The sequence below is a fragment of the Nitrospirillum karajorum genome (genome assembly GCF_036348415.1).
GTDB classification, from domain to species: Bacteria; Pseudomonadota; Alphaproteobacteria; order Azospirillales; family Azospirillaceae; genus Nitrospirillum; species Nitrospirillum amazonense_B.
In genome coordinates this window covers 876,569-991,911 of record NZ_JAZBQB010000002.1, presented here as the reverse complement: position 1 = coordinate 991,911, position 115,343 = coordinate 876,569, and the positions used below count along the sequence as shown (strand labels likewise).

97 protein-coding genes and 2 pseudogenes (1 of these 99 cut by a window edge) are annotated in these 115,343 nt (G+C 67.5%); 59 read left to right on the top strand and 40 right to left on the bottom strand.

Features of this window, described 5'->3' with window-relative positions; all coding sequences use genetic code 11:
• Nucleotides 1-14 precede the first annotated feature (14 nt).
• From UCD39_RS11965 to UCD39_RS11950, 4 genes are all read right to left on the bottom strand, one after another.
• Nucleotides 15-728: an RES family NAD+ phosphorylase gene (locus UCD39_RS11965; RefSeq protein ID WP_330496241.1), complete on the bottom strand. Its 714-nt coding sequence runs from the start codon at nucleotides 726-728 to the stop codon at nucleotides 15-17.
• Nucleotides 722-1,135 (bottom strand): MbcA/ParS/Xre antitoxin family protein, encoded by a 414-nt coding sequence (locus UCD39_RS11960; RefSeq protein WP_330496240.1) that lies wholly within the window; start codon nucleotides 1,133-1,135, stop codon nucleotides 722-724. The genes UCD39_RS11965 and UCD39_RS11960 overlap by 7 nt, the downstream gene beginning before the upstream one ends.
• An 83-nt stretch (nucleotides 1,136-1,218) precedes the next feature.
• Nucleotides 1,219-2,394 (bottom strand): formate-dependent phosphoribosylglycinamide formyltransferase, encoded by a 1,176-nt coding sequence (gene purT, locus UCD39_RS11955; protein WP_330496239.1) that lies wholly within the window; start codon nucleotides 2,392-2,394, stop codon nucleotides 1,219-1,221.
• An 18-nt stretch (nucleotides 2,395-2,412) separates the two neighbouring features.
• A complete protein-coding gene (locus UCD39_RS11950; RefSeq protein ID WP_330496238.1) occupies nucleotides 2,413-3,384 on the bottom strand; it encodes a phosphoribosylaminoimidazolesuccinocarboxamide synthase in 972 nt (323 codons plus the stop codon).
• A gap of 240 nt (nucleotides 3,385-3,624) precedes the next feature.
• Between UCD39_RS11950 and UCD39_RS11945 the strand changes: the two genes are divergently transcribed.
• The 3 genes from UCD39_RS11945 to UCD39_RS11935 all read left to right on the top strand — a co-directional run bounded on the left by UCD39_RS11945 (nucleotide 3,625) and on the right by UCD39_RS11935 (nucleotide 10,649).
• Nucleotides 3,625-6,510, top strand: coding sequence for a hybrid sensor histidine kinase/response regulator (locus tag UCD39_RS11945; RefSeq protein ID WP_330496237.1), 2,886 nt, complete (start codon nucleotides 3,625-3,627; stop codon nucleotides 6,508-6,510).
• Between the two features lie 268 nt (nucleotides 6,511-6,778).
• Nucleotides 6,779-8,941: a TonB-dependent receptor gene (locus UCD39_RS11940; protein ID WP_330496236.1), complete on the top strand. Its 2,163-nt coding sequence runs from the start codon at nucleotides 6,779-6,781 to the stop codon at nucleotides 8,939-8,941.
• Between the two features lie 316 nt (nucleotides 8,942-9,257).
• On the top strand, nucleotides 9,258-10,649 hold the full coding sequence (locus tag UCD39_RS11935; protein ID WP_330496235.1) for an L-serine ammonia-lyase: 1,392 nt from the start codon (nucleotides 9,258-9,260) through the stop codon (nucleotides 10,647-10,649).
• A 76-nt stretch (nucleotides 10,650-10,725) separates the two neighbouring features.
• Here UCD39_RS11935 and UCD39_RS11930 read toward each other — a convergent pair whose 3' ends face one another.
• Nucleotides 10,726-11,781: a bile acid:sodium symporter family protein gene (locus UCD39_RS11930; protein ID WP_442943623.1), complete on the bottom strand. Its 1,056-nt coding sequence runs from the start codon at nucleotides 11,779-11,781 to the stop codon at nucleotides 10,726-10,728.
• A gap of 154 nt (nucleotides 11,782-11,935) precedes the next feature.
• Here UCD39_RS11930 and UCD39_RS11925 point away from each other — a divergent pair, with 154 nt between their 5' ends.
• Entirely contained in the window at nucleotides 11,936-12,787 is an 852-nt protein-coding gene (locus UCD39_RS11925) for a LysR family transcriptional regulator (RefSeq protein WP_145731673.1), read from the top strand.
• Here UCD39_RS11925 and UCD39_RS11920 read toward each other — a convergent pair whose 3' ends face one another.
• Nucleotides 12,788-14,512 (bottom strand): saccharopine dehydrogenase family protein, encoded by a 1,725-nt coding sequence (locus tag UCD39_RS11920; protein ID WP_330496234.1) that lies wholly within the window; start codon nucleotides 14,510-14,512, stop codon nucleotides 12,788-12,790.
• Nucleotides 14,513-15,148: 636 nt separating this feature from the next.
• On the opposite strand from UCD39_RS11920, the gene UCD39_RS11915 reads away from it, so the two are divergent.
• From UCD39_RS11915 to UCD39_RS11895, 5 genes are all read left to right on the top strand, one after another.
• Entirely contained in the window at nucleotides 15,149-17,308 is a 2,160-nt protein-coding gene (locus tag UCD39_RS11915; RefSeq protein WP_330496233.1) for a peptidase domain-containing ABC transporter, read from the top strand.
• Entirely contained in the window at nucleotides 17,305-18,549 is a 1,245-nt protein-coding gene (locus UCD39_RS11910) for an HlyD family secretion protein (RefSeq protein ID WP_330496232.1), read from the top strand. Before UCD39_RS11915 ends, UCD39_RS11910 begins: the two co-directional genes overlap by 4 nt.
• Nucleotides 18,550-19,066: 517 nt before the next feature.
• Nucleotides 19,067-20,050: a hypothetical protein gene (locus UCD39_RS11905; protein WP_330496231.1), complete on the top strand. Its 984-nt coding sequence runs from the start codon at nucleotides 19,067-19,069 to the stop codon at nucleotides 20,048-20,050.
• 788 nt (nucleotides 20,051-20,838) lie between these two features.
• The gene (locus UCD39_RS11900) at nucleotides 20,839-22,785 is read left to right on the top strand and encodes a DUF3857 domain-containing transglutaminase family protein (RefSeq protein WP_330496230.1); all 1,947 of its coding nucleotides are present in this window, start codon (nucleotides 20,839-20,841) and stop codon (nucleotides 22,783-22,785) included.
• A gap of 89 nt (nucleotides 22,786-22,874) precedes the next feature.
• The gene (locus tag UCD39_RS11895; RefSeq protein ID WP_145731665.1) at nucleotides 22,875-23,594 is read left to right on the top strand and encodes a glutathione binding-like protein; all 720 of its coding nucleotides are present in this window, start codon (nucleotides 22,875-22,877) and stop codon (nucleotides 23,592-23,594) included.
• A gap of 4 nt (nucleotides 23,595-23,598) precedes the next feature.
• Here the strand turns inward: UCD39_RS11895 and UCD39_RS11890 are convergent, their stop codons facing one another.
• From UCD39_RS11890 to UCD39_RS11875, 4 genes are all read right to left on the bottom strand, one after another.
• Nucleotides 23,599-25,197 carry an ATP-binding protein gene (locus UCD39_RS11890; protein WP_330496229.1) on the bottom strand — a complete coding sequence of 533 codons (1,599 nt, stop codon included), beginning with the start codon at nucleotides 25,195-25,197 and terminating at the stop codon, nucleotides 23,599-23,601.
• Complete coding sequence (locus UCD39_RS11885) at nucleotides 25,194-25,916, bottom strand: response regulator (RefSeq protein ID WP_330496228.1); 723 nt, start codon at nucleotides 25,914-25,916, stop codon at nucleotides 25,194-25,196. Before UCD39_RS11885 ends, UCD39_RS11890 begins: the two co-directional genes overlap by 4 nt.
• Nucleotides 25,916-27,418 carry a DUF4153 domain-containing protein gene (locus tag UCD39_RS11880; protein WP_330496227.1) on the bottom strand — a complete coding sequence of 501 codons (1,503 nt, stop codon included), beginning with the start codon at nucleotides 27,416-27,418 and terminating at the stop codon, nucleotides 25,916-25,918. The genes UCD39_RS11885 and UCD39_RS11880 overlap by 1 nt, the downstream gene beginning before the upstream one ends.
• Before the next feature lie 268 nt (nucleotides 27,419-27,686).
• Entirely contained in the window at nucleotides 27,687-28,145 is a 459-nt protein-coding gene (locus UCD39_RS11875; protein ID WP_330496226.1) for a spore coat protein U domain-containing protein, read from the bottom strand.
• Nucleotides 28,146-28,391: 246 nt separating this feature from the next.
• Here UCD39_RS11875 and msrQ point away from each other — a divergent pair, with 246 nt between their 5' ends.
• Nucleotides 28,392-29,252, top strand: coding sequence for a protein-methionine-sulfoxide reductase heme-binding subunit MsrQ (gene msrQ, locus UCD39_RS11870; RefSeq protein WP_330496225.1), 861 nt, complete (start codon nucleotides 28,392-28,394; stop codon nucleotides 29,250-29,252).
• 18 nt (nucleotides 29,253-29,270) lie between these two features.
• On the opposite strand, the gene UCD39_RS11865 is transcribed toward msrQ, so the two are convergent.
• Complete coding sequence (locus tag UCD39_RS11865; RefSeq protein WP_330496224.1) at nucleotides 29,271-30,230, bottom strand: nucleoside hydrolase; 960 nt, start codon at nucleotides 30,228-30,230, stop codon at nucleotides 29,271-29,273.
• A 23-nt stretch (nucleotides 30,231-30,253) separates the two neighbouring features.
• Nucleotides 30,254-31,945: an adenosine deaminase family protein gene (locus UCD39_RS11860; RefSeq protein WP_330496223.1), complete on the bottom strand. Its 1,692-nt coding sequence runs from the start codon at nucleotides 31,943-31,945 to the stop codon at nucleotides 30,254-30,256.
• 320 nt (nucleotides 31,946-32,265) lie between these two features.
• On the opposite strand from UCD39_RS11860, the gene UCD39_RS11855 reads away from it, so the two are divergent.
• Nucleotides 32,266-32,553 (top strand): hypothetical protein, encoded by a 288-nt coding sequence (locus UCD39_RS11855; protein WP_330496222.1) that lies wholly within the window; start codon nucleotides 32,266-32,268, stop codon nucleotides 32,551-32,553.
• Nucleotides 32,554-32,615: 62 nt separating this feature from the next.
• Here the strand turns inward: UCD39_RS11855 and UCD39_RS11850 are convergent, their stop codons facing one another.
• Entirely contained in the window at nucleotides 32,616-35,120 is a 2,505-nt protein-coding gene (locus UCD39_RS11850; protein WP_330496221.1) for a TonB-dependent receptor plug domain-containing protein, read from the bottom strand.
• 435 nt (nucleotides 35,121-35,555) lie between these two features.
• Here UCD39_RS11850 and UCD39_RS11845 point away from each other — a divergent pair, with 435 nt between their 5' ends.
• Nucleotides 35,556-36,983, top strand: coding sequence for an FAD/NAD(P)-binding protein (locus UCD39_RS11845; protein WP_330496220.1), 1,428 nt, complete (start codon nucleotides 35,556-35,558; stop codon nucleotides 36,981-36,983).
• 162 nt (nucleotides 36,984-37,145) lie between these two features.
• Nucleotides 37,146-37,835, top strand: a complete 690-nt coding sequence (locus tag UCD39_RS11840) for an EAL domain-containing protein (protein WP_211101975.1) — start codon at nucleotides 37,146-37,148, stop codon at nucleotides 37,833-37,835.
• A gap of 4 nt (nucleotides 37,836-37,839) precedes the next feature.
• On the opposite strand, the gene UCD39_RS11835 is transcribed toward UCD39_RS11840, so the two are convergent.
• Together UCD39_RS11835 and UCD39_RS11830 are read right to left on the bottom strand one after the other, a co-directional pair.
• Nucleotides 37,840-38,325, bottom strand: a complete 486-nt coding sequence (locus UCD39_RS11835) for an SRPBCC family protein (RefSeq protein ID WP_330496219.1) — start codon at nucleotides 38,323-38,325, stop codon at nucleotides 37,840-37,842.
• Between the two features lie 18 nt (nucleotides 38,326-38,343).
• Entirely contained in the window at nucleotides 38,344-38,655 is a 312-nt protein-coding gene (locus UCD39_RS11830; protein ID WP_330496218.1) for an ArsR/SmtB family transcription factor, read from the bottom strand.
• Nucleotides 38,656-38,817: 162 nt separating this feature from the next.
• Between UCD39_RS11830 and UCD39_RS11825 the strand changes: the two genes are divergently transcribed.
• On the top strand, nucleotides 38,818-39,102 hold the full coding sequence (locus tag UCD39_RS11825; RefSeq protein WP_330496217.1) for a hypothetical protein: 285 nt from the start codon (nucleotides 38,818-38,820) through the stop codon (nucleotides 39,100-39,102).
• A 16-nt stretch (nucleotides 39,103-39,118) separates the two neighbouring features.
• Here the strand turns inward: UCD39_RS11825 and UCD39_RS11820 are convergent, their stop codons facing one another.
• From UCD39_RS11820 to puuE, 4 genes and pseudogenes are all read right to left on the bottom strand, one after another.
• Entirely contained in the window at nucleotides 39,119-40,375 is a 1,257-nt protein-coding gene (locus UCD39_RS11820; protein ID WP_330496216.1) for a M20/M25/M40 family metallo-hydrolase, read from the bottom strand.
• Nucleotides 40,372-41,619, bottom strand: coding sequence for an allantoate amidohydrolase (locus UCD39_RS11815; protein WP_330496215.1), 1,248 nt, complete (start codon nucleotides 41,617-41,619; stop codon nucleotides 40,372-40,374). Before UCD39_RS11815 ends, UCD39_RS11820 begins: the two co-directional genes overlap by 4 nt.
• Nucleotides 41,616-42,118 (bottom strand): annotated as a pseudogene (gene uraD, locus UCD39_RS11810) (2-oxo-4-hydroxy-4-carboxy-5-ureidoimidazoline decarboxylase). Before uraD ends, UCD39_RS11815 begins: the two are co-directional and overlap by 4 nt.
• Nucleotides 42,115-43,038: an allantoinase PuuE gene (gene puuE / locus UCD39_RS11805; RefSeq protein WP_442943622.1), complete on the bottom strand. Its 924-nt coding sequence runs from the start codon at nucleotides 43,036-43,038 to the stop codon at nucleotides 42,115-42,117. The pseudogene uraD and the gene puuE overlap by 4 nt, the downstream one beginning before the upstream one ends.
• Nucleotides 43,039-43,286: 248 nt before the next feature.
• Here puuE and uraH point away from each other — a divergent pair, with 248 nt between their 5' ends.
• From uraH to UCD39_RS11705, 20 genes and pseudogenes are all read left to right on the top strand, one after another.
• Nucleotides 43,287-43,661, top strand: coding sequence for a hydroxyisourate hydrolase (uraH, locus tag UCD39_RS11800; protein ID WP_330496214.1), 375 nt, complete (start codon nucleotides 43,287-43,289; stop codon nucleotides 43,659-43,661).
• 1 nt (nucleotide 43,662) lies between these two features.
• Complete coding sequence (gene xdhA / locus UCD39_RS11795) at nucleotides 43,663-45,174, top strand: xanthine dehydrogenase small subunit (protein ID WP_330496213.1); 1,512 nt, start codon at nucleotides 43,663-43,665, stop codon at nucleotides 45,172-45,174.
• A complete protein-coding gene (gene xdhB, locus UCD39_RS11790; protein ID WP_330496212.1) occupies nucleotides 45,167-47,530 on the top strand; it encodes a xanthine dehydrogenase molybdopterin binding subunit in 2,364 nt (787 codons plus the stop codon). Before xdhA ends, xdhB begins: the two co-directional genes overlap by 8 nt.
• A complete protein-coding gene (locus UCD39_RS11785) occupies nucleotides 47,527-48,114 on the top strand; it encodes an XdhC family protein (RefSeq protein WP_330496211.1) in 588 nt (195 codons plus the stop codon). The genes xdhB and UCD39_RS11785 overlap by 4 nt, the downstream gene beginning before the upstream one ends.
• A complete protein-coding gene (locus UCD39_RS11780; protein WP_330496210.1) occupies nucleotides 48,057-48,419 on the top strand; it encodes an XdhC family protein in 363 nt (120 codons plus the stop codon). The genes UCD39_RS11785 and UCD39_RS11780 overlap by 58 nt, the downstream gene beginning before the upstream one ends.
• The gene (locus UCD39_RS11775) at nucleotides 48,419-49,558 is read left to right on the top strand and encodes a cysteine desulfurase family protein (RefSeq protein WP_330496209.1); all 1,140 of its coding nucleotides are present in this window, start codon (nucleotides 48,419-48,421) and stop codon (nucleotides 49,556-49,558) included. The genes UCD39_RS11780 and UCD39_RS11775 overlap by 1 nt, the downstream gene beginning before the upstream one ends.
• 29 nt (nucleotides 49,559-49,587) lie before the next feature.
• Nucleotides 49,588-50,577, top strand: coding sequence for a hypothetical protein (locus UCD39_RS11770; protein WP_330496208.1), 990 nt, complete (start codon nucleotides 49,588-49,590; stop codon nucleotides 50,575-50,577).
• A 126-nt stretch (nucleotides 50,578-50,703) separates the two neighbouring features.
• Nucleotides 50,704-51,930 carry a urate hydroxylase PuuD gene (locus UCD39_RS11765; protein ID WP_330496207.1) on the top strand — a complete coding sequence of 409 codons (1,227 nt, stop codon included), beginning with the start codon at nucleotides 50,704-50,706 and terminating at the stop codon, nucleotides 51,928-51,930.
• A gap of 14 nt (nucleotides 51,931-51,944) precedes the next feature.
• Complete coding sequence (gene guaD / locus UCD39_RS11760) at nucleotides 51,945-53,267, top strand: guanine deaminase (RefSeq protein WP_330496206.1); 1,323 nt, start codon at nucleotides 51,945-51,947, stop codon at nucleotides 53,265-53,267.
• Nucleotides 53,268-53,339: 72 nt separating this feature from the next.
• Nucleotides 53,340-53,600 (top strand): CopG family ribbon-helix-helix protein, encoded by a 261-nt coding sequence (locus tag UCD39_RS11755; RefSeq protein WP_145731623.1) that lies wholly within the window; start codon nucleotides 53,340-53,342, stop codon nucleotides 53,598-53,600.
• Nucleotides 53,597-53,911: a type II toxin-antitoxin system RelE/ParE family toxin gene (locus UCD39_RS11750; protein WP_330496205.1), complete on the top strand. Its 315-nt coding sequence runs from the start codon at nucleotides 53,597-53,599 to the stop codon at nucleotides 53,909-53,911. The genes UCD39_RS11755 and UCD39_RS11750 overlap by 4 nt, the downstream gene beginning before the upstream one ends.
• 95 nt (nucleotides 53,912-54,006) lie before the next feature.
• A complete protein-coding gene (locus tag UCD39_RS11745; protein ID WP_330496204.1) occupies nucleotides 54,007-54,969 on the top strand; it encodes a LysR family transcriptional regulator in 963 nt (320 codons plus the stop codon).
• A gap of 231 nt (nucleotides 54,970-55,200) precedes the next feature.
• Nucleotides 55,201-56,037, top strand: a complete 837-nt coding sequence (locus tag UCD39_RS11740) for an urease accessory protein UreD (protein WP_330496203.1) — start codon at nucleotides 55,201-55,203, stop codon at nucleotides 56,035-56,037.
• 15 nt (nucleotides 56,038-56,052) lie between these two features.
• On the top strand, nucleotides 56,053-56,355 hold the full coding sequence (locus UCD39_RS11735; RefSeq protein WP_145731615.1) for an urease subunit gamma: 303 nt from the start codon (nucleotides 56,053-56,055) through the stop codon (nucleotides 56,353-56,355).
• A 15-nt stretch (nucleotides 56,356-56,370) separates the two neighbouring features.
• Nucleotides 56,371-56,688 carry an urease subunit beta gene (locus tag UCD39_RS11730; RefSeq protein ID WP_330496542.1) on the top strand — a complete coding sequence of 106 codons (318 nt, stop codon included), beginning with the start codon at nucleotides 56,371-56,373 and terminating at the stop codon, nucleotides 56,686-56,688.
• Nucleotides 56,688-58,411 (top strand): annotated as a pseudogene (gene ureC, locus UCD39_RS11725) (urease subunit alpha). The gene UCD39_RS11730 and the pseudogene ureC overlap by 1 nt, the downstream one beginning before the upstream one ends.
• Nucleotides 58,412-58,422: 11 nt before the next feature.
• On the top strand, nucleotides 58,423-58,992 hold the full coding sequence (locus UCD39_RS11720; RefSeq protein WP_330496202.1) for an urease accessory protein UreE: 570 nt from the start codon (nucleotides 58,423-58,425) through the stop codon (nucleotides 58,990-58,992).
• Nucleotides 58,919-59,677, top strand: coding sequence for an urease accessory protein UreF (locus UCD39_RS11715; RefSeq protein ID WP_330496201.1), 759 nt, complete (start codon nucleotides 58,919-58,921; stop codon nucleotides 59,675-59,677). The genes UCD39_RS11720 and UCD39_RS11715 overlap by 74 nt, the downstream gene beginning before the upstream one ends.
• Nucleotides 59,674-60,303 carry an urease accessory protein UreG gene (gene ureG, locus UCD39_RS11710; protein WP_330496200.1) on the top strand — a complete coding sequence of 210 codons (630 nt, stop codon included), beginning with the start codon at nucleotides 59,674-59,676 and terminating at the stop codon, nucleotides 60,301-60,303. The genes UCD39_RS11715 and ureG overlap by 4 nt, the downstream gene beginning before the upstream one ends.
• 59 nt (nucleotides 60,304-60,362) lie before the next feature.
• On the top strand, nucleotides 60,363-60,965 hold the full coding sequence (locus UCD39_RS11705) for a HupE/UreJ family protein (RefSeq protein ID WP_330496199.1): 603 nt from the start codon (nucleotides 60,363-60,365) through the stop codon (nucleotides 60,963-60,965).
• Between the two features lie 3 nt (nucleotides 60,966-60,968).
• Here UCD39_RS11705 and UCD39_RS11700 read toward each other — a convergent pair whose 3' ends face one another.
• The 7 genes from UCD39_RS11700 to UCD39_RS11670 all read right to left on the bottom strand — a co-directional run bounded on the left by UCD39_RS11700 (nucleotide 60,969) and on the right by UCD39_RS11670 (nucleotide 68,185).
• A complete protein-coding gene (locus UCD39_RS11700; protein WP_330496198.1) occupies nucleotides 60,969-61,559 on the bottom strand; it encodes a hypothetical protein in 591 nt (196 codons plus the stop codon).
• Nucleotides 61,560-61,615: 56 nt separating this feature from the next.
• A complete protein-coding gene (locus UCD39_RS11695) occupies nucleotides 61,616-62,197 on the bottom strand; it encodes a hypothetical protein (protein ID WP_330496197.1) in 582 nt (193 codons plus the stop codon).
• A 1-nt stretch (nucleotide 62,198) separates the two neighbouring features.
• A complete protein-coding gene (locus tag UCD39_RS11690) occupies nucleotides 62,199-62,786 on the bottom strand; it encodes a hypothetical protein (RefSeq protein ID WP_330496196.1) in 588 nt (195 codons plus the stop codon).
• Nucleotides 62,787-62,904: 118 nt separating this feature from the next.
• The gene (locus tag UCD39_RS11685; protein WP_330496195.1) at nucleotides 62,905-63,954 is read right to left on the bottom strand and encodes a DUF3298 domain-containing protein; all 1,050 of its coding nucleotides are present in this window, start codon (nucleotides 63,952-63,954) and stop codon (nucleotides 62,905-62,907) included.
• Nucleotides 63,955-63,971: 17 nt separating this feature from the next.
• A complete protein-coding gene (locus tag UCD39_RS11680) occupies nucleotides 63,972-64,499 on the bottom strand; it encodes a GNAT family N-acetyltransferase (protein ID WP_330496194.1) in 528 nt (175 codons plus the stop codon).
• A complete protein-coding gene (locus UCD39_RS11675; protein WP_330496193.1) occupies nucleotides 64,496-66,004 on the bottom strand; it encodes an alpha/beta hydrolase family protein in 1,509 nt (502 codons plus the stop codon). The genes UCD39_RS11680 and UCD39_RS11675 overlap by 4 nt, the downstream gene beginning before the upstream one ends.
• Before the next feature lie 90 nt (nucleotides 66,005-66,094).
• Nucleotides 66,095-68,185, bottom strand: coding sequence for a methyl-accepting chemotaxis protein (locus tag UCD39_RS11670; RefSeq protein WP_330496192.1), 2,091 nt, complete (start codon nucleotides 68,183-68,185; stop codon nucleotides 66,095-66,097).
• 215 nt (nucleotides 68,186-68,400) lie between these two features.
• On the opposite strand from UCD39_RS11670, the gene UCD39_RS11665 reads away from it, so the two are divergent.
• Nucleotides 68,401-69,306, top strand: coding sequence for a LysR family transcriptional regulator (locus UCD39_RS11665; protein ID WP_330496191.1), 906 nt, complete (start codon nucleotides 68,401-68,403; stop codon nucleotides 69,304-69,306).
• A 61-nt stretch (nucleotides 69,307-69,367) separates the two neighbouring features.
• On the opposite strand, the gene UCD39_RS11660 is transcribed toward UCD39_RS11665, so the two are convergent.
• Nucleotides 69,368-70,096, bottom strand: coding sequence for a tetratricopeptide repeat protein (locus tag UCD39_RS11660; protein ID WP_330496190.1), 729 nt, complete (start codon nucleotides 70,094-70,096; stop codon nucleotides 69,368-69,370).
• 199 nt (nucleotides 70,097-70,295) lie between these two features.
• Here UCD39_RS11660 and UCD39_RS11655 point away from each other — a divergent pair, with 199 nt between their 5' ends.
• From UCD39_RS11655 to UCD39_RS11630, 6 genes are all read left to right on the top strand, one after another.
• Nucleotides 70,296-70,790 (top strand): formate dehydrogenase subunit gamma, encoded by a 495-nt coding sequence (locus UCD39_RS11655; RefSeq protein ID WP_145731956.1) that lies wholly within the window; start codon nucleotides 70,296-70,298, stop codon nucleotides 70,788-70,790.
• Nucleotides 70,787-72,382, top strand: coding sequence for a formate dehydrogenase beta subunit (locus UCD39_RS11650; protein ID WP_330496189.1), 1,596 nt, complete (start codon nucleotides 70,787-70,789; stop codon nucleotides 72,380-72,382). Before UCD39_RS11655 ends, UCD39_RS11650 begins: the two co-directional genes overlap by 4 nt.
• Nucleotides 72,383-72,396: 14 nt before the next feature.
• Nucleotides 72,397-75,258, top strand: coding sequence for a formate dehydrogenase subunit alpha (gene fdhF, locus UCD39_RS11645; protein ID WP_330496188.1), 2,862 nt, complete (start codon nucleotides 72,397-72,399; stop codon nucleotides 75,256-75,258).
• Complete coding sequence (gene fdhD, locus UCD39_RS11640) at nucleotides 75,255-76,163, top strand: formate dehydrogenase accessory sulfurtransferase FdhD (RefSeq protein ID WP_330496187.1); 909 nt, start codon at nucleotides 75,255-75,257, stop codon at nucleotides 76,161-76,163. Before fdhF ends, fdhD begins: the two co-directional genes overlap by 4 nt.
• The gene (locus UCD39_RS11635) at nucleotides 76,153-76,362 is read left to right on the top strand and encodes a formate dehydrogenase subunit delta (RefSeq protein WP_330496186.1); all 210 of its coding nucleotides are present in this window, start codon (nucleotides 76,153-76,155) and stop codon (nucleotides 76,360-76,362) included. Before fdhD ends, UCD39_RS11635 begins: the two co-directional genes overlap by 11 nt.
• A 110-nt stretch (nucleotides 76,363-76,472) precedes the next feature.
• Nucleotides 76,473-78,116 (top strand): OFA family MFS transporter, encoded by a 1,644-nt coding sequence (locus UCD39_RS11630; RefSeq protein ID WP_330496185.1) that lies wholly within the window; start codon nucleotides 76,473-76,475, stop codon nucleotides 78,114-78,116.
• A 190-nt stretch (nucleotides 78,117-78,306) separates the two neighbouring features.
• Here UCD39_RS11630 and UCD39_RS11625 read toward each other — a convergent pair whose 3' ends face one another.
• The gene (locus UCD39_RS11625) at nucleotides 78,307-79,089 is read right to left on the bottom strand and encodes a 3-hydroxybutyrate dehydrogenase (RefSeq protein ID WP_330496184.1); all 783 of its coding nucleotides are present in this window, start codon (nucleotides 79,087-79,089) and stop codon (nucleotides 78,307-78,309) included.
• A gap of 491 nt (nucleotides 79,090-79,580) precedes the next feature.
• Between UCD39_RS11625 and UCD39_RS11620 the strand changes: the two genes are divergently transcribed.
• The 4 genes from UCD39_RS11620 (at nucleotide 79,581) to UCD39_RS11605 (ending at nucleotide 83,977) form a co-directional block, all read left to right on the top strand.
• Complete coding sequence (locus tag UCD39_RS11620; protein WP_330496183.1) at nucleotides 79,581-80,027, top strand: EAL domain-containing protein; 447 nt, start codon at nucleotides 79,581-79,583, stop codon at nucleotides 80,025-80,027.
• On the top strand, nucleotides 80,024-81,256 hold the full coding sequence (locus tag UCD39_RS11615) for an EAL domain-containing protein (RefSeq protein ID WP_330496182.1): 1,233 nt from the start codon (nucleotides 80,024-80,026) through the stop codon (nucleotides 81,254-81,256). The genes UCD39_RS11620 and UCD39_RS11615 overlap by 4 nt, the downstream gene beginning before the upstream one ends.
• A gap of 80 nt (nucleotides 81,257-81,336) precedes the next feature.
• Nucleotides 81,337-83,517: a putative bifunctional diguanylate cyclase/phosphodiesterase gene (locus UCD39_RS11610; protein ID WP_330496181.1), complete on the top strand. Its 2,181-nt coding sequence runs from the start codon at nucleotides 81,337-81,339 to the stop codon at nucleotides 83,515-83,517.
• Between the two features lie 127 nt (nucleotides 83,518-83,644).
• Complete coding sequence (locus UCD39_RS11605) at nucleotides 83,645-83,977, top strand: EthD family reductase (protein ID WP_330496180.1); 333 nt, start codon at nucleotides 83,645-83,647, stop codon at nucleotides 83,975-83,977.
• 43 nt (nucleotides 83,978-84,020) lie between these two features.
• On the opposite strand, the gene UCD39_RS11600 is transcribed toward UCD39_RS11605, so the two are convergent.
• Nucleotides 84,021-85,988: a sensor histidine kinase gene (locus UCD39_RS11600; protein WP_330496179.1), complete on the bottom strand. Its 1,968-nt coding sequence runs from the start codon at nucleotides 85,986-85,988 to the stop codon at nucleotides 84,021-84,023.
• A gap of 229 nt (nucleotides 85,989-86,217) precedes the next feature.
• On the bottom strand, nucleotides 86,218-86,964 hold the full coding sequence (locus UCD39_RS11595) for a response regulator transcription factor (protein WP_330496178.1): 747 nt from the start codon (nucleotides 86,962-86,964) through the stop codon (nucleotides 86,218-86,220).
• 279 nt (nucleotides 86,965-87,243) lie between these two features.
• On the opposite strand from UCD39_RS11595, the gene UCD39_RS11590 reads away from it, so the two are divergent.
• The 5 genes from UCD39_RS11590 to UCD39_RS11570 all read left to right on the top strand — a co-directional run bounded on the left by UCD39_RS11590 (nucleotide 87,244) and on the right by UCD39_RS11570 (nucleotide 92,807).
• Complete coding sequence (locus tag UCD39_RS11590; protein WP_330496177.1) at nucleotides 87,244-87,582, top strand: hypothetical protein; 339 nt, start codon at nucleotides 87,244-87,246, stop codon at nucleotides 87,580-87,582.
• 156 nt (nucleotides 87,583-87,738) lie between these two features.
• The gene (locus tag UCD39_RS11585) at nucleotides 87,739-88,680 is read left to right on the top strand and encodes a polyprenyl synthetase family protein (protein ID WP_330496176.1); all 942 of its coding nucleotides are present in this window, start codon (nucleotides 87,739-87,741) and stop codon (nucleotides 88,678-88,680) included.
• 78 nt (nucleotides 88,681-88,758) lie between these two features.
• Complete coding sequence (gene dxs / locus UCD39_RS11580; RefSeq protein WP_330496175.1) at nucleotides 88,759-90,669, top strand: 1-deoxy-D-xylulose-5-phosphate synthase; 1,911 nt, start codon at nucleotides 88,759-88,761, stop codon at nucleotides 90,667-90,669.
• Entirely contained in the window at nucleotides 90,666-91,361 is a 696-nt protein-coding gene (locus UCD39_RS11575) for an ABC transporter substrate-binding protein (protein ID WP_330496174.1), read from the top strand. The genes dxs and UCD39_RS11575 overlap by 4 nt, the downstream gene beginning before the upstream one ends.
• Nucleotides 91,362-91,652: 291 nt before the next feature.
• The gene (locus UCD39_RS11570) at nucleotides 91,653-92,807 is read left to right on the top strand and encodes a glycoside hydrolase family 5 protein (RefSeq protein WP_330496173.1); all 1,155 of its coding nucleotides are present in this window, start codon (nucleotides 91,653-91,655) and stop codon (nucleotides 92,805-92,807) included.
• Nucleotides 92,808-92,838: 31 nt separating this feature from the next.
• On the opposite strand, the gene UCD39_RS11565 is transcribed toward UCD39_RS11570, so the two are convergent.
• Nucleotides 92,839-93,594, bottom strand: coding sequence for an MlaA family lipoprotein (locus tag UCD39_RS11565; protein ID WP_330496172.1), 756 nt, complete (start codon nucleotides 93,592-93,594; stop codon nucleotides 92,839-92,841).
• 408 nt (nucleotides 93,595-94,002) lie between these two features.
• On the opposite strand from UCD39_RS11565, the gene hpnI reads away from it, so the two are divergent.
• The 7 genes from hpnI to UCD39_RS11530 all read left to right on the top strand — a co-directional run bounded on the left by hpnI (nucleotide 94,003) and on the right by UCD39_RS11530 (nucleotide 102,816).
• Entirely contained in the window at nucleotides 94,003-95,202 is a 1,200-nt protein-coding gene (hpnI, locus tag UCD39_RS11560; RefSeq protein WP_330496171.1) for a bacteriohopanetetrol glucosamine biosynthesis glycosyltransferase HpnI, read from the top strand.
• Entirely contained in the window at nucleotides 95,199-96,626 is a 1,428-nt protein-coding gene (gene hpnJ, locus UCD39_RS11555; RefSeq protein WP_211101972.1) for a hopanoid biosynthesis associated radical SAM protein HpnJ, read from the top strand. The genes hpnI and hpnJ overlap by 4 nt, the downstream gene beginning before the upstream one ends.
• Nucleotides 96,627-96,656: 30 nt before the next feature.
• A complete protein-coding gene (gene hpnK, locus UCD39_RS11550) occupies nucleotides 96,657-97,553 on the top strand; it encodes a hopanoid biosynthesis-associated protein HpnK (protein WP_330496170.1) in 897 nt (298 codons plus the stop codon).
• A 12-nt stretch (nucleotides 97,554-97,565) separates the two neighbouring features.
• On the top strand, nucleotides 97,566-98,522 hold the full coding sequence (locus UCD39_RS11545; RefSeq protein WP_330496169.1) for a lysylphosphatidylglycerol synthase domain-containing protein: 957 nt from the start codon (nucleotides 97,566-97,568) through the stop codon (nucleotides 98,520-98,522).
• Nucleotides 98,523-98,698: 176 nt separating this feature from the next.
• Complete coding sequence (locus tag UCD39_RS11540; protein ID WP_330496168.1) at nucleotides 98,699-100,282, top strand: inorganic phosphate transporter; 1,584 nt, start codon at nucleotides 98,699-98,701, stop codon at nucleotides 100,280-100,282.
• A gap of 87 nt (nucleotides 100,283-100,369) precedes the next feature.
• Nucleotides 100,370-101,014, top strand: coding sequence for an HAD family hydrolase (locus UCD39_RS11535; protein WP_330496167.1), 645 nt, complete (start codon nucleotides 100,370-100,372; stop codon nucleotides 101,012-101,014).
• A 212-nt stretch (nucleotides 101,015-101,226) separates the two neighbouring features.
• Nucleotides 101,227-102,816 carry an inorganic phosphate transporter gene (locus UCD39_RS11530; RefSeq protein ID WP_330496166.1) on the top strand — a complete coding sequence of 530 codons (1,590 nt, stop codon included), beginning with the start codon at nucleotides 101,227-101,229 and terminating at the stop codon, nucleotides 102,814-102,816.
• Nucleotides 102,817-103,004: 188 nt separating this feature from the next.
• Here UCD39_RS11530 and UCD39_RS11525 read toward each other — a convergent pair whose 3' ends face one another.
• The 6 genes from UCD39_RS11525 to UCD39_RS11500 form a co-directional block, all read right to left on the bottom strand.
• On the bottom strand, nucleotides 103,005-103,478 hold the full coding sequence (locus tag UCD39_RS11525; RefSeq protein WP_330496165.1) for a VOC family protein: 474 nt from the start codon (nucleotides 103,476-103,478) through the stop codon (nucleotides 103,005-103,007).
• Between the two features lie 96 nt (nucleotides 103,479-103,574).
• On the bottom strand, nucleotides 103,575-106,193 hold the full coding sequence (locus UCD39_RS11520) for an MMPL family transporter (RefSeq protein ID WP_330496164.1): 2,619 nt from the start codon (nucleotides 106,191-106,193) through the stop codon (nucleotides 103,575-103,577).
• Between the two features lie 80 nt (nucleotides 106,194-106,273).
• Nucleotides 106,274-106,792 carry a hypothetical protein gene (locus UCD39_RS11515; protein ID WP_330496163.1) on the bottom strand — a complete coding sequence of 173 codons (519 nt, stop codon included), beginning with the start codon at nucleotides 106,790-106,792 and terminating at the stop codon, nucleotides 106,274-106,276.
• Nucleotides 106,711-107,931 (bottom strand): CopD family protein, encoded by a 1,221-nt coding sequence (locus UCD39_RS11510; protein ID WP_330496162.1) that lies wholly within the window; start codon nucleotides 107,929-107,931, stop codon nucleotides 106,711-106,713. The genes UCD39_RS11515 and UCD39_RS11510 overlap by 82 nt, the downstream gene beginning before the upstream one ends.
• Nucleotides 107,932-107,947: 16 nt before the next feature.
• Nucleotides 107,948-108,211 carry a copper resistance CopC family protein gene (locus UCD39_RS11505; RefSeq protein ID WP_330496161.1) on the bottom strand — a complete coding sequence of 88 codons (264 nt, stop codon included), beginning with the start codon at nucleotides 108,209-108,211 and terminating at the stop codon, nucleotides 107,948-107,950.
• Nucleotides 108,208-108,357 carry a hypothetical protein gene (locus tag UCD39_RS11500; protein ID WP_330496160.1) on the bottom strand — a complete coding sequence of 50 codons (150 nt, stop codon included), beginning with the start codon at nucleotides 108,355-108,357 and terminating at the stop codon, nucleotides 108,208-108,210. Before UCD39_RS11500 ends, UCD39_RS11505 begins: the two co-directional genes overlap by 4 nt.
• Before the next feature lie 710 nt (nucleotides 108,358-109,067).
• Between UCD39_RS11500 and ispH the strand changes: the two genes are divergently transcribed.
• Together ispH and hpnH are read left to right on the top strand one after the other, a co-directional pair.
• The gene (ispH, locus tag UCD39_RS11495; RefSeq protein ID WP_330496159.1) at nucleotides 109,068-109,988 is read left to right on the top strand and encodes a 4-hydroxy-3-methylbut-2-enyl diphosphate reductase; all 921 of its coding nucleotides are present in this window, start codon (nucleotides 109,068-109,070) and stop codon (nucleotides 109,986-109,988) included.
• Between the two features lie 104 nt (nucleotides 109,989-110,092).
• Entirely contained in the window at nucleotides 110,093-111,229 is a 1,137-nt protein-coding gene (gene hpnH / locus UCD39_RS11490) for an adenosyl-hopene transferase HpnH (protein ID WP_330496158.1), read from the top strand.
• Here hpnH and UCD39_RS11485 read toward each other — a convergent pair.
• From UCD39_RS11485 to hpnE, 3 genes are all read right to left on the bottom strand, one after another.
• The gene (locus UCD39_RS11485) at nucleotides 111,164-111,868 is read right to left on the bottom strand and encodes a phosphorylase family protein (protein WP_330496157.1); all 705 of its coding nucleotides are present in this window, start codon (nucleotides 111,866-111,868) and stop codon (nucleotides 111,164-111,166) included. The genes hpnH and UCD39_RS11485 overlap by 66 nt on opposite strands.
• A 136-nt stretch (nucleotides 111,869-112,004) precedes the next feature.
• A complete protein-coding gene (gene shc / locus UCD39_RS11480; protein ID WP_330496156.1) occupies nucleotides 112,005-113,996 on the bottom strand; it encodes a squalene--hopene cyclase in 1,992 nt (663 codons plus the stop codon).
• Between the two features lie 128 nt (nucleotides 113,997-114,124).
• Nucleotides 114,125-115,343: the 3' portion of a hydroxysqualene dehydroxylase HpnE gene (gene hpnE, locus UCD39_RS11475; protein ID WP_330496155.1), read on the bottom strand. Its footprint extends 56 nt past the window's final position; the window shows 1,219 of its 1,275 coding nt (coding positions 57-1,275); the start codon falls outside the window, past its right edge; it ends in the stop codon at nucleotides 114,125-114,127.

The following is a 115,343-nucleotide window of genomic DNA, read 5'->3' as shown; positions in this document are numbered from 1 at the left end:
GCGGCCGTTGCTTTTCAGGGCTCCGGCATCGCCCGCCACTCGTCCTCGCCGATGACGATGTAGCGGGTCACGGCCCGGCCATCCCAGTGATAGCGCAGGGTGCGGGCCTGCAGGATGGGCGGGGTGATCAGGTCGGGGTAATAAAGGGCCGCGGCCAGGCCCTGGGGCCAGCGCACGCTGGGGTACAGCACGCCGTCGCTGCCTTGGGCCTTCAGCCGCTTGCCCAGCGCTTGGCCCGACGCCCAATCGTCCGGCGCCAGGCAGTCCCGGAAGGCCTCGCCGCGCACATCATGGAAGGTGCCGGCCACCCGGGCCGTCAGCTCGCGGAACTGGGCATCGGCGGCCGGCTCGTTCGTCATGCGCATGAAGCGGCCGTAATGATGGACGGTTTCCATCAGCGCCACCTCGAACTGGTCGCCGCAGTACCACACGCCAAAGGCGCCGTCGGAAAAGCGGCTGGGCCGGTCGGTGGAGGTGTGGGTGAAGGCGCCCATGGCCAGGCTGGCGCCGGGTCCCGACAGGCGGCGGTCCCGGGGCACCAGCGACAGGTCGCCCACCTCATCCCGCACGCGCGGATTGGTCTTGGCCTCCGCGCTGGCGATCAGGTCCCAGTCCGCCGGGTCGGCGATGTCCTCGAACAGCCAGACGGGCGGGTAGATGGTGCGGACGATGCGGTAGGCTGGACGCCAATCCAGGGCGGTGGTGGGGGGCAGGGCCGCCGTCACCACCCGCCGCGCTCCGCGTCCAGATAATTGCGAACGGCGGTCAGGTCCGCTGGCGCGCCGGCCAGCATGCGCTGCAGCGCCGATTGGCCGTTGAAGGCGGCGTTGGGCTTGGCCACCCAGGCATAGGCGCGCTCCGGCTCCATGAACAGATAGCGCAGGGCCTTGTGGATGCCCATCAGGTCGCCCAGGCGCCACAGCAGGTCGGGCGGCAGGCTGCCGATGTCGCCCCGTTTCCAGCGATAGAAGGTGGACGGGCTGGGCTGGCCCAACAGCACGCGGGCCTGGCCGTCATCCACCCCCCACAGGCGGAACAGGTTGAAGGCGGCCCGCAGCATGGCCGCCCCCTCCGCCTGGGTGACGGCGCCGGGGATAGCGGTATCGGGCGCACTGGCCGGCAGGGCCTGGGCCATGGCGAACTCCTTCATGCCAATTGACAGTCAATATAGTGCTGACTGCCAATTGGCACAAGTGCCAGTCCCTCGGCCCCGTTTCTTCAGTCGCGGTAGCTCAGCCACACTTTGTCGGCCGCCCGCTTGGCCAGGGCGCGGGCCTCATCGGCGGTGGCGCCTTCGGCCAGGGCCACGCCCATGCGGCGATAGGGCCGGGTGGTGGGCTTGTTGAAGATGCGCACCTCCACGTCATGCTCGGCCGTGCCCAGCGCCAGGGCGTCGGCCAGGCCTTCCACGCCGAAGTGGGTGGAGTCCTGGCTGGCCAGGATGACGGCGCTGGCGGTGGGCCCGCGCAGGGTGATGCGCGGGATGGGCAGGCCCAGGATGGCGCGGGCGTGCAGGTCGAACTCCGACAGGTTCTGCGACATCAGCGTCACCATGCCGGTGTCGTGCGGGCGGGGCGACAGCTCGCTGAACACGACGTCGTCGCCGGCCACGAAGAACTCCACCCCGAACAGGCCATAGCCGCCCAGATTGTCCACCACCTTGCGCGCCATGTCGCGGGCGGTTTCCAGCGCTTGGGCGTCCATGGGCACGGGCTGCCAGGATTCCTGGTAGTCGCCGCGCTCCTGACGATGGCCAATGGGCTCGCAGAACACCACGCCGTCGCGCGTGCGCACGGTCAGCAGGGTGATCTCATAGTCGAAGGCGATGAACTCCTCGACGATGACCTTGCGGCGGTCGCCGCGCATGTTGGCCACGGCGTAGGTCCAGGCGGTTTCCAGTTCCTCCGCCGTGCGCACCGTGCTCTGCCCCTTGCCGGAGGAGGACATCACCGGCTTGATCACGCAGGGCAGGCCGGTGTGCGCCGCCGCCGCCTGAACCTCCTCCAGGCTTTCGGCGTAGCGGTAGCGCGAGGTGCGCAGGCCCAGCTCCGTGGCCGCGACCTCACGGATGCGGTCGCGGTTCATGGTCATGTAGGTGGCGCGGGCGCTGGGGACCACGGTGTGGCCGGCGGCCTCCATCTCCTGCAGCACCTCGGTGCGGATGGCCTCCACCTCCGGCACGATATAGTCCGGCTTGTGGCGCAGGATGGCGGCCTTCAGCGCCTCCCCGTCCAGCATGGAGAACACCTCGAACTCGTCGGCCACCTGCATGGCCGGCGCGCCGGCGTAGGCGTCGCAGGCCACGACGTGGGCGCCGTAGCGCTTGGCGGAGATGACGAATTCCCGGCCCAGCTCGCCCGAGCCCAGCAGCAGGATTTTGGCGGTCGCGGTCATGATGATGGCGGTCCCGGCTTAGAAATATTGGGAAAGGTTGCGGCGGATGCGGGCCAGGACGCCGTCCGGGTCGCGGGCGGGCACATAGGTCTCACCCGTGATCATCTCATAGGCCTGGATGTAGATGGCCGCCGCCTGCAGCACCACGTCGCCCGGGATCTCCGGTACATCGTCGGTGTAGGGATCGCAGCGCGCCACCACCCAGCTGCGCACGAAATCCTTGTCGAAGCTCTCCGGCCGCTCCCCCGCCTCGAACTTGGCGGGGTAGGTTTCGGCGAACCAGTAGCGGCTGCTGTCCGGCGTGTGGATCTCGTCGGCCAGGATGATGTTGCCGGCTTCGTCCAGGCCGAACTCATACTTAGTGTCCACCAGGATCAGGCCGCGCCGGGCCGCCAGTTCGCGGCCGCGGGCGAACAGGGCCAGCGCCTTGGCCGACAACTCGTCCCACTGGGCGGCGGTCAGCAGCTTGCGCTCCACGATCTCGGCCGGGGACAGGGGCTCGTCATGGCCGCCGTCGAACGCCTTTGTCGTGGGGGTGATGATGGTCTGGGGCAGCTTCTGGTTGGGGCGCAGCCCGTCCGGCAGGGTCACGCCGTACACCGTGCGCTCCCCCTTCTTGTACATGGACAGGATGGAGGTGCTGGTGGTGCCGGCCAGGTAGTCGCGCACCACCACCTCGACCGGCAGGATATCCAGGCGCTTGGCCACCACCACATTGGGATCGGGATAATCGATGACGTGGTTGGGGCACAGGTCGCGGGTGGCCTCGAACCAATAGCGCGCCGTCTGGGTCAGCACGGCCCCCTTGTGCGGCACCGCCGTCAGGATGCGGTCGAAGGCGCTGAGGCGATCGGACGCGATGATGATGCGCCGCCCGTCGGCCAGGTCATAGTTGTCGCGCACCTTGCCCCGGTAATGCTTGGGCAGTTCCGGGATGGTGGCGTCGTCGAGGACGTTGGCGGGGGCGAGATCGGAAGGGGTGAGGTCCACCGGGCACCTGAGGGGTTGCGGCGCGCCCCGTCATTGTCGGATCGGGGCGCGGGGTTGGAATCGCGCGCGATCCTAGTGCGGTCGCGTCCGTTTGACCACTGCGCGGAGGGCGGGGGGCCTACCCATCGCCGCCTGGTCACGACGTTGTGCCGCGTGGTCCGACACCTCCCCCCGGATCTCTATATCCGGAGGGCTCGCCGGGTTATGGTGACGGCCCCTGGACCAGCCAATGCCCGGTTGATGCCGCTCCGTCTCCGCCTCGCCCTGACCTTCGGTATCCTGGTGGCCGTGGCCACGCTGGCGGCGACGCTGGTCATCGGCGGCCTGGCGGCCCGCCGGGTGCGCACGGACATCGCCCGCCAGATGGCGGACATCGCCTTCCAGACAGGGGACAAGCTGGACCGCGGCATGTTCGAACGCTGGCGCGATGTGCAGGTCGCGGCGTCACTGACCAGCGTGTTCAGGGTGGGGGCCGACGAGGACCGGCAGCGCCGGTGGCTGGACCGGCTGAAGCAGACCTTCCCCTCTTACGCCTGGATCGGCTTCGCCGACCCCTACGGCCGGGTCATGGTTTCCGCCGACGGCCTGCTGCAGGGGGCGGACGTGTCGCAGCGCCCCTGGTTCACCGCCGCACGCGACCATGGCTCCTTCGCCGGCGATGTGCATGAGGCCAAGCTGCTGCAGAAGGTGATGGGGTCGCCGGATGGGGAGCCCCTGCGCTTTGTCGATGTCGCCGCCGCCGTGCATGACGAGAAGGGCGGCGTGCAGGGCGTGCTGGGCGCCCATCTCAGCTGGAGCTGGGCGACGGAGGTGACGCGGTCGGTCCTGGGGGCGGCGGCCGAACGCTCGGGCGTCCAGGTGCTGGTGCTGTCGCAGGGCGGGACCGTGCTGCTGGGGCCTGAACCCTTCGTGGGGCGCGACCTGGCGGTGGCCCGTGACGCGGGCGACCGCCCCATGATCCAGTGGCCTGATGGCGGGCCGGACGACTTCCTGATCGGCATCAGCCAGAGCCAGGGCTATCGCGACTATCCGGGCCTGGGCTGGTGGATTATCGCCCGCCAGCCGGCGGCCGTGGCGCTGGCCCCGGTGCAGCAGTTGCAACGCCTGGTGGCCGTCGCCGGCGGCGGCATCACCCTGCTGTCCCTGCTGATCGGCTGGTTCGCCGCCGGCCGCCTGGCGGCCCCCATCGAGCGCCTGACGGTTGCCGCGGAACGGCTGCGTCTGCACCCGCTGCCCCAGGCGGAGGGGGCGGAGGACCCTCTGGATGCTTTGCCGGCCGTGGCGGGGGATCGTGAGATCGTGTCCCTGGCCGGCAGCCTGCGCACGGCCTTCGCCACCATCCGCGCGCAGGCGGGCGAACTGGCGCAGACCAATGTCCGCCTGGAAAGGCGGGTGGAGGAGCGCACGGCGGCCCTGGCCGCCGCCAACGTCCGGCTGATGGACGACCAGATCCGGTTGGAGGGACAGGCCACCGCCCTGGCCGCGCTGGCGGAGGAGCGGGATCGCGCCCGCGCTGCCGCCCAAGCCGCGAACCAGGCCAAATCGAATTTCCTGGCGGCCATGAGCCACGAGGTGCGCACGCCCCTGAATGGCATCCTGGGTATCGCCCAGCTGCTGCTGGCCGGCCCCCTGCCGGCGGAGGTGCGCCCGCAGGTGCGGACCCTGCAGCAGAGCGGCCAGTCGTTGCTGACCATCGTCAACGATCTCCTGGACGTCTCCAAGATCGAGGCGGGCAAGCTGGTGCTGGAGGATTTGGCCTTCAGCCTGGAGGAACTGGTCGACGGGGTGCGCCGCTTGATGCTGCCCAGCGCCCAGCAAAAGGGCCTGTCGTTGACCATGGCGCTGGACCCGGCGCTGACCCCGGCCTACCGGGGCGACCCGGCGCGCCTGCGCCAGATCCTGCTGAACCTGGTCAGCAACGCCGTGCGCTTCACCGACAGCGGCGGGGTCACCATTGCCGTCGCGGTGGCGGGCGGCGGTGCTGATGACGCCGTCGCCGGCGCCGCCCCCCTCCTGTTCTCCGTCACTGATACGGGCGTGGGCCTGTCGCCCACCCAGGCGGCCCGCCTGTTCGAACGCTATGCCCAGGCGGACGAGACCATCGCCCGCCGGTATGGCGGCACGGGGCTGGGCCTGGCCATCTGTCGCGACTTGGTGGATCTGATGGGCGGGACCATCGGCGTTGACAGTCGCGAGGGGGCGGGCAGCCGCTTCTGGTTCACCCTTCCCCTGGTGCCCGCCGTCACGGAGGACGTCGCGCCGCTGGCCCAAACCACCACGGAGGTTCCGGTGCCGCCACCCGCCGCATCCGTGGTGGGCGGCCGTATCCTGCTGGTGGAGGATGACGCGGTGAACCAGCATGTCGCCCTGCTGCTGTTGCGCCGCGCCGGCTATACCGTGCAGCTGGCCGAGGATGGCCAGCAGGCGCTGGACATCCTCGCCGCCGGGACGTTCGATCTGGTGCTGATGGATATGCAGATGCCCGTGCTGAACGGCCTGGAGGCCACGCGCCGGCTGCGGGCGATGGAGGCCGGGACGGGGCGCCACGTTCCGGTCATCGCCCTGACCGCCCATAGCCTGTCGGACCGGATCGACGACCACCTGGCCGCCGGCATGGACGACCATCTGGTGAAGCCGTTCGACCATGATCAGTTGCTGGATCGCGTCGCCTTCTGGCTGGGCCGTGCCCGGGGCGACGGGATGGAGGTCAAGGCCGGGGAGCCACCGCCCAAGGACGCACAAGGGGATGCCCCCATCTTCGATCCGGCGGTGCTGGGCCGGCTGTCGGCCCTGGTGCCACCGGACCATTTCCGCACCGTGATCCAGGAGATGGTGACCAACGGTCTGGCCCGCGTGGACCGCATCGCCACCCAGGCGGACGCCGGGGACGTGGCGGCGTTGAAGCGCGAGGCGCACAACCTGATCTCCACCGCCGGCAGCGCGGGGCTGGGGCGCCTGCAGGCGCTGGCCCGGACCCTGGACAGTGCCTGCGCCGCTGGCGATGTCGACCGCGCCCGCCTGGTCGCCGGCACCGTCGCCGCTGTGGGGGCCGACGACTGGCGGCGCCTGGATGATTTGCTACCGGCCCAGGGGCGGGCGGACAGGCCGGAAACCCCGGCGCCTTGATCCGCCGCCGCTGCGACCTTCTGTCTTTTGCCGCATCGCGCTTTCCCGTTGACGCCCATGTTGCGCCGCGTTAAAAACACGTTACGTTATACTATAACATAACGAAAACCAGCAGTTGGGGCCTGTCTCCACCCTATCCAGCCGTCGCCGACGTCCGTGCCGCCCGTGTCCGGACCGTGGTGACGGCTGGCTTGAGGTCAACGGGGGCGGCTTGAAGGGAAAAGGGTCGTCCTTAAAAGTGGGCGGCTTGCAGGAAAGGTGGGAAGGTATGGCTTTCAAGGTGGGGCGCGCCGGGATCCTGGGCGTCATTCTGTTGGGTTCGGTCAGCACGGTCGCGCTTGCCGCCGATGATCCGGCGGCGGAGCCAGCGGGCGCCAGTGGCCAGCTTGGCAACAACTCCGCCAGCGGTCCCATTCCAGAAATCGTCATCACCGCCAAGCGCCTGCTGGATGCCCGCAACAGCATCCAGCCCGAACTGGGCGCGTCCTCCTACAAGCTGGACGAGGCCGCGCTGGAGGCGCAGCCTGGCGGCCTGAACAACGGCCTGAACCAAGTGATTCTGCAGGCGCCCGGCGTGGCGCAGGACAGCTTCGGCCAGCTGCACATCCGGGGTGAACACGCCAACCTCCAGTACCGCATCAACGGCGTCATCCTGCCGGAAGGCATCAGCGGCTTCGGCCAGACGCTCAGCCCCCGCTTCGCGCACAGCGTCAGCCTGGTGACCGGCGCGCTGCCGGCGCAGTACGGCCTGCGCACCGCCGGCATCATCGACATCCAGACCAAGTCGGGCGCCTTCGACAATGGCGGCGACATCAGCGTCTATGGCGGCAGCTACAACACGCTGCAGACCAGCTTCGACATCTCGGGCTCTTCCGGCACGCTGAACTATTTCGCGTCGGGCGATTTCAAGACCAGCGGCGTCGGCATCGAATCTCCCGATGGCAGCGGCAAGCCCAACCATGACCGGACCGAGAACGGCCGCGGTTTCGTTTTCGTCCAGGACATCCTGGACCCCGACACCCAGGTCAGCCTGATGGCGGGGACGGAGCGCGGGCAGTTCCAGATTCCCACCCGTTCCGGCCAGTCGCCCAGCCTGGGCTACAATTTCAACGGCCAGACCGACTATCCCAGCGAGAAGATCGACGAGGATCAGCGGGAAATCACCCATTACGCCGCCGCCACCTACCTGAAGGCGCTGGACGCGGTGACGGTGCAGTCCTCGATTTACGGTCGGTATTCCAGCCTGTGGTTCAAGCCCGACCCGGTGCCGGACCTGCTGTACAACGGCATCTCGCAGGAAGCCTACCGCCGCTCCATCGCCGGCGGTTGGCAGACGGACGGCAGCTGGGTGGTGAACGATCAGCACACCCTGCGCGCCGGCCTGCTGCTGCAAGTCGAACGGTCCTCCGGCAAGACCACGTCGCAGGTGTTCCCGGTGGATGACAGCGGCGCCCAGATCGGCAGCACGCCCACCACTGTGCGCGATGATTTCGGCAAGACCGGCTACAGCGAAAGTGTCTACATCCAGGACGAATGGAAGTTCGCCCCCAACTGGACGCTGAATGTCGGTGGCCGCTTCGACAGCTTCCAGCAGTTCGACAGCGAAAGCCAGTTCAGCCCGCGCGTGAACCTGGTGTGGCAGCCGACGCAGAAGACCACGCTGCACGCGGGCTATTCGCGGTATTTCACCCCGCCGCCGTTCGAACTGGTGTCCAACACCGCCGTCTCCAAGTACGCCGGCACCAGTGCCGCCGCCGCCAGCAGCGTCAACGACGCGCCCAAGGCGGAGCGCGCCCATTACTTCGACGTCGGCATCGAACAGAAGCTGACCGACGCGCTGACCGTGGGATTGGACGGCTATTACAAGAAGTCCAAGAACATGCTGGATGAGGGCCAATTCGGCGCCCCCATCATCCTGACGCCCTTCAACTATGACGAAGGCACCCAGAAGGGGGTGGAGCTGTCGCTGACCTACGCCGTCGACAACTTCCAGTCCTACGCCAACTTCGCGGTGTCGAAGGCGGAGGGCAAGAAGATCGTCTCCAGCCAGTTCAGCTTCAGCCAGGATGACCTGGACTACATCTCCAACCACTTCATCCCGGTGGATCACGACCAGCGCTTCACCGCCTCAGCCGGCGCCAGCTACCGCATCGACAAGACGCTGCTGACCACCGACCTGATCTATGGTTCCGGCTTGCGCGCCGATGGGGCCACGCCCAACGGCGCCGCCCTGGCGGGCTATGTCCAGGTCAACCTGGGTGTGGTGCAGACCCTGAACCTGCCCACCGTCGGGCTGATGGATGTGCGGTTCGACGTCATCAACCTGTTTGATGAGAAGTACGAGATCCGCGACGGAACGGGGGTCGGCGTGGGCGCCCCGCAATATGGCCCGCGCCGCGGCTTCTACTTCGGCCTGACCAAGATGTTCTGATCCCAGGCCGCCGCCAGGGCCGTCCCCGACCCTGGCGTTGGTCCCTGGATCGGTTTCCCGAGGCCCCCTCAATGCCTTGGGGACTCCTGGTTTGACGAAGGGTTGCCTCATCCCTGATGGCGGGCCCGGGCGGCATGGTTCTCCCGGGCCCGCTTCATTTTAAACACCATCAAAATATTCGACGCCCGGATGCCAGTGGCGGGCGCCCCCGGAACGCTGTATCAAGGCGCCTGGCGGTTGGCCGCCCGCGAGGTTCGCCGCCTAAACAGTGCGCCGCCGCGGCGGGACGCGGCCGCGCGGGAATAGGGCAACGGGCATGAGCATCAGCGTCTTCGAACTGTTCAAGGTGGGCGTCGGCCCCTCCAGCTCCCACACCATGGGGCCGATGACGGCCGCCTGCCGCTTCGTGCGGCGGCTGGCCGAAGACGGGCGGTTGGACGCCGTGGCGCGGGTCGAGGTGCAGCTTTATGGCTCCCTGGCCCTGACCGGCCGGGGCCATGCCACCGATACCGCCGCCATCATCGGCCTGACCGGCCAGATGCCGGCCGACGCCGATCCCGACGCCTGCGCCGCCTTGGTCGCCCGCGTGCTGACCAGCCGCCGCCTGCCGCTGAACGGGGCGGATGGCCAGGCGGGCCACGACATCGACTTCGACGCCGAGCGCGACATCCGCTGGGAAGGCGGCAGCCAACTGCCCTTCCATCCCAACGCCATCACCTTCGTGGTGTTCGACGCCACCGGCACCGAGCTGGCGCGCGGCACCTATTACTCCGTCGGCGGCGGCTTCGTGCTGGATGAGGATGAGGCCCGGGCCAACGCCCCGGCCAATCCCGGCCCCGCCGTGCCGTATGATTTCGCCAACGCCGACCAGTTGCTGGACATGGCGGCCAAGGGTGGCCTGACCATCGCCGAACTGATGCGCGAGAATGAGCGCGCCGGCCGCACGGACGCGGAGATCGACCAGGGCCTGGACCGTATCCTGGCCACCATGGACGCCTGCATCGATCGCGGCATGCGCGAAACCGGCATCCTGCCCGGCGGGCTGGACGTGCCGCGCCGCGCCGCCAAGATTCACGCCCAACTGCTGCAGCGGCAGGAACGCATGCTGCGCGACCCGCTGTCGGTCATGGACTGGGTGAACCTGTGGGCCCTGGCGGTGAATGAGGAGAACGCGGCCGGCGGCAAGGTCGTGACCTCCCCCACCAACGGGGCGGCCGGCATCATCCCGGCGGTGCTGCGCTATTACGAGCGCTTCCACGATCCCGATCGCCGCCGTCTGCACATCTTCCTGCTGACCGCCGCCGCCATCGGCGGCCTGTACAAGCGCAACGCCAGCATCTCCGCGGCCGAGGTCGGCTGCCAAGGCGAGGTGGGCGTGGCCTGCTCCATGGCCGCCGCCGGCTTGACCGCCGCCATGGGCGGCACCAACGCCCAGATCGAGAACGCGGCCGAGATCGGCATGGAGCACAACCTCGGCCTGACTTGCGATCCCATCAAGGGCCTGGTGCAGATCCCCTGCATCGAGCGCAACGCCATGGGCGCCATCAAGGCCATCGACGCCGCCCGTCTGGCCCTGATGGGCGACGGCACCCACAAGGTCAGCCTGGACCGGGTGATCGAAACCATGCGGCGCACCGGCGCCGACATGAAGGACCTGTACAAGGAGACGTCCTTGGGCGGCCTGGCGGTGAATTTGCCGGAGTGTTAGGTGTTCCTTAGGCGCCGGCGGCCCCGGTCGGGGCCCCAGGGCCTCAGGCGCTTGCCCCATGCCCCTTGGTGAAGCGTCATTCCGCCGCCACATACCCCGGAGGATGGCTGGCGGCGTAGCGCCGGGCCAGGACGGCGCAGACCATCAGCTGGATCTGGTGGAATAGCATCAGGGGCAGGACGATCATGCCCACGGCGTGGCCGGCGAACAGCACGTTGGCCATGGGGATGCCGCTGACCAGGCTTTTCTTCGATCCGCAGAACACCACGGCGATCTCATCGGGGCGCGACAGGTGCAGGCGGCGGCTGACCAGGGTGGTGATGACCAGGATCAGGGCCAGCAGGGCGCCGTCGACCAGCACCACCTTCAACAGGCTGGCCGCGTCCAACTGGTGCCAGATGCCCTCGTTCACCGCGTGGCTGAAGGCGCCGTAGACCACCAGCAGGATGCTGGCGCGGTCGACGGGGCCCAGCACCTTCTTGTTGCGCGCCACCCAGCCGCCGATACGGCCGCGCAGCACCTGGCCCAGCACGAAGGGCAGCAGCAACTGCACGAAGACGGAGGTCAGGGCGTCGGCTGAGAAGCCCGCCCCGGCCTTGGAGAGCAGCAGCCCCACCAGCACCGGCGTCACCACCATGCCCAGCAGGTTGCTGGCCGAGGCGCTGCAGATGGCCGCCGCCACGTTACCGCCGGCGATGGAGGTGAAGGCGATGGACGACTGCACCGTGGAGGGCAGGGTGCAGAGGAACAGCACGCCCAGGTACAGATCCGGCGTCAGGATATCCAGGTTCACCAGCGGCTTCAGCGCCAGCCCCACCAGGGGGAACAGCACGAAGGTGCACAGGGTCACCAGCAGGTGCAGCCGCCACTGCGTCAGCCCGCCGATCACCGCCTCCCGCGACAGCCGGGCGCCATAAAGGAAGAACAGCAGGAAGACGGCGACGTCCGTCGCCCCGTTGGCCACGCCGATCATGCCGCCCTTGGCCGGCAGGACGGAGGCCAAGGCCACGGTTCCCACCAGCAGCAGGGTGAAGGTGTCAGGCTTCAGGCGCGCCAGCCACAGCAGGACCGTGGAGGACTTGTGGGACGGCGGCATGGACGGGTCGGGGGCGGTTGCGGCGGGAACGGACATGGCGGCCAACCTTGGACGGATGGTGGGATGAGGGCAAGGGGCGGAACAAGATGACGCACCATCATAAAGTGCTGGACGGCTCATCGTGAAGACTGCTTACAATTGTTACTGAAATCACGTTTGTGAATGACCGTATCGTGGTTGGGGATGGGGTATGCTGGATACGACACTGCTGCGCACGTTCATGGAGGTGGCGCGCGCCCAAGGGTTTACCGAGGCGGGGCGCCGGCTGGGCCTGCGCCAATCCACCGTCAGCCAGCAGATCGGCCGGTTGGAGGAGGCGGTGGGCCGCCGCCTGTTCGTGCGTGACACCCATACCGTGCGCCTGACGGCGGATGGTGAGGCCCTGGTGGAATACGCCCGCGCCATGCTGGAGCTGGAGGAACGGGCGCGCCAGCACTTCGCCGGCGCCGACCTGCGCGGCCGGGTGCGGTTCGGCGCGGGGGAGGATTTCGTCATCTCCCACCTGTCCGACGTGCTGGCCGCCTTCGTGCGCCGTCATCCGGCGGTGGATCTGGAGCTGACGGTGGGGCTCAGCGGCTTCCTGTACCAGAAGCTGGACGCCGGCGACCTGGATCTGGTGCTGGCCAAGCGGCGGCCGGGCGACACGCTGGGCCGCCCGCTGTGGCGCGACCGCTTCGTCTGGGCGGGGCGGGAGGGGGAGGCGCTGGACCCCGCCAAGCCCGTGCCCCTGGTGCTCTACACCCCGCCCAGCATCAGCCGGTCGGTGGCGCTGGAGGCGCTGGAACGCCATGGCCGCGCCTGGCGCATCGCCTGCGTCAGCGGCAGCCTCAGCGGCCTGCGCGCCGCCGCCCTGGCCGGCCTGGGCGTCACCGTCCAGCCCCGCGCCATGCTGCCCAGCGGCATGGCGGAGGTGCCCCACCTGCCGCCCCTGGTGGATGTGGAGTTCGTCTTGGCCGGCCCCGGCGCCACGGGGCGCGGCCCGGCGGCGGCCCTGGCCCAGGCCATCATGGACAGCGCGGTGAGGTTGCAGGGGGCGGCGTGATCAGCAGGGCGCCAGCCATCCCCGGTAATGCACGATCAGTCCCGCCAGCGGATGGCTGATGCGGACGTCGAAGCGGAAGCGCTCGCCGTTCGGTGTGGGCTCCGCCGTCTCGGTGGCGTCGCTGCGCGGCGCCAGCCACAGGGGCAGGGGCAGGCCCAGCAGCGTCCACCGGCGCAGGATCAGGCGCACCGCCCCGTCCTCGCTCACCAGGGCCTGCGCATAGGCGGCGGGGCCGAAGCGTTCCACCACCATATGGGCGTTCCGCCCCTGGCCGGCGTCCAGGCGGCTGGCGAAGCGGCGGCCGCCGAAATCCCGCACCCAGCGCTCGCCGCCCTCGGGCGCACGGGTCAGCGTGACGCTGACGGGCACGTCCGCGCCCGTGGCGGGGAAACCCACCAGCAGCGCCGCCAGGCGGGCCAGCGGGCTGCGGCCCCGGGTCACCGTGGCGCGGCCGCGCCAAACCGCCGGCGTCCCGGCCTCGGCCCCATGCAGCGCGCGCCAGACGGCGGGTTGGCGTGACCAGGCATCGGCGCCGATGACCTGGCGGAACACCGGCCCTACCGCCTCGGCGGCGTCCCGCACGCCGGCGCGGATGGCGCGGCCGGCGAACAGGGCGTCGAAATCCGCCAGCTCCAGGTCCGTGGCGGCGCGGGCGCCCGGGGCAGGGGCATGGCCCGCCAGCCAGCGGCGGATCAGGGCGGCGGCCGGCAGGGCGGGGATTTCGGGGCCGTCGTCCCCCTCCGCCGCCAGGTGCCACGACCGGCTGGCGGGCTGTCCATCGGCGTCGCGGCCCGTGACCTCCACCACCAGGCCGCCACGGTGCTCGCCCCAGCGGAAAACTCCGGCGCCCCAATGGAACAGGGGCGCCAGGGGCAGCAGGCTGGGCACCAGCCGCAGGCGCACCAGCCAGGCCAGCGCGGTCATGACGCGGTGGACGCTTTCCGGCCGCGTGCCCGCCCCCACCCAGATATCGCGCAGGTCCGGCCACAGCCGGGGCATGGCCTGCAGGTCCGGCACCTCGACCAGGGCGAAGCGGGTGTTGCGCAGGGGCAGGGCGCCGGGCGGGGCGATGGTGCGGCGTCGCGTCTCCGTCAGGGCGCGAGCCCGCGTCCAGGCGCCGTCCCGCCGCAGCCTCACCGGCTTGCCGGCATAGCTGGTGATGGCGCGCAATACGTTGGCGCCCACCACGGCGCGCGGGGTGGGCGCCACGCCGATGCTGACGCCCGTCACCGCCGTCCAACCCTGCGTCAGGTGCCGCACCGCCGCGGCCGTCAGGGCGGGGAAGGTGCTGACCCCCGACAGCAGCGGAACGCCCCGAGCGCGGGCGGCGTCATCGAACGCGGCGATGCCGGTGACGAAATCGGCACTGTCCGCCAGGTCCAGATAGGGCAGGCCCAACTCCAGGCAGGCCTGCACCACGCGATAGGGGGCGTCGCCATAGACCTGGAAGGGACCGGTGGCGTCGATCACCACGTCGGGGGGCGCGGTCGCCGCCAGGGCCGCCAATTGGGCCGTCAGGTCGCCATCGCGGTCGAACGCCAGCGGCGACAGGACCGTGGCCCCGCCCCGCTGCGCCAGCGCGGCGCAGAAGGCCGCCGCCTTGGCCGCCGAGCGCCCGGCGATGACCAGGGTCAGCCCTGGCTCATCGGCCAGCAGCCGCGTGATCCGGCCACCAAAGGTGCCGTACCCGCCGATGATCAGGACCCGCAGGCCGCTGTTGGACATCCGTGCACCCTCTCCACGCGGCCCAGCGGCGCGCCGGCGCCATCTAGGCATAGTCCGCCGCCCAAGACAAAGGGACTGGAGCGCGTCTTGAGGGCGGAGCCACGACTTGCCCAGGCTTGGCGTAGTGTTTGTCGGTGACCGTGACCAACTCCGAGGGGCTGGCGGTCATCGGCCTGGTACAAGTGTACAGTAATTGTGGGAGTCGAGATGGGGGAAATCCCAATGCCGGGTCATGAGTGCAAGGGGGGTGTTGGCCCATATACCACTATAAAGTAATCCGATTCGACTGAATGTGTCTCCATCGTCTCTCGTTGCCTGACTACTTCCGTATTGGCGGGGCTTTGTCTGTTTCTTTTGTTTTGATGGAATGCGACAGAATGCCGCCTGTTCTTGAGTATGTATGGTGATGGCATTCGCGGTGGGTGATGTGTCGCCGCAAAACATTGAAATCACTAGGAAATTGGCTCGCTGATAGCGCTATTCCGTATGTGCGGACCCACTAAATATAAACGCGTTAATTGCAAAACATCGTTGACAGATTTGCATCATATTTCTCCAAATGGTTCATCCATTGCGGCAAATGAGCAACATTGTTGCTGCTGATGGCGCTGTGGTCCTGTCAACTGGCGGTCAACCGTGCCCACGCTTCTCTTCCATCGCCGTGCCCGGGTCGAGCCTGTGCTGCAATCTGAGGCGGCGGAGTGTGGCTTGGCCTGCCTGGCCATGGTGGCGGGGTACCACGGGCACCGGGTGACGCTGTCAGAGTTGCGGCGCCGGCATGCGGTGTCGCTGAAGGGCACGACGCTCAAGACGCTGATCGCCATCGCCGACGCCCTGGGCTTCACCAGCCGGCCCTTGCGCCTGGAGCTGGACGATCTGTCCAAGCTGAAGCGCCCCTGCGTGCTGCACTGGGACCTGGCGCATTACGTGGTGCTGAGCCGGGTGACGCCGCGCTGGGTGGAGGTACACGACCCCGCCAGCGGTCTGCGCCGCCTGACCTATGCCGAGGTGTCCAAGCATTTCACCGGCGTGGCGCTGGAACTGACCCCGGCGGCCAGCTTTCAGAAACGCGAGGCAGTGGAGCGGGTGCGCCTGGCCGATTTATGGTCCAAGGCGGCGGGCTTCATCCCCAGCCTGGTGCAGATCCTGGCCCTGTCGGCCCTGCTGGAGCTGTTCGGCCTGGTGTCGCCCCTGGTCAACCAGATGATCGTGGATGACGCCATCGCCAAGGGCGATCTGGACCTGCTGAACGTCATCGGCATCGGCGCCGCCCTGCTGCTGCTGATCCAGGCGGGCACGACGCTGCTGCGCGGCTATGTGCAGATGCATTTCAGCACGCTGCTGACCTTCCAGATGCGCGGCAACCTGCTGCGCCACGCCCTGCGACTGCCGGTGCCGTGGTTCGAGAAGCGGCGCCTGGGCGACATCCTGTCCCGCTTCAACTCGCTGCAGCCGGTGCAGGACCTGCTGGCGGGCGGCATCATCTCCGTGGCGCTGGACGGGGTCATGGCCCTGATCACCCTGGTGGTGATGGTCCTCTACGCCCCCGTGTTGACCGGCATCGTCCTGGTCTCGCTGGCCTTGTTGATCGGGGTGCGGCTGGGCACCTTCCCCTGGCTGCGGCGCCTGGCCAACGAAGGCATCCAGTACCAGGCCAAGGTGGACAGCGTGTTCCTGGAGACCATCCGGGGCGCCCGGGCGTTCAAGCTGTTCGGGCGGGAGCGGGAACGCCATGCCGTCTGGCAGAACGCCTACGCCGACAGCGTGAACAACGGCGTGCGGGTGCAGAAGGTGGGGCTGAACGGTGGTGCGGGCCTGTCCATCCTGTCGGGGGCGGAGACGCTGCTGGTGTTCTACCTGGGTGCCAAGGCGGTGATCGCCGGGCAGATGACCCTGGGCATGCTCCTGGCCTTCCAGTCCTACCGGAGCCAGTTCGGGACGGCGACCCTGTCGCTGGTGAACCAGTTCTTCAAGTTCCGCATGCTGGGCCTGCACCTGGAACGCCTGGCCGACGCCGTGCACCAGGACCCGGAACCGGGCCTGGATGCCGAGGTGCGGGAGCAGCGGCCGCTGACCGGCGCCCTGGCCCTGCGCAACCTCAGCTTCCGCTATGCCGAGCATGAGCCCTGGGTGCTGAAGGACGTGGCCCTGTCCATAGCGCCGGGCGAGTTCGTGGCCTTCGTCGGCCCCTCGGGCGGGGGCAAGTCCACCCTGCTGAAGCTGCTGATGGGCCTGTACCCGCCCAACGAAGGGGAAGTGCTGGTGGACGGCCTGCCACTTACCGCCTTTGGCCTGCGCGCCTATCGGGAACGCATCGGCGTGGTGATGCAGGATGACCAGCTGTTCGCCGGCACCATCGCGGACAACATCGCCTTCTTCGATCCCGATCTGGACCTGGAGCGGGTGGAGGAGGTGGCCAAGCTGGCCGCCATCCATGACGAGATCGTGCGCATGCCCATGGGCTATATGACCCTGGTGGGCGATTTGGGCTCCACCCTCTCAGGCGGCCAGCAGCAGCGGGTGTTGCTGGCGCGCGCGCTGTACCGGCGGCCCAGCATCCTGTTCCTGGATGAGGGCACGGCCAACCTGGACATGTTGGCGGAACGCCGCATCATGCAGGCCTTCGCCGCCCTGGCCATCACCCGGGTGGTGGTGGCGCACCGGCCCACGGCCATTGAGGGCGCCGACCGGCTGTTCGCGGTGGAGGGCGGGCAGGTGCGCGAACTGGTGCGGGAGGTGCCCAGCCAGCCGCCGCACTTGGTGCCCACCCCACTGGCACCGGAGGCCGTGCCATGACCGCCGGCTTGTTCCGCCCCGAGGCGGTGGAGAACCGCCGCCGGCGCCTGTGGGGCGAGGTCATCATCGTGCAGCCGGTGAGCCACGGGGTGATGACGGCGGTGCTGAGCCTGTTCACCGTGGCGGCGGCCACCTACCTGGTGACCGGCACCTATGCCAAGACGGAGACGGTGCAGGGCTATGTCGCCCCCACCGGCGGTCTGGCGCAGGTCTACGCCAGCAAGGGCGGCATCGTGACGGCGGTGCTGGCGCATGAGGGCGACCTGGTGGCCCAGGGGCAGCCGCTGGTGGCGCTGTCGCTGGAGACGGCGGGCACGGATGGCCCGGTGGGGGAGAAGCTGCGGCTGGAGACGCAGGCGCGCATCCACGAGACCGACGCGCAGATCGCGGCGGCGGAGGCGCGCTACGCCGAGGAGGGCCGGCGCCTGGCCGCGCGGCTGAAGGGCATCGAGGAGGAGCTGTCCAGCCTGGACCAACGCCTGGTGTCGGAGCGGGACCTGCAAGTGCTGCAACGGGACGACGTGAGCCGCTATGCCGAGCTGGAAGCCCGGGGCAACGGCACGCGGCTGGAACTGTCGCGGCGCAAGCAGCAGGTGCTGGCGCAGGAAGGGGCGATCCGCGAACTGGAACGCCAGCGGGAGTCGCGCCAGGGCGACCTGCGGGACACGCAATCGCAACTGGCCACGCTGCCGGCGGAGCGAGCGGACAAGCTGGCGCAACTGCGCGGTGCGCGCAGCGAGCTGGAGCAGTCGTTGGCGCAGCTGGAGGTGAACCGGGGCTACGTCATGGTGGCGCCGGTGGCGGGCCGGGTGGCGGCGCTGCAGGCACAGCCCGGGCAGACGGCGACGGCGCAGTCGCCGCTGGCGGCCCTGGTGCCGGCGGGCAGCGACCTGGAGGCCAACCTGCTGGTGCCGTCGCGGGCGGCCGGCCTGATCCAGCCGGGGCAGGAGGTGCGCCTGCGGGTGGACGCCTTCCCCTACCAACGCTTCGGCGCGGTGCGGGGCCGGGTGATGCAGGTCAGCCACGCCACCTACCGCGAGGGGGAGCTGCTGGCGCCCATCCCCTATAAGGACCCGGTGTACCGGGTGACCGTGAGCCTGGAGCGCACCAGCGTCACCGTCTATGGCGAGGACCGGCCGCTGACCTCCGGCATGACCCTTACCGGCGATGTCGTCACCGACCGCCGGCATTTCATCGACTGGGTGCTCGACCCGATCAGGGCGGTGCGCAGAAGTGCCTAGTCGATAAATGGACATCCCGCCACTCCGATCCGCCGGCGGGAGGTGCCCACAGCGATGGGAATAGGATCGAATGTTCTTCCCTGCTCCAGAGCAGGGGAGGGTGTTCCTTTCAAATAAAGGGTAAGAAGATGAGAGAAATATCTGCCATAGAAGTTAATTTAATATCTGGTGGCGATGATGAAATACAGGATATAGTTATTACAGCATCAAGAGATTCATCGATTCTTGATAGGCTTTATGATTATTATGTAAATGGAGGATCGAGCATTAGATATGAGTGTAACTCACAAATGGGTCGTGTAGCTTATATATGCAGGCCGAAGCAGCCCTATCTAAGTCCTCAGCCTGCTCCGAATGTGTTAATTTGCTCAAACGGAACAGTTAAAACCTTCAATGGCAGCATGCCTACGGCATCTCAACGTTGTACTGACTGACTCAGGAGCCTGGCCCATATTGCCATTTGACGTCATTCGCGGTATCCCATTTGAAGTGGGGGGTAAGGGCGACTTAAAAATTTATGGTGTCGATCATGATTTATGGGCCAGGCTCAAGAGGAAATGCCGAGTTTTGTATTATAAATCTTGCATTCCATTTAAGATTGGCGATGCCGTGGGTGGTTGAGATGTGTAAAAAGAATCATTATAATATATTAACATTATTAATTTTTGCCATGTTCCTAACTTGTATGCCAAAACCAGCATTCTCATCTAATTCGGATAACGAAAAGTTGTACCAGGGGGTAATAAAAAAATGCGATAATGAGTTATTTAGGAAAAACAATACGATCCCGCCTGGCAAGACATTTGAGGATGTATTTCCGAAAATTTGGGTTTCTGGATCTGTGCTCTGTATATCGACGTCAGATATAGATAGTGTGCTCGCCGATTCGGTGGAGAGCATAATAGACCGTTATGGTGCTCGCTTGAATAAAGTCCGCATAAGCTCTCTTGGTGGTGATGCTGAATCAGCGATGCGCATAGGTTTTAGAATATATCAAAATCATATGGATGTATTCCCATACGGCATGTGCTTATCCGCATGTGCAAACTATATATTTCTCGCTGGTCGACATAAGTATATCGGAACATCACGATTCATGGGCTATCCTGAAAATAAATGGGTGGTGACGAAACCAATTATAGGGTTTCATGGTGCGCCAAAGCCAGCAAGTGAAGCTGAACGTTCAAATATAGATCTTATGCGTGTAAAAGATATGCATGATAAATTCTTCGCAATGATTGGTGTAAGTGACAGTATAACCGATGTGCTTCCTTGTAATCTTCTGAATGACCATTTATTCCAGGAAACGCAAAGCAAAGTCGGCAGCAGTAATATATATTGGGTCCATCCGCCGCAAGAAATGGAAAATGTGTTCCGCGTCAAAGGGCTTCGATATAATAAAAATTTCAAATATAAATTGGTGCCAGGAACATCAAAGCTCGCCGATGAAGATCGCATGCCTGTTGGTGATGGATTTTTGGCGGGACCATGCCGCCTGTGATGAAGCGCTATATCGAGCATGACCATGATCACCATGGCTGTACATAGATAGATGTCCTGATGGGCGCTCTCTTTGAGTGGTGGCCCAACTATGACTCCGGCTCGGTGTGTTGGTCTGAGCGCTTTGGGCGGTGGTATTATTGGGGGCACTTTTGGTGCTTTTGGCGGCCCTGCTGGGGCTTGTGCCGGGGCGTCGGTGGGGTTAATTGCCGGGGGATTCATAGGCGGATTTTTTTTGCCCGTCTAATTCACCGACATCTTAGGTTGTTCGTCCTGAGATTCGAATAAAATAAAGCATTGACGCAAGAAAAAATTTTAGCTTCCATCAAACTAATAATATATGGCTTGGTGGAATCTCTCTCTGAGGTGTGTAAAAATGAAATATTCTTATGCAATATACGTAATATTATTTCCGATGATGGCCGTTTTATCTTTCATATTAAAAACATTAAATGGAAAGTATTATTAGCATTTCTAATATTATCATGTATTATTTATATGTTCTTTATCAATTAATAAAATATGCGCTCAGTTTTAAATAATTCATGAATTTATCGTTCTTGCGCCGTTGGTCTTGGTTTTTCTCTTGTGTCAAGATTTGCGCCTCTTGCGTGGATTCGGAATCAGAAGCCTACTGTGGAGTGCTTTGATACCGCTCGGGAAATTTCCTGGGGTTGTGGATCATATAATTGTATCAACTGAATTTCACGCCATTCCAGGTATTTCATTTAACCCGATCTTGCTGTGGGGGACAGCCTCCGACGAGGCTTAAGAAAGGACACTTGCCCTATGACTTGCAGCCCTCGGCCGCTCGATGGCGGATTATTCTCGACCGCTTTCAAAGCCCGTCGCGCCTTTTCTTTTTCGCGCGCCCTTCTGGCCGCCACGGTCCTCGCGCCCTGCTGGTCGGCTGCCTGGGGCGCCGACCTGCCCATTGAGACGATACTGTCCACCGAGGACATCGTGGTGCAGAAGGATGGCACCTTCGTCGCCACCGATCATTTCGAGATCCTGGCCAAGACGGACGCCGCCGCCCATGCCATCGGCCAGTTCCCGCTGTCCTTCAGCGAGGCGATGGAGGGCCTGGACATTGACGAGGCGTACACTCTGAAGCCGGACGGCCGTAAGCTGCCCATCGACGTGACGGCCATCCAGGCGCAACTGCCCCACGGGTCGCCCAACATCCCCATGTACAACGACCAGCGGCAGAAGGTCCTGATCTTCCCCGACCTGGCGGCTGGCGACACCATCGTCGCCACGGTGCGCCGGCAGTTGAAGAAGCCCTTCTTTCCTGGGGAGGTGCTGCACGGTTCCTTCTTCAGCACCACGGTGACCATCCGGGACGCCCATGGCAGCCTGTCGCTGCCCAAGGGCATGCCCTTGTACATGGATACCGAGGGCATGACTCTCAGCCAGGAGGAGCAGGGCGACCGCGTCCTGTACCGGTGGCGTTATGCCAACCTGACGCCCCTGACCGAGGACATCGCCCTGCTGGCGCCGACGGACCGCAATCCCCGGTACTTCGCCACCACCTTCAAGGATTACGACAGCTTCGCCGCCGCCTACGCCAAACTGTCCGCCCCGGCGGAGCAGGTGACGCCCAAAATCCAGGAACAGGCGGACAGCATCACCGCCGGCGTCACCGACCGGCGCCAGCAGGCGGAACGGATTTATGCCTGGGTGTCCAGCCACATCCGGTATGTCGGCCTGGAGCTGGGCCAGGGCAGCGTCATTCCCCATGCCGCCGACGCCGTGCTGGCCAACGGCTACGGCGATTGCAAGGACCACGCCGTCCTGTTCGGTGCGCTGCTGAAGGCCAAGGGCATCGCCAGCGAGGTGGTGCTGATCAACGGCAGCAACGGCTACACCCTGCCCAAGCATCCGTCGCTGCTGCCGCTCAACCACGCCATCACCTGGCTGCCGGAGTTCAAGCTGTACGCCGACACCACCGCCGGCGTGGCGCCGTTCGGCGTCCTGCCCTTTCCGGAGTATGGCAAGCCGGTGGTGCATGCCACCACCGCCGGCCATGCCCTGCGGCAGGTGCCGGTGCTGGCCGCCGGCAGCGGCACCCAGGTTTCCGCCACCGCGAAACTGGGTGCCGACGGCGCGCTGACCGGGCAAACGGTGACCACGGCCACGGGGCCGTTCGCCGTCATCCTCCGCCAGATGGCCCAGGGTATCCAGGCCCAGGGACCGGAACAGGCGGCATCGGCGCACCTGCAGTCCCTGGGCATACCCGGCACGGGCAAGTTCACGCTGGCCACCGCGCCCACGGACTTCGCCCCCAGCTATAGCATCAGCGGCAACTTCGCTGCCGATCCCATGCCGGAGCGGCTGACCGGCGCCGGCTTCGCCATGCCCGGTGGGCTGCGGCTGTTCAATCCCGTCGGCAATTTCCTGATGGGTATCCTGGCCCTGCCGCGCATGAAGGATACGGAACCCACACCCTGCTACACCGGGCACACGGCGGAGGACCTGTCGCTGGAATTGCCCGCCGGCTATCACCTGACGGCCCTGCCCAAGGACGCGACCATCACCACCGACACCCTGAAATACACCGCCCATTGGGCGCAGGAGGGCCAGGTGGTGCGCCTGCACCGGGATTTCGACGCCCATATCGACCAGGCCCTGTGCACCGGTGACGTCCGCAAGGCGGCGGCCAAGGCCTTGCTGGCCATCGCGGCGGACCATCGCGCCACGCTGACCCTGGCGGCCGACGCGGCATCGACGCATTAAGGGGCGCGCACATTAGGGGCGGGCGGCGGGCGGGGCCGCTGGTAGGATCGGCCCCCATCCCGTGTGACGTTCCCGATGCGAGGCTGCCCATGATCGAGCTGTACTATTGGCCCACCCCCAATGGCCACAAGATCACCCTGTTCCTGGAAGAGGCGGGGCTGGACTACACCCTCCACCCGGTGGACATCAGCGCCGGCGACCAGTTCAAGCCGGAGTTCCTGGCCTTCTCCCCCAACAACCGCATGCCGGCCATCATCGATACCGCGCCGTCTGATGGGGGCGAAGCCATCACCGTGTTCGAAAGCGGCGCCATCCTGCTGTACCTGGCGGAAAAGACCGGGCGCTTCATTCCGGCCGACGTGCGGGGTCGCAAGACGGTGACGGAATGGCTGTTCTGGCAGATGGGCGGCCTGGGTCCCATGGCCGGGCAGAACCATCACTTCGTTCAGTACGCGCCGGAGCGCATCCCCTATGCCATGACCCGCTACGTCAATGAGACCAACCGCCTGTACGGCGTGCTGAACCGCCGCCTGGCCGGCCGGGCCTTCGTGGCCGGTGATGACTATTCCATCGCCGACATGGCGATCTATCCCTGGATCGTGCCCTGGCAGCGCCAGCAGCAGACCCTGGACGACTTCCCCGACCTCAAGCGCTGGTTCGAGGCGGTGGCCGCCCGGCCCGCCACCATCCGCGCCTACGCCAAGGGGGAACCGCTGCGCACCCGCCCCACGGTGACGGAGGCGGGCAAGAAGATCCTGTTCGGCCAGACCGCCGCCAGCCTGGACGCCGCGGCCAAGCCGGCGTCCTGACCGTTCAGGCGCGGGGCAGCGTCACCTCGAACACCGCGCCGCCCTCTGGTGACTTTTCCGCCAGACGGATGTCGCCACCGTGGGCGCGCAGCAGGGACTGCACGATGTGCAGTCCCATGCCGGTGCCGCCGCTGTCCCGCCGGGTGGTGAAAAAGGCGTCGAACACCCGGTCGCGGTTGGCGGGGGAGATGCCGTGGCCATTGTCGGCCACGGTCACGACCACGGCCCAATCCCGCACCGCCACATCCACGGTCAGCGCGGTGGCGCCGTGATGGCCGGCGTTGTCCGCCAGGTGGCTGAACAGGATCAGGGCGTTCTCCGCCGACATGGCGACGGCGGCGTTGTCGCCGTGCGCGCTCAGGGTCAGGTCGGGGAATTGCGCCGCCAGATCCGGCCACAGGGCGGCCAGGTCCGCCCGCCCGCCCCGCACCGGGTTGTCGGCCTGGGCCAGGTCGCGCAGCCGCTGCACCAGGGCGGTCAGGCGGCGGGTGTCGGCCAGGATGTTGCCCAGGAAGCGGCGGCGCTGTTCGGGGGCCATGGCCTGGTCGCCCTCCAGGTCGTCGTGCAGCAGCTCCGCCGCGCCCTGGATACCGGTCAGGGGGGATTTCAGCTCGTGGCTGACATGGGCGGCGAAGGTGGTGATGTAGCGCGACCGGTCGGACAGGCGCTGCGCCATGTCGTGGAAGCTTTGCGACAACAGGGCGATTTCCCGGGTGCCGTAGTGGGGGGCGTCGGCCGGCCCTTGGTCCAGCGTCCGGGTGCCCAGTTCCCGCGTCTGGCGCACCAGCTGGTGGATGGGGCGGGTGATGGTGCGGGAAAAGACGAAGGCGATGACCAGGATGACGGCCAGGATGCAGGCGCCGGCCAGGGCCACCTTGCGCCGCTCGCCATACAGGTGGCGGAAGATGTTGTTGGGTGTGCGCGAGGCGTAGATGACGCCGGCCACCCGGTCCCCGTCCTGGGTGTGGGCGATGATGGGCAGGGCCACGAATACTCGCACACCCGTCCCCCGGCTTATGGAATACAGCGGCGGCGGTTCATGCTGGGATCGGCGGATGCGCAGGCTGGCATGGTAATGACCGGCCAGCGCGTCCGCCACCTCCGGCACGCCCGCCAGCGATTGGCCGACCTCCTCGGCGCCGGCCAGGATGACGCCGTTGAAGTCCAGCACCCGTACGCCCGCCAGCATCTGGTCCTGGGCCCGTCGGGCGATGGCGTAGACCTGCGTGCCGATGGCCTGAAGGGCGGGGTCCACCGCCGTGGTCGCGGGCTGGGCCGGCGGGCGCGGCCCCAGCACATCGTCGCCCGTGAGATCCAGGGCCGGCTCGATGGGGTGGAAGCGATCGTCCGCCGGCTGCGACGTCATTACCGCCGGCGACAAGGCCGGCGGTGGTTCCAGCCGTTCCACCGCGTCGGCGTAGGTGGCGGCCAGCACGCTGGCCTGGGCGATCAGTTCCGCCTCCGTCTGGCGCACCAGCTGGTTCTCATAAAGGCGGAAGAAGAACAGGCCGGCTAGGGGCAGGGCCGCGACCGCCAGCAGCACCGCGACCACGATCATGCCCAGCGACGGCCGCCATTTGGCGTGGACGCGCAGAGGCGTCACGACGCGGTTCCCACCGTGCACCCGCCCAGCCGGAAGCCGACGCCATGCACCGTCTCCACCGCGTCCTCGCAGCCTGCTGCCTGGAATTTGGCGCGGATGTTGCGCACATGGCTGTCGATGGTGCGGTCGGACACATGGATGTTGTCGGGATACGCGGCGTCCATCAACTGGTTGCGGGTGAACACCACGGCCGGCCGCGTGGCCAGGGTCTTCACCATCCTGAATTCCCGCGCCGTCAGGCCCAGTTCCCGCCCGGCCACCGTGGCGCGATGGCCGGCGCTGTCCAGCACCAGGGCGCCCCGGGTCACCGGCGGCTCCCCCTCCGGCGCGGCCGGTGACGGGGCGGGGCCCCGGGCGCGGCGCAGGATGACGTTGACGCGTGCCACCAGCTCCCGCGGGCTGAACGGTTTGGTGACGTAATCGTCGCCGCCCATCTCCAGCCCCAGCACCCGGTCGATCTCCTCATCCCGGGCGGACAGGAACAGGATGGGCACGTCGGAGGCACGGCGCAGCCGGCGGCAGACTTCCAGCCCGTCCATCTCCGGCATGCCCACGTCCAGCACCACCAGGCTGGGCGGGTTGCGGGTGGCCAGGTCCAGGGCGTCCACGCCGTTGCCGGCCCACTCCGCCACCATGCCCGCCTTTTCCAAGGCGAAGCACAGGACGTCGCGGATATGAGGGTCGTCATCGACGACAAGGATGCGGTGCATGATGCTCATCAGGGGTGGCCTCTCTGATCGATACCATTCGGATGGGCCGCCAGATAGTCCTTCAGGCGCTGGTCGCGCAGGGTCCAGCTGCGCCAGTCGGTGCGGTGGGACAGGAAACGCTGGGCCAGCTCGGTGCGGGCGGTTTGGATTTCCTTATCCGGTCCTTGAATCGTGAGGTATTCGTCCAGCGTCGGGATGGCCTGAGGACCCAGCCGGACCAGATAGCTCCAGTCCAGCTCTGGGCCACCCGATACCCGCGCGGAATGCGTCAGGTTGAATTGGGCGATCAGCGCTGGCCCGTTCACCCAGGCGGTGGCGTACAGCAGGATCACCGCCGCCGCCAGGTTGGCGCCCACCAGCCAGCGGTTGCTGCGGCCCAGCGCCATGCGCACCAGGATCAGCGCCAGGCCCACCGCCACCAGCACCATCCAGAGGAATGCCGCCAGGCGCAGTACGGTCAGGGAATAGGCCTGCACGTATCCGGCCAGGCGCAGCATGGCCGACAGCACCAGCAGGATGTTTTGCGCCACCCAGGCGATGATCAGGCGCCGCGCGGTGGGGGAGACCATCGGCCGGTCCAGCGCCGCCAGGACGAACAAGGCGGCCAGCAGCGCGGTTAGGACCAGGGGATAGGCGCCTTGGTGGGCGTAGGCGGCATGGGTGAGGCCGGCGGGCAGGGGATGGCCGGTCCAGAGATAATAGGCGTCCAAGGCTGATTGCACGGCGAACAGGGCGTTGAACAGCACCAGTGCCCGGACCAGCGCCGCCGGCGACAACAGCAGGGCCGCCACCGGGTGGTCGCGCCACCGTTTCCCCGCGGATGCGCCGACGCTGACACCGTCAACGCCAGGCCCGGTCACTCGGACGAAGGGCCACAGCAGGGCCAGGGCAACCATCCAGAAGACGATACGGCCGGCGTCGATGCCGCTGAGGAAATCCAGCGGCAGCCGGGTCGCCCATGCGTTCAGGATCGGGTTGGCCATCGTCAGCAGCAGGCAGAAGATCAGGCCCAGGCCTAAGGGCAGGACCCAACGGGCGGCCAGGGTGACGAATACCGGACGCCGGACGCCATCCACGCTCCATTCCAGGGCGGCCAGGCAGTCGCGTCCCAGGCGCCGGGGGCCCTGGACCAGCATGGCGCCGACCGACCGCGCCCGACCGCCCACGCTGGCGGGCCAGCGCCCCGTCAGGTGCAACAGGCAGGCGGCCACGGCGGGCGGGAACAGGAGCAGCGATAGAGGGGTGACCGCGTCGGTCAACAGCGCCAGCACCGCCGCCAGCGCCGCCGCCGCCGGTATCCATCGTCCAGAACCGCTGGCCAGCCAATTCAGCGACAACGACCCAACGCACAGCAGCGCCAGGAAGGCGGGCAGATCCAACCCCAGCGGCGCGTCGTAGAACAGCGAAGTCGCCAGTGTGGCCAAACCGGCGACGGTAATGCCGGCAGGCAAGGCGGGGGCGTCGCCGCCCGGCGTCCGGCCGGCGGTCGTGACGGGGATGGTGTCGGTCATGGGGCCGGGGTCTTCCTGGGCTTGAAGGGCAGGATGACAGCCGTCGGGCCTTTGCCAGGCGGGCGCGTCACCAGCCACCAGCCGTCGCGCAGGACGCAGGGCGGCACAGTGGTGGCGGATGGGCTTAGGGGTGGGGTTCCGGCGGGTGTCATGCCGCCGTTATGCGATGCGACCGTGCAGCCCTGGGGGCGCGGGTCAGCAGATATCGCGGGGAATTTGTGCAGATTTTGTGCAGACGGGGATAGTCCCGGACATCAGGGGACCGATTTCACTTCGCCTTGATGGTGATGGTCAGGGTGTCGCTGTAGCTGCCGGCGATGGTCTTGGCGTTGGCGGGGATGGTAACGGCCAGGCTGGCGGTTTTGGCGAAGGTGGCCTTGGACCGGGTGACGGAGACACTGCCGCTGCCATTGCCGGTGGTGCCGTCGTAGAAGGGGGTGAAGGAGACGGTGTTGGTGCCCGATTTCAGTTTGCCGTTGTTGGCCGAGTTGACGCTGATGGTGTAGCCCTTGCCGTCGTTGCAGTTCTCAACCACGCTGCCCACCTGGCGTTTGGTTTCGCCGGTCACCACATCCAGGGCCACGCCCAGGTCGGTGACGTCCACGGTGCAGGCGGTCGCCACGGTCGCCTTCAGGGCGATGGTGCGGTTGGCGGTGGCGGCGCGGGCTGGCGCTGCGGCGGTCAGCGCCAGGCAGCCCAGGATCAGGGCCGTCAACAGGCGGGTCATGGTCAGGCGTCCTTCGGTTCAGGGGGCTTAAAGCCCTTTTGCCGAAGGGTTAAGCAAAGGCTGGGCCAGGTGCGGCGGATGGTCACGTTCGGTAAGGTAAATAAGGAATTAATTAAAAATGGCGTTCCGCTCCCCCTCCCGTGGAAAGGCATCAAGAATGCGTTGTGCAATGGCTGTGGGGCGACCCCTTGCCCACAGATTTGCAAACAGTATTGCATATCGCCACATTGTCGCCGGGGGTGAGGTATGAACTGGCGTCTTTGGCAGGACCGTGCGGGGCGCTTTTCCTGGTTGCTGACCACGGTGCTGGTGGGCTTGTGCCTGCCCTTGGCACTCACTGCCGCAGATGCCGCCCTAGGCCAGTTGGGGCCGCGGCCCTACAGCGCCTTCATCCACCAGGTGGGCCTGTGGGCGTTCCGTTTCCTGCTGCTGTCGCTGTTGGTGACGCCGTTGGCGCGCATCGCCCGGTGGCCGGCGCTGATGACGGTGCGCCGCCGCATCGGTGTCGCCGCCTGCCTCTATGCCGTGGTGCATCTCGGTGGCTACGCGGCGGACCAGTCGCTGGACCTGGTGCACATCGCGTCCGAGATCGCGCGCCGCATCTATCTCACCATCGGTTTCGTGGCGCTGCTGGGCCTGGTGGCGCTGGGCGTCACCTCCACCGACGGCATGATCAAGCGGCTGGGCGGCCTGCGCTGGCGCCGCCTGCACGCCCTGGCCTACCCCATCGCCATCCTGGCGGTGGTCCATTACTTCATGCAGGAAAAGGCCGACGTGACCGAGCCGACGCTGATGGCCGGCTGGCTCACGTGGCTGTTGGGCTACCGCCTGTTGAACCGCGTGCTGCCCGACGGGCAGGCGCGCGCCCTGCCGGTGTTGCTGGGCTTCAGCCTGCTGGTGGCGCTGGCCACGGCGGGGGCGGAGGCGCTGGGCTTCTGGGCCGTCCGCCATGTGCCGCCCGACCTGATCCTGGAGGCGAACCTCAGCTTCGACCTCGACGTCGGCATTCGCCCCGCCTGGTATGTGCTGGCGGCGGGCCTAATCCTGACCGTGGCATCGGTGGCCGGCGACGCCCGGCAGCGGGCCCGCCGCCTGGCGCGGGCCTGACTGCCCGGCGGGAATGGATCAGCGCACGGCGTCCGTCATCATGCGGACGAAGCCCTCGCGGTCGGCGCGTTTGATGACGCGCATGTTGGGCGCCTGCGGCACCAAGTCGGGATCGGCGTCCGCCGCATCCGGCAGGATGGCGGAGGAGACGCTGGAATAGCCGCGCGTGAGCGTGCCCGCCGTCTCCACGTCCACCACACAGTCCTCCGCTTCCAGCACCAGGGCCTCATTCAGCGCGCAGGCGCAGGTCAGGGCGTCGGGGTGGATGCTGCCGTCGATGCGCTGCCGCTCACGCGAGAAGGCCAGGCTGTCGCGGTTCACGCGGGTGAAGAAGCGCGAGACCGGCGTGTCCAGCGCCGCGATAGCGTCCAACTCGGCGCTGGTGATGACACCCTCCACCATGGAGCGGGTCCAGGTCAGCAGGCTGGCCTTGAAGCCGGCGTTGACCACGATCTTGGCGGCCTCGGGATCGACGTAGAAGTTGAACTCGGCCGCACTGGTGACGTTGCCCACGGCGTTGTCGGTGCCGCCCATGATCCACAAATGCTTGGTGGCCTGCACGATGGCCGGTTCCTTCATCACCGCCAGCGCCAGATTGGTCAGGGGCGCCTGGGCGATGATGGTGACCTCGCCCGGATGAGCCAGGACGGTGTCGATGATGGCGTCGACGGCGTGCTTGGCCTCGGGCCGCTGCTTGGCCGGCGGGAAGTTGGCGTCGCTCATGCCGTCCTTGCCGAAGACATAGGCCGCGTCCAGCGGCTTGCGCATCATGGGCAGGCGGGCACCCGGATAGACCGGCACCTCACCGCCGCGGCCGGCGGCCTCGACGGTGTACAGCGCGTTCTCCACGCACTGGTCGAAGGTCACGTTGCCGTGGCAGATGGTGATGGCGTCCAGCGTGACCTTGGGATTGCGCAGGGCCAGCAGCAGGGAAAAGGCGTCATCGCCGGCGGTGTCGGTGTCGATCAGAAGGCGCATGGGGCGCGGTCTCGCTTCGCTGCTCAGGTGGGGGACAGGCCAAGGGATGCGGCGGTGGTTTTAGGGCCCTGGCCCTGACCCCACAAGCCGCTTTCGGCCTCGGCGGCCACGGCCGCCTCGAAATCATGGAAGTTCGCCTCCAGCCGCCATTGCAGGGCGGCCTTGGGGCTCTGGTCCAGGAAGGCTTGGCAGGCGGCGGACGGGGTCGTGCCCGGATGGTCGGCGGCGCAGCGGGCCGCCACCCGGCCCGGCGCCGCCCACAAGCTGGCGCCCGGCAGGAAGGCATGCTCCAGCCCATTGCGGGAGAAAGTCTTCAGCGTGGCGTAATCCAGGCCATAGGTTTCCGCCGCCCGCACATATTCATGCGTCAGGTCGATGCGCGACACGCCCTCGTCATCGGTGGACAGGGCCAGCGGCACGCCGAAGGCGCGATAGGTGGTGATGGGATGGTCGCGGCCGGTCACGCCCAGGATGACGTCGTTGCTGGTCAGGTTGATCTCCACCAGCACGTCCCGGTCGGCCATGGTCTTCAGCACCTGCTGGGCGTCCGTCTCCTGCCCGATGTCCACACCGTGGCCGATGCGCTTGGCGCCCGCCACCTCCACCGCTAGGCGGATGTGGTCGCGCAGATCCTCCGGCGGCACCAGGCCCAGGGCCAGTTCGCCGGCGTGCAGCGACAGGTTGGCCGCCGGCATGCGGTGGCCCAGATAGCCCAGCAACCGCATCTGCAGGCCATAGTCCTTCAGCGTCACCGGGTTGTCCTCCGGCGCCACCAGGTTGACGCCGACGAAGCGCGGGTCGGCGGCGGTCAGGGCATAGCCATAGAGGCTCTGCGAGAACACCTGCGGGCCGGGCAGCACGCGGATGACCTGGGCCAGGTAGCGAACCTGGACGCCGCAGCCCGGCTGCGCCTCCGCCGTGCCACAGCGCAGGATCTGGCGCATGCGGGCCTCCGCCGCGTCGGTGTCGGCCTTGGCGGCGGCGATGACGGCCGGCAGGCCCGGCTCGATGGCGGTGCGCCAGGCGTCGAACGTGGCTGTGTCGCCGGGGATGCTGCCGGGCGGGGGATTGCCCAGCGGCTTGGCGAGGGCCGCGGCCTTCGACATGCCGTTGGACCACATCAGTTCCAGGTACAGGACGTGGCTGGCGGCGGCGCGGTTCGCCGCCTCCGCCAGCATTTCCGGCACCTGGGCGTTCACCGCCGGCTCGAACTTGGCGAAGCTGTCGAAGAAGTGGTCGTGCCCGGTTTCCGGCCCGGCCACGAAGCCGCGCATGGACAGCGCGTTGATCAGGCGGTTGTACAGGCCGACATCGCGCCGCGCGTCCGTCGCCGGGATCAGATCCTTGGCGCAGGGCGCGGGTTTCAGCACCAGGGCCTTGGGATCGACGCAGGCGCCCTTGGCGGCCGCCCAGTCCACCATGTTCTCAGCATAGATGCCACCGGTCAGGTGGTTGTGCAGGTCCGCGCCCTTGGGCATGCGGCGCAGGAACATGGCCAGGCGGACCGGGTCGGCGCGCAGATGCCGGAAAAGGTCGGCGGTCTTGGCCTCGGAGGTGGCCTCGGGGGTGGCGGGGGTGGTTACGGCCGGGATTGTCGCCGGCGCCGATGCCGGATGGTTGCCGGTCGTGGCGCAGGCGGCCAACAGCGACAGGCCGCCCGCCGCCAGCATCGTGCGGGTATTCCTCACCCGGGTGCGCAGTGCCCCCATGCTCATTCCCCTTGCCCCTCGTCATTCCCGGGCTTTCGGCACAGGGCACCTGTCCGCCGGATGGGTCAGGGTCAGGCCGTCGACACATAATCCAGGGGCAGGGGCCACGGGTTGGGTATGCCGTTGCCAGTCCAGGGCATTATGGCGGGGGACGGCCAGCGGTGCCACAGCCCAAATCCGGGAAGACTTTCAAGCGGGGCATGGGTGTCCCGCCATAGCCGCCGGCTATGGAAACGCCATATTGAACCGTCACCATTGGTCGCTAAACTTCTGGCTGTCCCGGATACCCTATCCGGTCCGCCCTTCAGCCGTCAGGAGACTTTCCGGTGCGCGCCCTCTCCCCTCTCGCCCTCGTTCTTCCCGTGGCCTTCGCCGCGCTGCTGCCCTTGCCGGCGGCGGCCCAGAGTGCACCCCAATCCGGCGCGCCGCCCTCCGATACCGATAAGAAGGCGGTGATCCAGCAGCAGAAGGAGAATGAGGATGCGGAGAGCCTCTGCCGCGTCATCAAGGACAAGGCCGACTATGAAAAGTGCCTGGAACTGTACTTCCTGGACCAGGAGCAGTTCCGCGCCTTCCTGGACGCGCACAAGCCCAAGCCGGCGCCCAAGGGCTGATCATGATGAGACGGCCGCCCCCCGGGGACTGGCCAGGGGCGGCCGCGATCATCACGTCCGCATCAGAACTTGTAGCTGACGCGGCCGTAGTAGAACGCCCCGTTGAAACCGAAGGGCGAGTAGTTGCTGTAGGGATAGATGCCGCTGGTGCTGTTGGCGGCGATGACCTTGTCGGGATAGACGTCGAACACGTTGTCCGCCCCGACGGTGACGCCGATGGCATCGGTCACCTGATAGCTGATGGCGATATCGGTGATCCACTTGGCGCCATAGGTCTGGTCCAGCGCCGGGTTGCTGCTGTCCAGCGACGTGGTGCTGCCGTACCGGGTGGTGCGCACCGTGGTCGACAGCTTGTCCCAGTCGTAGGTGGCCGCCAGGTTCAGCTTGTTCTTGGGTTGGCCCTTCTCGATGCGGCCCTTTTCCGACCGGCCGAAGCGGAAGACGGTGCTTCCCAGGCTGGCCAGCTGCGACGGATTGCCCTCAACCCGCGTCACTTCCGTGTCGTTCAGGTTCAGGCCGGCGGTCAGTGACAGGCTGCCCACCGCGCCCAGGTCGATGGCGTAGCGGCCGACGATATCCACACCGCGGGTGCGGGTATCGACGGCGTTGGTGAAGAAACGGCCGCCGCCGACGCCGGTCACGCCATTGGCCGCCAGCAGCCGCACCACCGCCGCCCCAGTCAGGTTCTCCGACAGAACGATGCGGTCGTTGATATCAATTTGGTAGAAATCCACAGTGGCGTAGAAGTTGTCCGCCGGACGGAACACCAGGCCGGCGCTGTAATTGGTGGACTTTTCCGGCTTCAGCGGCTCCGCCCCCAGCGCCTTGGCCGCCGGGTCCGTCACCGGGAAGGTGCGGACGTCATAGGGCACGCTGTTGATGAACACCGTGCTCGTGGCGGAATAGTGCGACTGAGCCAAAGACGGCGCGCGGAAACCGGTGCTGATCGCCCCGCGCACGGACAGGGCGGAGATCAGGTCGTACTTGGCCGACAGCTCCCCGTTCGTGGTGTCGCCGAAGTCGCTGTAGTGTTCATAGCGGCCGGCCAGGTTCACCAGGAAATCAGGTGTCAGTTTGGTTTCCAGCTCGGCATAGGTCCCGACGCTGCCCCGGCTGTTGGTGCCGGCGTCCGCCGGTTGGAATCCCGGGAAGACCTGGGCGCCGGGGGCGGCCGCCGTGCCCTTGGACGGGCCGTCCAGCACCGGCACGCCGCCGTTGATGTAGCTGGCGGGCTCACCCGCCTTGATGGTGTAGTCCTCACGCCGCACCTCGGTGCCCACGGCGATGGACAGCGTGTCGGGCAGGACGCCGACATGGGCCAGCTTGCGGACGTCCAAATTACCCACCAGCTCGTCCGAAACCAGTTCGCCGGCGTAGAAATTGCGCGGGCTGGCCGTGCCCAGCGACACGTTGACGGAGTTTTCCACGCCATAGTCGAAGCGGTTGCGGCCGTAATCGACGCTCAGGTCATAGCTCCAGTCATCGGGCAGGTCGCCGCGCGCGCCCACGGTGGTGGACAGGTCCAGCTGCTTGGACGTGATATAGGGCAGGTAGCCGTCGGGCGTCAGGGCGCGCACCGTGCGCGCGTCCAGCGGGCGGCGGAAGAAACCGGCGCTCTGGCCGTCGCGCTGGCCCAGGCTGGCGAAGGCGTAGATTTCCGCCTTGTCGTTCACCGGCAGGCTGGCGTTCAGGAACAGGTTGTATTCCTTGTCCAGCGGGTCGCCGAAGCGGCTGTCGTGGCGGTTGAAGGTGGCCTCGCGCGGGTCGCCGGCCGTCAGGTATTGCTGGCGCGGGTCGTCGCCCGACCGGTCGGTGGGGCGAGAGCGGTGCGCCTCCGCCGACAGGGTGACATAGCCGTTGCGCGGCAGGGGCAGGCCGACATTGGCCTCCACCCGGCCGGTCTGGCCGTCGCCGGCGCCGTACTCGCCATATTCCACGGCCGCGCTGCCGCCGCTGTCCTGGCCCTTCAGGCGGATGTTGATGACGCCGGCGATGGCGTCGGAGCCATACTGGGCGGCGGCGCCGTCGCGCAGCACCTCGATCTTCTCGATGGCGATGGACGGGATGGTGTTCAGGTCCACGGCGTCGGACCCGCGGCCCACGCTGCCGTTCAGGTTCAGCACCGCGCTGACGTGCCGGCGCTTGCCGTTGACCAGCACTAGGGTTTGGTCGGGGCTCAGGCCGCGCAGGGTGGCGGGACGGACATGGTCGGTGCCGTCGGTGTTGGCCGGCTGCGGGAAGTTGAAGCTGGGCACCAGGGCCCGCAGCATCTGCGTCGTCTGCACCAGACCTGTCTTTTCCAACTCCTCCACCGGCAGCACGTCGATGGGCACGGGGGAGGAGGCGACGGTGCGGTCACTGCGCCGCGTGCCGGTCACCACCACCTCGTCCAGGTCGGTCAAGGTGCCGTTGGCGCTGGTGGCATTTGCTCCCTGCGGGGCCGGGTCGGCGGCACGGGCGACCGCGAGGGGGAAGGACGCGCCCAGGATCAGCGCCAGGGCGGTGGCCGCCTGGCGGCGGCTCGGGAAGTCGCCTGCCGGGAAGAGGGACGTCAGGGTAATGGACATGGATGAAGGCTCCCACGGGTTATCGCCGTCCGGTGTCCCTGGTGGGTGGTCCGGGCGGGGTGTCGTCGCCGTCCGGCAATTCCGTGAGGAATGCCTGAGACAACAACACTTTTTTTATGTGCATAATTTGATTCAACACGCGGCATGAGCATGGACCAGGCCGCCGCAGTCCTGCAAGCATCCGCTACGGGAGGTGGTGGGCGGGGGTGCCATGCCAGGAACGTATGGATCGTGGACAGTTCCCCGAATGCACATGCGGCGTCATTTCACGGAGCGACTAATGTGGTATGTAAGCCAAACGTCGCTTGACAGCGGGGGTGGCCGCATTTGAGCATGGGGATCAACGTGCGGGCCCAAGCGGGCGGACACCATTGGGCAGACACCATTGGGCGGAACCCATTGAGCGTAGCCAGCGGGCGCTGGGCAGGAACATTCATGACGATACGGCCGACCATCGCCATCATCGGCGCGGGCTTCAGCGGTTCTTTGCTGGCCTTGCACCTTCTTTCCCGCGGGGCCGATTGTCCCCGCATCCTGCTGATCGAACGCGCTTCGGACTTCGGCCGGGGCTTGGCGTACGCCACCGGCAACCCGGCGCACCTGCTGAATGTCCGTGCCGGGAACATGAGCGCCTTTCCCGACCAGCCGGAACACTTCCTGGCGTGGCTGCGCGCCCAGGGCGACACGGTCCCAGGGGCCGACGGGGCGGGCCCCGCCAGTTTCGTGGCGCGCCAGACCTACGGCCATTATTTGCAGAAACTGGTGTCGGACGCGGCCAAGCAGTCGCGGTCCGCCGGCCGGCTCATCCTGGTGCCGGACACGGCCGTCGCCCTGCGGCATGAGGGCGATAAGATGGTGGTGCGCCTGGATGTGGGCCGGGAGTACAAGCTGGATGCCGCCGTGCTGGCCATCGGCAACTTCCCGCCGCAGCCGCCGCATCTGTTCGACACCACCTTCTTCCGCTCCCCCCGTTTCCATCCCGACCCCTGGGCGCCCAGCGTGGCGCGGGACATTGGCGTGCGCGACAGCGTGCTGGTGGTGGGCACGGGCCTCACCATGGTCGACACGGTGCTGTCGCTGCGGGCGCGGGGGCACCAGGGCCAGATCGTGGCGCTGTCGCGGCGCGGCCTGCTGCCCCGGCGGCATACCGATGCCGTGCCCCACGTCATGCCTCCGCCGCCCGACCTGCCGACCTCGCTATCCCGTGCCCTGGCGCATGTGCGCCGCCAAGTGCGGCAGGAACAGGCGGCCGGCCGCGCCTGGCAGCCGGTGATCGACAGCCTGCGGCCCCGCACCGTGGCCTATTGGCAGGCCCTGCCGCTGGCGGAGCGGAAGCGCTTCCTGCGCCACCTGCGGCCCTGGTGGGATGTGCACCGCCACCGCCTGGCGCCCGCCGTGGCGACGCAGCTGACCGCGCTGCAGGCCACGGGCGCGCTGATCGTCACCGCCGGCCGCCTCCAAACCATAGAGGAGGTGCCGGAGGCGGTGCAGGGCCGGGTACGGGTGACCTATCGGCCGCGCAACGAGAATGACGACATCACCTTCCCGGTGGATCAGGTCATCAACTGCTCCGGCCCGGCCTGCGACATCCTGCGGGTGACCGATCCGCTGGTGCGCGACCTGCTGGCCCAGGGCACCATCCGCCCCGATCCCCTGCATCTGGGCCTGGATGTGGATGGTGAGGCGCGGGTGCTGGATGCCGGCGGCCGTCCGGTGGCCGGCCTCTACGCCATCGGTCCCGTGACGCGGGGCACCTTCTGGGAAATGACGGCCGTGCCCGATATCCGCATGCAGGCCGCCACCCTGGCCCAGCACATCGGCGCCTACATCGGTCGCGGCGCCCGGGTTGTCGTGGAGGCGTGACGGAGATTGCGGCGGGCCCTTGTCGAACGCGGAAAAGATATAATTATATGATGCAATGGTTGGGAGTTCTGACGGACCCCGCCCGCCCTTCCGTCATGAAAGAGTCCATCCATGGCTTGCCAGGCCTGCCGCGAGGGTGCGGAGCTTCCCTTTGATTTCACGATGGCCTTTCAGCCCATCGTCGATATCGCCGCCCGCACCGTCTTCGCCTATGAGGCCCTGGTGCGCGGCGTGAATGGCGAGGGGGCCGGCACGGTGCTGGCCGCGGTGGACGCGGACAACCGCTATGCGTTCGACCAGGCCTGCCGGGTCAAGGCCATAGAGCTGGCGGCCGCGCTGGGCTTGCCGGCCACAGGCGCCCGCCTGTCCATCAACTTCATGCCGGCGGCGGTCTACCGCCCGGAAAATTGCCTGCGCACCACTGTGCAGACCAGCAACGCCGTGGGCATGCCTTTGGATCGCCTGATGTTCGAGGTGACGGAGAACGAACCCGTCAACGACCCGGCCCACCTGTTGGGTATATTCCACGAATACCGCCGCCGGGGCTTCCTCGCCGCCATCGACGATTTCGGCGCCGGCTATGCCGGCCTCACCTTGTTGGCCAAGTTCCAGCCGGACATCTTGAAGATCGACATGGAACTGACCCGCGACGTGGCCAACCGTCCCGTCAGCCGCACCATCGTCGCCGCCATCGTCCAGGTCTGTCAGACCCTGGGCGTCACCGTCGTGGCAGAAGGGGTGGAGACGGAGGACGAGTTGGCCACCCTGCGGGCCATGGGCATCACCCTGTTCCAGGGCTATCTCTTCGGCCGTCCGGCCTTCCAGGCGCTGGACAAGCCCGTGGGGCTGTAACCCTTCAGTCGCTGGCGGCGCTGGCGTACAGGTCCAGGATGCCGCCCCAGCCGCCGTCGCTGCCCACCTTGCCGCGCAGGCGTTCGCCATTCTCGGCACCGAAGCGCTCCAGGCCCCGATGTTCCAGCGTTACCCGGGTCAGTCGGTCGTCCAGGGCGGTGAAGGTCACCTCCACCTCGGAATAGGTATCGGTGCGGACCTGGAAATCGCCGTCCAGGTGCCAGCTCAACACCAGCCGGGCCGGCGGCTCCCATGCCAGCACGCGGCCCCAATCGCACTCCGATCCATCATCGCCCACCTCGTACCAGCGGCCATCCACCTTGGGTTCGATGATGGCGTTGGCCAGGGGCGCCTTGCCGATGTGGTGGGTGGCGGGCCACCAGGTGGCGAAGCGGCTGGTGAAGACTTGGAAGGCGTGCGCCTGGCTGGCCTTCACCGTCACGGTCTTCACCACGGGGGCGATGGCGATGGTACGTTCGGCAAGCGTCATGGCGGTGCTTCCCTTGCTTTATGGTTTGTCGGCGGTCCGCTCCGCCTCGACAACAAAGGCGTCGAGCGCGGTTTCCCAGAACTGGTCCAGCCATTGCCGCAGGGCGCCCAGGCCGTGCGGATCGATGTGATAGATGCGGCGCGTCCCCTCCGCCCGGTCGATCACCAGCCCGGCGTCCTTCAGCACCTTCAGGTGTTGCGAGACCGCCGGCCGGCTGATGGGCAGATGCCGCGCCAACTCCCCCACCGGCTGCGGCCCCGCCCGCAACCGCTCGAACACCGCCCGCCGGGTGGGATCGGCCAGGGCGGTCAGCGCTTGTTCGTAAGGCATGACTTACGGTAAGCTATGGCGAACGGATGAGTCAAGAAACCATCGCACCGGGCATACAGATGCTCCCAGCAAGGTGATTACGCCGCTGCTAAAACCCATAGCCAAGCAGGTCGGCCATCCCGTAAGACAGCCGCAGTCCTGTTTTGAGCGTGATCCGCCGTCATGATCCTCGACATCATCGCCGCCCTGGGCCTGCTGGCTATCCTTGCCATCTGCGTCCACGGCATGCGCACGCCCCAGAAGCGCATGGGCTTCCTGCTCATGGCCGCCGTGACCCTGGTGGCGATCGCCGTACTGGTGGCGGACAACGTCGTGGCCATCGGCTTGGTACACGGCGCGCGCTTCGGCGCCGTGATCCTGGGCGTGATGGGCCTGATCAACGGCGCCCTGGTCCTGGCGCAGATCGTCAGCGGCAGGCCGTGGAACCCCCGCCGGCCGGGTCGGTGAGGCAGGGGCTGGCGCGTCAGGCGGTCAGGAAATCCAGCAGCGTCAGGGCCATGACCTCGGTCGCCTTGTAAAGGTCGCTCAGCGGCAGGCGCTCATCCGCGCGGTGGGCGTTGGCTTCCTCGATGGTGTGGGGGCCGGCGCCGTAGAGCACGGTGGGGATGCCGGCGGCGGCGTAGTGGCGGGCATCGGTATAGATGGGCACGCCCTTGGCGGCGACCGGCTCCCCCAGGATGCGGGTGGCGTGGCGGCTGATCGCGTCGGTCAGGCGGTCGGTGCCGGTGATGGGCTTCAGCGGCTCCGCCAGCAGGATGCGGCGCACCGTCACGGTCGCCTCCGGCCGTTCGGCCGCCGCCGCGGCGATGACCTGGCGCAGGGTGGCCTCCACCACCGCACCCTGTTCCTCCGGGATCATGCGGCGGTCCAGGCGGAAGGTGATGCGGTCGGGCACGACGTTGGTGTTGATGCCGCCGGAAATCAGGCCGACGGTCAACTGCGGGCTGCCGATGCCGGGCACGGCGGAAACGGTGGCGGCATAGCCGGCGCGGTGCTGGTACAGCCAGCTGAGGATGACGGTCGCGGCCTCCAGCGCGTCAATGCCGGTGGCGGGCAAGGCGGCGTGCGCGGACTTGCCCCGCACCTCCACCTCCAGATGCAGGCAGCCGTTGTGGGCGGTGACGATGCCGTAGCTGAAGCCGGCGGACACGGCATAGTCGGGCTTGGTCAACCCCTGCTCCAACAGCCAGCGCGGGCCGATCTCTCCACCCGCCTCTTCATCATAGGTCAGGTGCAGTTCCACCGTGCCGTTGAGCGCCATGCCCTGGTGCGCCAACTCATCCAGCGCCATCAGGGCGTAAGTGTAGGAGGCGAAGTCGGATTTGGAGACGGCGACGCCGCGCCCGTACATCCAGCCGCACTTGACGGTGGCGGCATAGGGATCGACGGTCCAGCCCTCGCCCGGCGCCACCACGTCGCCATGGGCGTTCAGGGCGATGGTGGGGCCGCCAGTGCCGAAGCTGCGACGCACGATCAGGTTGGTGGCGCTGATCATGCCGTTGGCCGTGACCAGCTCATCCGGGACCACATGCCGTTCGACGGTGTAACCCAGGCCCTCCAGCAGCTCGGCGGCGCGGGCGGCATGGGGGGCGCAGTCGCCCGGCGGGTTGTCGGACGGCACCTTGATCAGCTCCGCCAGGAAGCGCACCTGCTCCTCCCGCTTGGCCGCCAGGAAGGTGTGGACGGCCCCCTGGATGGCAGTGGCGGCGTCGGTGGTCATGGGCGGGGTCCTTCGGCAAGGGAGACGGGTTCGAAGTGGCGCAGGAAGTCCAGCAGCACGGTGACGGTCAGGTCGGCATCCTCCACCGTGATGCTTTCGGCCGGGTTGTGGCTGACGCCGCCGGCGCAGCGCACGAACAGCATGGCCATGGGGCAGAGCGCTTCCATGGCCATGGCGTCATGGCCGGCGCCACTGGGCAGATGGTGAGGGGTGATACCGGCCCGCGCCACCGCTTGGCCCAACTGGCGCATCAGGCCGGGGTGGCAATGGGCGGCGGGCGCGTCGTGCGTGGGTTGGACATCCAGCGCCACGCCCCGGCGCGCCGCGATGGCGGCCAGGGTGTCCAGCAGGCCGGCGGCGGCCGCTTTGCGGCTGCCGTCACGCGGGCTGCGCAGGTCGATGGTGAAGGTGGCCTGGCCGGGGATGACGTTGACGGCGCCCGGCTTGGCCTCGATGCGGCCCACGGTGGCGACCAGGTCGGGTTCCGCCCCGCCGGCCGTCTCCACCGCCAGCACCATTTCCGCCGCCGCCGCCAGGGGGTCATGGCGCAGGGCCATGGGTACGGTGCCGGCGTGGCCCGCCTGGCCGGTCACGGTGATGGCGTAGCGGTTGGCGCCGTTGATGGCGGTGACGATGCCCAGAGGCAGGCCCCGGGATTCCAGCACCGGGCCCTGTTCGATATGCACCTCGACGAAGCCCAGCACCGTCGCCGGATCGCGGGCCACGGCGCCCAGGCCGGCGGGGTCGCCGCCGAACTCCGCCAGCGCCTCGCCCAGGGTGGTGCCATCGCGGTCGCGCGCGGCCATGGCATCGGGGGCGGGGGTGCCGGCCACGGCGCGGCTGCCCGTCAGGGTGACGGGGAAGCGCACCCCCTCCTCATCACCGAAGCCCAGCACCTCAATGGCGTAGGGCAGGCGCTCCCCCCGGCGGTTCAACTCGGCGACGGCGGCGACGGCGGCCAGCACACCCAGGTTGCCGTCGTATTTGCCGGCGTTGCGCACCGTGTCGATGTGCGATCCTAGCAGCAGGGCGGGCAGGCCCGGCGTCGATCCCTCATACCGGCCGACGACGGTGCCGGCGGCGTCCAGGTGCGCCACCATGCCGGCCTCGCGCATCCAGGCCAGCAACTGGTCGGCGGCGGCGCGATGCTCCCGCGTCAGGTAGAGGCGGGTCAGGCCGGTCGGCTCGGCGCTGTGCCGGGCGAAGTCGTCCAGGCGCGCCATCAGGGCGGGGCCGAAAATCACGGCAGCATTTCCTTCAGGCGCAGCAAAGCGATCCGCTCCACCTGCGCCGTCGCGGTGGCGAACTCCGTCTCCGTGTCATTGCCCACCCGGGCCTCGAAATTCTCCAGGATGGCGGCGCGGGTCAGGCCGCGTACCGCCAGGATGAAAGGGAAGCCGAAACGCGCCTTGTAGGTGTCGTTCAGTTCCTGGAAGCGCGCGTATTCCTCCGGCGTGCACTTGTCCAGGCCGGCGGACGCCTGCTCGGCGGTGGATTCCGCCGTCAGTTCCCCCGCACGGCCAGGCGGCCGGCCAGGTCGGGGTGGGCCAGCAGCACGCCCAGGCGCTTCTCCCGGCTGGCCGCCCGGAACTGCGTCACCAAGGTCGCGTGCAGGCCCTCGGCCGTGCCCGCGTCGGCGGGCAGGCCGGCGTCCCATGCGGCCTCCGCGATCCAGGGCGAATGCTCGAACACCCCGCCGAAGCGGGCGACGAAGGCGTCGCGCGTCTCAAAGAAGCCGCTCATGCGCCGGCCCCCTTGTAGGGATGGCGGGCGTGCCAGTGGCGGGCGATGTCGGCTCGGCGGGCGAACCACACGCCCTCGTGGGCCGCGGCATAATCCAGGAAGCGTTCCAGCGCCTGGATGCGGCCGGGCTTGCCCACCAGGCGGCAGTGCAGGCCGACCGACATCATGCGCGGCGTCTCCGCCCCCTCGGCATAGAGGGCGTCGAAGCTGTCCTTGAGATAGGTGAAGAACTGGTCGCCGGAATGGAAGCCCTGGACCTGGACGAAGCGCATGTCGTTGCAGTCCAGGGTATAGGGCACGATCAGCTGCGGCGTGCCCCCTACCAGCTGCCAGTAAGGCAGGTCGTCGTCATAGGCGTCGGCGTCGTAGAGGAATCCGCCATGCTCGGCCACCAGGCGGCGGGTGTTGGGGCTGGTGCGGCCGGTGTACCACCCCACGGGCCGCGTGCCGCTGACCTGTTCCAGGATGGTCATGGCCTTGGCCATGTGCGCGGCTTCCTCCGCCGGGTCCATGTACTGGTAGTTGATCCAGCGATAGCCGTGGCTGGCGATCTCATGACCCTGGTCCACCATGGCGCGGATGACGTCCGGATGACGCTCGGCGGCCATGGCCACGGCAAAGATGGTAAGGGGGATCTTCTTCTTCTCGAACAGCTTCAGCAGGCGCCAGACGCCGACGCGCGATCCGTATTCGTACAGCGATTCCATGGACATGTGGCGCACGCCGGGCAGGGCCTGGGCCGCCACCATCTCCGACAGGAAGGCCTCCGACGCGGCGTCGCCGTGCAGCACGCAGTTCTCCCCGCCCTCTTCATAGTTCAGCACCAGCTGAACCGCGACGCGGGCGGCGTTCGGCCAGTCCGCCTGGGGCGGATTGGCGCCATAGCCGATCAGGTCGCGCGGGTAATCCACCGTCATCATGCCGCTGCTCGCCCCCTGTTTTCCCAGCCCTTAAGGCGCATTATCGCCCGATAGGGTTGCCGCCGCGACCCCGAAAGGTCCAGCATGGCGACGCCAGCATATCGCGCGCCCGGGCACGGGCGCCTTCCTGATTGTTTTGAAAGACTTTCCTGGGGTGGCTGGCTGACGGGGCGATGCCACCCCATGTACCTTTTGTGCACAAGCGAGAACAGGGCGACAGACGGGCGGCGAAGATGAGTGCAGGCCATATGAGTGCGGGCCGGGGCGAGGGACGCCTGACAACCCACGTTCTGGACACCATGGCGGGCAAGCCCGGGGCGGGCATATCCCTGGCGCTGGACCGTCTGGACGATGACGGTGGCCGCACCCGCGTGGCACAGGCCCGCACCAACGCCGATGGCCGCTGCGACGCGCCCCTGCTGGCGGGGCCGAACCTGGTGGCGGGCCGCTATGAGCTGACCTTCGCCGTTGGCGCCTATTTCAAGGCGTGTGGCGTTGCCCTGACCGATCCACCCTTCCTGGATGAGGTGCCCATCCGCTTCGCCATCGCGGATGCCGGCCAGCACTACCATGTGCCGCTGCTGATCTCCCCCTACGCCTATTCCACGTATCGGGGCAGTTGAGATGCAGTACCGTCGAACCGTCCGCTTCCTGCTGGGTAGTGAACTGCGTGAGCTGACCGATCTGGACCCGACGCTCACGGTGCTGGACTGGCTGCGCGGCACGGAGCGCCGCCTGGGCACCAAGGAGGGCTGCGCCGAGGGTGACTGCGGCGCCTGCACCGTGGTGGTGGGGCGCCTGGTCGATGGAACGGTCAAATATGAGGCCATCAACGCCTGCATCCGCTTCCTGGCCACCCTGGACGGCTGCCAACTGCTGACGGTGGAACACCTGAAGCGGCCGGACGGCACCCTGCACCCGGTGCAGCAGGCCATGGTGGATTGCCACGGCTCGCAATGCGGCTTTTGCACCCCCGGCTTCGTCATGTCGCTGTACGCCCTGAACCGGGCGGAGGACTCGTCGGATGAGCAGCGCATCGACGACGCCCTGGCCGGCAACCTCTGCCGCTGCACCGGCTATGCCCCCATTGTGGCGGCGGCCCAGCAACTGCGCGACCGGACGCCGGACCATATCGATGAGGCCCTGCCCACCGTGACCCGGGCGCTGGCCGCCCTGGCCGACGACACGGTGGTGGAGACGGGCCGCGACGGCCGCCGCTTCCTGGCGCCGGCCAGGGTGGATCAGCTGGCCGACTTGGTGCTGGCCAACCCGGACGCCACCATCGTCTCCGGCGCCACCGACGTGGGCCTGTGGGTGACCAAGCACCAGAAAGTGCTGCCCACCGTGATCTACACCGGCCGGGTGGCCGGTCTGGCGCGCATAACGGACCGGGGCGACGCCCTGGAGCTGGGGGCCGGCGTCACCTTCACCGCCGCCAAGGCGGCCCTGGGCAGGCTGCATCCCGACTTGGACGAGCTGCTGCGCCGCGTGGGGGCGGAGCAGGTGCGCAATGCCGGCACCATCGGCGGCAACATCGCCAATGGCTCCCCCATCGGGGACACGCCGCCCGCCCTGATCGCCCTGGGCGCCAGCCTGACCTTGCGTCGGGGGACGCAGCGCCGCTCGCTGCCCCTGCAGGATTATTTCCTGGCCTACGGCAAACAGGATCGCCAGCCGGGCGAGTTCGTGGAAAGCGTGACCATGCCCAAGCTGGGCCGCGGCGATTTGTTCGCCGCCTACAAGATCTCCAAGCGCTTCGACCAGGACATCTCCGCCCTCTGCGCCTGTTTCCTCGTGACGGTGGGCGACGACGGCCTGATCACCCGCGCCCGCCTGGCCTATGGCGGCATGGCGGGCACGCCCAAGCGGGCGGCGGCGGCGGAGGCGGCGCTGCTGGGCCGGTCTTGGGACGCGGCGGCCGCGACGGACGCCAAGGCGGCCCTGGCCCAGGATTTCACCCCCCTCAGCGATTGGCGGGCCAGTGCCGCTTATCGCTTGGCCGTGGCGGGGAACCTGTTGCTGAAGTTCCAGGCGGAAAGCGCGCCCGGCGCCCCCGCCACCCGCGTGCTGGTCCAGCGGGCCCAGGCGTTTAAGGCGGGTTGCGATATCGCAAGCCGGGGGGTGTGCAATGCCTGACAAGACCCCCATCGACATCCCCGCCGCCAGCCGCCGTATCGACGGCGCCGTGCATGACAGCCGCCGTCACGAAAGCGCACACAAGCATGTGAGCGGGGAGGCGCTGTATGTGGACGACATCGCTGAACCCACCGGCCTGCTGCATGTGCAGTTGGGCCTGGCCAGCCGCGCCCACGCCCGCATCCTGTCGATGGACCTGGAGGCCGTGCGCCGGGCCCCCGGCGTGGTGGCGGTGGTCACCGCCGCCGACATTCCGGGTGATAACGATATCGGCGCCGGCCTGCGCCATGACGAGCCGCTGTTCGCCGAGGATGTGGCGCAGTACCACGGCCACCCCCTGTTCGCCGTGGCGGCGGAGACGCGCGACCAAGCCCGCCGCGCGGCGCAACTGGCCAAGGTGGAGTACGAGGATTTGCCGGCGGTGCTGGACATCGCGGCGGCACGCGCCACCGGCACCCTGGTCACCCCGCCCATGACCCTGCGCCTGGGCGATGCGGAGGCGGCGCTGAAGGCGGCGCCCCGCACCCTCTCAGGCCGCATCACCATCGGCGGGCAGGAACATTTCTACCTGGAAAGCCAGATCGCCATGGCCATCCCGGGGGAGGACGAGGATGTGCTGGTCCATGTCTCCACCCAGCATCCCAGCGAGGTGCAGCACATTGTCGCCCATGTCCTGGACATCCCCGATGGGGCGGTGACGGTGGAGGTGCGGCGCATGGGCGGCGGCTTCGGTGGCAAGGAGACCCAGGCCAACCTGTTCGCCGCCTGCGTGGCCCTGGTGGCCAAGAAGACCGGCCGCGCCGCCAAGCTACGCCCCGACCGTGATGACGACATCCGCATCACCGGCAAGCGCCATGATTTCGAGGTGGACTATCAGGTCGGCTTCGATGACCAGGGCCGCATCCTGGCCACGGACATGCTGTTCGCCGCGCGCTGTGGCTTCGCGGCGGACCTGTCGGGCCCGGTGACCGACCGCGCCCTGTTCCATGCCGACAATTGCTATTTCTATGGCAACGCCCGCATGGCGTCGCTGCCGCTGAAGACCAACACCGTGTCCAACACCGCCTTCCGGGGGTTCGGCGGGCCGCAGGGCATGGTGGCCGCCGAACGGGTGGTGGAGGAGGTGGCGTTCGCCACCGGCCTGGACCCGCTGGATGTGCGGAAGGTGAACTTCTACGGCACCACCGACCGCAACGTGACGCCCTATCACCAAACCGTCGAGGACAACATCATCGGCCCCCTGGTCGATGAGCTGGAGGAATGGTCGGACTATCGCGCGCGGCGGCAGGCCATCCGCGCCTTCAACGCCGCCAACCCCTACCTGAAGAAGGGACTGGCCCTGACGCCGGTGAAGTTCGGCATCTCCTTCACCTTCACGCCCTATAACCAGGGCGGGGCGCTGATCCACATCTACACCGATGGTTCCATCCACCTGAACCATGGCGGGACGGAGATGGGGCAGGGCCTGAACACCAAGGTGGCCCAGGTGGTGGCCGATGAGTTCCAGGTGGATATCGGCCGTATCCGCATCACCGCCACCACCACGGGCAAGGTTCCCAATACCTCTGCCACCGCCGCGTCCTCCGGGTCCGACATCAACGGCAAGGCGGCGCAGAACGCGGCCCGCGCGTTGAAGGCCCGCCTGGTGGAATTTGCCGCCGGCCATTGGAACGTACCGGAGGAGGCCGTGGTTTTCACCGCCGAGGGGGTACGCGTGGGTGAGCAGGTGCTGACCTTCCGGGAGGTGGTGAAGGCCGCGTACATGGGCCGCATTTCCCTGTCGGCCACCGGCTATTACAAGACACCCAAGATCCATTGGGACCGGGCCAAGGGCCAGGGCCGCCCCTTCCTCTACTACGCCTATGGCGCGGCGGTGGCGGAGGTGACGGTGGATACCTTGACGGGCGAGTATGTGGTTGACCAGGTGGACATCCTCCATGATTGCGGCGACAGCCTGAACCCGGCCCTGGACAAGGGGCAGGTGGAGGGCGGCTTCATCCAAGGCATGGGCTGGCTGACGACGGAGGAGCTGTGGTGGGACGCCCAGGGCCGCCTGCGCACCCACGCGCCCAGCACCTACAAGATCCCGGCCTGCGGCGACCGCCCGCGCCGGTTCAACGTCCGCCTGGTGCAGAACAGTCCGAATGTGGAGGACACCATCCACCGCTCCAAGGCGGTGGGGGAGCCGCCCTTGATGCTGGGCATCAGCGTGCTGCACGCCCTGTCCGACGCGGTGGCCAGCGTGGCCGATCATAAGATTTGTCCCCGGCTGGACGCGCCGGCCACGCCGGAACGGGTGCTGACCACCATAGAGCGTTTGCGCGCCCAGGCGGCGACTGGTGAGGGGATGGCATGAGCACGGTTCCGTCGCCCCGCATTCCGCTGTCGGCCCCCGGCCCCCTGTCCGCCATCCTGGCCGGTCCGTTGGCTCGGGGTGAGGCGGTGGTCCTGATCACCGTGGCGGAGGCGCGCGGCTCCACCCCGCGGGAGGCTGGCGCCTGCATGGCGGTGGGGGCGGACTGGCAGATCGGCACCGTGGGCGGTGGCCGGCTGGAACAGCTGGGCCTGGAAACCGCTCGGCGCATGTTGGTCGAGGATGGGGAGCCCGTGCACCTGGACGTGCCCCTGGGCCCGGCGGTGGGCCAGTGCTGCGGCGGCCATGTCGTGCTGACGGTGGAGCGGGTCGATGAGACGGTTCTGTACCGCTTGCGCGCGGCGGAGGCCACGGCCCTGGCCGGCCAGCCCTGGCTGATGCTGTTCGGCGCCGGCCATGTCGGCAAGGCGGTGGCCCGCGCCATGGCGCCCCTGCCGCTGCGCCTGGTGTGGGTGGACAGCCGGGCATCGGAATTCCCCCCGATCCGCCGGTCGATGCCGATATCCGCGTGGCGACGGAGCTGCCCAGCCAGGTGGCGCTGGCGCCGCCTGGTGCGGGCTATCTGATCATGACCCATAACCACGACCTGGACTTCGCCATCGCGGCGGAGGCGATACAGCGCACCGACGCCGCCTATGTCGGCCTGATCGGGTCGCACACCAAGCGCCAGCGCTTCACCCGCTGGTATCAGGCCCAGGGCCATGACCCGGTTCACCTGCGCCGCCTGATCTGCCCCATCGGCGCCGGCCTGTCGGGGGACAAGCGGCCGGAGGTCATCGCGGCCCTCACCGTGGCGGAGGTGCTGACCACCCTGCTGCGCCGGCCACCGCAGACCACGGTGATGATGGGCGATATCTACGGGGCCATCTAGTGGGCGGGCCTTCCACGGCCACCGGCGGCGGTGGCCCGCTCTACCTGGACCATCTCGCCAGCACGCCTCTGGATGCGGACGTGCTGGCCGCCATGCTGCCCTGGTTCCAGCCGGACCATGCCGGCAACGCCCAATCCGCCCACCATGCCCCGGGCCGGGCGGCCGCCCGCGCCATCAGCCAGTCCGCCCGCGCCGTGGCCGCCTTGGTGGACGCCCCCGCCGATGCCACCGTGACCTTCACCCCCAGCGCCAGCGAGGCCAACCGCCTGGCCCTCCAGGGCCTGGCGCCGGCCGGCGTCCCGGTGCTGGTCTCAGCCATCGAGCATGACAGCGTGCTGCGCCTGGTGGAGGGGCTGCGGGGCGCCGACCACGCGGTCACCCTGCTGCCGGTGGACGGCCAGGGCCTCCTTCGCCTGGAGGCGCTGGAGGCCGCCTTGGTTGAGGCGGGCCGCCCGGCCCTGCTGTCGCTCATGGCCGCCAATAACGAGGTCGGCAGCCTGCAGCCCCTGGCGGCGGTGGGGGCGCTGTGCCGCCGCCATGGCACCCTGTGGCATTGCGACGGCGTGCAGCGGGTGGCGACCGGCCCCTTGACCTTGGGCGGCAAGGATCGTTCCGGTCCCGATATAATCACCCTTTCGGCGCATAAGCTCTATGGTCCGCAGGGCGTGGGCGCCCTGGTGGCGCGGGCGGGCCTGGCGCCGGCCCGGCCCTGGCCCTGGGGCACGCCACCCACCGCCTTGATCGTGGGCTTTGCCGAGGCGGCGCGGCTGGCCCTGCGCCGGCGCGATGATGACCGCGCCCATCTATCGGCGCTGACGGCGCGGCTGTGGGCGGGGTTGAGCGCCGTCCTCCCCGGCATCCGGCGCAATGGGCCCGCCGATGGCCTGCCCGGCTGCCTCAACGTCACCTTGGCCGGCGTGGACGCCGCCGACCTGCTGCTGGACCTGCCCGACCTGGCGCTGTCCACCGGCTCCGCCTGCCGGTCGGCCAGCGGCCAGCCCTCGCACGTGCTGACCGCCCTGGGCCTGGACGCGACCGCCGCCTTCGGCAGCCTGCGCTTCGGCCTGGGCCGGGGGACCACGGCGGCGGATGTCGACCAGGCGGTGGCCCGTATCGCCGCGGCACTGCGGACGCGCTAAGATCGACGGGCGCGGAACGGGAGGCGCCCATGACTGAGCACGATGCCCCTGAACACGATGCCGTCATCACCTGGCTTCTGGGCGTGGACCCGGCCATCCGCTGGCAGGTGATGCGCGACCTGCTGGATCTGCCGGAGGCGGACTGGGGGCGGGAACGGGCCAAGGTGGAAACCGACGGCTGGGGCGCCCGCCTGCTGGCCTGCCAGGACCCGGACGGGCAGTGGGCCGGCGGCGCCTTCTTCCCCGCCGACTTCACCCCCGACGAATGGCACCGCAGCGGCCAGCCGTGGACCGCCACCGCCTTCGCCCTGGACCAGTTGCGTGAGTTCGGCCTGGACCCCAGGTCCGACCGGGCCCGGCGCACCGTGGCCCTGGTCGGTGCCCATTCCCGCTGGGACGAGGGCGGCCAGCCCTACTGGCAGGGCGAGGTGGAGGAATGCATCAACGGCCGCACGGTGGCCAACGGCGCCTACTTTGGCGCCGACGTCGCCGCCCTGGTCGACCGCCTGGTGGATGATCGCCAGCCGGACGGCGGCTGGAATTGTGAGCGCGCCGCCGGTTCCGCCTGTTCCTCCTTCGCCAGCACCCTCAACGTGCTGGAAGGCCTGCTGGAGTATGAGCGCGCCACCGGCGGCCCCGACCGCTCCCGCGACGCGCGGCGCACGGGGGAGGAATATCTGCTGGCCCGCCACCTGTTCCGCCGCCTGACGACAGGGGAACCGGCCGACCCCCAGTTCCTGAACCTGCTGCACCCCAACCGCTGGCGCTATGACATCCTGCGCGCCCTGGACTATTTCCGCGCCGCCGGCCAACTCACCGGCGCCCAGCCCGATCCGCGCCTGGCCGAGGCCGTCGCCCACGTCCGTTCCCGCCGCCAGCCGGACGGCACTTGGCCGCTGGACTGGGATTTGCGCGGGCGGGTGTGGTTCAAGGTCAATGACGGGCCAGGCAAGCCATCACCCTGGATCACCTTGAGGGCCTTGCGGGTGTTGAAGTGGTGGGACGGCAACGCGGCCTGACCGGGCGGCGCGTCCGTCTCGTTTCCTATCTTTTTTGAAGCTGTTGCCGATACGGGAACCCTGGCGCGCCGCCGCCGACACCCGTAGCGTTGTGCGGTTGCGAGACAAAAAGCGGGCGGCGGGGCGATGGCGTTCATTTTCTGGGAATGGATCAACGGGCTGGCGCGCTGGCTGCACGTCGTGGCGGCGGTGGCCTGGATCGGATCCTCCTTCTACTTCATGGCTTTGGACGCCAGCCTGCGCAAGCGGCCGCACCTGCCCGAGGGCGTGCAGGGGGAGGCTTGGCAGGTCCATGGCGGCGGCTTCTACAACATGGTGAAGTACCTGGTGGCGCCCGGCCAGATGCCGGCCGAACTGACCTGGTTCAAGTGGGAGGCGTACACCACCTGGCTCAGCGGCTTTTTCCTGCTGTGCGTCCTCTATTACCGGGGCGCCGACCTGCTGCTGATCGACCCGTCGGTCATGGCGCTCACGCAAGGGCAGGCCATCGGCCTCAGCGTCGCCCTGCTGGCCGCCGGCTGGATCGTCTATGACCTGCTGTGCCGGTCGCCCTTGGGTAAGCACAACGGCGCGCTGGCGGCGGTGGGCTTCGTCTTCCTGGTGGCGGCCTGCTGGGGGACGACGCACGTTTTCAGCCCGCGCGGCGCGCTGCTGCAGATGGGGGCGCTGATCGGCACCATGATGGTGGCCAACGTCTTCCTGCTGATCATCCCCAACCAGCGCAAGGTGGTCGCCACCTTGCTGGCCGGCGGCACGCCGGACCCGTCGCTGGGCAAGGCCGCGAAGCAGCGGTCGATGCACAACAACTACCTGACCCTGCCGGTCGTCTTCCTCATGATCGGCAACCATTATCCGCTGACCTACGCCACCCGCTACAACTGGGTGATCTTCGCCCTGATCCTGGTGGTGGGCGCCAGCGTCCGCCACTTCTTCAACATCAAGCACACGGGCAAGCCGGCGCCGTGGTGGGCCTGGGGCGTGGCCGCCGCCGGCATCGTCGCGGCCGCGTGGCTCAGCGCCCAGGGCTCCGCCGATGGCGGCCCGGCGGTGGGGGCCGCCTCCGCCACGCCCGTCACCTTCGCCCAGGCGCAGGAGGTGGTGATGAACCGGTGCGGCATGTGCCACACGGCGGTCCCGGCCTGGGACGGCATCAGCGCCCCGCCGCATGGCGTCATCCTTGACAATCCGGGCGATATCCTGCGCCATGCCGACGACATCCGGCGCCAGGCCGCGCTCAGCAGCGCCATGCCGCCCGGCAATGTCACCCTGATCACGCCGGAGGAACGGGCCATCCTGGCCGCCTGGTCCGCCGGTGCGGCATCGCCTCACATGGCATCCGCAAGCGTCCCGTAACCTGGATATTCGTCATGGCGTTCACCCCCGGCACCACCGCCCTGCGCGGCCGGCTTCTGACCTTCCTGCGCGCGCCCCAGGGGCCGGGCGACCGCGACAGCTACCATCACATCGCCGACGGGCTGGTGGTGGTCACCGCCGGCCGCATCACGGCGGTGGGCGAGGCGGCGGACCTGCTGCCCACCCTGCCGGCCGGAATGGGGGTGGACCATTACCCCGACAGCCTGATCCTGCCGGGCTTCATCGATACCCACATCCACTTCCCCCAGACCCAGGTCATCGCCTCCTACGGGGCGCAGTTGATGGAGTGGCTGGAGAAGTACACCTTCATCGAGGAACAGCGGTATGCCGACCACGCGCACGCCAGCCGCAACGCCCGCTTCTTCCTGGATGAGCTGGCGCGCAACGGCACCACATCGGCCGTGGTCTATGGCAGCGTGCACCCCGGCTCGGTCAAGGACCTGTTCACCGAGGCCGAGGCGCGCGGCATCGGCCTGGTGGCGGGCAAGGTCATGATGGACCGCCACGCCCCCACCGCCCTGACCGACACCGCCCAGACCAGCTATGAGCATTCCAAGGCGCTGATCGGCGCCTGGCATGGCGTCGGCCGCCAGCGCTACGCCGTCACCCCGCGCTTCGCCATCACCTCCACGCCGGAACAGCTGGAGGCGGCGGGCGCCCTGCTGCGCGAACATCCCGGCGTCTACCTGCAAACCCACCTGTCGGAGAACCATGAGGAAATCCGCCAGGTGGCGGGTTTGTACCCGGAGGCCACGGACTACCTGGACGTCTATGACCGTTTCGGCCTGCTGGGCGACCGCTCCCTCTTCGGCCACTGCATCCATCTGAGCGAGCGGGAAATGGCGCGGATGCATGAGACGGCGTCCATCGCCGTCTTCTGCCCCACCAGCAACCTGTTCATCGGCAGCGGCCTGTTCGACCGCGCCACCCTGGAGAACCCGGCCCGGCCGGTGCGCCTGGGCCTGGCCACCGACGTGGGCGGCGGCACCAGCTATTCCCTGCTGCGCACGGCGGGGGAGGGGTACAAGGTGTTGCAGTTGCGCGGGCAAAGCTGGCCGGCCCTCGCCGCCTTCGACCTCATGACCCGGGGCAACGCCGCCGCATTGGGCCTGACCGATGAAATCGGCCAGATCGCCCCCGGCCGATATGCCGACCTGGTGGTGCTGGACCCCTCATCAACCCCCGCCATGGCCCACCGGCGCGAGGCCATCCAGGGCGACCTGGAGGAGGAACTGTTCCTGCTGATGACCCTGGGCGACGACCGCGCCGTGCGCGCGACCTATATCCAGGGCCAGCGGGTGCATGTGCGGGATTAGCGTGGTGCTGGGCATCCAACTGTGCGAGGATGTGTACATCTGAATACAAGCCGCTGTTTTAAGGAAAAGGCCATGTCCAACAGCACGACGTTGACTGTCAGGCTGAAACCAGAGGTCAAGGATCAACTGGCCCTGTTGTCGGCCCAGACCAACCGGACGCGATCCTATTTGGCGGCGGAGGCCATTGCCGGCTACGTCGAGCGGGAAATCGCTTTGGTGGAAGGTATCCAGCGCGGCCTTGCCGATATCGAGGCGGGCCGTCTGGTGCCGCATGATGAGGCGATGAATGAACTGGATGCCGCCATTGAGGATGTGGCGCGGGGCCGGGTGTGAAGCGCCCCGTCATCTGGTCGCGCGATGCGTTGGATGAGTTGATCGGAATCGCGCGGCATATCGCCAAGGACAATCCCGATGCGGCCCGCAAAGTGGCTGCGGTCATTCGCGCGACGGGGGCCGCCTTGGGCCAGCGTGCCCTGGGACGGAAAGGGCGGGTCTCCGGCACCTACGAGAAGGTGGTGGCGGACCTTCCGTACATTATTGCCTACACGTTCATTACCCGGCCAACGGGGGGCGAAGCCCTGGTGATCTTGCGGATCGTGCATATGGCCCGCGAATGGTCACCGGAGACGTGGCCGTCGAACTGAGAGCGTCTTAGATTAGGCCCAGGCTTTGCGACAAAGTCCGGGCAACGGAATCCGGGCCGTTCCTGGCATGAGCATGGCATTTGGGGGATGGGGTGATGGCCCTGCTGGAGAACATGCAGGTCTTCGTGCGCGTGGTGGACCTGGGCAGCCTGTCGGCGGCCGGCCGGAACCTGCGCATGTCGCCGGCCCTGGTCAGCCATCGCATCCAGCAGCTGGAGGCGCACCTGGGCGCCCGCCTGCTGAACCGCACCACGCGCCAGCTGCAGGCCACCGAAACCGGCCAGATTTTCTACCAGCATTGCCTGGAGGTGCTGGAGGCGGTGGAGCGGGCGCACAGCAGCATCGCGGCCGAGGGCGGTGCGCCATCCGGCAGCGTGCGGGTGACGGCGCCCCTGGGCTTCGGCCGGCGCGTGCTGGGCCCCCTGGTGCCGGAATTCCGCGCCGCCAACCCCATGGTGGATGTGCGCTTGCGCCTGTCGGACCATTTGCTGGACCTGCTGCGCGAGTCCGTGGACATGGCCATCCGCATGGCCACGCTGAAGGACAGCAGCTTCGTCGTGCGCAAGATCGCCGACCTGCGCCGCGTGCTGGTGGCGGCGCCGGAATATCTGGCGGCCCGTGGTCGGCCGCAGGCGCCGTCCGACCTGCTGGAGCATGACTGCCTGCTGCTGCGCTTCCCCGGCACGCAGCAATATCGCTGGACCCTCACCACTCCGGCCAAGGGGGACGGGGCCAAGGGGGATGGTGCCAAGGGCGAGGCCAAGTCCACCAAGCTGTCCATCGCTGGCCCCATGGACGCCGATGACGGCGACGTGCTGACCCGCTGGGCCGTGGATGGCCACGGCATCGCCCTGAAACCCCTGTGGGAGGTGGCGGAGGAGGTGAAATCCGGCGCGCTGGAAATCGTCATGCCCGACCATCCGCCCGAGCCGGTGCAACTGGCCATCGTCTATCCGCATCGCGCCCTGCTGCCGGCCAAGGTGCAGTCGCTGTCCGATTTCCTGGTGCCGCGCGTCCGTAGCCTGCTGGCCACCAGCCACCCGGACGCCGTGTTGTGAGGGGGTGCTGGCCTGTACGTCAAATGACGTATGGGGGCTGCCCATCTTTTAAGCGCACATCGACAGGCGCCCAATTTATGGGCGATGATCATGATCCGCAGGGGCGGTCGTGCCAGGTTGACCCTATGGTCACCTGCTGGCACAGCCGTTGCGAACCGCCGGCGGTGAAACAGTGGGATGGCCTGGGAATGACGCGGGATGGGAAGGCGCCGGCGGGGAACAGGGGCTGTCATGCCTGATGCCGCGTCCCATCTCGCGGCCCAGCCCCCGGCCAGCCGTCTGCAGCGCCTGGAAGGCCGTGTCGTCCTGGGTGTGAAGGCGGATGCCGACGGGGTAACGCGCCTGGACCGTCTCTACCAATCCGGCTCCGCCCGCCTGCGTCTGCCCAAGGGGCCTGGGCTGGAGGGCGTGCTGATCAACACCGGTGGCGGCCTGACCGGGGGTGACCTGCTGGAGACGGAGGTGATCGTGGCCGCCGGCGCCCGCGCCACCGTCACCACGCAGGCGGCCGAGAAGGTCTACCGCGCCAGCGCGGGTGAGGCGCTGGTGCTGAACCGCTTGAGCGTGGCCGGCCGGCTGGACTGGCTGCCGCAGGAAACCATCCTGTTCGACGGCGCCCGGCTGTGCCGCCGGCTGGAGGTGGAGCTGGCGTCGGACGCCACTCTGCTGGCGGTGGAGGCCACGGTGTTCGGCCGCACCGCGCGGGGGGAGCGGGTGACCCATGGCCTGTTCCGCGATGACTGGCGCGTCCGTCGGGGCGGGCGCCTGGTCTACGCCGATGCCGTGCGCCTTGAGGGCGACATCGACGCCCAGCTGGCCCGCGCGGCCGTGGCGGGCGGCGGCCGGGCGGTGGCGTCCTGTCTCTACATGGCGGCGGATGCCGAGGCCCGGGTGGAGGCGGTGCGCGACCTGCTGCGCGCCGGGGACGTCAAGGCGGGGGCCAGCGCCTGGAACGGCCTGCTGGTCCTGCGCCTGGTGGCACCCGATGGTCAAACCCTGCTGCGGGCGTTGACGCCCCTGATCGAATTCCTGCGCGGGATGCCGGTTCCGCGCGTCTGGCGCTGCTGAGGGAGTATCAAGCCCGTGAACCTGACCCCGCGTGAGAAGGACAAGCTGCTGATCGCCATGGCCGCCATCGTGGCGCGCCGCCGCCTGGAACGGGGCGTGAAGCTGAACCATCCCGAGGCCATCGCCCTCATCACCGACTTCGTGGTCGAGGGCGCCCGCGACGGCCGCCCGGTGGCGGAACTGATGGACCAGGGCGCCCACGTGGTGGGCCGCCACCAGGTGATGGAGGGCATCGCCGAGATGATCCCGGACGTGCAGGTGGAGGCGACATTCCCCGATGGGGTGAAGCTGGTCACCGTCCATAACCCCATCCGCTGAGGTGCCGTGATGACGATGATCCCGGGACAGGTCTTCACCAATGAGGGGGAGATCGAGCTGAACGCCGGCCTGCCCACGGTGACGCTGGACGTGGCCAACACCGGCGACCGGCCCATCCAGGTGGGCAGCCACTTCCACTTCTTCGAGACCAATGCCGGCCTGAGCTTCGACCGTGGCCAGGCCTACGGCCATCGGCTGGACATCCCCGCCGGCACGGCGGTGCGGTTCGAGCCGGGACAGACCCGCACCGTCACCCTGGTGCCCTATCGCGGCGCCCGGACGGTGTACGGCTTCAACGCCCAGGTTTCCGGCGCTTTGAAAGGGGGCAACTGATGGCCGTGAGGATCAGCCGCGCCGCGTACGCGGACATGTTCGGCCCCACCGTGGGCGACCGGGTGCGCCTGGCCGACACCGACCTGATCGTGGAGGTGGAGAAGGACTTCACCACCTATGGCGAGGAGGTGAAGTTCGGCGGCGGCAAGGTCATCCGCGACGGCATGGGCCAGTCGCAGGCGACGCGCGCCCAGGGGCCAATGGGGGGTGCGGTCGACACCGTCATCACCAACGCCCTGATCATCGACCACTGGGGCATCGTCAAGGCCGACGTCGGCCTGCGCGATGGCCGTATCCACCATATCGGCAAGGCCGGCAATCCCGATGTCCAGCCGGGGGTGGACATCATCGTCGGCCCGGGGACGGAGGTCATCGCGGGCGAGGGCAAGATCCTGACCGCCGGCGGCATCGACACCCACATCCACTTCATCTGCCCGCAGCAGATCGAAGAGGCGCTGATGTCCGGCGTCACCACCATGCTGGGCGGCGGCACCGGCCCCGCCACCGGCACCAACGCCACCACCTGCACGCCCGGCCCCTGGCACCTGGCGCGCATGCTGGAGGCGGCGGAGGCCTTCCCCATGAACCTGGCCTTCGCCGGCAAGGGCAACGCGGCGCTGCCGGCGGCGCTGGAGGAGCAGGTGCGCGCCGGGGCGGCGGCGCTGAAACTGCATGAGGACTGGGGCACCACCCCGGCCGCCATCGACACCTGCCTGGATGTGGGCGACCGTTTCGACGTGCAGGTGATGATCCACTCCGACACCCTGAACGAGTCCGGCTTCGTCGAGGACACGATAGCCGCCTTCAAGGGCCGCACCATCCACGCCTACCATACCGAAGGCGCGGGGGGCGGCCACGCGCCGGACATCATCAAGGTCTGTGGTCTTTCCAACGTCATCCCGTCCTCCACCAACCCGACGCGGCCCTACACCCGCAACACGGTGGATGAGCATCTGGACATGCTCATGGTCTGCCACCACCTGGACCCCAACATCCCCGAGGACGTGGCCTTCGCCGAAAGCCGCATCCGGCGCGAGACCATCGCGGCGGAGGATGTGCTGCACGATTTGGGTGCCCTGTCCATCATCTCCTCCGACAGCCAGGCCATGGGCAGGGTGGGGGAGGTGCTGATCCGCACCTGGCAGACGGCGCACAAGATGAAGGTGCAGCGCGGCCGGCTGGCGGAGGAAACGGGGAGAACGACAACGCCCGGGTGAAGCGCTACATCGCCAAGGTCACCATCAACCCCGCCATCGCCCATGGCATGAGCGCGCATGTCGGCTCCATCGCCGCCGGCAAGCTGGCCGACCTGGTGCTGTGGTCGCCGGCGTTCTTCGGGGTGAAGCCGGATTTGGTGCTGAAGATGGGCACCATCGTGGCCGCCCCCATGGGCGACCCTAACGCCAGCATCCCCACGCCGCAGCCGGTGCATTACCGGCCCATGTTCGGCGCCTATGGCCGGGCGGTGCGGCGCAGCGCCGTCACCTTCGTCTCGCAGGCGGCGCTGGACGATGGGCTGGGCCAGCGTCTGGGCCTGGAAAAGACCCTGCTGGCCGTGGCCAACACCCGGGGCGGCATCGGCAAGGCCGCCATGGTCCACAACAACGCCACGCCCCAAGTCGAGGTCGATCCGGAAACCTATGAGGTGCGGGTGGATGGCCAGATCGTCACCTGTGAGCCCGCCGATGTGCTGCCGATGGCGCAGCGCTATTTCCTGTTCTGAGAGTGTCTCCCGTGACTGATTTACCCAAAGCGCACACCGTTCTGCCGGCCGGCTATTGGGATGCCGCCAGGGCGGTGGGCACCGTGACGCTGGATTTCGACCACCGCTGCCGCCGGCGCCTAAGGCTGGAGCGGGACGGCGGGCCAGATGGGAAGGGGGGCGGCGCCCTCCTGCTGGACTTGCCAAGCCCCCGCCACATCCGCGACGGCGACGGCCTGGTGCTGACCGGCGGTGGCATCGTCGCCGTCAAGGCGGCGCCGGAGGACCTGATGGAGGTGCGGTGCGAGGCCATCGCCGACCTGCTGCGCATGGCCTGGCACATCGGCAACCGCCACATCCCGGCCGAACTGCGCGGTGACCGCCTGCGCATCCGCGCCGACCATGTGCTGGCCGACATGCTGACCGGCCTGGGCGCCATCGTCACGCCCGTCTCCGCCCCCTTCGATCCCGAGGGCGGCGCCTATGGTGACAGCCCGGCCGGTGGTGGGCACGGTCATGGCCATTCCCATGACCACGACCACCATCATGATCACGATCACGGCCATCACCACCACCATGGGCACGGGCACGGCCATGGCTGAAGCCGTCGCCGACGCCGCCGGCGTCTATCGCCTCATGACCTGGCTGACGGCGTCCTTTCCCGTGGGCGCCTTTTCCTACAGCCATGGCCTGGAATGGGGAGTGGAGGACGGCACCATCCGCACCGTGGACGCACTGGTGGCTTGGGTGGATGACCTGTTGGCCCTGGGCTCCGGCTGGAACGACGCCGTGCTGGCGGCGGCGGCATGGCGGGCTGCGGCGGCCGGCGATTGGCCGGGCCTGGCCGACGTGGCGGAGCTGGCGGCGGCCCTGACACCTACGGCGGAACGGCGGCTGGAAAGCCTGTCGCAGGGCCGCGCCTTCGCCGCCGCCATCGCCTCGGCCTGGCCGTGTGAGGCCGTTGACCGGCTGAGGGCGATGGGCGGCGACCTGGCCTATCCCGTGGCGGTGGGGGCGGTGGCGGCCGGTCATGGCCTCAGCCTGTCCGCCACCTTGCTGGGCTATCTGCATGGCTTCGTGGCTAACCTGGTGTCGGCGGCCCTGCGCCTGGTGCCGCTGGGCCAGACGGACGGCCAGCGGGCGCTGGCGCGGCTGGAACCGTTGGTGCTGGCCACCGCGGCCCGCGCGGCATCCAGCACCCTGGATGATCTGGGCGGGGCGGCCTGGGTGGCCGACATCGCCTCCATGAACCACGAGACGCAATACACGAGGTTGTTCCGCTCATGAGCACGTCTACGTCTTCACCCAATGGCCCTCTGCGGGTGGGCATCGGCGGCCCCGTCGGCTCCGGCAAGACCGCGTTGATGGAGGCGCTGTGCAAGCGGTTCCGCGACATCTACAACATCGTCGCCATCACCAACGACATCTACACCAAGGAAGACGCCCTGATCCTGACGCGCGTCGGCGCCCTGGATCCCGACCGCATCCTGGGGGTGGAGACGGGCGGCTGCCCCCACACCGCCATCCGTGAGGACGCGTCCATCAACCTGGCGGCCGTGGACCAGATGAACGCCAAGTTCCCCGGCCTGGACATCATCCTGATCGAATCCGGCGGCGACAACCTGGCCGCCACCTTCAGCCCGGAACTGGCCGACATCACCATCTACGTCATCGACGTGGCGGCGGGGGAGAAGATCCCGCGCAAGGGCGGCCCCGGCATCACCCGCTCCGACCTGCTGGTCATCAACAAGATCGACCTGGCCCCCCTGGTGGGCGCCAGCCTGGAGGTGATGGACAGCGACACCAAGCGCATGCGGGGCGACCGCCCCTACGTCTTCACCAACCTGAAGACGGCGCAGGGCCTGGACGTCGTCACCCGTTTCATCGAACGCGCCGGCGGCTTGGCCGCCTAATGGATAAGGGGCGGCTTGGCCGCCTGAGCTTCATAGACATCGAACAGGGAAACCCGACCATGATGCACCGCCGCCTGTTGATCGCCCTGAGCGCCGCCGCCGCTTTCGCCCCCGCCGTGGCGATGGCCCACCCCGGCATGCCCGGCCACACCCATGGCTTCACCGATGGCTTCGTCCACCCCTTCGGCGGGCTGGACCATCTGGCCGCCATGACGGCTGTGGGCTTGTGGGCTGGGCAGCAGGCCAAAGGGGGGCAGGGCAGCCGTGCCGTCTGGCTGTGGCCCCTGGCCTTCCTGGCGCTGCTGGTCGCCGGCGCCGTCGCCGGAGCCAACGGTTTGGCCCTGCCCGGCGTGGAATGGGGCATCGTCCTGTCGGTGGCCGCCCTGGGCTGGCTGACCGCCTTCGGCGCCCGCTTGCCCCTGGCCGCCGGCGCCGCCCTGATCGGCGCCTTCGCCCTCTGCCATGGCGCCGCCCATGGGGCGGAAATGCCGGCGGACGCCGATGGCCTGGCCTACGGCCTGGGCTTCGTCACCGCCTCCGCCACCTTGCACCTGGCCGGCGTCGCCCTGTCCCGCCTGGCGGAGCGTGCCGGCCTGCAACTGGCCCCGCGCTTGGCCGGCCTGGGCCTGGCCGCCATGGCGCCGCTGTTGCTGGCGGTGTGAGGGTCAGCAGGAGAGATAGACGAAGTAAAAGTGGCCACCGAAGTCCGTGTCCACACTATATCCGCACGTCAGCAAGGTCTGATTCGCCCGGCTTGTCCAGGCGTCGGAACGTCGCTCCGGCGGTAGGGCCACTTCATCGCTTTCATCGTAAACAACACCAAAAGAGGTGGTTAGCCAGTCGCCCCAAATGAACAACGCCAGCTTGGGCGCGCCAGTGGTAGACATGACCTTGATGCGTTCCAAATAGAGGGGGCGCAAGGCCTGGAAATGCAGGATCTCCCCCGTCAGGAATAGCGGCCGCGCCAATTCCTGGTGCCATACCAGGGTTGGGATGATGACAAAAGGCAGTAGCATAAGGGACAGTCCGCGACGCCAACGGCGTCGCCACAGCGCACTGGCGGCCTTGATACTGGCAATGGCGGCCGCAAGCGCCGCCATAAACATCAGCCCCATCAGGCTGAACAGGCACAGTAGGCTTAATTCAACCAACAGTGTCGCTATCAACACGGCGGCAATGGCAAGGCCCAGGGCCGTTAGGATGGGCCAGCGGACATAGCTGTCTTTCTCTTGGGGCCAAAAGGATAGATAGCGCATGGGGATGGCGCCCTGGGTGGGCTGGTTCTGGGCGGTACGGCAGGCGGAGACGATGTTTAACAGCCGAAATCCACCAAATAGAAGTGGTCCTCCAGCACGGCGTTAACGGTGTAGTTATAGGGACAGGACAGTTCCGTATGATCGGCACGCGCCTTCCAGGCAGCGGAGTGTCGGGCGCGCGGCAATGCCACCTCGTCGCTTTCATCGTAGACGACACCAGTTCCCCTCAATGAGCGGCCAACCCAATTGATGGTCATCAGTCGCGGTTCGCCGGTCTGCGGCAGAAGCCAGGTCCGCACGTCATAATCCGCACGGCGCACAGCGAAGTGCAGGCGGTCACCCAGAACCCGGGGCGCGTGGACGGCAACCGAGGGCCACAGCATGGCGAACAGCGCCGCCAGGGGCAGGATGGCGTAGGACCACGCACGGCGCGGCCGACCACGGCGACGGTTGCGCAGGGTGAGGTTGATGGCGGCTAAGCTGAGAACCAACCAAGCGGCGAACAGCGCCAACCGGATCAGGATCAGCCATTCAGATTTCGTCACCAGCAGTGCTTCCCCGAACAGCAGGGTCAGCAGCGTTCCGGCGATGAACAGGGCTGGCCACCAGACCGGTCGGTCTATGGTTCCGGCGTTCATGTCAACACCCCACGCCCACGGCATAGAAATGCCCGCCCAGCGCCGTGCGCACGCGATAGCCATAGGGGCAGGTGAGGTCGGTGTGCTCGACGCGGGCTTTCCAGGAGGCGGATTGCCGCTCGGGCGGCAGGGTGACCTCATCGCTCTCGTCATAGACCAGGCTGGTCGAGGCGACGATGAAGCCGCCCCAGCCCCAGACCAACAGCTTGGGCTCGCCGGTGTCCGGCTGGGCGCGGACCTGGGCCAGGTAGGAGGGGCGTCCCTTGGCGAAGTGCAGACGGTCTCCCAGGGACTGCGCGCCGCCCATGACCAGGCCGGGTTGCACCACCGTCACCAGGAAGGCCATAGGCAGCAGCGCCAGGGATAGGGCGCGCCGAGGCCGTCCGTCACGGCGGGCCCGCACCGCCCGGCTTCCCGCCACCATCGCCACACCACACCAAAGGGCGAGGAGCGCCAGAAGCGCCAAGGCGTCGAACGGCGGTTCCCATTCCAGCGCCGTGTCGACCAGCACCAGGCCGGCGAAGAGGACGGCGGCGGCCGGGACGGGCCAAATAGCAGGACGGTCGGGGATGAGGGCGGCGATGGCCATGAGGCAACTCGGGTAGGGCGATGAGGTTGCCTTACCCTAGCCGTGACGCCTTACCACCGGGTCCGCATTTGCCCAGCAGGAACGGGCACTTATCGTGCAGGGTTTGTGCAGGCGGACGTCAGGGCGGGGTCTGCGGCGGGACCCGCGCCAGTTCCAGGATGGGCGTGTCCTTGACCAAATAGGGGCGCAGGTCATTCCACGGGATGGTCACGGCCGGTTCGCCGGCGGAATAGGGTGCCACCTCATAGGTTGCGAAGGCCACGCTCAGGCCGTCGCTGTCGAACCACCAATGGGTAGGCTGGGCCACCATTGGCTCCAGATCCGCCGCGGTGCCGGTGAACACTTTATTGTCTGGGCCAATGATCCCCTGTTCCACCAGCCCGTCGTAGCAGCGCTTGGCCAGGAAGGCCCGCCATGGCTTGGCCGGGACGAAGACGTGGTCCGCCGTCAACTCCTTGCCCTCCTGGGCCAGGAAAAAGCGATTGGCGCTGTCGCTCGTGCCATGGGCGGCGCCGTGGCCGTAATCCCAGGTGTCGATCTGGATTTCGGCCACATGGTCGGTGTAGGCGATCAGGCGGTAGGTGTTGACGATCTCCTCAGTCGGCTCCGCCAGGCGGCCCGGCTTGGCCGCTTGTGTTTCGATGGTGGGGAATTTGGCCAGGGTGCGGATATAGGCGTTCACCTGTTTGTCCTGCGGCCGCGTGCCTGCCACCTGATCCATGGTGAATTCCATCGTGCCGGTATCGTCGGCCCCGTCGGTTCCGGCCTCGGTGGCGACGTCGAAGCGCTGCACCTGATAGACGGTCGCGGTGCCCACAGTGCGTAGCGACTGGGGCAGGCTGCCCAGTCGCTCTTTGTACTTGTCACCCAGGCAGCTCGAAACGCCGCCCGGGGGCGCGCCTTTCACTGGTTTGCAATATCGGTGGACGTAAACCAGCCAGTTGCGCTGGTTCTGTACCAGTTCTGGCCTGATGTCGGCCGGGGCCGCCGCCAAGGTCTGGCGATAGACGGCGGCCAGCTTTTCGTCCGCCGCCGACAGGGACAGGTCGGCGCAGATCGCCTTTTCCACCGTCGTTTCCGCTTTGGCGCAGTCGAAACTGGCGGCGTTGGCTTGGTCGCTGAGAAGAAGCAGGCCGGCGGCGCAAACAAGGGCACGGGAAAAGCGCACTGGAAAACGTCCTTCGCTTAAGGGTCGGTCGGCAAGTGAAGTAAGTCGCCAACCCTTCGCCACAACACCTCTCGTGTCGCCGGATCCACGGTTATGGCCTGCCGCTCCACTGTCGCGCGCAAGGTTGGTCCGATGCGCTCCGCCGACATGGGCGTGTAACCGTGGCGGCGGAACCAGGGACCATTCCAAGGTGGGGCCTTGAAGGTCGTCAGTGTCAGCGCCCCCAACCCCAAGGCCCGCGCGTCGGCCAGGGCCTGGCCCAGCAGGGCGGCCCCGATGCCCTGGCCGGCGGCTTCGGGCGCCACCGAAATATTGGCGATGTAAAGCTGATCGTCTTGCGGCTGCAGCAGGATGAAGCCGACGGTTCGTCCCGCATGGTCGGCCACCCACACCGTGCCGGTCGCCAGCCGTTCCAGCGCGATGGGCGGACGGTCGGCGATGAAGGCCAGCGCCGGCCAATCGCGGTAGCGGCCGCGCGCCGCCTTTTCCAGCGCTTGCAGGGCGGGCATCTCATCGGCTTGGGGCGCGTGCAGCGTCACGCTCACGGTTCAGGGTGCCCGCTGTGCGCCGCCACCCAGTCGGTGATCAGGTCCAGGGCCATGGGGGCGATGGTCTGGGGGATGCGGGCGTATTCGGTGGGGGCGCCGGTGTCGGCGGTCTGGAACATGTGGTTCAGGCCGGGCACCTCACGGACTTCGGCCTGGGGGTCGCTGGCCAAGGCGGCGCGCAGGGCGGGCAGGTTCTCCGCCGCTGACACCTGCAGGTCCTTGGACCCGACCAGGGCCAGGACCGGCAGGCGCAGGGTGCGCAGGGTGGGGGCGGGGTCATAGGTCAGGAACCAGCGGTACCACGGCTTGGTGACCGCCTCGATCAATGCCTCGGAGGTGGCGACGTGGTTGTCGCCGCCGATGATGCCGCCCTGCAGCAGGATGCGCAGGCGGGCGCGGGCACGCTCCGCGTCCGTTTCCTGCTTAACGATGGCGTATTCGCGGCGGTCCATGTCCACCAGGCGCTCCGCCCCGCTGGGGCCGACGCCGGTGGCGCCGGCGATCAGGCGCTTCTGGGTCAGCAGGATGTGTTCCCCATCCACGCCCGGCCCCGCCATCAGCACCAGCCAGGCGATGGCCGGGTCGCGGTCGGCCACCATGGGGGCGATCAGGCCGCCCTCGCTGTGGCCGATCAGGCCGATGCGCGCCGGGTCGATGTCGGCGCGGGTGCGGAGATAGGCGACACCAGCGGCGGCGTCGGTGGCGAAGTCGGGCGTGGTGGCGGCATCGAAATCGCCGGTGGAGCGGCCCACGCCCCGGTCGTCCACCCGCAGCACGGCGATACCGCGCCGGGCCAGCGCGTCGGCCAGCACCAGGAAAGGTTTGTGCCCATCTATGGTCTCGTCCCGGTCCTGCGGTCCCGACCCGGTGATCAGCAGGGCCGCCGGAAAGGGCCCCTTGCCCAGGGGCAGGGTGAGCGTGCCGGCCAGCCGTACCCCGGGGGCGCGGGGGTTGTCGTACGCGACGTCGACCGCGCGATAGGGGAAGGGCGGGCGGGGTGTCTGTGGCCGCGCCTGCTCCGCCCATAACTGCGCCGTGGTCACCCGGGCCAGGGTCAGGGGCCGCGCCTGTCCCGCCTGGGTCCAGGTGCCGCGCAGGCTCTGCCCGTCCGCCGTCAGGGCGCCGGTGTAGCCGCCCAGGATGCTGGGAATGGTGAAGCTCACCTGGTCGCCGTCGCTGGTCACGCTGGGGATGGGCACGCCGGTGACTTGCTGGTCGACGCTGTCCAGCGTCGCCGACAGGGAGGTGGAGCCCTGGCCCACGCCCTGGCCGGCGGCGGCCACATGGAACACCAGGCGCAACCGGGTCGCCCCGGTGTCCAGCGTGCCCTGCCAATCCCCGGTGAGGAGCGCCGGGGGCGTCGGCCTGCCGGTTTGGGGGAGGGTGGGGCCGTCCGGGTGGGCCTGCGGGGTCCCGACCCAGAGGGCGCCAACGCCCACGGCCATCCACAGCGCCATCATCTGGAACACCGCCCGCCGCCGCACTCTTGCCAGCTCCTTCATCCATCCGGCATCCAAGCGTGGCGTCGGCGGCGGCATCTGTCCAGGGGGCAAGAGGTCAAGGCGCGCCCCTCTGGTCCAAGGCGGCCGGCGTCAGGCCTGGAGCCGGAACTGCTCGATCCGGGTCTGGGTATCGCCCACCAAAGTGGCGATTCCGGTGGATAGCGAGGCGGATCGCTGCGCCAGCGATTTGACCTCCCCCGCCACGACGGCGAAGCCCTTGCCAGCGTCACCCGCCCGGGCGGCCTCGATGGTCGCGTTCAGCGCCAGCAGGTTGGTTTGGCCTGACACGCCGGAGATGGACTGCGCGATCTGGCTGATCTGCGTCAGGACATTTTCCATCATGGCCTCGGTTTCCTGGGCGGCCCGGCGGCGGGAGGTGACGTCCGTGGCGTACATGACGGTGCGCCGCAACCGGCCGGTCACATCCCGCAGGGGCTGCACCGTGGTGGTGAGGTGGATGTCGCCGCCGCCGACCGTCAGGGTTATATCCGGGCTTACCGCCGCGCCGGCCTGCAGGCGCTGACGTTCATCGCTGGAAAAAATAGTATCGTAGCGCAGATAGTCGGCCGCCTGCCCCATGTCAGCGACGCCCAGCAGCGCCAGCGCCCGGGCATTGAGGTGCGCCAGGCGCTTGTCCCCGTCCCATTCGATGACGACGGTCGATTGCTCGATAGCATCGATCCGGCTACTGGATTCTAGTGCCTGTAGCTTGGTGGCATTGATGTTGGCCTGGACGGAGACGAAGCGCTCCAGCATGCCGGTCTTGGACAGGATGGGATTGATGGACAGGGAGATCCAATGCGGCTCTCCCGCCTTGGTATAGTTCAGGATCTCCTCATAGAACGGCTCGCGGCGGGTCAGCTTCTCCCGGATGCGGGCCACCGTCGCCGGGTCGGTGTGCGGGCCTTGCAGAACATGGCCCGGCTTCTTGCCCTTCACCTCGTCCAGGGTGTAGCCGCTCATGCGGGTGAAGCCGGGGTTGACGTACTCGATCAGCCCATCGGCGCCGGTGATCAGCACGCTGTTGTCGGTGCCGTCGGCAACCAGCGACAGGATGTTGAACTGTTCCTGCTTACGGATCTCGTTAGTGATGTCGGTCGCGTACTTCACCACCTTCAGCGGCTTCCCGGTCAGGTCCAGGATGGGGTTGTAGCTGGCCTCGATCCAGACCTCGCGGCCGCCCTTGCCGATGCGCTTGAACCGACCGAATTGATATTCGCCCTTGGCCAGCTGCGCCCAGAATTCCCGGTAATCGGCGCTTTTGCGGTATTCCGGTTCAACGAACAGCTCATGCCGCTTCCCTTTGATGTCGGCCAGGGTATAGCCCATGACCGTCAGGAAATTGTCGTTGGCGTCCAGGATGGTGCTATCCAGCGCGAACTCGATGACAGCCATGGCCTTGCCGATGGCCCGCACCTGGCCCTCGCTGTCGGCGGCGCGCAGCGTGCGTTCTGTCACATCGGTCGCGTACTTGACCACCTTCACCGGCTTGCCGCTGGGATCCAGGATGGGGTTGTAACTGGCCTCGATCCAGACTTCACGCCCGTCTTTGCCCAGGCGCTTGAACTGCCCGGCCTGATAGGTGCCCCTGGCCAGCTCCTCCCAGAAGCTCTTGTACGCGGGACTGTCGCGGTAGGCGGCATCGACGAACAGGCTGTGATGCCGTCCCTGGATGTCGGCCAGAGTATAGCCCATGACCGCCAGGAAATTGTCGTTGGCGTCCAGGATGGTGCCGTCCAGGGCGAATTCGATGACCGCCTGAGATTTATGGATGGCGGCGATCTGACCGGCCAAGTCGATGGCTTTCCGCTTCTCATCGGTGATGTCGGCGGCGATCTTCAGCACCTTCACCACCCGGCCGCCCAGGCCGCGGATCGGGTTGTAGGTCGCCTGGAACCAGACCTCGCGGCCATCCTTGCCCATCCGCTTGAACTCGGCCTGCTTGAACATCCCTTGTGCCAGGTCGCGCCAGAACGTCCGATAGGCGGCGCCATCCCGCTCCTGCGCGTCCACGAACAGGCTGTGATGCCGGCCGCGGATGTCGGCCAGGCTGTAGCCGGTGGCCCGCAGGAAATTTTGATTGGCCGTCAGGATTTTTCCATCCAACCCAAACTCGATCATGGCCTGCGACTGGTCCAGGGCCTTCAGCACGGGATCGGTGATGAACGGAAGCCAAGGCATAATGAACGCTCCTGAAGTCGTCTGGTGATGACGGGGAAGCCAAGTATTGGACTTGGGTCCCGGCCACCATGACCACATTGTGCTTAATGAATTGTTTGGCCTGACCCTCAGTATAGTGTTCTGGTGTTGCGGGCCCGCTTCCGTGAATCAGCGGTGGCGCCGGCCGGCGTCGCCCCCTACCATCGGCCGCTGGCGGAAAGGCGACAGGCAGGCCCATGATCGACAAGTTGGAATTCTTCATCGCGCTGGCCCGGGAACAGCATTTCGGCCGCGCGGCGGAGGCCTGCGGCGTTACGCAGCCGACCCTGTCGGCGGGCCTGAAGCAGCTGGAAGATCAATTGGGCGTGCTGCTGGTTAACCGTGGCGCCCGCTATCTGGGCCTGACGCAGGAGGGGGAGCGGGTGCTGGACTGGGCCCGCCGCATCGTGGGCGATGCTCGCGCCATGCGGCAGGAGGTGCGGACCTTGCGCCATGGCCTCAGCGGGCATCTGCGCATCGCCGTCATCCCCACCGCCTTGGCCATGGTACCCATCCTGACCACGCCCTACCGGGAGCGGCATCCGGGCGTGCGCTTCACCGTGCTGTCGCGCACCTCGGTGGAGATTCTGCACCTGCTGGAAGGGCTGCAGATCGACGCCGGCCTGACCTATCTGGATAATGAGCCGCTTGGCCGGGTGCGCACAGTCCCGTTGTACCGGGAGCAGTACCGCCTGCTGATCTCCCGCGATGGTCCGCTGGGGGATCGCGCCCAGGTCAGCTGGGCGGAGGTGGGGGAGATACCCCTGTGCCTGCTGACGCCGGACATGCAGAACCGGCGCATCATCGACCGGCTGCTGGCCATCGCCGGCGTGACCTCGGCCCCCACCCTGGAATCCAATTCCATGATCGTGCTGTTCTCGCACGTGCGCACCGGCAAATGGGCCAGCGTGATGCCGGAGGTGCTGACGACCGCGTTCAGCTTTCCAGAGGAAATCCGGGCCATCCCCATCGTCGAGCCGGCCGCCGTGCATGACATCGGCCTGGTGGTGCCTTACCGCGACCCCATGACCCCCCTGACCGCCGCCCTGGTGGCGGAGGCGAAGAAGGTGTCGCGCACCTTTGGCGAACCGATGGCGCCATAAGCGAACACCCCCGGTAGCGGGGGCCACCGGGGGTGTTCTCATCCCATAGGATGAGGCGGGCTCAGTTCGACGCCACCAGCTTCTGCCGCACATCGGCCAGCAGGGCGCGGGCCTCGGCCCGGCGGCCGGCGTCCCAAACCGGCTGGGTCACCGACACCGGCGCCTCAAGGGCGTGGGCCAGCACCTTGGCCGACCGCTCGTACTCGCCCTGCTGCGACAGGAACTCGCCGTAGAAGTAGTTGGATTCCAGCCCGTTGGGGCTGATGGCGATGCCGCGCTCCAGGTACTTGCGCGCCTTGCTGTCGCTGCCGAAGCCGATGGGGAAGCCCGGCATCAGATAGTAAAGCGAGCCCAGGTTCACGGCGGCGGCGCCGTCCAGGGCGGTGGGGTCGATCTTGTCGGCCTGCTCGAACAGGTCGCGCGCCTTGCGCACCAGCTCCAGCGAGCCGGCGTTCTGCTCATAGCCGGCGATGCTGCCCAGGATCAGGCCGCTGGCGATCATCGGCTCCGCCCGGCCCGGATACCGGGTCTGCAGGTCGGTGGCGCGGACCAGCAGGTCCCGCATCTTCTGCGCCTGCGCCTTGTCGTCCTGCATCTGGTACTTGATGACCGACCAGTCGCGCAGCAACTGCGTCACGTCCTGCGCCACGGCCGGGTTGGCGGGAAGGCTGGCCGATGCCGCCGCCGTCACCGCCGCCGGGCTGTCGACCGAGGCGGCCCGCACCGCGATCGGCGCGGTCAACATCAGGCTCAGCACTGTCGAAGTCGCAATGAAAATACGCGCACGCATGATCCACGTCCCAAAAGACGGGCGTCCTAACTCGGGCGTCCTAAAGGGTTGCAAAGGGGGCCGCGGAGCTGTCGGTGACAGCCGGGCGGCACGATAGAAGTTTTCTATCGCAACATGGAACGGCTTCCTTGATTACGTTCCGGCAATAGCCAACTTCTTACGACAGGGAGAATGCCGGATAAGTGAGGCCACGGCTGTGATGTCTGCCACAACAACGACCCCTTGGGACCCTGAGAAAGCTGCGGAAGTCATTGCCGCACACCAAGATCTAGAAGGGCCTGCTTTGCCAATACTGCATGCCTTGCAGGAAACCTTCGGCCACGTACCACAACAAGCGGTACCCCTGTTGGCGGAGGCGCTGAACCTCTCCCGCGCGGATGTCCATGGAATCGTGAGCTTTTATCATGATTTCCGCGATGCGCCGGCCGGCCGGCATGTCATGAAGCTCTGCCGGGCGGAGGCGTGCCAGTCCATGGGGGGCCATGCATTGGCGGAAAGGCTGCTGCACCGACTGGGGCTGGATTGGGGCGGCACGACGGGTGACGGACAATTAACCATTGAGCCCGTCTATTGTCTGGGCCTGTGCGCCTGTGCCCCGGCGGCGCTGATCGACGGCCGCCCGCTGGGCCGTCTGGACCAGGAGCGGCTGGATGCCGCCGTGAACGAGGCCCGCAACGATTGGTCACGCCCATGAACGCCGTTCCCCCCATACCCGCCGCTTCCACTCCCTCTGGCATCCGCATCTTCGTCCCCCGCGACGTCGCGGCCCTGGCGGTCGGCGCCGATGAGGTCGCCGGCGCCATCACGGCCCAAGCCGCCGCATTAGGCGCCGCCGTCACCATCGTGCGCACCGGATCGCGCGGCCTGTTCTGGCTGGAACCGATGGTCGAGGTGGAAACGGCCGAGGGTCGTATCGCCTATGGCCCGGTTCAGGCCCGTGATGTCCCCGCGCTGTTCGCCGCCGGCTGGTTGGCCGGGGGAAGCCACCCGCTGCGCATCGCCCGCCCCGAGGACCATCCCTTCCTGGTGCGCCAGACGCGCCTAACCTTCGCCCGCTGCGGCATCGTTGATCCCCTATCGGTGGACGATTACAAGGCCGCCGGCGGCTATCGCGGTCTGGCCAAGGCCATCGAGATCGGCGGCGCGGCGACGGTGGAGGCGGTGACCAAATCCGGCCTGCGCGGTCGCGGCGGCGCCGGTTTCCCCACCGGCATCAAGTGGAAGACGGTGCGCGATGCCGTCTCTGACCAGAAGTACATCGTCTGCAACGCTGATGAGGGCGACAGCGGCACCTTCGCCGACCGCATGATCCTGGAAGGCGACCCCTTCTGCCTGATCGAGGGCATGACCATCGCCGGCTTGGCGGTCGGCGCCACGCGAGGCTACATCTATTCCCGTTCCGAATATCCGCACGCCAACGCCACCATGCGGGCGGCGCTGGACATCGCGCGGGCGGCCGGGCTGCTGGGCCGCAACATCCTGGGCTCTGACCTGGAGTTCCACCTGGAACTGCGGGTGGGCGCCGGCGCCTATGTCTGTGGCGAGGAGACGGCGCTGCTGGAAAGCCTGGAGGGCAAGCGCGGCGTGGTGCGGGCCAAGCCGCCCCTGCCGGCGCTGAAGGGCCTGTTCGGCCGTCCCACCGTGGTCAACAACCTGCTGTCGCTGGCGACCATCCCCGTCATCCTGGATTTGGGCGCGCAGTATTACGCCGACTTCGGCATGGGCCGCTCGCGCGGCACCATGCCCATCCAACTGGCTGGCAATGTCCTGCATGGCGGCCTGTTCGAGACGGCCTTTGGCATGACCCTGGGTGAGATCGTGATGGAGGTGGGCGGCGGCACCGCCAGCCGCCGGCCGGTGCGGGCGGTGCAGGCCGGCGGACCCCTGGGCGCCTATCTGCCGCCCAGCCAGTTCGACACGCCCTATGACTATGAGGCCTTCGCCGCGCGAGACGCGCTCATCGGCCATGGCGGCCTGGTGGTGTTCGACGACACGGTGGACATGGCCCATATGGCCCGCTTCGCCATGGAGTTCTGCGCCGAGGAATCCTGCGGCAAGTGCACGCCCTGCCGCATCGGTTCCACGCGCGGGGCGGAGGTGGTGGACCGTATTCTGGCCGGCCGGGACGTGGCGGCCAACATCGAGCTGCTGGAAGACTTGTGCAACACCATGAAGTTCGGATCGCTGTGCGCCCTGGGGGGCTTCACCCCCTATCCGGTGCTGAGCGCCATCCGCCATTTCCCCGAAGATTTCCACCGCGGGCGCCTGCCCGCCGCGGCTGAATGAAGGAGAGTCCGGCCATGGGCTTGGTTCCTGAGATCGACTACGGCACCCCGCATCCCCGGGGCCTCAAGGGCGACACCGACGCCAAGATGGTCACCCTGACCATCGACGGCGAGACGGTGACGGTGGCGGAGGGCACCTCCATCATGCGCGCCGCCATGGACAGCGGCGTCACCATCCCCAAGCTGTGCGCCACCGACATGCTGGACGCCTTCGGCTCCTGCCGGCTGTGCCTGGTGGAAATCCAGGGCCGGCCCGGCACGCCGGCCTCCTGCACCACGCCGGTGGCCCCGGGCATGGTGGTGTCGACCCAGACCGAACGGCTGAAGCGCCTGCGCAAGGGGGTGATGGAGCTTTACATCTCCGACCATCCGCTGGACTGCCTGACCTGCGCCGCCAACGGCGACTGCGAGCTACAGGACATGGCCGGCGCCGTGGGCCTGCGCGAGGTCCGCTATGGCATGGAGGGGGCCAACCACCTGGGCCAGGCCAAGGACACATCCAACCCCTATTTCACCTTCGACCCGTCGAAGTGCATCGTCTGCTCCCGCTGCGTGCGGGCTTGCCAGGAGGTGCAGGGCACCTTCGCGCTGACCATCCAGGACCGGGGCTTCGCCAGCAAGGTTTCGGCCGGCATGGATGAGGACTTCATGGACAGCGAGTGCGTCAGCTGTGGCGCCTGCGTCCAGGCCTGCCCCACCGCCACGCTGATGGAAAAGTCGGTCATCGAGATCGGCCAGCCGGAGCATTCCGTCGTCACCACCTGCGCCTACTGCGGTGTGGGCTGCACCTTCAAGGCGGAGATGCGCGGGACCGAGCTGGTGCGCATGGTCCCTTATAAGAATGGCGAGGCCAACCGGGGCCATTCCTGCGTGAAGGGCCGCTTCGCCTGGGGCTATGCCACCCACCGCGAACGCATCCTGAAGCCCATGATCCGGGCCAAGATCACCGACCCGTGGCGCGAGGTGTCGTGGGAGGAGGCGATCAGCCATACCGCCAGCGAATTCAAGCGCATCCAGGCCAAGTACGGCCGCGGCTCTGTCGGCGGCATCACCTCCTCGCGCTGCACCAACGAGGAAACCTACCTGGTGCAGAAGCTGGTGCGCGCCGGTTTCGGCAACAACAACGTCGACACCTGCGCTCGCGTCTGCCACTCCCCCACCGGCTATGGCCTAGGCACGGCCTACGGCACCTCCGCCGGGACCCAGGACTTCGACAGCGTCGAGGATACCGACGTCGTCATGGTCATCGGCGCCAACCCCACCGATGGCCACCCGGTGTTCGGCTCCCGCCTGAAGAAGCGGCTGCGCGAGGGCGCCAAGCTCATCGTCGTGGACCCGCGCCGCATCGACATCGTCAGGACGGCGCATGTCGAGGCGGCCCACCACCTGCCGCTGCTGCCCGGCACCAACGTCGCCGTGGTTACGGCCATGGCCCATGTCATCGTCACCGAGGGTCTGGTGAACGAGGCCTTCGTGCGCGAGCGCTGCGATTGGGACGAGTTCCAGGACTGGGCGGCCTTCGTCGCCGAGGAGCGGAATAGCCCCGAGGCCATCGCCGAGTATACCGGCGTGCCGGCGGCGGAGCTGCGGGCGGCCGCCCGCCTCTATGCCACCGGCGGCAACGCCGCCATCTACTACGGCCTGGGCGTGACGGAACACAGCCAGGGCTCCACCACCGTCATGGCCATTGCCAACCTGGCCATGGCCACCGGCAATCTGGGCCGGCGTGGCGTGGGCGTGAATCCGCTGCGCGGCCAGAACAACGTCCAGGGCAGCTGCGACATGGGGTCTTTCCCTCATGAGCTGCCAGGCTATCGCCATGTCCATGACGACGCCACCCGCGCCATATTCGAGGACATGTGGGGCGTGACCCTGGAGAGGGAGCCGGGCCTGCGCATCCCCAACATGCTGGACGCGGCGGTCGAGGGCACCTTCAAAGGCCTGTACGTCCAGGGCGAGGACATCGTGCAGTCCGACCCCGACACGCACCATGTCACTCATGGCCTTGAATCCATGGAATGCGTGGTGGTGCAGGACCTGTTCCTGAACGAGACGGCGAACTACGCCCACGTCTTCCTGCCGGGTTCCACCTTCCTGGAAAAGGACGGCACCTTCACCAACGCGGAACGGCGCATCAACCGTGTGCGCCGGGTCATGCCGCCGCGCAACGGCTACGCCGACTGGGAGATCACCCAGTTGCTGTCCAACGCCCTGGGCTATCCCATGACCTACGGCCACCCGGCGGAGATCATGGCGGAGATCGCGGCCACCACGCCGGGCTTCCGCAACGTGACGTACCAAATGCTGGATGAACGCGGCTCCGTCCAGTGGCCCTGCAATGACGAGGCGCCGGACGGCACCCCCATCATGCACATCAACGGCTTCGCCCGCGGCAAGGGCAAATTCGTCCTGACGGAATACATCCCCACGGATGAACGCACGGGCGCCCGCTTCCCCCTGCTGCTGACCACCGGCCGCATCCTCAGCCAGTACAATGTCGGCGCCCAGACCCGGCGGACCGCCAACAGCGAATGGCATAAGGAGGACAGGCTGGAGATCCACCCGCATGACGCGGAGAACCGTGGCGTGCGCGACGGCGACTGGGTAAAGCTGCAAAGCCGGGCGGGCGAGACCACCCTGCGCGCCCTGATCACCGACCGGGTGTCGCCCGGTGTGGTCTACACCACCTTCCACCACCCCATGACCCAGGCCAACGTGATCACCACCGACTATTCCGACTGGGCCACCAACTGCCCCGAATACAAGGTGACGGCGGTGCAGGTCAGCCCTAGCAACGGCCCGTCCGACTGGCAGGAGAGGTACAAGACCCACAGCGACCTCAGTCGCCGCATCGTCGGCACGGATGCCGCCGAATGACGGACCGCGTGACGCCGCTTCCTCAATCCCCGCCGCCCGGGGCCTTGCCTGATGCCAGCCGCCCGGCGACCCGTGTCGCCTGGCGGGATGGCATCCCGGTGGAGGGGGGGCGCGTGGTGGCGGAGGAAACGGCGGTCGCCATCAGCTATGACAGCGCCGCTTACGCCGTGCTGATGGCGACACCGCGCGACCTGGAGGACTTCGCCCTGGGGTTCAGCGTGACCGAGGGTATCATCGCCAGCCGCGATGACATCGCGGACTTGGATCTGGTCGTGGTGCCTGAGGGCGTGAACGTCCGCCTGTGGCTGGCCAAGACGCCGGGGGACGCGCTGGAGCGCCGCCGCCGCCGCTTGGCCGGACCCATGGGCTGTGGCCTGTGCGGTCTGGAAAGCCTAGCGGAGGCGACACGGGCCCTGCCGGTGGTGCCGCCAGGCTTCACCGTCGATGCTGATCAGGTCGCCGCCGCGCGCGATGACCTGGCCAACCACCAGCCGCTATTCGAGGAAACGCGCGCCGTTCATGCCGCCGGCTTCTGGCTGGCGGGGCGGGCTGGACAGCCGGGCCGCATAGTGGCGGTGCGTGAGGACGTGGGCCGCCACAACGCGCTGGACAAGCTGGCCGGCGCCCTGATCCGGGGCGGGGTGGACGCCACCGCCGGCATGGTTGTGATGAGCAGCCGGGTGTCCGTGGAACTGGTGCAGAAGGCCGCGGCCATGGGCGTGCCCGTGCTGGTGGCCGTCTCCGCCCCCTCCGCCCTCGCCATCCGCACGGCGGAGGCCGCGGGCATCACCCTGGTGGCGGTGGCGCGGCGCGACGGGTTCGAGGTGTTCACCCATCCCGGCCGGATCGTACCGGCCAGGAATGATGACAGCGTTCAGCAAGGGAAAGCACGGCATGTCGCCTGACAAGCTGGTCTACATGGCCAACCAAATCGGCAAGTTCTTCACCAGCCAGCCGGGCGACCAGGCCGCCGCCGGCATCGCCAACCACATCACCAAGTTCTGGGAGCCGCGCATGCGTCAGGCGATCCAGACCCATGTCGCCCAAGGTGGCGCCGGACTGGACCCCGATGTGCTGAAGGCGGTGAAAGTTTACCTAAGGTAAATTAACCGGAAATCGTGTAATACCCGCCACGGCAGGTGGCGGTTGGCGCTCCGCAAGGGCGGCCGTCTTTTTTGTCGGCTGAACAAAGCGGGTAACGCCCAATGGATACGGTGACCTTGGTCCCCCCGACAGGGGGGGCTTCCGGCTCGATTCTGGATCGGGACCGGATCGTCGCGAAGGCGGGATTCAATCGGTGGCTGGTGCCGCCGGCGGCGCTCGCCGTGCATTTGTGTATCGGCATGGCCTATGGCTTCAGCGTGTTCTGGCTGCCGTTGTCCAAGGCGTTGACGGGCACGGGTGAGGCGGCGTGCAAGGATATTTCCCTGCTGGCGGCCTTGACCACCACCACCTGCAACTGGCGGGTGGCCGATATCCAGATTATGTACACCCTGTTCTTCGTCGTCCTGGGCTCGGCGGCCGCGCTGTGGGGCGGTTGGCTGGAACGGGCCGGCCCGCGGCGCGCGGGCGTCGTCGCCACCTTCTGCTGGTGCGGTGGCATGGTGGTCTCGGCGGTGGGCATCCTGATCCACCAGCTCTGGCTGGTGTGGCTGGGCGGTATCGTCGGGGGCGTGGGTCTGGGCTTGGGCTATATTTCGCCCGTTTCCACCCTCATCAAATGGTTTCCCGATCGGCGCGGCATGGCCACGGGCATGGCCATCATGGGTTTCGGCGGCGGTGCCATGATCGGCTCGCCCCTGGCCAACATCCTGATCAATCACTTCAAGGGCCCGCAGGGGCCGGGCGTGTGGCAGACCTTCCTGGTCATGGCCGCGATCTACTTCGTCTTCATGCTGGCCGGCTCCTTCGGCTACCGTATTCCGCCGGCGGGTTGGCTGCCTGATGGCTGGACACCGCCCGCGGCGGCGCGGCGGGCCATGATCACCCACCGCCACGTCCACTTGGGCGACGCGCACAAGACGCCGCAGTTCTGGCTGATCTGGGCCGTGTTGTGCCTGAACGTCAGTGCCGGCATCGGTGTCATCGGCATGGCCTCGCCCATGTTGCAGGAAATCTTCGCGGGTACCCTCATAGGCCATCCCGGACTGGGCTTCGACCAATTGGACCCCAGCCAAAAAACGGCCATCGCCACCATCGGCGCTGCCTTCGCCGGCCTGATCTCCCTGTTCAACATCGGCGGCCGCTTCTTCTGGGCCTCCCTGTCGGACAGGATGGGGCGCAAGGTGACCTACTGTGTCTTCTTCGTCCTGGGCCTGCTGCTGTACGCGGCGGCCCCCAGCCTGGCCCGCGCCGGCAGCGTCGCCCTGTTCGTGCTGGCCGTCGGCGTCATCCTGTCCATGTACGGCGGCGGCTTCGCCACGGTGCCGGCCTATCTGGCGGATATCTTCGGCACCCAGTTCGTCGGCGCCATCCATGGCCGGCTGCTGACGGCCTGGTCGGTGGCGGGCATCGCCGGACCGTCGGTCGTGGGCTACATCCGTGAGGCGGAATTGGCGCTGAAGGTGCCGAAGGATCACGTCTACGACGTCACCTTCTATGTCCTGGCCGTGTTCCTGGTGCTGGGGCTGCTGTGCAACCTGGCCATCAAGCAGTTGGCGGCAAAGTGGTTCATGAGCGACACCGACGTCGCCGCCTTGCAGGCGAAGACCGCCAGTGCCACGGCGGTCGGCGGTTCCTTCGGTATTGGCCGGGGGGGCGTGGACGGCCCGGCCATCCTGGCCTGGCTGGCGGTGGGCCTGCCCATTCTATGGGTCGTGTGGACCACCCTGCAGAAGGCGGCGCCGCTGTTCAATTGAACGCGGTCTAACGACAAGGGGCGCGCCTGACATTCAGGCGCGCCCCAAATCGTTCTTAAACTTCTTCCCTTTTCCTAGGACGCGACGGCGTCCACCGGAGCTTTCCGGGGAGCGTTAGCGGACTGGAAAGCGAGGACGGCAAGGGCCCGCAAGGGCAAAGCAAACTTCCGCCCGCAGGGCATCCTAAAAACTACTGCGCCGTCCAACCGCCATCCATGGGCAGCGGCACGCCCGTCATCTGGGCGGCGGCGTCGGTGCAGAGGAAGGCGGCCAGTTCGCCCAATTCTTCCGGCGTCGTGAACTTCTTGGACGGTTGCTTTTCCGACAGCAGCTTCAGCTCGGCGTCCTTTTCGCTGATGCCGTCCTTGGCCGCCATGTCCTTGATCTGCTTTTCCACCAGCGGGGTCAGCACCCAGCCGGGGCAGATGGCGTTGGCGGTGATGTTGATCTCCGCCGTTTCCAAGGCGGCCACCTTGGTCAGGCCGACCACGCCGTGCTTGGCTGCGACATAGGCGGACTTGAACGGGCTTGCCACCAAGCCATGGGCGGACGCGATGTTGATCAACCGGCCCCAGCCCTGCTTCTTCATGTGGGGCAGGGCATAGTGCATGCCCCAGAACACGCCGGACAGATTGATGGCGATGATCGCGTTCCACTTTTCCTCGGGGAAGTCCTCGATGGCCGCCGTGTACTGGATGCCGGCGTTGCTCACCAGGATGTCGATGGACCCGAAGGACTCCACCGTGGTGTCGATCATTTCCTTGATGGCGGACGGCTTGGAGATGTCGGCCGCGTTGTAAAGGGCGCGGATGCCGAACTCGCTTTCCAGGCCGCTGCGGATCTTTTCGATCTCCGCCGCGTCGCCGAAGCCGTTCAGCATGATGTTGGCGCCTTTCGAGGCCAGGACGCGGGCGATGCCCAGGCCGATCCCACTGGTGGAACCGGTGACGACGGCGGATTTACCCTTCAGCATGACTACCCCTATATGTTGAGGACGTGCGTGTGAATATCGTTACCGTTGGCATCACGCGGCCGGTGGCGATGGCCGCCCCATACCCCTGATGGCGCCTTTGATATAAGGCCATGTGTGCGCCGCCGAAAGCCCCGCCCATGGCCTAAACCGTTGTCATAGGCCGATTGCCATCTGAATCGACAAACTGCGGCGGCCGGATACCTCGTGCCGCCGGGCCCAGCCGGGGGCTGACGCGCACGAACGATTGCCTGGTCATCACATAACTGTCACCGTCTACGGATATTACTGATGGACACACTCTTTATTGCGGCCTGAAGGTCCGATCCCTCCTTGATCTTGATGCCTGAAGAGAGTCAGGCCGGCATTCCCCGGCAGGGCAAACAGGGACAGCCGGCGTCGGCGCCTGTGGCGGCCCCTGCCGTCACCCCACCCGCGCCGGCAGGGGGCCCGGCGGCAGGCAGCCCTATGCTGCCCCCCGCTGGCGCGACGTTGTGGCGCACCTGGGATTCGCCTTCCAGCCCATCGTCCAGGTGCGAACGGGCCGCGTCCATGGGCATGAGGCCCTGCTGCGCGGGGTGGAGGCGGCGGGATTTTCCAGTGTGGCGGCTCTGTTCCAGGCGGCGGTGGACGACGGCGTGCTGCCGCTGTTGGAAGCGCATGTCCAGGCCTTGGCCGTGGCGGCGTTCCTGGCCGCTGGCGGGACGGCCGACGTCCGCCTGTTCCTCAACATCCATCCCCAGGCCCAGGGCCAGGTTCCCCCGCCGCCGCAGGCCGACCAACTGCATCTGGTGTATGAGGCGACGGGTGCCGGCCTGATCACCACCCGCGCCGGCCGTGATGGTGGTGACCGGCGGGGGCGGGTCGACATCGCCTTCGACCGTTTCGGCGTGGGGGTGGCCGACTTTCAGCGCCTGCTGGCCAGCCCCCCAGCTATGTGAAGATAGACCGCGCCTTCATCAGCGGCGTGGATGGCGACCAGGCCAAGCGCGCGCTGCTGGGCCAACTGGTGGGCAGTGCCCATGCCCTGGGCCTGGCCACCATCGCCGTGGGCGTTGAAACCTCGCGTGAGTTTTACGTCTGCCGCGATCTGGGGTGTGACCATGTGCAGGGCTTCCTGCTGGGCCGGCCGGCCGCCGGCCCCCTGGCCGAAGCCAGCGAGATCGCCGAGTCCCTGAGCCGCAACGATCGGCGCCGTCCGGCGCCGGCGCGACAACGCCTGTTCGAGCTGATCGAGCGCATCGCCCCCCTGCCGCTTGAGGCGCCCAAGGCCAAGCTGCTGGAGTATTTCGGCAACCTGGCCGCGCCACCGGTGGTGCCGGTGGTGGACCGGGCCGGCGTGCCGCGCGGACTCATCCGTGAACGCCACCTCAAGCCCTTCGTCTATTCCCGGTACGGGACCGAGATCCTGCGCAACCGGTCTTTCGGCAACACGCTGAAGGACTTCGTCATCCCCTGTCCGGTGTGCGACATCGGCACCCCCTTGGAGCGTGTGATCGAGCTGTTCGCCGAGGCGGCGGACAGCGACGGCGTCATCATCGTGGAGGGCGGGGAATATGTCGGCTTCCTCAGCAGCCAGTCGCTGGTGCGCCTGCTGCATGAGCACCGCCTGGCCACGGCGGTGGACCAGAACCCCCTGACCCGGCTGCCCGGCAACAACGCCATCACCGCCCAGGTGGAGACGCTGGTGGCGGATGCTGAGCGCGACCACGTGCTGATCTACCTGGATTTCGATAACTTCAAGCCATTTAATGATTATTTCGGCTTCCGCCAGGGGGACCGGGCCATCCTGATGTTCAGCGAGCAGCTGAAGGTCCAGGCCGCCGCCCTGGGCGGGTTCGCCGGCCATATCGGCGGGGACGACTTCTTCCTGTCGTGCAGCGGTCTGACCCCGGATCGGGTGCGCGAAAGGCTGGTCGCCTTCCTGAACCGCTTCCGTTCCGACGCCGAAAGCCTTTACGACGTCGAGACGCGGGAACGCGGCTGGTTTGAAGCCAAGGACCGCGAGGGGCGGCTGCGCCGCTATCCCCTGTTGCGGGTCAGCGCGGTGATGGTGCCGCTATTGGCCGGCGCGGCCCGGCCGGGGCTGGAAACACTTGTGGAACTGATCGCCGTCCATAAGACTGCGGCTAAGGCGGCGCCTGACAACCTGTTCCTGGTGGCGGGATGACGGATGCCGTCGTCCGTCGACGGTCCCGGAAGGTCGGGGGGCGTCGGCCTGAACATAAGAGATTTGGGGCGCTATTCTCCTTGGCCAAGTTCTCTTTCCACCAGGCGGCTGGTGATCCAGCCGGCCCGATCACGTCCGGTTCCGGCGCGTCCAGCGCGGGCATGGGCGGTGCGGCGGCGAGCGGCATCGAAGCCCATGGCGATTCGCCGTCCGACGGGATGCCGGGAATCGACGGCGGCCCCCGCGTCGCGGGCTCCCGCTTCCATTGGTCGTTCTGGTCCTCCTTGTCCTTCAAGGAGGGGGTGCGCGGAGCAATCGCCGCCTTGCTGATCGGCTTCGCCTTTTCCGCGGTGGAGATCGGCTGGGCCGCCAGCCGGGAGCGTGAGAAGGTCCTCACCATCGTCGATGACATCGCCGCCCAGGTGGAGGGCAGTGCCGCCATCGCCGCCTGGAACCTGGATGCCCAGTTGGCCAACCAGGTCATCATGGACAACCTGAAGCTCCATGCCGTGTCGGGCGTGGAGATCCTGCTCAAGGACAATGAGCGCTTGGCGGGCGTGCGGCGCAAGCCGGCGCAGGACGGCTGGCTGACGGGGCCGCTGTCACGCCTGGTGTTCGGCGACCTCTCCACCATCCGCCGCCCGCTGCGCCAGCCCAACAGCCCCAACGGCGAGATCATCGGCGAACTGCGGCTGGACCTGGATCCGGTGGTGCTGGCCCGTGACCTGCTGATCCTGGCCGGCACCGGCCTGCTCAGCGGCGTGCTGCGCAACCTGTTGCTGGGGTTGGCGCTGGTGGCCGTGCTGCATCGCTATGTCACCCGGCCGCTGTTCAGCCTGGGCCGCTCCATCGCCCGTATCGACCCCGACCGGCCCCTGGAAACGGCGATGCCCCTGCCGTCGGGCCATGAGCGGGATGAACTGGGCTACATCGCCGCCCGCACCAATGAGTTGCTGGCCCGCCTGGCCTCCAGCCAGGAGGCGCAGCGGCGCATGGCCACGCGCGACTTGCTGACCGGCCTGCCCAACCGGGTGCTGCTGACCGAGGAATTGGGCCGCTCCCTGCCCAAGGCGGAGCGCGCGGGCTACAACGTCGCCGTCTTCCACCTGGATCTGGACCGCTTCAAGACCGTCAACGAAAGCTATGGCCTGGATGTGGGGGACCGCGTCCTGCGCGAGGTCGGCGACCGGTTGACCAGCGTCCTGCGCGCCGGCGACAGCGTGGCCCGCCTGGGCGCCGATGAGTTCGCCGTGGTCGCCGAGGATATCGCCCAGCCGGAGATGGCGGCCCGCCTGGCCGAGCGCATCCTGGAAACCCTGGCGGTCCCCTATGCCGTCGATGGCCATTCCGTATCGCTGACCGCCAGCGTCGGCGTGGCGCTCTACCCTGGCGATGGCCGCGACCCGGAGCCGCTGCTGCGCGGCGCCGATGTCGCCATGTGCACCGCGAAGGCGGCGGGTGGCGGGCGATACCGCTTTTTCGCCCGCGAGATGATGGACAGGGCGGTGGCCCGCCTGCACAACGAAACCGCGTTGCGCCGTGCCATCGAGGAAAGCCAGTTCGTCCTCTATTACCAACCGAAGCTGGAGACGCTGACCCGCAAGCTCAGCGGGGTGGAGGCGCTGCTGCGCTGGCAGAAGGCCGACCGCCTGGTCATGCCGGGCGATTTCATTCCGCTTGCGGAAGAAACCGGCCTGATCGTGCCCATCGGCGCCTGGGTGTTGCGCACCGCGTGCGCGCAGGCGGCGCGCTGGCTGGCCATGGGTCATTCCGTTCCCGTATCGGTCAACGTCTCCGCCCGTCAGTTGCAGGAGGCGGGCCTGGTGGATCTGGTGGCCGATTGCCTGGCCCAATCCAACCTGCCGCCGGAACTGCTGAACATCGAGATCACCGAGACCAGCATGATGCGTGACCTGGACCACAGCGAGGCGCTGCTGGAACGGCTGCGCTGCCTGGGCGTGGGGATCAGCGTTGACGATTTCGGCACCGGCTATTCCTCCCTGGCCTATTTGCGGCGCCTGCCGGTGACCGCGCTGAAGCTGGACCGATCCTTCGTCAACGATATCCCCGCCGAAACCGCCATCGCCACGGCGGTTCTGAACCTGTCACGCAGCTTTGGCCTCAAGACCGTGGCGGAAGGTGTTGAAACGGAAGATCAATGGCATTGGCTGGGCCAGCAGGGCTGTGACGAGGTCCAGGGCTTCCTCTTCGCCCGTCCCATGCCCGTCGACCTGCTGGAGCGCGACTTCCTGAAGGGATGACGCCGCATCCCCTACAACCATAGGACAATACGCGGGGGCGCCGGCCCGGGGGTACAACAAGGCTGCCGCCGGCCGTCCTTGGGGCTCGCCGGCACCAAGTTCCCAACAGCCTGAACAGGACGACGCCATGATCAAAGTCAGCGTGCTGTACGCCAACGAGCCCGGCGCCCGCTTCGACCACGATTACTACCGCGACCGGCACATGCCGCTGGTCCAGGAAAAGCTGGGCGCCGCCTGCCTGTTCTACACGGTGGACAAAGGCGTGTCGGGCCTGCCGTCTACCGAGCCGCCGGCCTATGTCGCCATGTGCCACATCTTCGCCGAATCCGCGGACAGCTTCTGGGCCGCGTTCGGGCCGGTGGCGGAGGAGATCGTGGCCGACATCGCCAATTACACCACCCTGTCGCCGACCATCCAGGTCAGCGAGGTGGTGGTGGGGGCGGGGCCCGGCCGGGGCTGACCGCCCGGCCATCCTCCCCGCGCCCTCTGCCCCCGTGCCATCCTTAGCGGCCGCCCCCCGGCGCATTGGCGATTTCCAGCACCAGGCAGCATCCATCCGCGCAGGTGTCGTCGTAGTAGGCCCGGCCGTCATGCAGCTCCGCGATGCGGCGTACCAGGTAGAGGCCGACGCCGATGCCGGGGATGCGTTCCGCCGAGGAAAGCCGCACGAACTTGCCGAAAATACGCTCGCGATCCGCCGGGGCCACGCCGGCACCGGCGTCGATGACGCGTACCGTGCTGCGTGTCGCCGTCTGTTCCATCGCCACGCGGATGGGCTGGTCGGGCGGCCCGTATTTGGCGGCGTTTTCGAGCAGGTTCAGGATGGAGGTCTTCAGCAAGGCCGGGTCGCCCAAGACCCTGTCGGGGACGCGTCCCTCCACCCGCACCTCCTGGTCAGGGTGCGAGGCGCGCAGGGACCGGATGGCCTCCGCCACCACCCCATCCAGGCGCAGGGGGCGGGTTTCCAGGTCCAGCCCGGGGGAGCGGTCGGTTTCCCGGCGCAGGCCCACCTCGATGATTTCCACAAGCCGGTCCACGGCGCGGGCCATGCGTTTCAACAGGTCATGGCCCTTGGGCCCATCCGCCAGGCCGTCGGCCCCCTTGATCTGCAGGATGTCGATGCCGGTGCGGATGATGGACACCGGCGTCCGGTATTCGTGCGACACCATGTCGATGAACTGGATTTGCTCCCGCACGGCCTGCCGTTCCGCGGCCAAGGCCTGTTCCAGGCTTTCCTTGGCCGCCGACAGCTCGCGGGTGCGCAGCGCCACCATGTCCAGCGCCCGCTGTTCGGCATGGACGGAGGCGGACAGGGCGGCGGCCTGGGCTTCCTTCCGTTCCTTTTCGGACAAGCGCACGCGGGATGCGATGGCGACGTTCATCAGGATCATGTGAACCAGCGAGGCGCTTTGCGCCACCGCCTCGGTCACGCTGATTTCGGGGATCACCCCCAGAGTGCGCAGGAAGCCCATCAGCGCGGCCATGCAGGCGGAGCCGAAGGCGAGGCTGTACATCAGCGCCCCCGGGTGCCCGCGGCGGGCCAGCAGGATGCCGCTGCCGATATAGATCAGCATGTAGACGGAGGTCACCGTCGCCAGCGTGGCGCCGGCGATGGTGTAATGGCCGGCGACGGTGGCAATGACGCCCAGGCCGCCCAGGACGATGGGGATGCGGTTCAACAGGCTGACCAGCGGCAGGGTGCGCCGCAGGTTCAGGAACTCCTCCGTCAGGATGGCGCCGATCAGGATGCCGCCGCAGACGCTGGTGCCGGTGATCAGGTTCGCCAATTCCGGCGCCGGGCCCGGCAGCAGTTGGGCCAGCGCCCCCATGGACCCCAGCCCCAGGCCGATCAGCGTGACCACATAGAGCGCATAGATGAAATAGATGCGCTCCAGCAGCCAGTAGCTGTGGATGAGGTTGGAGATCAGCACCGCAAGCGCCATGCCCAGCACGAAGCCCAGCCAGATGGACTGCAGGCTGATGTGATTCATCAGCGGGATCAGGCGATAGACCTGGCCGCTCAGGATGGTGGCGCTGGTGGTGTGGATATGGACGTAAATCCAGGCCTGGCCGGCGCCGTCGAACGCCAGGGGCTGGGTGAAGCTGCGGAACCGCACCATGCGGTTGGCCGTGGGCTCGCTGTCGCCCTGCACCGTCCTGTCATAGGCCGCCACCGGCGGCGGCCCGGCGTCGGCGGGCGTCAGGGCGACATAGCTCTCGACCTTGTCCAGGAAGCTGGGTTGCAGCTCCAGATACCATGTGTCGTCCGCGCCCTCCTGCCGCGTGACCCGCATGCGGACCCAGGTGTCGGTCAGGGTGAAGCCACGGTTGAGATTGCCGCGCAGTGGCTGGAACCGATGGCTCGCCTCCCCGGACACCACGTCGGCCAAGGTCAGCGTTCCGTCAGGATCCACGAGGTATTCAAGATGGCCGCCGATGGGTACCGCCCGCGTGTCCGTATGCAAGTGCATGGGCGGCTGCGTCCATCCGTCCGCCGCCGCCGGCTGGGCCAGGGCCGGCGAGAACGGCGTCCAGGGTAGCACCCCCAACAGCACCAGTCGGAGTAGAAGTACGGCGACCTGATATACGGCGACCTGGGCGCGCCGACCGTAGAGCCACCGCCAGGAGGGGGCTGCCCAGGCTGGCCATGCCCGGGCTGAGAATACCGGGGGCTGGGCGGTGGCCGTCATGATTGGGGGGCTAAAGCTGCTTGATGGGGGCCGAAAACAGGTAACCCTTCGCATGGACGGTCTGGATAGGGAAGGCCTCACCCACCGCGGCCTCGATTTTTCGCCGTAGGCGGCTGACCAGTGCATCCAAGCCGCGACTGCCCTGCACCGTGTTGGCGTAGTCCAGCTTTTCCAACAGCTCGGTGCGGTCGACCGCCCGTCCCGGCTCCTGCGTCAGGGCCACCACCAGGTCGAACTCCTTGGCGGTCAGGCGGACGGGCAGGCCACGGGGGGAGTGAATGGACCAGCGTGAACTGTCCAGCATCCAGGGTTCGCTGGAGGAAGTAGGCTGCAGGGTCTGCGCCTCCCCGGCCTCGGGGCTGGTGGCGAGGCGGCGCGCCAAGTTGATGGTGGCGATGGCCAGTTCCCGACAGTCCACCGGCTTCACGAAATAAAGGTCGGCGCCGCTGGTAAAGCCCTTCAGCCGGTCATCGACCCGTGATCGGGCCGTCAGGATGATCAGCCCCATGTTGGTGTTGGCGCGCAGGAAGCTGGCGATGGTGTAACCGTCCTGGTCGGGCAGGCCGATGTCCAGGATCACGATGTCCGCCGGCTCCTTGGCGATCTGCTGGTACAGCTCCAGGCCGGAACCCGCCGTCGCCACCGTCAGGCCTTGGCTGCTCAAGCAGTGGGCGAGTAATTCCCGAAGGTCGACATCATCCTCCACCAGAACCACGCGCGGGGCCGTGGTGTCAGGGTATGCATCCAGGTCTGCCATAGAAAATCTTTTCTATTAAAAGGTTTTAGCGATGGTTCTGTGTCAAAGTTCTTTGATCGTCCCTCTTATGGGCGCGGCGTCGGCATGTTTGTGAGTCCGCACTCTAAATTTCTGTTAATTTTATAGCAATACGGTGCGTGGGGTTCCGATTTTTACGGTTCCCAGCCTCGTGTCGGTGATTTCATCCCCAGGTGGATTAAGCCCATTGCCACCGCCGGCATGGTTGTTTACCCTCAGCCACTTATCGAAAGCGTGGTAGGTCCGCGGGACCGCCATAGGATGAAAGCCAAGCCCCGCCCCGCTGCACGCGCCGCGGGGGGCGGCTGGGCCGCCGGGGTGTCATTTATGGGCCAGGGGAAGCAATGGACGCTGCTGCGCGCCGCGGAACAATGCTATCGCGTCGCCGTCAGCATTCCATCCGGGCCTGAGCGTGATCTTTGGATTCGGCGGGGCGGCATGCTGGAGGCCGACAGCGTGGCGGCATTGCTGCCCGGCCCTTGGCCGGAGCGCTGGCCGGGCCAAGCCGCCGCCCCCGATCCGCTTCCCGACGCGGTGGTCGAGTCTCCGGCGGTTTCGTCTGTGTCGGCGGACACCGCGAACGCAGGTCGGATCGATTAATTTCCCGGAATCGCCCTCCGGGTGCCCATTTCTGCCGAACCTCTTGATACGTGCGGCGCAACGGCGCCCTGCGGTCGCCAGTAATTGACACTGGGCGATGGCTGGCAGAGTGTGCCCAGCTTAAACGACGCGTCATCATCTTCGAGGTTTCTTCAAGTGACCGGCCTTGTTTCTTCCGCCGCACCCTCTTCCTCGGGCCGTTACCCCTCGGGTCGTGAATTGCTGGAGGCCATGGGCCTGGCGTCGCGCCAGACCGAACAGCGCATGGAGGCGCTGCTGCCCGCCCCCGCCCAGTACATCGGCCGCGTGCAGGAGGCCGCCCGTTACGCGGTGTTCGCCGGCGGCAAGCGCTTGCGCCCCTTCCTGGTGAAGTCGTCCTCGGCGCTGTTCGGCGTGTCCGAGGACAACTGGCTGCAGGCCGCCGCGGCGGTGGAGATGGTGCACACGTACAGCCTGGTGCACGATGACCTGCCCTGCATGGATGACGACACGCTGCGTCGGGGCAAGCCCACCACCCATGTCCAGTTCGATGAGGCGACGGCCCTGCTGGCCGGCGACGCGCTGCTGACCCTGGCGTTCGAGGTGCTGGCCCAGCCGGCGGCCCATGCCGATCCGGCCGTGCGCTGCGCCCTGATCGCGAAGCTTGCCCAGGCTGGCGGCACGCTGGGCATGATCGGTGGCCAGATGATGGACATGGAAGCGCCCAATTCCGATTTCGGCTACGACGAAATCCTGACGCTGCAGAAGCTGAAGACCGGCGCCTTGTTCGAGTTCTGCTGCGAAGCCGGGCCCATTCTGGGCGGCGCCAGCGAGGCCGAGCGGGCCCTGCTGCGCGACTACGCCGCGGATTTCGGTCTTGTGTTCCAGATTTCTGACGATCTTATTGACGCCACCGGTGATAGCGGCAAGGCGGGCAAGACCGTCGGCAAGGATGAGGCCCAGGGCAAGGCGACCCTGATTTCCCTGCTGGGTTTGGACGCCGCCCGCGCCAAGGTGGTGGAGCTGGCGGAGCAGGCGGCCGCCCGGCTGGATGGTTTCGGTCCGGCGGCGGATTCGTTGCGCGGCCTGCCCTTCATGCTTATCGACCGGGAGTCGTGATTTATCACGATGTGTGCAAAAGTGTTTTTCTGGCACCGGCCCGTTAGAGGCCGGTAAGAATTATTTGGGAGCCGATGAATGGCGACGAAGACCCCGTTGTTGGACCAGTGTCCGACGCCTGACCGTTTGCGCGCGCTGCGTCCAGAGCAGCTGCGCCAGGTTGCGGACGAGCTGCGTTCCGAGACCATCGACGCGGTGTCGGTGACGGGTGGTCACCTGGGCGCCGGCCTGGGTGTGGTGGAACTGACGGTGGCGCTGCACTACGTGTTCGACACGCCGGCGGACCGCATCATCTGGGACGTGGGTCATCAGGCCTATCCGCACAAGATCCTGACGGGTCGTCGGGACCGCATCCGCACGCTGCGGCAGGGCGGTGGTCTGTCGGGCTTCACCCGGCGGTCGGAGAGCGAGTACGACCCGTTCGGGGCGGCGCACAGTTCCACCTCCATCTCCGCCGGCCTGGGCATGGCGGTGGCGCGCGACCTGGCGGGCGGCAACAACCATGTCATCGCCGTGATCGGCGATGGGTCGATCTCCGCCGGCATGGCGTATGAGGCGATGAACAACGCCGGTGCCCTGGGCTCGCGCCTGGTGGTGATCCTGAACGACAACGACATGTCGATCGCGCCGCCGGTGGGTGCCGTGTCGGGCTACCTGGCCAAGCTGGTCAGCAGCAGCCAGTACCGCCACCTGCGCAACATCGGCCGCCAGGTGGCGGAACACCTGCCCCGTCCGCTGCAGAACGCCGCGCGCCGGGTGGAGGAATACGCCCGGGGCATGGTCATGGGCGGGACGCTGTTCGAGGAGCTGGGCTTCTACTACGTCGGCCCCATCGACGGTCATGACCTGGACCAGCTGGTGCCCATCCTGGAGAACATCCGGGATGAGCCGAACGGCCGCCCGGTGCTGATCCACGCGGTGACGCAGAAGGGCAAGGGCTACGCGCCGGCCGAGGCGTCGGCGGACAAGCTGCACGCGGTGGGTCGCTTCGACGTGGTGACGGGCGCCCAGGCCAAGGCCAAGGCGAACGCGCCGACCTACACCCGTGTCTTCGCCGAAGCCCTGATGAAGGAGGCCAAGGCCGACGACAAGGTGGTGGCGATCACGGCGGCCATGCCGTCTGGCACGGGCCTGGACCTGTTCGGCCAGGCCTTCCCCACGCGCACCTTCGACGTGGGTATCGCCGAGCAGCATGCCGTGACCTTCGCCGCCGGCATGGCGACGGAGGGCTACAAGCCCTTCGTGGCCATCTACTCGACCTTCCTGCAGCGCGGCTATGACCAGCTGGTGCACGACGTGTCGATCCAGAACCTGCCCGTGCGCTTCGCCATGGACCGGGCGGGCCTGGTGGGGGCGGATGGCGCCACGCATGCCGGCGCCTTCGACCTGGCCTATCTGTGCTGCCTGCCCAACATGGTGGTGATGGCGGCGGCGGACGAGGCGGAGCTGGTGCACATGGTGGCGACCAGCGTGGCCTATGACGCCGGCCCCATCGCGCTGCGCTATCCGCGCGGCGAGGGCGTGGGCGTCGAGATGCCGGAGAAGGGCGAGATTCTGCCCATCGGCAAGGGTCGTATCGTGCGTGAGGGCAACACCGTGGCCATCCTCAGCCTGGGCACCCGCCTGGGTGAGGCCTTGAAGGCGGCCGAGGATCTGGCGGTGCGGGGCCTGTCGACGACGGTGGCGGACGCGCGCTTCGCCAAGCCGATCGACAAGGAACTGGTGCGTCGCCTGGCGGTTGAGCACGATGTGCTGGTGACCATCGAGGAAGGCTCGGTGGGCGGCTTCGGCGCCCAGGTCATGCAGTTCCTGGCGGAGGAGGGGCTGTTCGACGCCGGCCTGAAGTTCCGCCCCATGGTGCTGCCCGACCACTATCAGGAACACGACAACCCGGCCAAGCAGTATGACGAGGCCGGCCTCAACGCCAACGGCATCGTCGATACCGTCATCAAGGCGCTGGGGGCCAACGCGCAGGTGAGGACGGCATGACGACCAAGATCACCGGTAACGCTTCCACCAGTCACGCCTTCAGGGCCCGCTCCTTCGGGGGCAAGGCCGTGGCGGCCGCTTTCCTGGCCGTCGCCCTGGCGGGTGGCGCCGTGCCGGCGGTCGCGCAGCAGCCGGCCGCGACCGCGGAAGCCGCCGACCCGGCGGTGGCCAAGGTCAAGGGCTTCTACGATGCCCTGCTGAGCGGCATGAAGCAGGCCAAGCAATTGGGCGTCAAAGGTCGTGCCGAGAAGCTGGACCCGGTGATCAAGTCCACCTTCGACCTGGCGACCATGACCCGCCTCGCCGTCGGGCCAGCGTGGGAGAAGTTCACGCCGGAGCAGCAGCAGGGTGCCATCGACGCCTTCACCAAGGTAACCGTGGCGACCTATGCCAACCAGTTCGACGGCTTCAATGGCGAGGTCTTCGACGTCGATCCCACGCCCAAGGCGCGGGGCGCCGACAAGATCGTCGAAACCAAGCTGACGCCCGCCGGCCAGCCGCCGGTGGCGCTGAACTATCTGATGCGTGGCCAGGGGGATCAGGCCCGTATCGTCGACGTCTACCTCAATGGCACCATCAGCCAGCTGGCGACGCGGCGGTCAGAGTTTTCCGCCGCCGTGCAGCAGGGGGGCGCCGACGCGCTGATTCAGGGATTGCAGCAGCAGGCGGAAAAGCTGCTGGCCGGCGCCTGAGTTTCATCGATCTCTGTTTCCGCCAAACCAGTCACCTGAATCAAGGCCCGTCCCCATCCCTGGGGGCGGGCCTTTTTCTTACGATCCAGCGCCTACATTTGTAATATCTGATGTTGACGATGACGCCCTCCCTAAGGCACTCAAGACGAACAAAGCGGGCAAGGGGGCGGCCACGGACCTGCGGTGGCGACGGGGGTTTTCCACTTAATTCAGTGATATGCGTTCGGTGATCGGCGTTCCGGGCCGCGGCACGGTAGCCATACCCATGACCGTGATAGGGGGTGAGGGGGCGTGCTGATCGACTATGTCGAAGATCTGGAGCGCCGGCGCCTGCTGGCACGGCTGGGCGATATCGCCCTGGGCGTCGGGGGGCTGGCCGCCATGTCGGCCTTCACTGCCTGTTCGCAGGGGCATTGGCTTCCGGCCACGCCGGATCGTCTACCCCGCTGGCGTGGCTTCAACCTGCTGGAAAAATATACCCAGGCCCATGATCAGCCCTTCCGGCAGGCGGACTTCGACCTGATCGCGGACTGGGGCTTCAACTTCGTGCGCCTGCCGCTGGACTATCGCATCTGGACGCGACCGGACGGCACCTTCCGCCAGCGGCCCTTGTGCCAGATAGACGAGGCCATAGGTTGGGCCCGGCATCGCAATATCCATGTGACCCTCTGCCTGCACCGGGCGCCCGGCTACTGCGTCAATCCGCCGGCGGAGAGTGGCGACCTGTGGGCGCCGGGGCCGGAGAATGACGTGGTCCGGCTGCAGTTCGCGCGGCAATGGGGTATGCTGGCCGAACGATACCGCGACATCGATTCCCGCATCCTGTCCTTCAACCTGATCAATGAGCCGCCGAACGTCAGTGGCGAGTCTTACGTGCGGGCCGTATCGGGGGCTGTTGCCGCCATCCGCGCCGCCGACCGTGACCGCATCATCATCGCCGATGGCGCCCAGTTCGGGCGCCGACCCGTGCCCGAACTGAAGCCCCTGGGCCTGGCCCAAGGCACGCGGGGGTACGAGCCCTTCCACCTCAGCCATTACAAGGCCGGTTGGGTGAAGGGTTCCGACAGCTGGGACGCGCCCACATGGCCCATGCCGCCCGCCCCCACCGGGGGGCCGGACCAGGTGACGGACCCGGCCAGCTTCCGGCGCATCTGCATCCAGCCCTGGCAGGAATTGGCGGCCGGGGGCGTGGGCGTTGTTGTCGGCGAATGGGGGGCCTACCGTCACACCCCACATCCGGTGGTGCTGGCCTGGGCGCGCGATTGCCTGGCCGCGTGGCGCCAGGTGGGCTGGGGCTGGTGCCTGTGGAACTTCCGGGGTGATTTCGGCGTGCTGGACAGCCAGCGGCAGGATGTGCGCTACGAAAACTATCGCGGCCACCAGTTGGACCGGGCCTTCCTGGAAATCCTGCGCGAGGATGGGGCCCTGGACGCGACACCCGCGTGAGGCGCCCCCGGTCCTGTCCGCCCGCAAGGCCTCAGGGAATCGCCGGCATGTTGCTGGACTGGACGCCGATGGCCTCGTCCAGCGCGGCCTGCCGATTCTGCAGCCACACGCTGCGCAGCAGCGCGTAGAAGTCGATGGTGCCCTTGCGCAACTCATCCAGGGTGTCCAGGTTGCGGGCCTTGTCCAGGCCGCCGACCGCGCCGATGGCGTAATTCGCGTCGCCGCCGTTCGCCTTGTCGAACACCCGGCCCATGGGGTCCGCCCACAATTCCACGCCCATGCCCACGCCGTCGCGCACGGTGGACGGCCCGAACAGGGGCAGGACGAAATACGGGCTCTGGCGCACACCCCAGGCGTACAGCGTTTGGCCGAAATCACCGGTCTGGCGCGTCAGCCCCATGTCGGTGGCGACGTCGTACATGCCGGCCAGGCCGATGGTGCTGTTGAAGACGAAGCGCCAGAAGGTGGTGAAGGCGGATTTCACCCGCGCCTGGGCCAGATCGTTGCCGAAGATCAGCGGCTCGCCCAGGTTGGCGATGCCCTGGCGCAGACGCACCTGAACATAGTCGGGCACCACGTCGCGGTAGGCGTGGGAGGCGGGGCCGATGGCGTTGTCGTTCAGCCACATGTTGGCGTCGAACGTGACGCGGTTGACGTTTTCCAGTGGATCCCAGGGCTCGACCACGCCCAGTTCATCGCGGCCCCCGTTGGGGGGCGCGGCGCAGCCGGCCAGCATAAAGCCCATCAGGAGGCAGGCGGCCAAGGCCGCGCGGGACTGTCTGATCATGCTCGCCATACTTTCCTGCGGGATACCTGTCGGGCCACGCTGCTTTGGGATCATGGTCGCGCCCAAGGGAAAGGGGGCGGGCGCGACGCTGGGGATGCGACACTTTGGATAACAAAGGATGGTGTCGACCACCACAATTGGAAATGCACTCCCGAAGTGTAATATCGGAGCGTGCAACGCAATATGCCGGTCGACAGGTGACGCCCAAAGGCATTAACGCGCGTGGCATGCGGAGCTATGTCGGCCGTCACAGGACGTGCGTTTGTCTTCGGTGTATCGCATTGTGCCGGTGACGGTGCCGCGGTGACCTTCGCTGGCATGTGCGCCGCGCTTACGTTAAGACCACCCTCTGAATCACAGTATCGCGCCCGGTCGCCGGGCGGTTTCTATTTGAGAGTCCCGCACGGCATGCCGTTCTCGATCACCCTGTTGACCGACGCCCTTGGCTGGGGGTGCGGGGCGCTGTCCGCGACGGGCACGCTCTACACCCTGGCGGCGGCGGACAGCGCCCGGCGCTTTTTCGCGCCGGCACGGGGTGGCGCCGTGGCGACGGCTGGCCCGGCGCCGGCGGTGACGGTGCTGAAGCCGCTGCACGGCGCGGAACCGGGGCTGGCCGATCGCTTGCGCCAGCTGGCGACCCAGGACTATGGCGGCCCGGTGCAGGTGGTGTGCGGCGTCCAGGCCGTCGACGATCCGGCCATCGCCATCGTCAACGCCCTCATGCGGGAGCTTGACGCGGCCGGCGGCGCGGTGCGTTTCGACCTGATCGTGGACGGCACCCGCCATGGGGCCAATGCCAAGATTTCCAATGTCATCAACATGATGACCGTCGCCCGGCATGATGTGCTGGTGCTGGCCGACAGCGACATCGCCGTGGCGCCCGATTATCTGGCCCAGGTGGTGGGCGCCCTGTCGCGCCCCGGCGTCGGCCTGGTCACCTGCCTCTACCGGGGGGAGCCCGTGGACCCGGCTTCCTTCTGGCAGGACCAGGCGGCCCGGGCGGTGGACCACCACTTCCTGCCCAATGTCCTGGTGGGGCTGCGCTTAGGCATGGCGAAGCCCTGTTTCGGTTCCACCATCGCCCTGACGGCGGAGACGCTGGACCGTATCGGCGGCTTCATGGCCTTCCGCGATATCCTGGCGGACGACCACGCCATGGGCATGGCGGTGCGCGCCCTGGGGTTGGCGGTGGCGGTCCCGCCGTTCGTGGTGGGGCACCTGGCGCCCGAGTCCAGCTTGGCCGCCGTCCTGAACCATGAGTTGCGTTGGGCGCGGACCATCCGCGGCCTGGACCCCGGCGGCTATGCCGGGTCGGCGGTCACCCATCCGGTCCCGCTGGCCGTCCTCGGCGCAATTTTCGCGGGCTGGCATGCGTGGTCCCTGCTGCTGCTGGGGCTTGCGGTCGCCGCCCGTCTCGTGCTTCTGGTGACCATTGATGCACGGATCACACGGTCCCGGCCGCGATGGCCTGGATTGATCAGAGACGTCTTGTCATTTTTGGTGTTCGTTGCCAGCTTTGGCATTCGACAAGTGAGTTGGCGCGGACAGCGCTTTTCGGTCAAATCCGACGGCACAATGGTGCCGGTCGGCGAAAATGGTGGGTCATGATGCGGACGCTATTTCTCCAGGCGCCTTCCTTCGACGGTTTTGACGGCGGCGCCGGCTCGCGCTACCAGGCGCGCCGCGAAATCAAGTCTTTCTGGTACCCGACGTGGCTGGCCCAGCCGGCGGCCCTGATCGAGAACAGCAAGCTGATCGACGCCCCGCCGCATAAGACCAAGCTGTCCGAAATCACGGCTCAGATCAAAGACTTCGACATGGTGGTGCTGCACACCTCCACCCCGTCGTTCAAGTCCGACGTGGCGACGATCGAGGCGCTGAAGGCCGTCAACCCCAACCTGAAGGCCGGCCTGATCGGCGCCAAGGTGGCGGTCGAGGCGGACAAGAGCCTGGCCCAGGCCCCGGTGGTCGACTTTGTCGCCCGCAACGAATTCGACTTCACCATCAAGGACGTGGCCGACGGCAAGAAGTGGTCGGACATCAAGGGCCTGTCCTTCCGCAATTCCGAGGGCGTGATCGTCCATAACGAGGACCGCGAGATCCTCGAGAACATGGACAGCCTGCCCTGGGTGACCCCGGTCTATAAGCGCGACCTGGAAATCGAGAAGTACTTCATCGGTTACCTGAAGGCGCCTTACCTCAGCATCTACACCGGCCGCGGCTGCAAGTCGCGCTGCACCTTCTGCCTGTGGCCCCAGACCGTGGGCGGTCATCGCTACCGCACCCGCAGTGTCGGCCACGTGGTGGAGGAGATGGCGTGGGCGCAGAAGAACTTCCCGCAGGTGAAGGAATTCTTCTTCGACGACGACACCTTCACCGACAACCTGCCGCGCGCCGAGGCCATCGCCAAGGAACTGGGCAAGCTGGGCATCACCTGGTCGTGCAACGCCAAGGCCAACGTTCCGCGCGAAACCCTGAAGGTGCTGCGCGACAACGGCCTGCGCCTGCTGCTGGTCGGTTACGAGTCCGGTAACCAGCAGATCCTGCACAACATCAAGAAGGGCATGCGCGTCGAGGTGGCTGAGAAGTTCACCAAGGACTGCCATGAGCTGGGGATCCAGATCCACGGCACCTTCATCCTGGGCCTGCCGGGCGAAACCAAGGAAACCATCCAGGAAACCATCAAGTGGGCGGCGAAGATCAACCCGCACACCATCCAGGTGTCGCTGGCCGCCCCGTACCCCGGTACCTTCCTGTACCAGCAGGCCATCGAGAATGGCTGGCTGGACGATGCGAACGCCGAGTTGGTGGATGAGCACGGCGTGCAGATCGCTCCGCTGCATTACGACCACCTGAGCCACTCGGAGATCTTCGGCTCGGTCGAGACCTTCTACAAGAAGTTCTACTTCCGCAGCGGCAAGATCGCCTCCATCGTCGGTGAGATGGTCCGCGACCGCGACATGATGAAGCGCCGCCTGCGCGAGGGCGTGGAGTTCTGGCAGTTCCTGCGCGAACGCCGCAACGCCGCCTAAGCACGTCATCCGGGTTCGGAACACCTCCCTATGTCCGTATCCACGCCGGGCGCCGCCGCGACCTCCAGCAATGGGGGATCGGGGCGGCGCCTGATCGTTACGGCGGATGACTTCGGCCTGTCGGCCGCCGTCAACGCCGCCGTCATCGACGCCCACCTCAACGGCATCCTGACCGCCGCCAGCCTGATGGTGGCGGGGGCCGCCGCCCAGGCCGCCGTGGCCCTGGCCCATGCCCAGCCCAGCCTGGCGGTGGGACTGCATGTCGTGCTGGTGGACGGCAAGCCCTTCCTGCCACCGGACCGCATTCCCGATCTGGTGGGGCCTGATGGCCTGTTCCGCAACGACCTGGCCAAGGTCGGGGCGTCCATCTTCTTCCGCCCCAAGGTCGCGGCCCAGGTCGCGGCGGAGGTGGAGGCGCAGTTCCAGGCCTTCCGCGCCACCGGCCTGCCGCTGGACCATGTCAACGCCCATAAGCATTATCATCTGCATCCCACGGTGGGCCGCATCCTGCTGGACGCCGCCCGCCGCCATGGCGCGCGCGCCATGCGCGTGCCGGTGGAACCGGCCGAGGTCATCCGGGCGGTGACGCCGGAGGTGGATTTGGGCCTGCACCATGTCACCGGCCCGTGGGCCAAGCTGCTGCGCGCCAAGGTGCGCCGCGCCGGCCTCGCCGCCCCGGACCAGGTGCTGGGCCTGGCCTGGACGGGTGCCGTCACCGCGGAACGGCTGCGCGGCGCCCTGGCCCGCCTGCCGGCGGGCATCACCGAAATCTATTTGCACCCCGCGACCAGCGACGATGTGCCGGGCGGGGCGCCGGGCTATCGCTACCGGGATGAACTGGCGGCCCTGCTGGATCCCGAGGTCAACGCCCTGGCCGCCGCCTTCCCCCGCGGCGGTTTCCGTGATTTGCCCCTGACCCTGGAATAGGCGCGCATCCCTATGGAAAAGGCAGCCCGCCTGTTCGCTTTGCTGGGCCTGGCCCTGGCCGTGGCGCTGGTCGCCCGCGAGGATACCAGCGCCCTGTGGGCCCTGCTGAAGACGGCGGGCGTGGGCCTGGTGATCGCCGGCCTCTTCCATGCCGTGCCCATGGTGGCCAACGCCCGCGCCTGGCAGGTGTTGCTGCCGGGCGCCAAGCGGCCCTCGCTGGCGGCCATGGCTCGCAACGTGTGGATCCGCGAGTCGGTCAACGGCCTGCTGCCCGTGGCCCGCATCGGCGGGGAGATCGTGTCTTTCCGCATCCTGCGCCTCGATGGCGTGCGCGTGGCCCCCGCCGCCGCCAGCCTGGTGGTGGACATGGCCATTTCCATCCTCAGCCAGCTGGGATTCTCCCTGCTGGCGGTGGGCCTGCTGGTGGCGTTGAAGGGGCCTGTCGGCATCGCCGGCCAGGTGACGCTGGGCCTGCTGGCCATGGTGCCGCTGGTGGCGCTGTTCATCCTGGTGCAGCGCGCCGGACTTTTCGCCAAGGTCACCGGCGTGCTGGACAAGGCGGCGTCCGGCCGCCTGGCCGGCATCATGGCGCACAGCGCCCGCATCGACCGCGCCTCCAAGGCCATGTACCGCCGCACCGGCGCCATCACCGGATGTTTCTTGTGGCAGTTGCTGGGCTGGGCGTTGGGCGCCGGGGAGATTTGGCTGGCCCTCTGGGCGCTGGGCCACCCCATGGGCCTGCTGGAGGCGCTGGTGATCGAGGGCCTGATCCAGGCCGTCAGCAGCGCCGCCTTCGTCGTCCCCGGGGCCCTTGGGGTTCAGGAGGGCGCGTTCCTGCTGCTGGGCGGTGCGCTCGGCCTGGATGCGCCCACCGCCCTGGCGCTGGCCGCCGCCCGCCGCCTGCGTGACCTGGTGGTATTCCTGCCGGGCCTGGTGGCCTGGACCACCCTACGCAAGGCCAAAGTCTGACGGCCAAGAGGCGGATCGTCCGCGCCCGCACAGACTACAGCCCACCTATGACCAGACCGGTTGCGTCCAGGCTTTCCCGAAACGCCCGGGCGCGCTATCACAGTCGCCATCCGCGCGATCTGCCTTCAAAGTTGCGCTCGCAAAAAGATTAAGCGGAAAGCCTAAGGAAAGCCTTCATGGCGCATATCGACGCCACCCACGCCACCACAGCGGTACCGTCACTCGCCCCCGCCGGTCGGCTGGGCACCTGGGTCTTTCTGACGCTGCTGGGGGTGGGGCTCGGCTATGTCGCCCTCAACTTGGCGAGCGATGTGCGGGGCCTGGACGCGCTCTCCGCCCTGCCGCTGGTGTTGTTGGGTGCTGCCTTGCTGATCGCCCTGGGGTTCGAGTTCGTCAACGGCTTCCATGACACCGCCAACGCCGTGGCGACGGTGATCTACACCCATTCCCTGCCGCCGGCCGGCGCGGTGGTTTGGTCCGGTCTCTGCAACTTCGCCGGGGTGCTGTTCTCCACCGGCGCCGTCGCCTATGGCATCGTTTCCCTGTTGCCGGTGGAACTGATCCTCCAGGTCGGGGCCGGGGCGGGGTTCGCCATGGTCTTCGCCCTGCTGATCGCCGCCGTGCTGTGGAACCTGGGCACCTGGTACCTGGGCCTGCCGTCCTCCAGCTCCCACACCCTGATCGGTTCCATCATCGGCGTCGGGCTGATGAACCAGCTGATGGCCACCCCCGGCACCAGCGCCAGCGGCGTGGATTGGGGCCAGGCCAGCAAGGTGATCCAGACGCTGCTGATTTCCCCCGTCGTGGGGTTCGCTTGCTCGGCGCTGCTGCTGCTTGCCATGCGCGGCCTGATCAAGGACAAGGCGCTGTTCAAGGCGCCTGCCGGACGCCGGCCGCCCCCGGCGTGGATTCGGGGCCTGCTGGTCCTCACCTGTTCCGGCGTCAGCTTCGCCCACGGTTCCAACGACGGGCAGAAGGGCATGGGCCTGATCATGCTGATCCTGATCGGCACCATGCCGGCCGCCTATGGGCTGAACCGGGCCATCACCGCCGCCGATACCCCCGCCTACATCGCCACTTTCGACCGCGCCGGCGATGTGCTGGCCCGCCACGTCGACCGCATGCCCGCCGACCCCCGCGCAGTGGTGGAGAATTATGTCCGCACCGGCACCCTGACCAGCGCCACGCTGGGCGGACTGCACGAGCTGACGGCCAGCATCGCCGACCAGCTGCGCTTTTCCGGCGCCTTGTCCGGTGTGGTCCAGGGGAGCATGCGCAACGACATGTACCTCTCGGCGGAGGCGTTGCGGCGTCTGCAGAAGCAGGGCGGGACGATGCTCAGCGATGATGAGCGCCAGGTGCTGAAGGAACTGCTGGGCCGCTATGACCACGCCACCCGCTTCATCCCCACCTGGGTCAAGGTGGGGGTGGCCATCGCCCTGGGCCTGGGCACGATGGTGGGCTGGAAGCGCATCGTGGTGACGGTGGGGGAGAAGATCGGCAAGGAACATCTGACCTACGGCCAGGGCGCCTCCGCCGAGCTGGTGGCCATGGCCACCATCGGCGCCGCCGACGCCTTCGGCCTGCCGGTCAGCACCACCCACGTCCTGTCATCCGGCGTGGCCGGCACCATGGCGGCCAACGGCTCCGGTCTGCAATGGTCCACGGTGCGCAACATGGCCATGGCCTGGGTGCTGACCCTGCCGGCCTCCATCGCCCTGGCCGGCGGCCTGTTCTGGCTGTTCCGCCACCTGTTCTGATCAGTCATGTTCTGATACCGGCACGAGCGCCATTGATTAGGGGACAGCGCTGTCCCATGCTGCTGGCTGGATGGGGAGTTCCACCGCATGATCCGCACCATCATCTTCGACCTGGATAATTGCCTTGCGCCGGCCGATGGCATTGGGGTGGAGCGGATGCGGCCGGTGTTCGACGCCATCACGGCGGCCAACGACGACACCCTGTCTTCCTCCGCTTTGGCGGCTGCCTTCGCCGACATTTGGCGGCATCCCCTGGACTGGGTCAGTCGCACCCATGGATTCAGCCCCGCCATGCACCAGGCGGCCTGGACGGCCACAGCGGCGATGGAGGTAACGGGCGCCATGGTCGATTACGGTGACCTGCCCCTGTTGGGGGAGTTGGGCCTGCCGCTGTACCTCGTCACCTCCGGCTTCCGTCGTCTGCAGGAGAGCAAGGTGCGGGCGCTGGGACTGTCCCGGTATCTCCGGGGCGCACACATCGACGCCATTGACGAGGCGGGGCATCCCGGCAAGGCCGGGCTGTTCCAAGGGCTGTTGGCGGATACGGGCGTTCCGGCCGCGCAAGCCCTGGTCGTGGGGGACAACCCGGACTCGGAGATCGCGGCGGGCAATAGCCTGGGGATGCCCACGGCGCAAATTCTGCGTCCGGGCGTTGTGTGGAGCGCCGATGCCCGGTTCCATATTCGTGATCTGCGCGATCTTACCCAGCTCGTTTGCGCGTGTAACGGATAGGGGCGGCGTCCCGCGACGGCCCCCGCATGTCGGGGGCAAAAGACGCTTCGCCTTGTTCCAGCGTGCTTTTTCAGCCTCGCCTACCCGATTGCCTCCGATGAGCGCCGGCCGCCATCCTCAAGGTTTATTAACCAAAAGATGGGGCTTGCGACATAAAGTTGTCATGACTCGCGCCTTAGGGTTTCGCACCCGTTTTCAAGAAGGACCGAGCCATGGCCCATACGGACGCCGTGAATTCCCCCATCGCCTCCGCCGGCGGACCGGCCGCCCGTTACGGGACGCTGCTGTTCCTGGCCTTGATGGCCGTGGGCCTGGGCTATATGGCCGTCAACTTGGTCAGCGACCTCAGCGGGGTCGACACCCATTCCGTCCTGCCCTTCTTGCTGCTGGGCGTGGCCTTGCTGATCGCGCTGGGCTTCGAGTTCGTGAACGGCTTCCATGACACGGCCAACGCCGTGGCCACGGTGATCTACACCCACTCCCTGCCGGCCAACGTGGCGGTGGTGTGGTCGGGCCTGTGCAACTTCGCCGGCGTGCTGTTCTCCACCGGGGCGGTGGCCTTCGGCATCGTCTCGCTGCTGCCGGTGGAGCTGATCCTGCAGGTGGGCAGCGACGCCGGCTTCGCCATGGTGTTCTCGCTGCTGATCGCGGCCATCATCTGGAACCTGGGCACCTGGTACCTGGGCCTGCCGTCCTCCAGCTCCCACACCCTGATTGGCTCCATCATCGGCGTCGGCCTGATGAACCAGCTGATGGCGACCTCCGGTACCGCGACCAGCGGCGTCGACTGGGGCCAGGCCACCAAGATCGGCTGGTCGCTGATCCTGTCGCCGCTGGTGGGCTTCATCTGTTCCGCGGCGCTGCTGGTGATCATGCGCACCCTGATCAAGGACAAGAAGCTGTTCACCGCGCCCGAAGGCAAGAAGGCGCCGCCGTCCTGGATTCGCGGCCTGCTGGTCCTCACCTGCTCCGGCGTCAGCTTCGCCCACGGCTCCAATGACGGGCAGAAGGGCATGGGCCTGATCATGCTGATCCTGATCGGCACGGTTCCGACCGCCTACGCCCTGAACCGCGCCGTCACCATTCACGACACCCCCGCCTACATCGCCACCTTCGACCGCGCCAGCGACGTGCTGAGCCATTATGTCAAGGAAACGCCGGCGGACCCGCGCGCGGCGGTGGAAGACTTCGTCCGTACCCGCACCGTCACCGACAGCACCCTGGGCGGCATCCACGACCTGACGGCCAGCATCGCCGACCAGATCCGGGCCTATGGGTCGGTGGACCAGGTGCCGCAGGAAAAGGTCCGCAACGTCCGCAACGACATCTACCTGTCGGCGGAGGCCCTGCGCCTTATCCAGAAGAAGGGCGATCCCGCCATCGCTGCCGCCGACCAGCCGGTGCTGAAGGAGCTGCTGGGCCGCTATGACCACGCTACCCGCTTCATCCCCACCTGGGTGAAGGTGGGCGTGGCCATCGCCCTGGGGCTAGGCACCATGGTGGGCTGGAAGCGCATCGTGGTAACGGTGGGGGAGAAGATCGGCAAGGAACATCTGACCTACGGCCAGGGGGCCTCCGCCGAGCTGGTGGCCATGGCCACCATCGGCGCGGCCGACGCCTTTGGTCTACCGGTCAGCACCACGCACGTCCTGTCGTCCGGCGTGGCCGGCACCATGGCGGCCAATGGCTCCGGCCTGCAGTGGTCCACCGTACGCAACATGGCCATGGCCTGGGTGCTGACCCTGCCGGCCTCCATCGCCCTGGCCGGCGGCCTGTTCTGGCTGTTCCGGCATCTGTTCTGAGGGAGGACGCATCCGCGTCCGCGTCCTCGTCCTCGATTTCCAGTTGGCCTTCGGCTTCCCGGAAATCTCCGGCGCCCGCCGTCGCGGGCTACAGAGGCACGAAACGCAGCTTCGTGCCGCTGGTGAGGGGATGAGCCAGGCATCAGGCGCCGGGGCGGTCCATCTGGGCCGCCCCTTCGCTTTTTGGCTCAGCCCTGGACGGCGCGGCGCAGGGCGCCGATGTCCAGCTTGATCATCTGCTGCATGGCGGCCATGGCGCGGGCGGCGATGACCGGGTCCGGGCTGGTGACCAGGTCGATGAAGCCCCTGGGCACCACCTGCCAGGTGACGCCGAACTTGTCGGTCAACCAACCGCAGGCGTGGGTCTTGCCGCCATCGGCGGTCAGCGCCTCCCAATAGCGGTCGACTTCCGCCTGGTCGGCGCAGTCGATGAGCAAGGAGATGGCCTCGTTGATCTTCCAGTGGGGGCCGCCGTTCAGGGCGATGAAGGGCTTGCCGTCCAGTTCGAAGGCCACGGTCATGACCAGCCCGGCGGGGCGGGGGCCCGCCTCGCCATAATGGCTGATGGTGGTGATACGGGAATTGGGGAAGACGCCGACATAGAAGCGGGCCGCGTCTTCTGCCTGGGTGTCGAACCACAGGAAAGGGGTGATGGTGGGCATGTCCTCGTCCTTCTTCTGGGGAAAGGCGCGGGCTGACCATGCGTCTCTTCCCCAAGGACGGCCAGCGGCCGCCGCCGCCGACATTAAGCCCGTAAATTATTCCGCCGGGGTCTTGGGCGGGCCCAGCAGGGCCGGCAGGAACAGCAGGGCGGTGACCAGGATGCTGGTCAGCGAGAACACCAGCAGTTCGCCCATGCTGGCGGTGCCGGGGTGGTGGCTGGTCCACAGGCTGCCGAAGGCGGTGCCGGTGGTCAGCGCCGACAGGATGGTGGCCCGGGTCAGGCTGGAGGTCAGCGGGTTGGTGAGACCCTGCCGCCAGGCCATGACGTAATAGATGTTGAAGGCGGTGCCGATGCCGAACAACAGCGGCAGGGCGATGATGTTGGCGAAGTTGATGGGCTTGCCCGCCAGGATGGCCGCCGCCAGGGTCAGCAGCGCCGCCAGCGCCAGCGGCGCCAGGGTCTTCAGCACATCGACGACATTCCGCAGGGTGACGGCCAGCAGGATGGTCACCAGGATCACCGCCAGGATGCCCGCCTGCAGGAAGGCGTGGATGATGGTGGCGCTGCTCTCCTGAATGCTGATGGGGGTGCCGGTCGCGTCGGGCGCTATGGTGCGCACCGCCTTCACGAAGCGCTTCAGTACCTGGTTGTCGTTGCTGTCCCCCTTGGGGAAGACGGACACGCGGGCCTGCCCGTCCGCCGCCACCCAATCGCGCTTCAGGTCCTCCGGCAGGTCCTTGAAGGTGACGGGGGTCGCTTGCAGGCTGTCGTTCACCTGGGCCAGCATGGTCTGCAGGCCTGGCTCCACCGCCCGCTGGAAGACGGGCACCACCTTTTCCGCCGGTGCGGCCAGGGCGCCCTCCAGCGCCGCCTTGAAGCGCAGGGCGGAGGCGCCGCCCGGCGTGGCGGCGTCGGGCGCCAGCTTGTCCAGGGCGGCCACGGCGGCGGTCATGGATTGGCGCACATCCTCGATGCTGGGGGCGGGGCGGACCTCGGTCGGCGCCAGGCTGGGCCCGATCAGCATGGCGGCGTCGGAAATGGCCGCCAGCTTGGCGTCCTGGTCGGTGGGGATGTAGTCGTCCAGCGTGATGGCCTGCGCCACCTCCGGCAGCTTGGACAGCTTGTCGGCCAGGGCGCGCGCCTCATCCTCGGACTTGGCCAGCACGTCGATGGTGTTGGGCGTGAACAGCGGGTCCTTCATCAGCTCCAGCACCACGGACACGGCTTCCGTCTTGGGGCTACGCAGGTTCAGCGGGTTGAAGTCGAAGGACAGGCGGGGCAGCAGGGCGGCGCAGGCCACGGCCACCACGGCCGAGGCCGCCAGCACCCAGCGGCGGCGGTGTTGCACCAGGCGATCCAGCGGCGCCAGCGCCTTGTACCCCACCTCCACATGCTCCCCCTTGGGACGCAGCAGCATCAGCAGGGCCGGCAGGAAGGTGACGGACAGCAGGAAGGCGACACCCATGCCCACGCCGGCGATGATGCCCAGCTGCGACACGCCCCGGTAGTCGGTGGGCAGGAAAGCCAGGAAGCCGGCGGCCGTGGCCCCCGCCGCGATGGTCAGCCCCCGGCCCACACCGCGCCCGGCGGCGGTCAGGGCCTCGGCCAAGCCGTCGTGGGCCAAGCGGTCGGCGCGGTAACGGACGGAGAACTGGATGCCGAAATCCACGCCCAGGCCCACGAACAGCACGATGAAGGCGATGGACAGCAGGTTGAACGGGCCGGTGGCGATCAGGCCGAAGGCGGCGGACACGGCCAGGCCAATGACCACGGTGACCAGGATGGCGCCCACGATGCGGAAGGATTTCACCGCCAGCCACAGCAGCACCAGCACGGCGATGCCCGTCAGGGCGCCGTTGAACGCCGCCCCTTCGCCCAGGGTGCCGAACTCCTCATCCGCCATGGGCACCTCGCCCGTCAGGCGGACGCGCACGCCGTTCTCCGGCGTCAGGCCCAACTGCTGGGCGGTGCCGCGGATGGCCGCCGACGCCATGGCGCCGGGTTGCAGGTCGTTGAAGTCCAGCACCGGCTGCACCAGGATGAAGCGGCGCAGTTCCATGGGGTTGGGCGGTTGGCCCGACACCAGGCCACGCCAGTTCAGGGGCACCATGTGGCCCTGCGTCGCCGCCTGCAGCGTGCCCGACAGGGCGTCGAACGGGCGCTGAAGATCCTCCAGCTTGGCCTGGCCATAGCTGACGCCCTGCAGATAGGTGCCCAGGGTGTCCAGCAGGCCGCGCGCCGACGGGTCCGCCGCCAGCGGCCCCAGCAGGGGCTGCGCCTGGATCAGCGACTGCATGGTGGACTGCACCTCCGCCGTGGGCAGCAGCATCAGGCCTTCATGGTCGAAATAGGGGCCGCCGTCGGGGCGGAAGACGTTGCGCACCACGTCGGTGCGTTTGCGCAGCGCCTCGGCCAGCAGGCGGGCACCCCGCTCCGCCAGTTCCGGCGTCACGCCGTCGATGACGATGGCGGTCTGCTGCACCTTCTGCGGATACAGCTTGTCAAAGGCGATCTCACGCTGGCGCCAGGCCAGCTGCGGCGACAGCAGCTTCACGGCGTCGGTGTCGATGGCGAAATGGGTGGCGACATGGAAGCACGCGGCCACCCCCAGGATCAGGCCGGCCAGCAGGGTCAGCTGCCAGCGGCGGCAACAGGCGGCTACCAGTTGGGCCACACGGTCGTTCAGACCCATCGTTCCTCCGGCGCGCACCATGTCCCGAATCCCCTTATCGAACACGCCAAAAGGGCGCCGGTTTCCCGGCGCCCTTTCGTCGTCATGTGCTTATGTAGATATCAGGCTTCGCGGTAGGCCAGCAACAGCAGGCCGACCAGCACGAAGCAGGTGGGCCAAATCCAACCGGCCCAGCGCGCGTCGCGCCCCGTGCCCCGGATCTGCAGCCAGCGGGCCGCACCGGCCGCCACGCCCAGCACCGCCAGGAACAGGTGGCTGAGCTCGATCAGCAGCTGTTCCTTGATGTTGCTGATGGCGTGGTTGTGGGTCAGCAGCAGGTCGCCCCCCACCGTGGTCAGCACGGGGAAGACCAGGGCCAGGGCCTGGTTTTTCCACCGCCCGGTGCGCACGCCCCATTCGAAGATGGTGAAGGCGACGATCAGCACCACGAAGGTGCGGTGTTGCACCACCTCCGGATCACGGAAGCTGTCCCAGAAGCCGACATTGCCCATGGGCCAGGTTTCCGGGTCGGAGCGCAGGAACAGGAAGCCGGCCAGGATCAGGAACAGCAGGGGCCAGTGCTTGGCCCAACGCACGCCCGCCCGTTCCAGCAGCGCGAACACGCCCACCAGCAGGACCACCAGGCCCGCCCAGTGGTGGTTGTATTCCGACCAGGCGATGTCATCGGCGTTGCGGGGGGCAGTTCGCCCGCGCCGGGCACGAAGGCCTGGGGCCGGTTGCTGGCCTGCTGCTCCCGCCATTCCTTGTCCAGCTTCTCTTGCAGGGCCGGAATGGCCAGGCTGTCGTGGCTGGGGCTTTCCAGGCGCGGCGGGATGATCGGGGTCATGCGCTCCACCACCTCCGCCCAGCTGGCGCGGTCGTCCGTGAGGTCGATGGCCGGCGGTTGCGAGGTGATGGACCCGGCCGCCAGCAGGATGGCGATGGCGAAGGCGATCTCCACCTCCACGAAGCGGCGCACGCGGGTCAGGCTTTCGCCCTGGCCGGCGGCGAAGCGGCGGATGGTGCGGAAGTTGCCCAGCCCCAGCAGCAGCAGGATGCCCAGCATGACGCCCTTCGTGGCCGCCATGGCGCCGTAGGCGGTGCCGTAGAAGCCTTGCAGCCCACCGATGAAGCCGATGCTGATGCCGATGGCGCCCAGCACGATCAGGATGACGCCGGTGATGGACATCAGGCTGTAGCGCTGGCCGATGGCGGCCCCCTCGTCGCGCGACTGGGCCTGGCCCAGCGACGACAGGAAGGCCGGCAGCCCGCCCAGCCACAGGCCGGCGCCCAGGATGTGCGAGAAGGTCGCCAGCAGCATCCACACCCGCTCACCCGGCCGCGCGGCCGCATGGCTGGTGGCCAGCGAGGCGACCAGCATCACCAGCGCCAGGGCCGTCAGCACGGCGACGCGCGGACGGGTCATGTGGCCACGGGCCGCCACGACGATGGCGATGGCCGCCAGCGTCTGGACGATGCCGGCCTCGATGAAGAAGGCGCCCGCCACCTCCAGCACCGGCATGTCCAGCGTGCCGGACAGCACCAGCGCGTTCAGCGTCAGCGACGACAAGGTGGCGATGGCGGTGGCGATCCCGCCCCAGCGGGCATAGCGCGCGCCCGCTTCCGCCACCGCCTCGCCGGACAGCTTCAGCTGGGACGCCAGCGGCAGCGCCAGGCAGGTCAGGAACAGCACGCTGCCGAAGGCCATGGTCATGGCCACCAGGTTGATGCCGTTCAGGACGACGGTCAGGTAACCGAAAATATCGACGAGGGTATCCACGAGCGGTAGGTCCCGATTACGGCTGGATCACGGTGAAGGGGATGTCGCCCCGGGTGGTGTGCCCGTCGACGGCCAACACCTGCCAGCGCAGCTTGAAGCTGCCGATGGTGGACAGGGTGACCTGGCCGGTCAGCGTTTCGTCGTCCGGGCTGGTGGTCATGGTCACCGGCACTTCGGTCTTGTCGGCGGCGATGATCATCAGCTTGGACCGGGCACGGTCGATTCGGCTGTTGAAATGCACCTTCAGGATGTTGCCGCCCACGCCCAGCGTGTCGTTCACCTTGGGGTTGCTGTCGATGACGATGGCGTGCGCTTCCGCCGTGGGGGGGCCAGCAGCGGCGCCAGGGCGGCGCCGGCCAGGGCCAGCAGGCCCAGGGCCAGGCGGCGGGCGGCGGGGCGGAAAGCGGGGGGCCGTACGGTCAACACGGGGGGTGTTCTCCTCTGGGAACCACGGAAACGGAAATGGGCCCCGGCGGCCATCCCCGGGGAAAGGGGGGCCATCGGGCCTGGGGTGGAACAGGCCGCTGCCGGGGCCGATCCGCATGTGTCTCGCGACTGTTCTACGGTGTCGGTGCCTGGCGCGACAGGGTCTATGTCAATTTCTTTCGCCATCGTTCCGGCTGCGATGGCGGAGATCAAGCATCATGCACGTCGGGGCAGGGTCCCGTTCAAGGCGGCGATGGTTGCGCCGCACGCGGTGCTTTGTTGCGCCCGCGTCGTCCGGCTGCGTGTCATTACGCGAAATCGATCCGCCGAACTCTGCTTCCGCGCGCTGTTAGGAAGATGTTTGTCATTCTCATCTACTAAAGATGCTGCCCTCAAGGTCTAGGCCACCCGTTGCCGCGATGCCACACATGAAGGGCGGATCACTCAAGCAATTGTGGCGCATTGGCACGTCCTAAATTTTGTGCAAGTCTGGCGTGACCATAGGGCGGTAGCGGATTCGATTGGCACGGGTATCAATCCCCGGTGTTCGATCGGGGCGGGGGGTCGGTTTTACCATCCGTAGCCAATATGGACCTGACGGGCGGTGCCCGGTGGGGGACTGTTGGTATCGCTAACATGTTCAAGTAGGGCGCCTCTGCGGGTCCAATCCGGATGATGGACTTGGGGTTTGCCTTCCAGGGGTTTCCGCAATGCAGGTAGTTCTCGCTCAGCCGCGGGGCTTCTGCGCCGGAGTGGTCCGCGCCATCGACATCGTCGAGCGCGCGCTGGAACGCCACGGCGCACCCGTTTATGTGCGGCATGAGATTGTCCATAACCAGCACGTGGTTGAGAGTTTGCGGGCCAAGGGCGCCCGGTTTGTCGAAGACTTGGCGGAGGTTCCGGCCGGTTCGCTGACCATTTTCAGCGCCCACGGCGTTTCCCAAGTGGTGGAAAGGGAGGCGGAGGCGCGGGAACTGCGCGTCATCGACGCCACCTGCCCGCTGGTGTCCAAGGTGCATATGGAAGGCAAGCGCTATGTCGCGCAGGGACGGACCGTCATCCTGATCGGCCACGCCGGCCATGCCGAGGTGGAAGGCACCCTTGGCCAGATACCGGGCCACACCTATCTGGTGTCCAGCGTCGATGACGTGAACGCCTTGCCCCTGGCGCCGGATACCCCCATCGCCTACGTCACGCAGACGACGCTCAGCGTCGATGACACGCGCTGTGTCATCGGCGCGCTGAAGGGGCGATTCGCCGATATCGTGGGGCCGGAGACCAAGGATATCTGCTACGCCACGCAGAATCGGCAGGCGGCGGTACGCGATTTGGCCAAGGTGGCCGACCTTATTCTAGTGGTTGGGTCGCCAAACAGTTCCAATTCGAACCGCTTGCGGGAAATTGGTGAGGAACTGGGCGTGCCCAGCTACCTTGTCCCTGACGAACACGCTATCAATCCCGCCTGGCTGGTGGGCGTTGGTGTGGTGGGCGTCACTGCCGGTGCGTCGGCGCCGGAAGTACTGGTGGATGGTGTGGTCGCGGCGCTGCGGCGCTTGGCCCCCATTGATTTGTCGACATTGCCGGGCATCGTGGAAGAGGTTCAATTCCGCCTGCCTGAAACGCTGGCCTGACGCGCACGCCCGTTGGTGGTCTTTTGGCCGCCAATTCGGTAGAGAAAATGTTTCAACCCGCGCCGCTGCGGTTAAGGGCGCTGGGGTTCAAGGAGATTGAAGGCATGGGTATTCCGCTGCATCAGGTCGTCCGTATCGGCTCGTATCTTCTCAAGAAGCGGCTGACGGGCGTGAAGCGCTATCCCTTGGTCCTCATGCTGGAGCCGCTGTTCCGGTGCAACCTGGCCTGTGCCGGCTGCGGAAAGATCGACTACCCGGACGAAATCCTGAACCAGCGCCTGCCGCTGGAGGATTGCCTGTCGGCGGTGGACGAGTGCGGCGCGCCCGTGGTGGTGATCGCCGGCGGTGAGCCGCTGCTGCACAAAGAAATCGACCAGATGGTCGAAGGCATCATCGCCAAGAAGAAGTACGCCATCCTCTGCACCAACGCGCTGCTGATGGAAAAGAAGCTGGACCTGTTCAAGCCCAGCCCGTACTTCACCTGGTCGGTGCACTTGGACGGTGACCGCGAGGCTCACGACAAGTCGGTCTGCCAGAAGGGTACCTATGACCGCGCCGTCGCGGCCATCAAGGCGGCCAAGGATCGCGGCTTCCGCGTCAGCATCAACTGCACCTTCTTCAACGACGCCGATCCGGAGCGCGTGGCCCGTTTCTTCGACAGCGTCATGGAAATGGGCGTGGAAGGCATCACCGTCTCGCCGGGCTATGCCTACGAGCGCGCGCCCGACCAGCAGCATTTCCTGAACCGCACGGCGACCAAGAACCTGTTCCGCGAGATCTTCAAGCGCGGCAATGGTGGCAAGAACTGGCGCTTCAACCAGTCCACCATGTTCCTGGACTTCCTGGCCGGCAACCAGGAATACCACTGCACCCCGTGGGGCAACCCCTGCCGCACCTACTTCGGCTGGCAGCGTCCCTGCTACCTCCTCGGCGAAGGCTATGCCAAGACCTTCAAGGAGCTGATGGAGGATACGGACTGGGACAAGTACGGCACCGGCAACTATGAGAAGTGCGCCGACTGCATGGTCCATTGCGGCTATGAGGCGACCGCCGTCACCGACACCCTGACCAACCCGCTGAAGGCCGCCTGGGTTGGCCTGCGCGGCGTGAAGACCACCGGCGACATGGCCCCGGAAATCAGCCTGGCCAACCAGCGCCCGGCCGAGTTCGTCTTCTCACGCCATGTCGAGAAGGCGCTGGCTGACATCCGCGCGCGCGACGCCAGCAAAGCCGCAGAGTAAGGCCTTAAACGCCGCCTCGGAATCACGGGCCAGCCGCAGCAGCTGCGGAATCTGGCCCGGCTGACGCCATAGGGACGCTAGGATCCGGAAAGGGTCCGGCGTCCCGTTGCGTTTCAGGGGTGCCGTTGCCGCCGGCGGCAGGGTCATGTGGGCCGGATCGCACACGGCGCGCAGCACCGCCACCGGCACGCCGAAGCGGGCCCCAACCCGGGCCGCGATCTGGGATTCGGTGTCGACCACCGCCGCCCCCGTGTCCGCGAACAGGGCCTGCTTGCCGGCCACCGTGTTGATGATGCGCTCCTGCCCCGCCACCGGCGCCACCATGGCGTGGGGCAGGGCGTCGGCCAGACCCGACGTCCAGGCCGCGTCGGGCAGGAAGTCGCCGCCATCGGTGACGATGCGGTTGGCGATGACCAGGGTGCCGGGCATCAGGCCCGGCTGCAGACCGCCGGCCAAGCCAAAGCTCAGGAAAGCGCAAGCGCCGGGAGCATGGGCCGTCAGCTCCCGCTCCGTCCGCTCAAGGTCGCCGGCGCTGACCAGCGGCAGCCAGCCCCGTGCCTGGGCGATGTCCGCCTCACGCTTCAACCCGGTGACGACGATGATGGGGCGCGCCATGACGCGCCGCTGAGCCTGACCCATGACCACTTTCCCGAACGCCCAAGCAAAACGCCTGGCAAACAAAACGCCTGGAAGGCTGACCTTCCAGGCGTCTTTATTACCCGCAGTCGCGGCGATTTACAGTTTTAAAAAGGGCCTTTTACAGGCGACCTTTTCGTCACAGCCCGACGCTGACCAGCTTGGTGTTGCTGTTGGACAGGTTGCGGTAGCGCGCCATGGCCCACAGCGGGAAGTATTTCGAGTAGCCGTGGTAGCGCAGGTAGAAGATGCGGGGGAAGCCGCCGCCGCTGTAATACTCTTCCTTCCACAGCCCGTCCTCGCCCTGGTTGCGCGTCAGCCAGTCGATGCCGCGCGCCACGGCCGGGTGCTCCACGGCGCCGGCCGCCATCATCCCCAGCAGGGCCCAGGCCGTCTGCGAGGCGGTGGAGGGGAAGGGCTGGTAGCCGCTGTAATCTAAGGCGTAGCTCTCGCAATCCTCGCCCCAGCCGCCATCTGGGTTCTGGATCTGCACCAGCCAGTCCACCGCGCGCCTCATGGCCGGATGGTCCGGGGACAGGCCGGCGGCGTTCAGGCCGTTCAGCGCCGACCAGGTGCCGTAGATATAGTTCACGCCCCAGCGGCCGAACCAGCTGCCGTCCTTCTCCTGCTCCTTCAGCAGGTAGTCGACGCCTTCCCGCATGGCCTTGCCGTCCTTGTCGGCGCCCAGCTGGGCCATCATGCCCAGGCAGCGGCCGGTGACGTCGGAGGTCGGCGGGTCCAGCAGGGCGCCGTGGTCGGAGAAGGGGATGTAGTTCAGGTAATAATGGGTGTTGTCGGCATCGAAGGCGCCCCAGCCGCCGTTGCGGCTTTGCAGGCCTTCCACCCATTCCGCGCCGCGGGCCACCGTCATGTCGTAGTCCGCGGGCAGGCCGGCGGCAGCCAGCTTGGGCTGGGCGCGATTGAATGCCATCACCACCACGGCGGTGTCGTCCAAGTCGGGGTAGTGGTCATTGCCGTATTGGAAGGCCCAGCCGCCGGGGCGGACATCCGGGCGCTGATCCGCCCAGTCGCCCTTCACGTCCAGAACCTGTTCCCCCTTCAGCCATTCAAGGGCCTGGCCGGTGCGCGCCAGCGCCTCATCCGTGCCCACCTCCAGCAGGGCGTGGCACAGCAGGCTGGTGTCCCAGACGGGGCTGACGCAGGGCTGGCAGAAGGCCTCGTCCCGCGCCTCGTCGATGACCAGCAGCTTCTCGATGGCATAGCGCGCGGTGGCGACCTCGGGATGCTTGGGCGACCAGCCCAGCAGGTCGAACATCATGACGGTGTTGGCCATGGCGGGATAGATGGCGCCCAGGCCATCCTCGCCGTTCAGGCGCTCCCGCACGAAGGCCACGGCCTTCTCGATGGCCTTGTCCCGGCTCTTCTTGGGGAAATAGGGTTGGACCACGCGCAGCACGCGGTCGATGACGCCGAAGATTTCGCCCCACGGCTTCTTGACGTGCGGCGCCTTGGGCCAGGATTTGACCTGGTCTGCGGGCACCAGGAACAGTTCGTCGATGCGCAGGTTGCGCGGATTCTTGGCCTTGGACTTGAGCGCCATCAGGATCAGCAGCGGCACGATGACGGTGCGCGCCCAATAGCTGATCTTGGTCAGGTGGAAGGGGAACCACTTCGGCAGCAGCATGATTTCCACCGGCATCACCGGGACGGCGGTCCACGGCACGGCGCCGAACTGGGCCAGCATGATGCGGGTGAAGACGTTGCTGGCGGCGGCCCCGCCGTTGTCGCGGATGGCCTGGCGGGCGCGGGCCATGTGCGGCGCGTCGATGTCGTCGCCGATGGCCTTCAACGCGAAGTAGGCCTTCACGCTGGCGCTGATGTTGAAGGCGCCGTTGTGGAACAGCGGCCAGCCGCCATGGATGCCCTGGATGCGGCGCAGGTAGTTGCCGATGCGGCGCGCGATTTCCGGTTCCGGTTCCTCACCCAGGTGATGCTTCAACAGGATGTATTCGGCGGGGATGGTGGCGTCGGCCTCCAGGTCGAAAACCCAGTGGCCGTCCGCCGCCTGGCGGTCCATCAGGACGCGGGCGGCGCGGTCGATCGACCGTTGCAGCACCCCTTCGCTGACACGGGCCGCGCCGGCACCGGTGCCGACGAAATCGGCTTCCATACGAACATCCATGACCAAGCGACCTCTGCGTAACGCGACTTAACTCAAAACGGGATGATTCAGTAAACGCCAAGTCGGGCTGTGCGCTGGCGCACACCCCTGGCTCATGCCTGAAATGCTCAGGCAACTCACCGTGCGGTCAGGATCGCATCCGCAGCGGTGAATCCCGAACGTATGGCGCCTTCTATGGTTGATGGCAACCCGGTAGCGGTCCAATCCCCTGCCAGTGCAAGGTTTTTTCCGGCGGCCGTTGCATTCGGGCGACGCTTTGCCTGTTCTGGCAGTGCGGCAAAGGTGGCCCGCTTCTCCTTCACCACCTGCCAGGGCGGCAAAGATGTCGCAGGGGCGAGGCCGGCCAAGGCCGAGATCTCGCCCCAGATGGTGCGGGCCGTCTCCTCCCGGTCCGACTCCATCAGGCGATCGGCGCCACTCACGGTCACCGACACATGGTCATCGTAGGCGAAGGCCCATTCGCCCACGGTGTTGATCATGCCCGTCATCCGGGGCATGCCCGCCGGCCGGTCCAGCCGGAAATGAACGTTCAGGATGGAGCGGTGTTCCGTTGGCGTCGTCAGGCCCGGCAGCAGGTCGGCCGCCACCCAAGCCGGCACTGCCAAAACCACCCGGTCGTCAGGCGCCAGCTCAATCGTTTCGGTTCCGAAATCAAGCGCCGTGACCGTTTGATCAACGCGGGTAAGGGCGCGCAGGCGACGGCGCCAGACGATCTCCGCGCCATTGCGCGCCAGCCAGTCCAGGGCCGGGTCGACGAAGACCGGCGACAGACCGCCACTGGCCAGCAGTGGCTGATAGGCCGCACCGCCTTGGGCCAGGGTTTCGCGGATGATGGCGCCGGCCAAGCCGGCAGCCGATTGCTCCGGCTCGGTGTTCAGGGCGGCCAGCAGCACGGGGCGGAAGAAGGTGTCCCAGGCGGTACCCGAGCAGGCCAGCACCTCGCCGATGGGGGCCAGTGGATCGGCCCGCATCAGCTTCAGGCCCGCCAGGTAATCAACCGCCTTGGTGCCGGGCACCCGGCGCGAGGGAACCAGGGCCCACCACGGCAGCTTGCCGTCGTTGGGACGTACCTGCCAGCGCCGGCCGGTGGCGCCATCCCAGAACCGGTATTCCACCTTCTCCAGCGCTGGCTCCTGACCGGGGGCGTGGGTGGCGCGCAGGTAGGCCATGGCGGCGTGGTTGCCGCTGACTAGCAGGTGGCTGCCGTTGTCGATGCGGATGCCTAAGTTGGGTTCGTCATACGAGCGGCAGCGGCCACCGGCCTGGGCCGCCGCCTCATACAGGCGCACGCGGCGCCCCGCCTGGGTCAGGCGCACGGCCGCGGCCAAGCCTGCG

Coding starts and splice junctions, on each gene's coding strand:
- hpnK (WP_330496170.1), top strand. CDS start 96,657: ATGTCCGTATCCACGCCGGGCGCCGCCGCGACCTCCAGCAATGGGGGA.
- UCD39_RS11540 (WP_330496168.1), top strand. CDS start 98,699: ATGGCGCATATCGACGCCACCCACGCCACCACAGCGGTACCGTCACTC.
- UCD39_RS11595 (WP_330496178.1), bottom strand. CDS start 86,964: ATGGCAGACCTGGATGCATACCCTGACACCACGGCCCCGCGCGTGGTT.
- UCD39_RS11670 (WP_330496192.1), bottom strand. CDS start 68,185: ATGCCTTGGCTTCCGTTCATCACCGATCCCGTGCTGAAGGCCCTGGAC.
- uraH (WP_330496214.1), top strand. CDS start 43,287: ATGAGTGCGGGCCGGGGCGAGGGACGCCTGACAACCCACGTTCTGGAC.
- hpnH (WP_330496158.1), top strand. CDS start 110,093: ATGGGTATTCCGCTGCATCAGGTCGTCCGTATCGGCTCGTATCTTCTC.
- UCD39_RS11920 (WP_330496234.1), bottom strand. CDS start 14,512: ATGTCCAACAGCGGCCTGCGGGTCCTGATCATCGGCGGGTACGGCACC.
- UCD39_RS11525 (WP_330496165.1), bottom strand. CDS start 103,478: ATGCCCACCATCACCCCTTTCCTGTGGTTCGACACCCAGGCAGAAGAC.
- UCD39_RS11925 (WP_145731673.1), top strand. CDS start 11,936: ATGCTGGATACGACACTGCTGCGCACGTTCATGGAGGTGGCGCGCGCC.
- UCD39_RS11755 (WP_145731623.1), top strand. CDS start 53,340: ATGTCCAACAGCACGACGTTGACTGTCAGGCTGAAACCAGAGGTCAAG.
- UCD39_RS11865 (WP_330496224.1), bottom strand. CDS start 30,230: ATGCGCCTTCTGATCGACACCGACACCGCCGGCGATGACGCCTTTTCC.
- UCD39_RS11625 (WP_330496184.1), bottom strand. CDS start 79,089: ATGCTGAAGGGTAAATCCGCCGTCGTCACCGGTTCCACCAGTGGGATC.
- UCD39_RS11895 (WP_145731665.1), top strand. CDS start 22,875: ATGATCGAGCTGTACTATTGGCCCACCCCCAATGGCCACAAGATCACC.
- UCD39_RS11960 (WP_330496240.1), bottom strand. CDS start 1,135: ATGGCCCAGGCCCTGCCGGCCAGTGCGCCCGATACCGCTATCCCCGGC.
- UCD39_RS11825 (WP_330496217.1), top strand. CDS start 38,818: ATGATCCTCGACATCATCGCCGCCCTGGGCCTGCTGGCTATCCTTGCC.
- ureG (WP_330496200.1), top strand. CDS start 59,674: ATGAGCACGTCTACGTCTTCACCCAATGGCCCTCTGCGGGTGGGCATC.
- UCD39_RS11900 (WP_330496230.1), top strand. CDS start 20,839: ATGACTTGCAGCCCTCGGCCGCTCGATGGCGGATTATTCTCGACCGCT.
- UCD39_RS11860 (WP_330496223.1), bottom strand. CDS start 31,945: ATGAGCATGGGGGCACTGCGCACCCGGGTGAGGAATACCCGCACGATG.
- UCD39_RS11840 (WP_211101975.1), top strand. CDS start 37,146: ATGGCCTTTCAGCCCATCGTCGATATCGCCGCCCGCACCGTCTTCGCC.
- UCD39_RS11535 (WP_330496167.1), top strand. CDS start 100,370: ATGATCCGCACCATCATCTTCGACCTGGATAATTGCCTTGCGCCGGCC.
- UCD39_RS11745 (WP_330496204.1), top strand. CDS start 54,007: ATGGCCCTGCTGGAGAACATGCAGGTCTTCGTGCGCGTGGTGGACCTG.
- ispH (WP_330496159.1), top strand. CDS start 109,068: ATGCAGGTAGTTCTCGCTCAGCCGCGGGGCTTCTGCGCCGGAGTGGTC.
- UCD39_RS11660 (WP_330496190.1), bottom strand. CDS start 70,096: ATGCGTGCGCGTATTTTCATTGCGACTTCGACAGTGCTGAGCCTGATG.
- fdhF (WP_330496188.1), top strand. CDS start 72,397: ATGGGCTTGGTTCCTGAGATCGACTACGGCACCCCGCATCCCCGGGGC.
- UCD39_RS11530 (WP_330496166.1), top strand. CDS start 101,227: ATGGCCCATACGGACGCCGTGAATTCCCCCATCGCCTCCGCCGGCGGA.
- msrQ (WP_330496225.1), top strand. CDS start 28,392: ATGAACTGGCGTCTTTGGCAGGACCGTGCGGGGCGCTTTTCCTGGTTG.
- UCD39_RS11930 (WP_442943623.1), bottom strand. CDS start 11,781: ATGTCCGTTCCCGCCGCAACCGCCCCCGACCCGTCCATGCCGCCGTCC.
- UCD39_RS11590 (WP_330496177.1), top strand. CDS start 87,244: ATGAAAGCCAAGCCCCGCCCCGCTGCACGCGCCGCGGGGGGCGGCTGG.
- UCD39_RS11935 (WP_330496235.1), top strand. CDS start 9,258: ATGAGCATCAGCGTCTTCGAACTGTTCAAGGTGGGCGTCGGCCCCTCC.
- UCD39_RS11605 (WP_330496180.1), top strand. CDS start 83,645: ATGATCAAAGTCAGCGTGCTGTACGCCAACGAGCCCGGCGCCCGCTTC.
- UCD39_RS11600 (WP_330496179.1), bottom strand. CDS start 85,988: ATGCACTTGCATACGGACACGCGGGCGGTACCCATCGGCGGCCATCTT.
- UCD39_RS11820 (WP_330496216.1), bottom strand. CDS start 40,375: ATGACCACCGACGCCGCCACTGCCATCCAGGGGGCCGTCCACACCTTC.
- UCD39_RS11695 (WP_330496197.1), bottom strand. CDS start 62,197: ATGAACGCCGGAACCATAGACCGACCGGTCTGGTGGCCAGCCCTGTTC.
- UCD39_RS11880 (WP_330496227.1), bottom strand. CDS start 27,418: ATGACCGACACCATCCCCGTCACGACCGCCGGCCGGACGCCGGGCGGC.
- puuE (WP_442943622.1), bottom strand. CDS start 43,038: ATGATGACGGTGGATTACCCGCGCGACCTGATCGGCTATGGCGCCAAT.
- UCD39_RS11770 (WP_330496208.1), top strand. CDS start 49,588: ATGACTGAGCACGATGCCCCTGAACACGATGCCGTCATCACCTGGCTT.
- UCD39_RS11655 (WP_145731956.1), top strand. CDS start 70,296: ATGTCTGCCACAACAACGACCCCTTGGGACCCTGAGAAAGCTGCGGAA.
- purT (WP_330496239.1), bottom strand. CDS start 2,394: ATGACCGCGACCGCCAAAATCCTGCTGCTGGGCTCGGGCGAGCTGGGC.
- UCD39_RS11665 (WP_330496191.1), top strand. CDS start 68,401: ATGATCGACAAGTTGGAATTCTTCATCGCGCTGGCCCGGGAACAGCAT.
- UCD39_RS11715 (WP_330496201.1), top strand. CDS start 58,919: ATGACCACGACCACCATCATGATCACGATCACGGCCATCACCACCACC.
- UCD39_RS11945 (WP_330496237.1), top strand. CDS start 3,625: ATGCCGCTCCGTCTCCGCCTCGCCCTGACCTTCGGTATCCTGGTGGCC.
- UCD39_RS11730 (WP_330496542.1), top strand. CDS start 56,371: ATGATCCCGGGACAGGTCTTCACCAATGAGGGGGAGATCGAGCTGAAC.
- UCD39_RS11875 (WP_330496226.1), bottom strand. CDS start 28,145: ATGACCCGCCTGTTGACGGCCCTGATCCTGGGCTGCCTGGCGCTGACC.
- dxs (WP_330496175.1), top strand. CDS start 88,759: ATGGCGACGAAGACCCCGTTGTTGGACCAGTGTCCGACGCCTGACCGT.
- UCD39_RS11485 (WP_330496157.1), bottom strand. CDS start 111,868: ATGGGTCAGGCTCAGCGGCGCGTCATGGCGCGCCCCATCATCGTCGTC.
- guaD (WP_330496206.1), top strand. CDS start 51,945: ATGGCGTTCACCCCCGGCACCACCGCCCTGCGCGGCCGGCTTCTGACC.
- UCD39_RS11635 (WP_330496186.1), top strand. CDS start 76,153: ATGTCGCCTGACAAGCTGGTCTACATGGCCAACCAAATCGGCAAGTTC.
- shc (WP_330496156.1), bottom strand. CDS start 113,996: ATGGAAGCCGATTTCGTCGGCACCGGTGCCGGCGCGGCCCGTGTCAGC.
- fdhD (WP_330496187.1), top strand. CDS start 75,255: ATGACGGACCGCGTGACGCCGCTTCCTCAATCCCCGCCGCCCGGGGCC.
- UCD39_RS11700 (WP_330496198.1), bottom strand. CDS start 61,559: ATGCGCTATCTATCCTTTTGGCCCCAAGAGAAAGACAGCTATGTCCGC.
- UCD39_RS11545 (WP_330496169.1), top strand. CDS start 97,566: ATGGAAAAGGCAGCCCGCCTGTTCGCTTTGCTGGGCCTGGCCCTGGCC.
- hpnJ (WP_211101972.1), top strand. CDS start 95,199: ATGATGCGGACGCTATTTCTCCAGGCGCCTTCCTTCGACGGTTTTGAC.
- UCD39_RS11675 (WP_330496193.1), bottom strand. CDS start 66,004: ATGAAGGAGCTGGCAAGAGTGCGGCGGCGGGCGGTGTTCCAGATGATG.
- UCD39_RS11835 (WP_330496219.1), bottom strand. CDS start 38,325: ATGACGCTTGCCGAACGTACCATCGCCATCGCCCCCGTGGTGAAGACC.
- UCD39_RS11785 (WP_330496211.1), top strand. CDS start 47,527: ATGAGCACGGTTCCGTCGCCCCGCATTCCGCTGTCGGCCCCCGGCCCC.
- hpnI (WP_330496171.1), top strand. CDS start 94,003: ATGCCGTTCTCGATCACCCTGTTGACCGACGCCCTTGGCTGGGGGTGC.
- UCD39_RS11740 (WP_330496203.1), top strand. CDS start 55,201: ATGCCTGATGCCGCGTCCCATCTCGCGGCCCAGCCCCCGGCCAGCCGT.
- UCD39_RS11905 (WP_330496231.1), top strand. CDS start 19,067: ATGGTGTCGATCATGATTTATGGGCCAGGCTCAAGAGGAAATGCCGAG.
- xdhB (WP_330496212.1), top strand. CDS start 45,167: ATGCCTGACAAGACCCCCATCGACATCCCCGCCGCCAGCCGCCGTATC.
- UCD39_RS11940 (WP_330496236.1), top strand. CDS start 6,779: ATGGCTTTCAAGGTGGGGCGCGCCGGGATCCTGGGCGTCATTCTGTTG.
- UCD39_RS11565 (WP_330496172.1), bottom strand. CDS start 93,594: ATGATCAGACAGTCCCGCGCGGCCTTGGCCGCCTGCCTCCTGATGGGC.
- UCD39_RS11690 (WP_330496196.1), bottom strand. CDS start 62,786: ATGGCCATCGCCGCCCTCATCCCCGACCGTCCTGCTATTTGGCCCGTC.
- UCD39_RS11850 (WP_330496221.1), bottom strand. CDS start 35,120: ATGTCCATTACCCTGACGTCCCTCTTCCCGGCAGGCGACTTCCCGAGC.
- UCD39_RS11845 (WP_330496220.1), top strand. CDS start 35,556: ATGACGATACGGCCGACCATCGCCATCATCGGCGCGGGCTTCAGCGGT.
- UCD39_RS11765 (WP_330496207.1), top strand. CDS start 50,704: ATGGCGTTCATTTTCTGGGAATGGATCAACGGGCTGGCGCGCTGGCTG.
- UCD39_RS11910 (WP_330496232.1), top strand. CDS start 17,305: ATGACCGCCGGCTTGTTCCGCCCCGAGGCGGTGGAGAACCGCCGCCGG.
- UCD39_RS11575 (WP_330496174.1), top strand. CDS start 90,666: ATGACGACCAAGATCACCGGTAACGCTTCCACCAGTCACGCCTTCAGG.
- xdhA (WP_330496213.1), top strand. CDS start 43,663: ATGCAGTACCGTCGAACCGTCCGCTTCCTGCTGGGTAGTGAACTGCGT.
- UCD39_RS11885 (WP_330496228.1), bottom strand. CDS start 25,916: ATGAGCATCATGCACCGCATCCTTGTCGTCGATGACGACCCTCATATC.
- UCD39_RS11520 (WP_330496164.1), bottom strand. CDS start 106,193: ATGGTGCGCGCCGGAGGAACGATGGGTCTGAACGACCGTGTGGCCCAA.
- UCD39_RS11705 (WP_330496199.1), top strand. CDS start 60,363: ATGATGCACCGCCGCCTGTTGATCGCCCTGAGCGCCGCCGCCGCTTTC.
- UCD39_RS11650 (WP_330496189.1), top strand. CDS start 70,787: ATGAACGCCGTTCCCCCCATACCCGCCGCTTCCACTCCCTCTGGCATC.
- UCD39_RS11830 (WP_330496218.1), bottom strand. CDS start 38,655: ATGCCTTACGAACAAGCGCTGACCGCCCTGGCCGATCCCACCCGGCGG.